General features: G+C 72.0%; 78 protein-coding genes, 4 tRNA genes and 3 pseudogenes. 30 read left to right on the forward strand and 55 right to left on the reverse strand.

What is annotated here, in order from left to right; translation table 11 throughout:
• Positions 1 to 107: 107 nt before the first annotated feature.
• From ACWC9T_RS16310 to ACWC9T_RS16325, 4 genes are all read right to left on the reverse strand, one after another.
• A complete protein-coding gene (locus ACWC9T_RS16310) occupies positions 108 to 1,085 on the reverse strand; it encodes a ribose-phosphate diphosphokinase (protein ID WP_449821714.1) in 978 nt (325 codons plus the stop codon).
• 203 nt (positions 1,086 to 1,288) lie between these two features.
• Entirely contained in the window at positions 1,289 to 2,743 is a 1,455-nt protein-coding gene (gene glmU / locus ACWC9T_RS16315; protein ID WP_449821715.1) for a bifunctional UDP-N-acetylglucosamine diphosphorylase/glucosamine-1-phosphate N-acetyltransferase GlmU, read from the reverse strand.
• Positions 2,744 to 2,886: 143 nt separating this feature from the next.
• A tRNA-Gln gene (locus ACWC9T_RS16320) sits at positions 2,887 to 2,957 on the reverse strand.
• 7 nt (positions 2,958 to 2,964) lie between these two features.
• Positions 2,965 to 3,654: a hypothetical protein gene (locus ACWC9T_RS16325; RefSeq protein WP_449821716.1), complete on the reverse strand. Its 690-nt coding sequence runs from the start codon at positions 3,652 to 3,654 to the stop codon at positions 2,965 to 2,967.
• Between the two features lie 192 nt (positions 3,655 to 3,846).
• Here ACWC9T_RS16325 and ACWC9T_RS16330 point away from each other — a divergent pair, with 192 nt between their 5' ends.
• Both ACWC9T_RS16330 and ACWC9T_RS16335 read left to right on the forward strand, forming a co-directional pair.
• A complete protein-coding gene (locus tag ACWC9T_RS16330; protein ID WP_449821717.1) occupies positions 3,847 to 4,827 on the forward strand; it encodes an acyl-CoA desaturase in 981 nt (326 codons plus the stop codon).
• A 185-nt stretch (positions 4,828 to 5,012) separates the two neighbouring features.
• Positions 5,013 to 5,615 (forward strand): TetR/AcrR family transcriptional regulator, encoded by a 603-nt coding sequence (locus ACWC9T_RS16335; RefSeq protein ID WP_350526162.1) that lies wholly within the window; start codon positions 5,013 to 5,015, stop codon positions 5,613 to 5,615.
• Positions 5,616 to 5,694: 79 nt separating this feature from the next.
• Here the strand turns inward: ACWC9T_RS16335 and ACWC9T_RS16340 are convergent, their stop codons facing one another.
• The gene (locus tag ACWC9T_RS16340) at positions 5,695 to 6,486 is read right to left on the reverse strand and encodes a methyltransferase domain-containing protein (RefSeq protein ID WP_449821718.1); all 792 of its coding nucleotides are present in this window, start codon (positions 6,484 to 6,486) and stop codon (positions 5,695 to 5,697) included.
• Positions 6,487 to 6,597: 111 nt separating this feature from the next.
• On the opposite strand from ACWC9T_RS16340, the gene ACWC9T_RS16345 reads away from it, so the two are divergent.
• Positions 6,598 to 7,095, forward strand: a complete 498-nt coding sequence (locus ACWC9T_RS16345; protein WP_449821719.1) for a MarR family winged helix-turn-helix transcriptional regulator — start codon at positions 6,598 to 6,600, stop codon at positions 7,093 to 7,095.
• A 60-nt stretch (positions 7,096 to 7,155) separates the two neighbouring features.
• Here the strand turns inward: ACWC9T_RS16345 and ACWC9T_RS16350 are convergent, their stop codons facing one another.
• The 5 genes from ACWC9T_RS16350 to ACWC9T_RS16370 all read right to left on the reverse strand — a co-directional run bounded on the left by ACWC9T_RS16350 (position 7,156) and on the right by ACWC9T_RS16370 (position 11,029).
• Positions 7,156 to 8,052: a LuxR C-terminal-related transcriptional regulator gene (locus ACWC9T_RS16350; RefSeq protein WP_449821720.1), complete on the reverse strand. Its 897-nt coding sequence runs from the start codon at positions 8,050 to 8,052 to the stop codon at positions 7,156 to 7,158.
• Between the two features lie 276 nt (positions 8,053 to 8,328).
• Complete coding sequence (gene galE, locus ACWC9T_RS16355) at positions 8,329 to 9,291, reverse strand: UDP-glucose 4-epimerase GalE (RefSeq protein WP_350739238.1); 963 nt, start codon at positions 9,289 to 9,291, stop codon at positions 8,329 to 8,331.
• Positions 9,292 to 9,492: 201 nt separating this feature from the next.
• A complete protein-coding gene (locus ACWC9T_RS16360) occupies positions 9,493 to 10,161 on the reverse strand; it encodes a LuxR C-terminal-related transcriptional regulator (protein WP_449821721.1) in 669 nt (222 codons plus the stop codon).
• 187 nt (positions 10,162 to 10,348) lie between these two features.
• Positions 10,349 to 10,421, reverse strand: a tRNA-Thr gene (locus ACWC9T_RS16365).
• A gap of 155 nt (positions 10,422 to 10,576) precedes the next feature.
• A complete protein-coding gene (locus ACWC9T_RS16370; RefSeq protein ID WP_449821722.1) occupies positions 10,577 to 11,029 on the reverse strand; it encodes a winged helix-turn-helix transcriptional regulator in 453 nt (150 codons plus the stop codon).
• Positions 11,030 to 11,196: 167 nt separating this feature from the next.
• Between ACWC9T_RS16370 and ACWC9T_RS16375 the strand changes: the two genes are divergently transcribed.
• On the forward strand, positions 11,197 to 11,793 hold the full coding sequence (locus ACWC9T_RS16375; protein ID WP_449821723.1) for a flavodoxin family protein: 597 nt from the start codon (positions 11,197 to 11,199) through the stop codon (positions 11,791 to 11,793).
• A gap of 22 nt (positions 11,794 to 11,815) precedes the next feature.
• On the opposite strand, the gene ACWC9T_RS16380 is transcribed toward ACWC9T_RS16375, so the two are convergent.
• The 8 genes and pseudogenes from ACWC9T_RS16380 to ACWC9T_RS16415 form a co-directional block, all read right to left on the reverse strand.
• Positions 11,816 to 13,150 (reverse strand): MFS transporter, encoded by a 1,335-nt coding sequence (locus ACWC9T_RS16380; RefSeq protein WP_449821724.1) that lies wholly within the window; start codon positions 13,148 to 13,150, stop codon positions 11,816 to 11,818.
• Between the two features lie 163 nt (positions 13,151 to 13,313).
• Positions 13,314 to 13,757 carry a hypothetical protein gene (locus ACWC9T_RS16385; protein WP_449821725.1) on the reverse strand — a complete coding sequence of 148 codons (444 nt, stop codon included), beginning with the start codon at positions 13,755 to 13,757 and terminating at the stop codon, positions 13,314 to 13,316.
• A gap of 14 nt (positions 13,758 to 13,771) precedes the next feature.
• Positions 13,772 to 14,329 (reverse strand): ADP-ribosyltransferase, encoded by a 558-nt coding sequence (locus tag ACWC9T_RS16390; protein ID WP_449821781.1) that lies wholly within the window; start codon positions 14,327 to 14,329, stop codon positions 13,772 to 13,774.
• Positions 14,330 to 14,905: 576 nt separating this feature from the next.
• Positions 14,906 to 16,116 (reverse strand): annotated as a pseudogene (locus ACWC9T_RS16395) (putative T7SS-secreted protein).
• 4 nt (positions 16,117 to 16,120) lie between these two features.
• A complete protein-coding gene (locus tag ACWC9T_RS16400) occupies positions 16,121 to 16,660 on the reverse strand; it encodes a hypothetical protein (protein ID WP_449821726.1) in 540 nt (179 codons plus the stop codon).
• Positions 16,661 to 16,685: 25 nt separating this feature from the next.
• Positions 16,686 to 17,081 (reverse strand): SseB family protein, encoded by a 396-nt coding sequence (locus ACWC9T_RS16405; RefSeq protein WP_449821782.1) that lies wholly within the window; start codon positions 17,079 to 17,081, stop codon positions 16,686 to 16,688.
• Positions 17,082 to 17,578: 497 nt separating this feature from the next.
• Entirely contained in the window at positions 17,579 to 17,782 is a 204-nt protein-coding gene (locus tag ACWC9T_RS16410) for a DUF397 domain-containing protein (protein WP_449821727.1), read from the reverse strand.
• Entirely contained in the window at positions 17,779 to 18,639 is an 861-nt protein-coding gene (locus ACWC9T_RS16415; RefSeq protein WP_449821783.1) for a helix-turn-helix domain-containing protein, read from the reverse strand. Before ACWC9T_RS16415 ends, ACWC9T_RS16410 begins: the two co-directional genes overlap by 4 nt.
• A 294-nt stretch (positions 18,640 to 18,933) precedes the next feature.
• On the opposite strand from ACWC9T_RS16415, the gene ACWC9T_RS16420 reads away from it, so the two are divergent.
• Genes ACWC9T_RS16420 through ACWC9T_RS16430 form a run of 3 tightly spaced genes read left to right on the forward strand, consistent with a single transcriptional unit; the run spans position 18,934 to position 19,735 of the window.
• Entirely contained in the window at positions 18,934 to 19,296 is a 363-nt protein-coding gene (locus tag ACWC9T_RS16420) for an ATP-binding protein (RefSeq protein WP_393027138.1), read from the forward strand.
• Positions 19,293 to 19,550 carry a hypothetical protein gene (locus ACWC9T_RS16425; RefSeq protein WP_449821728.1) on the forward strand — a complete coding sequence of 86 codons (258 nt, stop codon included), beginning with the start codon at positions 19,293 to 19,295 and terminating at the stop codon, positions 19,548 to 19,550. The genes ACWC9T_RS16420 and ACWC9T_RS16425 overlap by 4 nt, the downstream gene beginning before the upstream one ends.
• The gene (locus ACWC9T_RS16430; RefSeq protein WP_449821729.1) at positions 19,547 to 19,735 is read left to right on the forward strand and encodes a hypothetical protein; all 189 of its coding nucleotides are present in this window, start codon (positions 19,547 to 19,549) and stop codon (positions 19,733 to 19,735) included. Before ACWC9T_RS16425 ends, ACWC9T_RS16430 begins: the two co-directional genes overlap by 4 nt.
• 274 nt (positions 19,736 to 20,009) lie before the next feature.
• On the opposite strand, the gene mycP is transcribed toward ACWC9T_RS16430, so the two are convergent.
• The 3 genes from mycP to ACWC9T_RS16445 all read right to left on the reverse strand — a co-directional run bounded on the left by mycP (position 20,010) and on the right by ACWC9T_RS16445 (position 23,669).
• Positions 20,010 to 21,371 (reverse strand): type VII secretion-associated serine protease mycosin, encoded by a 1,362-nt coding sequence (gene mycP / locus ACWC9T_RS16435; RefSeq protein WP_449821730.1) that lies wholly within the window; start codon positions 21,369 to 21,371, stop codon positions 20,010 to 20,012.
• A 127-nt stretch (positions 21,372 to 21,498) separates the two neighbouring features.
• Positions 21,499 to 23,133 carry a hypothetical protein gene (locus ACWC9T_RS16440; RefSeq protein ID WP_449821731.1) on the reverse strand — a complete coding sequence of 545 codons (1,635 nt, stop codon included), beginning with the start codon at positions 23,131 to 23,133 and terminating at the stop codon, positions 21,499 to 21,501.
• Positions 23,134 to 23,177: 44 nt separating this feature from the next.
• Positions 23,178 to 23,669: a hypothetical protein gene (locus ACWC9T_RS16445; protein WP_449821732.1), complete on the reverse strand. Its 492-nt coding sequence runs from the start codon at positions 23,667 to 23,669 to the stop codon at positions 23,178 to 23,180.
• A gap of 415 nt (positions 23,670 to 24,084) precedes the next feature.
• Here ACWC9T_RS16445 and ACWC9T_RS16450 point away from each other — a divergent pair, with 415 nt between their 5' ends.
• Positions 24,085 to 25,971, forward strand: a complete 1,887-nt coding sequence (locus ACWC9T_RS16450; RefSeq protein WP_449821733.1) for an FUSC family protein — start codon at positions 24,085 to 24,087, stop codon at positions 25,969 to 25,971.
• Between the two features lies 1 nt (position 25,972).
• Here ACWC9T_RS16450 and ACWC9T_RS16455 read toward each other — a convergent pair whose 3' ends face one another.
• The 8 genes from ACWC9T_RS16455 to rsmI all read right to left on the reverse strand — a co-directional run bounded on the left by ACWC9T_RS16455 (position 25,973) and on the right by rsmI (position 34,679).
• Positions 25,973 to 27,784: an ABC-F family ATP-binding cassette domain-containing protein gene (locus ACWC9T_RS16455; protein WP_449821734.1), complete on the reverse strand. Its 1,812-nt coding sequence runs from the start codon at positions 27,782 to 27,784 to the stop codon at positions 25,973 to 25,975.
• 164 nt (positions 27,785 to 27,948) lie between these two features.
• Entirely contained in the window at positions 27,949 to 28,866 is a 918-nt protein-coding gene (locus ACWC9T_RS16460) for a 4-(cytidine 5'-diphospho)-2-C-methyl-D-erythritol kinase (RefSeq protein ID WP_449821735.1), read from the reverse strand.
• Positions 28,863 to 29,798 (reverse strand): 16S rRNA (adenine(1518)-N(6)/adenine(1519)-N(6))-dimethyltransferase RsmA, encoded by a 936-nt coding sequence (rsmA, locus tag ACWC9T_RS16465; RefSeq protein WP_449821736.1) that lies wholly within the window; start codon positions 29,796 to 29,798, stop codon positions 28,863 to 28,865. Before rsmA ends, ACWC9T_RS16460 begins: the two co-directional genes overlap by 4 nt.
• A 28-nt stretch (positions 29,799 to 29,826) precedes the next feature.
• Positions 29,827 to 30,426, reverse strand: a complete 600-nt coding sequence (locus tag ACWC9T_RS16470) for a Uma2 family endonuclease (RefSeq protein ID WP_449821737.1) — start codon at positions 30,424 to 30,426, stop codon at positions 29,827 to 29,829.
• Positions 30,427 to 30,519: 93 nt separating this feature from the next.
• Positions 30,520 to 31,398, reverse strand: a complete 879-nt coding sequence (locus ACWC9T_RS16475) for a TatD family hydrolase (RefSeq protein ID WP_449821738.1) — start codon at positions 31,396 to 31,398, stop codon at positions 30,520 to 30,522.
• On the reverse strand, positions 31,398 to 33,017 hold the full coding sequence (gene metG / locus ACWC9T_RS16480; RefSeq protein ID WP_449821739.1) for a methionine--tRNA ligase: 1,620 nt from the start codon (positions 33,015 to 33,017) through the stop codon (positions 31,398 to 31,400). Before metG ends, ACWC9T_RS16475 begins: the two co-directional genes overlap by 1 nt.
• Before the next feature lie 131 nt (positions 33,018 to 33,148).
• Positions 33,149 to 33,574 (reverse strand): hypothetical protein, encoded by a 426-nt coding sequence (locus ACWC9T_RS16485; RefSeq protein ID WP_449821740.1) that lies wholly within the window; start codon positions 33,572 to 33,574, stop codon positions 33,149 to 33,151.
• A gap of 235 nt (positions 33,575 to 33,809) precedes the next feature.
• Positions 33,810 to 34,679: a 16S rRNA (cytidine(1402)-2'-O)-methyltransferase gene (rsmI, locus tag ACWC9T_RS16490; protein ID WP_449821741.1), complete on the reverse strand. Its 870-nt coding sequence runs from the start codon at positions 34,677 to 34,679 to the stop codon at positions 33,810 to 33,812.
• Between the two features lie 105 nt (positions 34,680 to 34,784).
• Here rsmI and ACWC9T_RS16495 point away from each other — a divergent pair, with 105 nt between their 5' ends.
• Together ACWC9T_RS16495 and ACWC9T_RS16500 are read left to right on the forward strand one after the other, a co-directional pair.
• On the forward strand, positions 34,785 to 36,596 hold the full coding sequence (locus tag ACWC9T_RS16495) for a dolichyl-phosphate-mannose--protein mannosyltransferase (RefSeq protein ID WP_449821742.1): 1,812 nt from the start codon (positions 34,785 to 34,787) through the stop codon (positions 36,594 to 36,596).
• Positions 36,597 to 36,790: 194 nt separating this feature from the next.
• Complete coding sequence (locus ACWC9T_RS16500; RefSeq protein ID WP_449821743.1) at positions 36,791 to 38,560, forward strand: penicillin-binding transpeptidase domain-containing protein; 1,770 nt, start codon at positions 36,791 to 36,793, stop codon at positions 38,558 to 38,560.
• A 215-nt stretch (positions 38,561 to 38,775) separates the two neighbouring features.
• Here ACWC9T_RS16500 and ACWC9T_RS16505 read toward each other — a convergent pair whose 3' ends face one another.
• The 6 genes from ACWC9T_RS16505 to ACWC9T_RS16530 form a co-directional block, all read right to left on the reverse strand.
• Positions 38,776 to 40,200: a glycosyltransferase 87 family protein gene (locus ACWC9T_RS16505; RefSeq protein WP_449821744.1), complete on the reverse strand. Its 1,425-nt coding sequence runs from the start codon at positions 40,198 to 40,200 to the stop codon at positions 38,776 to 38,778.
• 128 nt (positions 40,201 to 40,328) lie between these two features.
• Positions 40,329 to 41,888 (reverse strand): amino acid permease, encoded by a 1,560-nt coding sequence (locus tag ACWC9T_RS16510; RefSeq protein WP_449821745.1) that lies wholly within the window; start codon positions 41,886 to 41,888, stop codon positions 40,329 to 40,331.
• A gap of 176 nt (positions 41,889 to 42,064) precedes the next feature.
• A complete protein-coding gene (locus ACWC9T_RS16515) occupies positions 42,065 to 43,573 on the reverse strand; it encodes a penicillin-binding transpeptidase domain-containing protein (RefSeq protein WP_449821746.1) in 1,509 nt (502 codons plus the stop codon).
• Positions 43,573 to 44,919, reverse strand: coding sequence for an FtsW/RodA/SpoVE family cell cycle protein (locus tag ACWC9T_RS16520; RefSeq protein ID WP_449821747.1), 1,347 nt, complete (start codon positions 44,917 to 44,919; stop codon positions 43,573 to 43,575). The genes ACWC9T_RS16515 and ACWC9T_RS16520 overlap by 1 nt, the downstream gene beginning before the upstream one ends.
• A 180-nt stretch (positions 44,920 to 45,099) precedes the next feature.
• The gene (locus ACWC9T_RS16525; RefSeq protein WP_449821748.1) at positions 45,100 to 45,783 is read right to left on the reverse strand and encodes an ABC transporter; all 684 of its coding nucleotides are present in this window, start codon (positions 45,781 to 45,783) and stop codon (positions 45,100 to 45,102) included.
• Positions 45,780 to 46,640, reverse strand: coding sequence for an ABC transporter ATP-binding protein (locus ACWC9T_RS16530; protein ID WP_449821784.1), 861 nt, complete (start codon positions 46,638 to 46,640; stop codon positions 45,780 to 45,782). The genes ACWC9T_RS16525 and ACWC9T_RS16530 overlap by 4 nt, the downstream gene beginning before the upstream one ends.
• 173 nt (positions 46,641 to 46,813) lie before the next feature.
• Here ACWC9T_RS16530 and ACWC9T_RS16535 point away from each other — a divergent pair, with 173 nt between their 5' ends.
• The 3 genes from ACWC9T_RS16535 (at position 46,814) to ACWC9T_RS16545 (ending at position 49,616) form a co-directional block, all read left to right on the forward strand.
• A complete protein-coding gene (locus ACWC9T_RS16535) occupies positions 46,814 to 48,136 on the forward strand; it encodes a VWA domain-containing protein (protein WP_449821749.1) in 1,323 nt (440 codons plus the stop codon).
• A 2-nt stretch (positions 48,137 to 48,138) separates the two neighbouring features.
• The gene (locus tag ACWC9T_RS16540; protein WP_449821750.1) at positions 48,139 to 49,002 is read left to right on the forward strand and encodes a peptidase; all 864 of its coding nucleotides are present in this window, start codon (positions 48,139 to 48,141) and stop codon (positions 49,000 to 49,002) included.
• A gap of 173 nt (positions 49,003 to 49,175) precedes the next feature.
• A complete protein-coding gene (locus tag ACWC9T_RS16545; RefSeq protein ID WP_449821751.1) occupies positions 49,176 to 49,616 on the forward strand; it encodes a universal stress protein in 441 nt (146 codons plus the stop codon).
• A gap of 9 nt (positions 49,617 to 49,625) precedes the next feature.
• Here the strand turns inward: ACWC9T_RS16545 and ACWC9T_RS16550 are convergent, their stop codons facing one another.
• The 10 genes from ACWC9T_RS16550 to ACWC9T_RS16595 all read right to left on the reverse strand — a co-directional run bounded on the left by ACWC9T_RS16550 (position 49,626) and on the right by ACWC9T_RS16595 (position 59,259).
• A complete protein-coding gene (locus tag ACWC9T_RS16550) occupies positions 49,626 to 51,269 on the reverse strand; it encodes a DUF2079 domain-containing protein (protein ID WP_449821752.1) in 1,644 nt (547 codons plus the stop codon).
• Between the two features lie 15 nt (positions 51,270 to 51,284).
• Positions 51,285 to 52,511: a glycosyltransferase 87 family protein gene (locus ACWC9T_RS16555; protein WP_449821753.1), complete on the reverse strand. Its 1,227-nt coding sequence runs from the start codon at positions 52,509 to 52,511 to the stop codon at positions 51,285 to 51,287.
• A 325-nt stretch (positions 52,512 to 52,836) separates the two neighbouring features.
• Positions 52,837 to 52,910: transfer RNA gene (locus ACWC9T_RS16560), tRNA-Ala, on the reverse strand.
• A 70-nt stretch (positions 52,911 to 52,980) separates the two neighbouring features.
• Positions 52,981 to 53,982 carry a divisome protein SepX/GlpR gene (gene sepX, locus ACWC9T_RS16565; protein WP_449821754.1) on the reverse strand — a complete coding sequence of 334 codons (1,002 nt, stop codon included), beginning with the start codon at positions 53,980 to 53,982 and terminating at the stop codon, positions 52,981 to 52,983.
• 149 nt (positions 53,983 to 54,131) lie between these two features.
• On the reverse strand, positions 54,132 to 54,758 hold the full coding sequence (locus tag ACWC9T_RS16570) for a GNAT family N-acetyltransferase (RefSeq protein ID WP_449821785.1): 627 nt from the start codon (positions 54,756 to 54,758) through the stop codon (positions 54,132 to 54,134).
• Positions 54,755 to 55,258: a MogA/MoaB family molybdenum cofactor biosynthesis protein gene (locus ACWC9T_RS16575; RefSeq protein WP_449821755.1), complete on the reverse strand. Its 504-nt coding sequence runs from the start codon at positions 55,256 to 55,258 to the stop codon at positions 54,755 to 54,757. The genes ACWC9T_RS16570 and ACWC9T_RS16575 overlap by 4 nt, the downstream gene beginning before the upstream one ends.
• Before the next feature lie 64 nt (positions 55,259 to 55,322).
• Positions 55,323 to 55,763: a cyclic pyranopterin monophosphate synthase MoaC gene (gene moaC, locus ACWC9T_RS16580; RefSeq protein ID WP_449821786.1), complete on the reverse strand. Its 441-nt coding sequence runs from the start codon at positions 55,761 to 55,763 to the stop codon at positions 55,323 to 55,325.
• A 252-nt stretch (positions 55,764 to 56,015) separates the two neighbouring features.
• On the reverse strand, positions 56,016 to 57,353 hold the full coding sequence (gene glp / locus ACWC9T_RS16585) for a molybdotransferase-like divisome protein Glp (protein WP_449821756.1): 1,338 nt from the start codon (positions 57,351 to 57,353) through the stop codon (positions 56,016 to 56,018).
• Between the two features lie 25 nt (positions 57,354 to 57,378).
• On the reverse strand, positions 57,379 to 58,299 hold the full coding sequence (gene galU, locus ACWC9T_RS16590) for a UTP--glucose-1-phosphate uridylyltransferase GalU (protein WP_449821757.1): 921 nt from the start codon (positions 58,297 to 58,299) through the stop codon (positions 57,379 to 57,381).
• A gap of 51 nt (positions 58,300 to 58,350) precedes the next feature.
• A complete protein-coding gene (locus ACWC9T_RS16595) occupies positions 58,351 to 59,259 on the reverse strand; it encodes a diguanylate cyclase domain-containing protein (protein ID WP_449821758.1) in 909 nt (302 codons plus the stop codon).
• A gap of 62 nt (positions 59,260 to 59,321) precedes the next feature.
• Here ACWC9T_RS16595 and ACWC9T_RS16600 point away from each other — a divergent pair, with 62 nt between their 5' ends.
• The gene (locus tag ACWC9T_RS16600) at positions 59,322 to 59,897 is read left to right on the forward strand and encodes a 5-formyltetrahydrofolate cyclo-ligase (RefSeq protein ID WP_449821759.1); all 576 of its coding nucleotides are present in this window, start codon (positions 59,322 to 59,324) and stop codon (positions 59,895 to 59,897) included.
• A 78-nt stretch (positions 59,898 to 59,975) separates the two neighbouring features.
• Here the strand turns inward: ACWC9T_RS16600 and ACWC9T_RS16605 are convergent, their stop codons facing one another.
• The gene (locus tag ACWC9T_RS16605) at positions 59,976 to 62,696 is read right to left on the reverse strand and encodes a penicillin acylase family protein (RefSeq protein WP_449821760.1); all 2,721 of its coding nucleotides are present in this window, start codon (positions 62,694 to 62,696) and stop codon (positions 59,976 to 59,978) included.
• Between the two features lie 273 nt (positions 62,697 to 62,969).
• On the opposite strand from ACWC9T_RS16605, the gene ACWC9T_RS16610 reads away from it, so the two are divergent.
• From ACWC9T_RS16610 to mscL, 5 genes and pseudogenes are all read left to right on the forward strand, one after another.
• Positions 62,970 to 64,454: a potassium/proton antiporter gene (locus tag ACWC9T_RS16610; protein WP_449821761.1), complete on the forward strand. Its 1,485-nt coding sequence runs from the start codon at positions 62,970 to 62,972 to the stop codon at positions 64,452 to 64,454.
• A gap of 316 nt (positions 64,455 to 64,770) precedes the next feature.
• Complete coding sequence (locus ACWC9T_RS16615; protein ID WP_449821762.1) at positions 64,771 to 66,138, forward strand: MFS transporter; 1,368 nt, start codon at positions 64,771 to 64,773, stop codon at positions 66,136 to 66,138.
• Between the two features lie 126 nt (positions 66,139 to 66,264).
• Positions 66,265 to 66,588 carry an FmdB family zinc ribbon protein gene (locus ACWC9T_RS16620; protein ID WP_449821763.1) on the forward strand — a complete coding sequence of 108 codons (324 nt, stop codon included), beginning with the start codon at positions 66,265 to 66,267 and terminating at the stop codon, positions 66,586 to 66,588.
• 295 nt (positions 66,589 to 66,883) lie between these two features.
• A complete protein-coding gene (locus ACWC9T_RS16625; protein ID WP_449821764.1) occupies positions 66,884 to 67,156 on the forward strand; it encodes a hypothetical protein in 273 nt (90 codons plus the stop codon).
• 30 nt (positions 67,157 to 67,186) lie between these two features.
• Positions 67,187 to 67,603, forward strand: a pseudogene (gene mscL, locus ACWC9T_RS16630) (large conductance mechanosensitive channel protein MscL).
• Between the two features lie 36 nt (positions 67,604 to 67,639).
• Here the strand turns inward: mscL and ACWC9T_RS16635 are convergent.
• The gene (locus ACWC9T_RS16635) at positions 67,640 to 67,900 is read right to left on the reverse strand and encodes a hypothetical protein (RefSeq protein WP_449821765.1); all 261 of its coding nucleotides are present in this window, start codon (positions 67,898 to 67,900) and stop codon (positions 67,640 to 67,642) included.
• 120 nt (positions 67,901 to 68,020) lie between these two features.
• Positions 68,021 to 68,992 (reverse strand): sigma-70 family RNA polymerase sigma factor, encoded by a 972-nt coding sequence (locus tag ACWC9T_RS16640; protein WP_449821766.1) that lies wholly within the window; start codon positions 68,990 to 68,992, stop codon positions 68,021 to 68,023.
• Between the two features lie 432 nt (positions 68,993 to 69,424).
• Here ACWC9T_RS16640 and ACWC9T_RS16645 point away from each other — a divergent pair, with 432 nt between their 5' ends.
• Positions 69,425 to 70,237: a phosphatase PAP2 family protein gene (locus ACWC9T_RS16645; protein ID WP_449821767.1), complete on the forward strand. Its 813-nt coding sequence runs from the start codon at positions 69,425 to 69,427 to the stop codon at positions 70,235 to 70,237.
• Positions 70,238 to 70,309: 72 nt separating this feature from the next.
• On the opposite strand, the gene ACWC9T_RS16650 is transcribed toward ACWC9T_RS16645, so the two are convergent.
• A tRNA-Arg gene (locus tag ACWC9T_RS16650) sits at positions 70,310 to 70,382 on the reverse strand.
• 176 nt (positions 70,383 to 70,558) lie between these two features.
• On the opposite strand from ACWC9T_RS16650, the gene ACWC9T_RS16655 reads away from it, so the two are divergent.
• A complete protein-coding gene (locus ACWC9T_RS16655) occupies positions 70,559 to 72,109 on the forward strand; it encodes a glycosyltransferase family 39 protein (RefSeq protein WP_449821768.1) in 1,551 nt (516 codons plus the stop codon).
• A gap of 76 nt (positions 72,110 to 72,185) precedes the next feature.
• Here the strand turns inward: ACWC9T_RS16655 and ACWC9T_RS16660 are convergent, their stop codons facing one another.
• A complete protein-coding gene (locus ACWC9T_RS16660; RefSeq protein ID WP_449821769.1) occupies positions 72,186 to 74,801 on the reverse strand; it encodes a serine hydrolase in 2,616 nt (871 codons plus the stop codon).
• 298 nt (positions 74,802 to 75,099) lie between these two features.
• Here ACWC9T_RS16660 and ACWC9T_RS16665 point away from each other — a divergent pair, with 298 nt between their 5' ends.
• The 3 genes from ACWC9T_RS16665 (at position 75,100) to ACWC9T_RS16675 (ending at position 77,366) form a co-directional block, all read left to right on the forward strand.
• Positions 75,100 to 75,843 (forward strand): GOLPH3/VPS74 family protein, encoded by a 744-nt coding sequence (locus ACWC9T_RS16665; RefSeq protein WP_449821770.1) that lies wholly within the window; start codon positions 75,100 to 75,102, stop codon positions 75,841 to 75,843.
• Between the two features lie 453 nt (positions 75,844 to 76,296).
• Positions 76,297 to 77,160, forward strand: coding sequence for a helix-turn-helix domain-containing protein (locus ACWC9T_RS16670; protein WP_449821771.1), 864 nt, complete (start codon positions 76,297 to 76,299; stop codon positions 77,158 to 77,160).
• Positions 77,157 to 77,366 (forward strand): DUF397 domain-containing protein, encoded by a 210-nt coding sequence (locus tag ACWC9T_RS16675; protein ID WP_449821772.1) that lies wholly within the window; start codon positions 77,157 to 77,159, stop codon positions 77,364 to 77,366. The genes ACWC9T_RS16670 and ACWC9T_RS16675 overlap by 4 nt, the downstream gene beginning before the upstream one ends.
• A gap of 95 nt (positions 77,367 to 77,461) precedes the next feature.
• Here the strand turns inward: ACWC9T_RS16675 and ACWC9T_RS16680 are convergent, their stop codons facing one another.
• Together ACWC9T_RS16680 and ACWC9T_RS16685 are read right to left on the reverse strand one after the other, a co-directional pair.
• Entirely contained in the window at positions 77,462 to 78,577 is a 1,116-nt protein-coding gene (locus ACWC9T_RS16680) for an ADP-ribosylglycohydrolase family protein (protein WP_449821787.1), read from the reverse strand.
• Between the two features lie 236 nt (positions 78,578 to 78,813).
• Positions 78,814 to 81,420 carry a bifunctional FO biosynthesis protein CofGH gene (locus tag ACWC9T_RS16685; protein WP_449821773.1) on the reverse strand — a complete coding sequence of 869 codons (2,607 nt, stop codon included), beginning with the start codon at positions 81,418 to 81,420 and terminating at the stop codon, positions 78,814 to 78,816.
• 182 nt (positions 81,421 to 81,602) lie between these two features.
• Here ACWC9T_RS16685 and ACWC9T_RS16690 point away from each other — a divergent pair, with 182 nt between their 5' ends.
• The 3 genes from ACWC9T_RS16690 to ACWC9T_RS16700 are packed head-to-tail and all read left to right on the forward strand — an operon-like array spanning position 81,603 to position 84,756.
• Positions 81,603 to 82,850: a LolA family protein gene (locus ACWC9T_RS16690; protein ID WP_449821774.1), complete on the forward strand. Its 1,248-nt coding sequence runs from the start codon at positions 81,603 to 81,605 to the stop codon at positions 82,848 to 82,850.
• Between the two features lie 3 nt (positions 82,851 to 82,853).
• On the forward strand, positions 82,854 to 83,894 hold the full coding sequence (locus tag ACWC9T_RS16695; protein ID WP_449821775.1) for an ABC transporter ATP-binding protein: 1,041 nt from the start codon (positions 82,854 to 82,856) through the stop codon (positions 83,892 to 83,894).
• Positions 83,881 to 84,756: an ABC transporter permease gene (locus ACWC9T_RS16700; RefSeq protein WP_449821776.1), complete on the forward strand. Its 876-nt coding sequence runs from the start codon at positions 83,881 to 83,883 to the stop codon at positions 84,754 to 84,756. Before ACWC9T_RS16695 ends, ACWC9T_RS16700 begins: the two co-directional genes overlap by 14 nt.
• 40 nt (positions 84,757 to 84,796) lie before the next feature.
• On the opposite strand, the gene rarD is transcribed toward ACWC9T_RS16700, so the two are convergent.
• On the reverse strand, positions 84,797 to 85,759 hold the full coding sequence (gene rarD / locus ACWC9T_RS16705; protein WP_449821777.1) for an EamA family transporter RarD: 963 nt from the start codon (positions 85,757 to 85,759) through the stop codon (positions 84,797 to 84,799).
• A 257-nt stretch (positions 85,760 to 86,016) separates the two neighbouring features.
• On the opposite strand from rarD, the pseudogene ACWC9T_RS16710 reads away from it, so the two are divergent.
• A pseudogene (locus ACWC9T_RS16710) lies at positions 86,017 to 86,226 on the forward strand (winged helix-turn-helix transcriptional regulator); the annotation flags it as partial.
• Here ACWC9T_RS16710 and ACWC9T_RS16715 read toward each other — a convergent pair.
• Positions 86,213 to 86,980 (reverse strand): TetR/AcrR family transcriptional regulator, encoded by a 768-nt coding sequence (locus ACWC9T_RS16715; RefSeq protein ID WP_449821778.1) that lies wholly within the window; start codon positions 86,978 to 86,980, stop codon positions 86,213 to 86,215. The pseudogene ACWC9T_RS16710 and the gene ACWC9T_RS16715 overlap by 14 nt on opposite strands.
• Before the next feature lie 35 nt (positions 86,981 to 87,015).
• On the opposite strand from ACWC9T_RS16715, the gene ACWC9T_RS16720 reads away from it, so the two are divergent.
• Complete coding sequence (locus ACWC9T_RS16720) at positions 87,016 to 87,210, forward strand: DUF6011 domain-containing protein (protein WP_355670112.1); 195 nt, start codon at positions 87,016 to 87,018, stop codon at positions 87,208 to 87,210.
• Between the two features lie 9 nt (positions 87,211 to 87,219).
• Here the strand turns inward: ACWC9T_RS16720 and ACWC9T_RS16725 are convergent, their stop codons facing one another.
• Complete coding sequence (locus tag ACWC9T_RS16725; RefSeq protein ID WP_449821779.1) at positions 87,220 to 89,148, reverse strand: tetratricopeptide repeat protein; 1,929 nt, start codon at positions 89,146 to 89,148, stop codon at positions 87,220 to 87,222.
• A 239-nt stretch (positions 89,149 to 89,387) separates the two neighbouring features.
• Here ACWC9T_RS16725 and ACWC9T_RS16730 point away from each other — a divergent pair, with 239 nt between their 5' ends.
• Positions 89,388 to 90,107 carry a chitinase gene (locus ACWC9T_RS16730; RefSeq protein WP_449821780.1) on the forward strand — a complete coding sequence of 240 codons (720 nt, stop codon included), beginning with the start codon at positions 89,388 to 89,390 and terminating at the stop codon, positions 90,105 to 90,107.
• The last annotated feature ends 92 nt before the right edge of the window (positions 90,108 to 90,199 follow it).

The following is a 90,199-nucleotide window of genomic DNA, read 5'->3' on the forward strand; positions in this document are numbered from 1 at the left end:
CCGGGCCGCACCCGAATCGCCGTCAGCTCTGGACCCACGCGCTCAGCCTGCTCCTCGGCCTGGTGCCCTCGATCGAGGGGGGCCGGGGCCGCCGCGCGGGGCCTTCGTCAGTGCACGCCCTCGAAGAGGCTCGTGACCGAACCCTCCTCGAACACCTCGTGGATCGCGGCCGCGATCGAGGGGGCGATGGACAGCGTGGTGATCTTGTCCAGCTGGAGCTGCGCCGGGGTGGGCAGCGTGTTGGTGAACACGAACTCGCTCACCCGCGAGTTCTTCAGCCGGTCCGCGGCCGGGCCGGAGAGCACGCCGTGGGTGGCGGCCACCAGGACGTCCGCCGCGCCGTTCTCGAACAGCGCGTCGGCGGCGGCGCAGATGGTGCCGGCGGTGTCGATCATGTCGTCGACCAGGACGCAGACCCGGTCCTTGACGTCACCGACGACCTCGGCCGACAGGATGGTGTTGGCCTGGGTGATGTCGCGGCGCTTGTGGATGATCGCCAGCGGGGCGTCCAGGCGGTCGCACCACTGGTCGGCGACCTTCACCCGGCCGGCGTCCGGCGAGACGATGGTCAGCTTGGAGCGGTCGACCCGCTCGCCCACGTAGTCCGCCAGCAGCGGCAGCGCGAACAGGTGGTCCACCGGGCCGTCGAAGAAGCCCTGGATCTGCGCGGTGTGCAGGTCCACGGCCATCAGGCGGTCGGCACCGGCCTGGCGCAGCAGGTCGGCGACCAGGCGGGCCGAGATGGGCTCGCGGCCCAGGTGCTTCTTGTCCTGGCGGGCGTACCCGTAGAACGGCAGGATCGCGGTGATGCTCCGGGCGGAGGCCCGCTTCAGAGCATCGATCATGATCAGCTGTTCCATGATCCACTGGTTGATGGGAGCCGTGTGGCTCTGCATCACGAAGCAGTCCGCACCGCGCGCCGACTCCAGGAAGCGGACGTAGATCTCGCCGTTGGCGAAGTCCAGGGCCTTGGTCGGGACCAGCTCGGTCCCCAGCGCCTCGGCCACCTCCTTCGCCAGCTCCGGGTGGGCACGGCCGGAGAAGAGCTTCAGCTTCTTCTCACCCGACGTCGTGATCCCGCTCACTGCACCGTCTCCTCGCGTTTGCGGACGCTGAACCCCGTCCCCGTGGAGGGCAGGCGCAGCCCGCGCTCACGGGGGATCAGGGAATTTTCGGTACGCCTGGACACGGGCGGTAAGCCCAGTGGCGCACGTATGTCCCCAAGGTTACGCGCCCGCGTAGAAACCGTCCGCCTCGGGACCGCCCCGCGGGCGCACCGCCCGGCCCGTCAGGCCTCAGCGGCCCCGTCCGTCGCGGCCTTCGCGGCCTCGGCGGACGTGGTCCCGGGGCGCTTGCGCTCGACCCAGCCCTCGATGTTGCGCTGCTGCGCCCGGTTCACGCCCAGTGCGCCCGCCGGGACGTCGCTGGTGATCACCGAGCCCGCGCCGGTGTAAGCGCCGTCACCGATGGTGACCGGAGCGATGAACATGTTGTCCGAGCCGGTGCGGCAGTGCGCGCCGATGACCGTGCGGTGCTTGTTGACCCCGTCGTAGTTCACGGTGACCGAGGCCGCGCCGATGTTGGTGCCCTCGCCGATGGTGGCGTCGCCGATGTAGGAGAGGTGCGGCACCTTGACGCCCTCGCCCAGCTCGGAGTTCTTCACCTCGACGTAGGTTCCGACCTTCGCCTTGCGGGCCAGCTTCGCCCCCGGCCGCAGGTAGGCGTACGGGCCGGCGATGGCCAGCTCGCCGACCTCGGCGCGGTCGGCCGTGGTGTTGCTCACACGGGCGCCGGCACCGACCAGGGTGTCCTTCAGGGTGGAGTTCGGGCCCACCTCGCAGCCCTCGCCCAGGTGGGTGGCACCCTGCAGCTGGGTGTTCGGCAGCACCGCGGCGTCCGGCTCGTACGAGACCTGCACGTCGAACCAGGTGGTCGCCGGGTCCACCACGGTGACGCCCGCGCGCATCGCCCGCTCCAGCAGACGGTCGTTCAGCAGCCGACGGGCCTGCGCCAGCTGGACCCGGTCGTTGATGCCCAGGATGTCCCGGTGGTCCTCGGCGACCACGGCGCCGACCCGGTGTCCGGCCTTGCGCAGGATCTCCAGGGTGTCGGTCAGGTACTCCTCGCCCTGCGAGTTGTCCGTGGTGAGCTCGGCCAGCGCCTCGACCAGCAGTTTGGCGTCGAAGGCGAAGACGCCCGAGTTGATCTCGGTGATCGCGCGCTGGGTGGCGCTGGCGTCCCGCTCCTCGACGATCGCGGCGACGGTGCCGTCCTCGTCACGCAGGATGCGGCCGTAGCCGAAGGGCTCGGGGACGACGGCGGTCAGCACGGTGACCCCGTTCCGCTGCGCGGCGTGGGCGTCGGCCAGCCGGCGCAGGGTCTGCCCGGTCAGCAGCGGCGAGTCACCGGCGGTGACGATCACGGTGCCGTCGAGCACCACGTCCTCCGCGGCCAGCGCCTCCAGCGCCGTGCGCACCGCGTGCCCGGTCCCGTTCTGCTCCTCCTGCACCACCGGCCGCACCGCCGGGTAGTGCGCCGCCAGGTGCTCCTCCACCTGCTCGCGCTGGTGGCCGACCACCACGACGAGCTGCTCCGGCGCCAGTTCACCAGCCGCCGACACCGCGTGACCCACCAGCGAGCGCCCGCACACCTCGTGCAGCACCTTGGGCAGCTTGTTCGACTTCATCCGGGTCCCGCCACCGGCGGCGAGCACGACAACGGCGGCAAGCGAATTGGCACCCATGCGGGGAGGCTCCTCGGTAGGTTCACAGAGAGGGCAGAGCAGGCCCGGCCCGGACCCAGGCCGGTCGCCATTCGCACAGTCCGCCGAGCGGCACCGACAATACCGGCGCACGAATGTACGGCCACATCGGAGGCCTGCAGAGGCTCCGCCGCTAGGATTCGAACCCAGACAAAGGCCTCCAAAGGGCCCTGTGCTGCCATTACACCACGGCGGATGGTGGCTCAGACCCTACCCGAGACCGGCCTGCGATGGGTATCGGCTATACCAATCCACCAGCCCTCGATCCGCCGGTACAGATCAGCGCTGCCGACAACACTGACCACCAGACACCCGTGGTAGCCGGCGCCGGTGTTCTTCCGCATCGTTCGCGGCCTGTGCTTCTTGAGCGTCGTCGGCTGGAAGCCCTCAACGGGAACTCCGGAGATCCCGGCCCAGTAGCGCTCGGCCGCCAACGTGTCGGCCGATTCGTGGATCATGACCCTCAGCCTCCAGCGACTGCGACAGACTCCCAGCAGCGCCAGCCAGGCTAGGAACACCGACACAACATCCGGGTCACTGTTGACGAACTGGACGTACTCCCGACGGTCGTAGGGCTTGTCCTTCGTCCCCTCCGCCCAGTAGAGCGCGACCCCGACTAGGAAGAGCTCCCGATCACTGAGGTCACCGCTCTCAGCACGGGCCGCCGCCTTGGTCGCGCGGCGCCCCTCGTCCCGTTGCCGCCGGATTGGCCCCCACCGGGCCTCGGCAGCCTTCCGCGATTGCTGTCGAGGCGTACTCGGCCGCGGCAGGTCGCGGCACCACAGGGAGATCGAGCTCTTCGACACCCCGACCTCGGCCTGGATCTCGTCGTAGGTGCGCCCCTCTCGGCGGAGGCGGCGGGCGGCTTCGCGCTGTTCGGTCTTCGCTCGCATGCGAAGAGTGTGTGTGCGACTTGTCCCATCACGGGGTGGATCCGGGATTCATCCATCCAGTCGAGTGAATTCACTCAAGCGCCGCGCAGCGGTGTGTTCCCCTGGACACGGAGCGCAACCTACGATGCCGTAGGTTACGCCAACGTAGGCTCCGCTCTGTCCCGCTCAAGGGACGCCGCGAAGGGACGCCCCATGACCATCCAGGCAGGCGAGGCGCGCGCTGGGGGCTCCGCGCACCCCGATCCCTCCCCCGACGCAGCGACCGGGCTGTCCGCCACCCGTGGCGGGGAGAAGCAGGGCTTCGCCGAACGCGTCGCGCTCGCGCTGTTCATCCTCGTGCCGTTCGCCGCGCTGGCCGCCGCCGTGCCGGTGGCCTGGGGGTGGGGGCTGGGGTGGACGGACGCGGCGATCACCGTCGCCATGTACTTCCTCACCTGCCACGGCGTCACCGTCGGCTACCACCGCTACTTCACCCACGGCGCCTTCAAGGCCAACCGCCCGATGCGCCTGGCGCTGGCGATCGCCGGCAGCCTGGCGGTCGAGGGCCCGCTGGTGCGCTGGGTGGCCGACCACCGCAAGCACCACCGATTCAGCGACAAGGACGGCGACCCGCACTCGCCCTGGCGGTACGGCGAGAGCATCCCGGCCCTGATCAAGGGCCTGTGGTGGGCGCACATGGGCTGGATGTTCGACGAGGAGCAGACCCCGCAGCTCAAGTACGCCCCGGACCTGGTCCGCGACCCGGCCATGAGGCGGATCTCCCGGCTGTTCTGGCTCTGGACCATGATCTCGCTGCTGCTGCCCGCGCTGGTCGGCGGCCTGGTGAGCCTGTCCTGGGAGGGCGCGCTGTCCGCCTTCTTCTGGGGGGCGCTGGTCCGGGTGGCGCTGCTGCACCACGTCACCTGGTCGATCAACTCGATCTGCCACGCGGTGGGCCGGCGCCCGTTCCGCTCCCGGGACCGCTCCGGCAACGTCTGGTGGCTGGCGGTGCTCTCCTGCGGCGAGTCCTGGCACAACCTGCACCACGCCGATCCGACCGCGGCCCGGCACGGGGTGCTCCGCGGGCAGATCGACTCCTCGGCCCGGCTGATCCGCTGGTTCGAGCTGGCCGGCTGGGTCCGGGACGTCCGTTGGCCGGACGCACAGCGGATCGCCGCCCGCCGCGCCGCATGAGGCGGCACTTCCAGCATGATGTAGGGGTGAACGGGAGCAGCGCAGACAGCACAGGCGGTCACCACAGCACGCGGACGGACGCGGCGCCCGGAACGGCGCCGGCCCGCCCGCGGGCCGCTGCACCGGCGGGCGCGGACGGCGGCGCGGCCGCCTCGGCCCCGCGCCGCCGGGGCGGCCGGGTCCGGATGACCGGCAAGCAGCGCCGGGAGCAGCTGCTGGAGATCGGCCGGACGGTCTTCGCGGAGCGCGGCTACGACGGCACCTCGGTGGAGGAGATCGCCGAGCGCGCCGGGGTGTCGAAGCCCGTGGTGTACGAGCACTTCGGCGGCAAGGAGGGGCTGTACGCGGTGGTGGTGGACCGCGAGATGCAGCTGCTGCTGGACATGGTGACGGGGGCGCTCACCGGCGGGCACTCGCGCGAGCTGCTGGAGCAGGCCGCGTTCGCGCTGATGGACTACATCGACACCTCGACGGACGGCTTCCGGATCCTGGTCCGGGACTCGCCGGTGGCCCAGTCGACCGGCACCTTCGCCTCGCTGATCAGCGACATCGCCACCCAGGTCGAGGACATCCTGGGCCTGGAGTTCAAGTCCCGCGGCTTCGACGCCCGGCTGGCCCCGATGTACTCGCAGATGCTGGTCGGGATGGTCGCGCTGACCGGCCAGTGGTGGCTGGAGGTCCGCAAGCCGGACAAGGCGACGGTGGCGGCGCACCTGGTGAACCTGGCCTGGCACGGGCTGGAGGGCCTGGAGCGGCACCCGAAGCTGGTCGGCGACCGCAAGGGCTGAGCCCGCACCGGGCCCGGCTCCCACCGCTTCGCCCCTCGCCCCACACCCCGGCTACCGCTCCACCACCGCTTCGCTCCGGCTACCGCTTCACCCCGACCGCGAAGATCCGCCGGAACGGGAAGACCGTCCCGTACCGCCCGGGCGGGTAGGCCTCGCGCAGCAGCCGCCCGTACTCGGCGAGGAAGGCGGCCCGGTCGGCCGGGTCGGCGAGCTGGGTGAGGACGGGCCGCAGCGCGCTGCCCTTGACCCACTCCAGCACCGGGTCCGGCCCGGGGAGCAGGGTGCGGTAGGTGGTCTCCCAGACGTCGGGGAGGCAGTCGGCGGCGGCGAGGGCGTCGAGGTACCGCTCGGGCGGGTGGACGCCGGAGCGGACGGCGTCGGCGCCGAGGGCGTCGCACCAGCGCGGGCTGCGGCGCAGTTCGGCGAGCAGGGTGTGGCTGGGGGCCTCGAAGTTGCCGGGGACCTGGATGGCGACCACTCCGCCCGGACGCAGCGCGGCGGCCCAGCGCGGGATCAGGTCGAGGTGACCGTCGACCCACTGCAGGGTGGCGTTGGAGACGATCAGGTCCGGTCGGGCCGGGGCCGGGTCGTACTCGCGGGCGTCGGCGAGCAGGTAGTCGGCGGTGGGTTCGCCCTCGGCGCGGGCGGTGGCGAGCATCGGGGCGGAGTTGTCGACTCCGGTGATCCGGGCCTGCGGCCAGCGTTCGCGCAGGACGGCGGTGGAGTTGCCCGGGCCGCAGCCGATGTCGAGGATCACGGCGTCGTCCGGATCCGGGAGGGCGGGGACGCGGGCGATCAGTTCGCGCAGCGGGCGGGTGCGTTCGTCGGCGAAGCGCAGGTACTGCGCCGGGTCCCAGACTGGGGTGGTCATGGCTCACCTCGCAGGTATCTCGACATCAAGATATCTCGGTGAAGCCTCGCTGGCATATTTCTCGATGTCAAGAGACTTCACATCGACACATCCACCGATACACTGATCGTCATGGAGGACGAGGTCGACAGGCTGGTCGCAGCGTGGCGTCGAGAGCGCCCCGACCTCGACGTGGAGCCGCTTGAGGTGCTCAGCCGGGTCAGTCGGCTCGCCCGGCACCTGGACCGCGCCCGCCGCACCGCGTTCGCCGAGCACGGCCTGGAGCCTTGGGAGTTCGACGTCCTGACCGCCCTGCGGCGGGCCGGCTCCCCGTACCAGCTCTCCCCCGGCCAGCTGCTCACCCAGACCCTGGTCACGTCCGGCACCATGACCAACCGGATCGACCGCCTCACCGGCAAGGGCCTGGTCAAGCGCCTGCCCGACCCGGGCGACCGGCGCGGCGTCCTGGTCCGGCTCACCGACGACGGCCGCGACCGCGCCGACCAGGCACTGGCCGGACTGCTCGCGCACGAACGCGAACTCCTGGCCCAGCTCAGCTCCGGCCAGCAGGGCGAACTCGCCGCGCTGCTGCGGCTGCTGGTCGCACCGTTCGACAACATCCCGGGCTGAGCCTTCCGCTGTCGCGCAGGAGGCCGCCGCTCGGGAGAACGCCGTTCGGGCGGCCGCCGCTCACGGCGCGGAGGCGACGGACGGCGGTACCGCCGGTTCGGCGGGGCTGACCCCGGCCCGGCGGGCGACCGCGACGGCGGCCAGCGTGGAGTGCACCCCGAGCTTTCCGAGCACGTTCTGCATGTGCGTCCGGACCGTGTGCGGCGACAGGTAGAGCCGCTCGGCGACGGCCTGCCGGCCCAGGCCCGCGACCATGCAGCGCAGGATCTGCTTCTCCCGCGGGGTGAGGGTGTCGACCAGTCGCTCGCTCTCGGTGCGGTCCCGCCGGGCGGTGGTGAGCTCGCGGATCACCCCGGTGAGCAGCGCGGGCGGCAGATGCGTCTCGTCCCGCAGCACGCCCCGGACCACGGCGAGCAGCCTGGCCAGTGAACTCTCCTTCGCCACCCAGCCGGTGGCCCCCGCGTGCAGCGCCCGGGCGGCGCGGTGCGGGTCGTCGGCGGTGGCCAGGACGACGGCGCGCAGTCCGGGGTGGGCGCGGCGGAGCCGGCCGAGCAGGGTGATGCCGTCGGGGGGCGGGGAGACGGCTCTGAGCTGGTCGGCCCGCAGCTGGTCGGCCCGCAGCTGGTCGGTCGGGCGGGCGACGGCCATGGGGACCTCGACCTGGACCGCAGACCGGCGCGGCGGCGGTATGGCCGGGGCCGGGCGGCGCCGGGCCTCCTCGGTCGGCTCGGCGCCGGGCCGGGCCCGGGCGCCTGCGGCCTCGGCCCCCAGGTCGGCGTCGATCAGCGCCACGTCGTAGGCCCGCCCCTCGGCGGCGGCGCGCTCCAGCGCCCGTTCGGCGGCGGCCGCACTGCCGGCCGCGCCCACCTCCACGTCGGGCTCGGCGGCGAGGGCCGCAGCCAGCGCCTCGGCGAAGATCCGGTGGTCGTCGACCACCAGGACCCGGATCCGCCCCATCGTCACTACCCCCTGCTCAGAGCGCCCGAGCCCGGGAGCGGGGACCGGTCCGGCGTGCGTGCTCCGGCCCCGTCGCTCCGCCCGCCCACCGGTTGGCCGGTGAGGCCGGATGGGCGCCGGCCCCCACCGGTACCGCACTCAGCGTACGGGCCGGGAAACCCTCCCGTGGTGGTTTGGTGAAGTTTCGTCAGGAGGTGCGTGAGTGGCCGGACTTGATCGGTCCGGTCGGTCCCGGGGCGCTTTCCGCACCCCGGGACCGACCCGACTCGCCCGTGGTCAGCCGGCGTTCTTCTCCAGGGTGAACTTCCAGGCGTCGGCGACGATGTCGTCCAGGTTCGGACGGCGCGGCGTCCAGCCCAGCGCCTGGTGGGCGCGCTCGGCGGAGGCCACCAGCACGGCCGGGTCACCGGCCCGGCGACCGGCCACCTGCACCGGGATCTCCCGGCCGGTGACGCGCTTGACCGACTCGATCACCTCGCGCACCGAGAAGCCGCTGCCGTTGCCCAGGTTGCAGATCAGGTGCTCGCCCGGCTTGGCGGCGTCCAGCGCCAGCAGGTGCGCCTCGGCCAGGTCCGCGACGTGGATGTAGTCGCGGATGCAGGTGCCGTCCGGGGTCGGGTAGTCGTCGCCGTAGACCGCGATGTGCGGACGCTGGCCCAGCGCGGCCTGGAAGACCAACGGGATCAGGTGCGACTCGGGGTCGTGACGCTCGCCGTAGGCGCCGTACGCGCCGGCCACGTTGAAGTAGCGCAGCGAGACGGCGGCCAGGCCGTGGGCGACGGCCTCGCTGGTGATCAGGTGGTCCACCGCGAGCTTGGTGGCGCCGTAGGTGTTGGTCGGCGCGGTGCGGGCGGTCTCGGCGATCGGCACCGCCTCCGGCTCGCCGTAGGTGGCGGCGGTGGAGGAGAACACCAGCTTGCGCACGCCCGCCGCGCGCATCGCGCTGATCAGCTCCAGCGAACCGGCCACGTTGTTGCGCCAGTACTTCTCCGGGTCCACGACCGACTCGCCGACCTGCGAGGAGGCGGCGAAGTGCAGCACGCCGTCGAAGGAGCCGTCCAGCACCTTGCCGGCCTCCTGGATCCGCCCCTCGACGAACTCGGCGCCGGTCGGGACGCCCTCGCGGAAGCCGGTGGAGAGGTCGTCCAGGACGGTCACCTGGTGCCCCGCCTCCAGCAGGTGGGCTGCCACCACACTGCCGACGTAGCCGGCGCCACCCGTGACCAGGTACTTACTCATGATGAGACCTCCAGCGGGCGATGGTCCGCCCGGTCGGCGGGCCATCGAGGGATTGCGTACGACTGCGGTCAATTGTCCCTGCCCGGCAGGGTGCTCCCGACCACCGGGGCGGTGGCTCCCGGGCTTTCTCACCCAGTCCTCAGCCACCCTCCACAGCCGCCGCCCACGGGCCGTCCTCAGTCCTTGTCCCCGTCCCCGTCCTCAGCCGCCGGACATCCGCTCCAGCAGGCCGGTGCGCGCGGCCACCGCGGCCGCCTCCAGCCGGGTACGCGCGCCCAGCTTCATCAGCACCCGCTGGACGTGGGTACGGGCGGTGCTCGCGGCGATCCGCATCCCGGCGGCGATCGCCGCGGTGTCCTCGCCGTCCGCGATCCGGGCCAGCACCTGCACCTCACGGCGGGTCAGCAGCCGCAGCAGCCGGACCGCCTCGTCGTCCGGTTCGGCCACCGGGCGCAGCAGTTGGTCGAAGGCCCCGCGCAGGATGTCCACCGCCACCGCGGCCTCGCCGGCCCGGGCCCGTCCGATCGCCCGCTCGACCACCTCGATCCGCTCGTCGCTGGGCACGTACCCGGCCGCTCCGGCTGCGAACGCCCCTGCCACGCCCCGCAGTTCACCGACCGGCCCGAGCACGATCACGGCCACCTCGGGGCGCTCCCGGCGGATCCGGCGCAGCCCGTCGAAGGCACCCGGCTCCCCCGGTGCAGCCACGCCCAGCAGGCACACCTCCGGCCGCCGTCCAACCACCAGGTCGGCGGCGACGCCGGCCGGCGAGCCGACCGCGAGCACCCGGTGGCCGCGCAGCTGGAGCGCGGTGGCCAGCGCCTCGGCCAGCAGCCGGTGGTCGTCGACCACCACGAGTCGAACGCCCATGACGCCCTCCCGGTCGGGGTCCGGCTCGCGCCCGCACCCCACGGGCGGGCGGCCGATGACGCACCATCACAACGCATTCCGCACCCGACCCGCTAGGCCACCGCGTGTCGGCGGCCCGGCCGGGCTCGGGCTGTGCTGGTTCATGAAAGCGAAAGACCCCCGCCGTGAGGCGAGGGTCTTTCAGTTGAGCCCCCATGCGGAATCGAACCGCAGACCTTCTCCTTACCATGGAGACGCTCTACCGACTGAGCTATAGGGGCTTGCCGGGCTTGTTTTCCCGGGCCGGTCGAACAAGGAAGACATTACACGGCCGTCGACCCGGAAGGGAAATCGGCCCCGCTCGGCCCCGGTCCGACCGCCCAGGTCCGCGCTCCGACCACTCGGGCGTCCGCCCGGGCGCCCACTCGGGCTCCGTTCAGGCCTCGGCCTGCGCCGCGTCGAACTCCTCGCGGGCCGCGAGCATCTGCCGGGCCCGCCGCTCCGTCCAGCGACCGAGCGGGGAGACCAGCTCGGCCAGTTCCCGGCCGAGCGGCAGCAGGTCGTAGACCACCCGCGGCGGCGTCTCCGGGAAGACCGTGCGGCGCACCAGCCCGTCGCGCTCCAGGGTGCGCAGCGACTGGGTGAGCATCTTGCGGCTGACCCCGCCGATCCCGCGCTGGAGCTCGGAGAAGCGCTGCGGCCCGCAGGCGGCCAGGCTCATCAGGATCAGCAGCGACCACTTGTCGGCCAGCTCGGCGAACATCTCGCGGCTCGGGCAGAGCTGGGCGAAGACGTCGAGCTCCTGCTCCAGCTCCTGCCCCTGCCCCTGCTCCTGCTCCTGCTCCTGGTGCCACCCGATGCCGGTGCAGGCCGTTTCCTCGGTCGTCATACCGACCAGGGTAGCCCGCGGTCTCTAATCCACTCTTGGTAACCAATGGAGACCTGGTCTATATTGGAGACCGTTCGACGGGCCGGGCCCGCGCAGTACGCCCTGTCCGCGCTCCGTCCCCTCCACTTCCCCACCGGCTCACCGCCGTCCCGTACAGGAGTGCCCGCATGACCGCCGTCCGTCCGACCGTCGCCCTCGCCTACCACTCCGGCTACGGCCACACCGCCGTGATAGCCGAGGCCGTCGCCCGCGGCGCCGCCGCCGCCGGTGCCGAGGTCATCTCGATCGCCGTCGACACCATCACCGAGGAGCAGTGGGCCCAGCTGGACGCCGCCGACGCGATCGTCTTCGGCTCCCCCACCTACATGGGCACCGCCTCCGGCGCCTTCCACGTCTTCGCCGAGGCCACCAGCAAGCGCTGGTTCACCGACGCCTGGAAGGACAAGGTCGCGGCCGGCTTCACCAACTCCGCCTCCAAGAGCGGAGACAAGGCCGGCACCCTCGGCTTCTTCCAGACCCTCGCCGCCCAGCACGGCATGAACTGGGTCAACCTCGGCCTCAAGCCCGGCTGGAACGCCACCACCGCCAGCGAGAACGACATCAACCGCCTCGGCTTCTTCAACGGCGCCGCCGCCTCCTCCCCGTCCGACGCCGGCGTCGAGGCCGTCCACAAGGCCGACATCGCGACCGCCGAGCACCTCGGCGCGCGCGTCGCCCAGCACACCGCGGTCCTGCTGGCCGGTCGCGCCGCCCTAGCCGGCTGACCTCCGGGTACGCCGGGTGCGCCTACGCCGCCGGGTCCGTCCCCAGGACGGGCGCCCGGCGGCGTCCGCCGTCCACCGCCGCCAGCTCGGCACCCGTGGTCTCCGGCAGCAGCCACAGACACCCCAGGGCCAGCACGCCCAGCCCCGCCACGTACCAACCCACCGGCTGCGCCGTCCCGTACGCGGCCGTCAGCCTGGTCGCCACCAACGGCGTCGTCGCACCGCCGATCACACCGCCCAGGTTGTACGTCAGCGCGGCCCCGGTGTACCGCACCCGGGTCGGGAACAGCTCCGGCAGGAACGCCGCCACCGGTCCGAACATGCAGCCCAGCACCATCATCGCCCCCGCCAGCCCGACGAACATCAGCGGCCGCCGCACCGTCTCCAACAGCGGGAACAGCACCAGCGCCCAGCCGGCGGCGAGGACCGTCGCCCACTGCAACGTCCGCCGCCGCCCCCACCGGTCACTGCGCGAGGCACTCAGCCACACCGCCACGGCCATCCCCACCGCGCCGACCAGCAGCATCGACAACACCAGCGTGCTCGCCACCCCCAGCCCGGACGTCGCGTACGCCAGCGCGTACGTCGTGGTCAGGTAGAACAGCGCGTACCCCACGGTGATCGCCCCACCGCCCGCCAGCACCGGACGCCAGTGCTCCCGCAACACCTCCACCACCGGCGGCCTGTCCCGCCGCTCGTCCGCGTGGAACAACGGCGACTCCGTCAACCGCAGCCGCACGAACAGCCCCACCGCCACCAGGGCCAGCGAGGCCAGGAACGGCACCCGCCACCCCCACCCCCGGAACGACCCCTCGTCCATGCCGAGTTGGAGCGCCAGGAACACCCCGTTCGCCAACACGAACCCACCCGTCGGCCCCAACTGCAGGACTCCCCCGTACCGCCCCCGCCGCCCGGCCGGCGCGTTCTCCGCGATCAGCAGCGCCGCCCCACCCCACTCCCCGCCCAACCCGACGCCCTGGCACACCCGCAACGCCACCAGCAGCACCGGCGACCACCACCCCCACACCGCGAACCCCGGCAACACCCCCACCGCGGCCGTCGACAACCCCATCAGCAGCAGCGACACCACCAACGTCGCCTTCCGCCCCACCCGGTCACCGAAGTGCCCGAACACCACCGCCCCCAACGGCCGGGCCAGGAACGCCACCGCATACACCGAGAACGCCGCCAACAGCGCCCCCACCGTGCCCAGTTCGGGAAAGAACACCGGCCCGAACACCAGCGCGGCCGCCGTCCCGTACAGGAAGAAGTCGTAGAACTCGATCGCCGTCCCGATCAACGCCGCAGCCGCCGCCCGCCGCAACTGCCCTACCCGCCCAGCACCCTCCGCATCCATACAACCACCCTCCGCATCCATACAACCACCCTCACCACCACCCCGACACCCCCACCAGCCGCCACCCGAGTGACCCCAGCGCACACCCGCGACCCTCACGCCGGAGCGCGTCGGTGGCCTCCACCCCTGTCGTGGGGTGGAGGCCACCGGGTGCTCGTGGGACTCAGCGGCGACGGCCGCGAGGCGGCTCCGACCGTGCGGGCGGTTCCCAGCCTTCGCGCGCCTTCTCATATAGTTCCTGGACGCTAGTCGCCATGGCTCGTGAAGCGGAAACAACGTGCCCAGCCCGTCCACCGTCGGTGTCGGCCGACAACTCAGCCAGAGCCTGAGTCGGAAGCAACGCACGAGATTTCGCGCTTCGCATCTTCATAAGCCAATATCCGGCTGCCTGGGCCGCTGCGGGGCCGACTGCGCGGCGTTCCACCCACCCGGCTGCGTCATCGGCATCACATGCCCAGAGGTACCCGAGCACATCACCCTCATCATTGGCCACGGCGGCATATTCGACCGGCTTGTCGGTCGAATAACTGTAGTCGACCGGCCCACCCTCCAGAACACGCAACTGCATGTCCTCAGCGAGGCGCGGGTTCTCCTTGCCGCTAGTCATCGAATGCGCCTCCTTTACGGCAAAACTTCACCATAGATATCGTACTTTCCATTATTCTGCACGACGACGCGGTCAACGCGCCACTTGACGCCGCGCCCCAACAGTAGCTCTCGCTCGCCATCCCCGTACTCCCCAACTTTCTCCACCCACAGTCCAGGCGTACCTTCAGGCACCTTTAGATGCAGCATGGCCTCCTTGTACGAAAAAGGACTTTCGCCCAGCGACGCCGAAGTGAACCCATCCTCGGTGAATACCTTACCCGCCATCTGTGGAGGGCTCATGCCGATATGTCCAAGGTTGGTCCCACGGCTTATCATCACAGTTTCAGGCACGGGGTGACCCGCCAGGGCCGCGTCAATCTCCGCAATGCGATCCAAATTTGCCTGACTGATGTATCCACCGGATCGCAGGTATCCGTTTATGGGTATGTAATCATCTCCAGTGTAAGCATTCACTGCCTTCTTCTGCGATTCAGGGAGGCTTTCGGCGTAGTGATTCCAGTAATCGGCGCCATAGTGCTCAGCTTCAAGGTTGTCCTTGAAAGTCTTCGCCCTTGCGAGGTCTCGGACCAGGCAACCTTCATCTGATCTTCGGGTGTCAGTCGGCTGAACTCCTCCGGGGTCATGTGCGGTCCACTGCCGGGGGCAGCGCCGCCCTCGACATGCTTCGCTACCGGAGAGGCATCAGAGGCGTCCGCAGGAACAGAGGAATGGTCGACGCTTTGACCTGCAGTACCATCGTGGCCTGTCGGCCCGGAGTGGTCCACGGGGTGACTGTGGTTCGTCGCACCCGCTGAAGTTGTGTTGGCCTCATGAGCCACACCGGCTTCCTCAGCCGACTTAATCGATGGGTGCGCGCTCTCTGGTTTGACCGGACCTGTTTTAAACTCGGGCTGCGGGGTCGGCGTCGGTGAAGGATGAGGCGCTGGTTGAAGCGGGTGCGGCACTTGCTGGGACGGAACGGACTTAGCACTGGCGGCTGTCGTGTCTGCGGCTTCCTGCGCAGGGCTCTTGACGTTCCAGCCCTCAGGCAGGCTGGCCGGGTGAGTCGGCGCTGGCATTGGCGGTTTCGCCGAAACGGCGGCCTTGTCCGCTGCTTCCTTCGCCGCTTTTTCAGCGGCCTCCTTGGCGGCCTTTTCGGCAGCCTCCTTAGCCGCCTTCTCCGCAGCTTCCTTGGCGGTGTTCTTGGCGGCGTTTTCGGCTACGGCGGTGGCTTCGCGTTCGGCGGCGGTGGCGGCGGCGCTGCCGCCGCCGGTTTCGGGGGTGAGCAGCAGGTTGCCGAAGAGTTTGCCGCCGGCTTCGGCGGGGTCGGATCCCCAGCCGCTGCCGACGAGGCCTTTGACGGCTTCGGTCGGGTTGTTGGCGGATGTCGACAGGCCGGCGACGAGACCGGACAGTCCCGTGGCGTACTCGGCGGGGTGCGTGATGTTGTAGGGGTCGAGGGGGTTGACGCTGCGCAGGAGCTTGTTCAGGTCGACGACGCTCTTCACGACGCCGCCGCCGAAGTGTTCGGCCAGCTGCGGGACGGACGTGGCGGTGTCCATCAGGTCGGCTTTGAGGATCTCCGTGCGGCTCGGCATCGCCGGGGCGGACTCCAGGAGGGCCTTGATCGCCGTCAGCGCGGTGCGGGCGGCCGAGTCGCGCTGGGTGCGGGCAGCGTCGAGCTTGTCCTCGGCCTCCTTGAACTGGGCGACCGCGTCCGCGGGGGGGTGTGAACTCGCCGGGGTCGGCCGGCGGGTCGCCCTGGCGCTGGTCGGGCGGCGTCGCGTTGTAGGCCTTCAGCCGCAGGTTGTAGGTCATCGCGTCGTTCATGTAGGTCTTGGCGGCGGCGTCGGACTTCTTCTGTGCCTCCTTCCAGATCCGGACGGCGTCCTTGGCCTGGTCCTGAGCCCAGCTGACGGTGTGGGCGTAGGTGGTCAGGGCAGTGCCGGCCTTCGCGAAGGCGTCCGCCGCGGCGAGCCACTGCTTGGGCTGGGGGTCGAAGTCCCGGCGGAAGTTGTCGCCGGCCTGTCCGGTCCAGTGGTCGGTGTCCAGGCGGGTCAGGCCCTGGCCGGCCTTGTCGAACGCGTCGTGGAACTTCTGCAGGTGCCCGGCGACTCGTTGAGCTTCTTGGCGTCGCCGTGCAGCAGTTCCTTCGGGTCGTCGCTCTGGTCGAGGTTACGCTCGCCGACCTTGAGCCCGGCGTCGTCGGCGATGTCGTCGCCCCAGCCGCTGACGGTCTGTCCGGCGCCGTGCAGACCGGCCGCGTCGAGTGCCTTCCCGGCCAGGTGCCCGCCCTTCTGCAGGCCCTTGGCGACGAACTTCGCCCCGCTGTCGACGACATCGTCGACGAAGTCCACGGCATCACCGAGGAATCCCATGCCGTCACTTCTCCCCGGCCGGCGGGACGGGGCCGACCGTCGCGGTCAGCGTCATGTTGACCATGCCGGGTTTCTGGACCGCGTCCTGAGCCGCCTTCTTCCACTGCTGCTTGATGTCGTCCCCGGCCTTGTCGAACGACTCGCCCGAGTAGTCCGGGTGCATGAAGTCGTTGATCGGGTTGTCGGCCCACACCTGCGACCACGACTCGTGCTCGACCTGTTCCTCGGTCAGGTGGGGATTGCCGATCACGCCGGCCACGACATCCTTCGCCAGCCCGCTCGCGTACTGCTCCTGCTCGTAGTACGTGCCCGCGGCCAGACCGACCTTGCTCGCCATGTCCGAGCCCTTCACCACCAGCGACCTGACCGCCCAGCTCCAGCGCTCGCAGAACTCCCCGAACGTCGTCGACAACTCGAAGTCGCCGGCATCCATCCCGCCCAACTCCAGCTCGGTGAAACCTCGTCCACCCTCCGCGATCCCGGCTATGCCGATCGACTTCAACTCGGCAATCACCCCGTTGAGACCGTCCGCCGCCAGCTTCAACGCCTCAGGATCCGCCTGATAACCCTCACCCAACGCCCACACCCCCCGTCGTCACCGGCCCGTCCAGAGCCACCGCGTCCGGCACGATCCCCCGCACCGGAGGAAAGAGCATCGGCTCCTTCCCCGCCACATCCAGCGCGATCCCCCCGGGCACACCAAGCCCCGGCACCGCCACATCCAACAACCGGCTACCGAACACCGTCATATACGGGAAGCCCTCCAGCGGCAGTCCCTTCGACCGCACGAATGCCGCCAGCTCCTCCTCGGACGAGAACGCGAAGACCCACCGCAAACCCCCCTCGTCCGCCGTCCACACCGCCTCATCACCCCACAACGGCACCAGCACCGCACTCAGCCGAAACTGCGCCACCATCACCGCCGGATCCCCGGCCCCCAACCGCACCATCCGCACCTGATGCACCAAGCCTGCGTTACGCACCGTCACCCCAAGTCACAGACCACTCGACACCCTAGCGCACACACTTTCGAACAGAGCGTCACCGGCTCAGGTGGGCTCCCCGGGCCGCCTGCCGCCCTCACCGCGGTTCGGCGCCGCCCGCAGCCGCTCCCGCTGCTCCGGTCCGCGCCCGTTGCCGCGCAAAGTGGCATGCTGGCGTCCCCTCAGAGCAAGGTTCACGACCAGCGGTTCGCGGGGATGCACTGCCGTTCTCGATGCGGGCGGCGACGGGGGCGCGCCGTCAATCGGGTGCCCAGAAGGACGGACACCAGCCGCCGTGTCGCCGACAGGTTCGGGCACGGAGCCGCGCACCGCCCGCGCACTGCTCAGCTGCGACTGCGGGACGCAACCGGAACCGTCAACCCGGCCGAGACCGGCACCGCCAACAGCCTGCGGTGTCCGGGCGCCATCCCCGCACCGGCGCAGCCGCCCCTCGTCAAGCGAGGGGCGGCTGCACTGCGTCAAGCGTTGAGGCCACCGTGGTGGTCGAACTCGCCCGCTTTAACCCCTTGGATGAACCTCTCGAACTTGGCCGGGGTGGTGCGGACGACTATGCCGCCGTCGTCGGACTCGCGGAGTTCGACCTGCCCGTCGGCTGTCCGAACCTCGACGCACGTGTCATTGGCTCCCGAGTAGCTGGACTTCTGCCACTTGATACCACTCATACCTTGCTTTCCATCTCTTCCTTGATGTTCCGCATAAACGTTCGCGAGTCATCCTCTGACAGAGCGACGGCGGTCATGCGGGCAAGGATCTCGCGGAAGGCTGCAAGGTGGGCTGGCGAGTCGTAGAGAACGATGCCGTGACCGGTGTCCATCTGGACAGTGTCCAGCTCGGACACCGGCCCTTCGGCGAACGTGAGGTTCTCACTGGGGCCCGGGATGGTTCCGGCATCGAACGGCACCACTCGGATGGAGATCCCCGGGCTCTCGGAGTCCTCGATCAGAGCATCGAGTTGCTCGCCAAGAACCTTCGTCCCGCTGAACTGCATGCGTAGCGCCGCTTCGTGGATGAACGCGGAGTATGGCGCCGCCCCGGACCGGATGACACGTTGCCTCTGCATGCGGAAGGCGGTTCTGAGATCAACTTCGTGACGGGCCGGGGTCGGGAAGGCTTGGCTGAATACCGCCGAGGCGTAGGCGCCTGTCTGAAGAAGTCCCGGGATGAAAGTGATCGTAAAGGTGGACAGCCTCCGTGCATGGCTCTCAACTTCCGCGATATCGAGGAAGTCAGTCGCCAGCGTCCCCCGATACTCCTCCCACCAGCCCTTCCTGCGGTCTTTGGCGATGCCAACGAGAGCCTCGATCAGCGGCTGATTGGTGCAGCTGCACGCTGCGGCGATCACGCGCAGGCGATCCGCACTGATGCCGATCCTTCCGGACTCCATCTGCGTCACCTGGGCTGGAGTCATCCCGACCGCTCGGCCGAGTTGTGTACCACCGAGCCCAGCCTGCTCCCGCATTCTCCGAAGCTCGATGCCAAGTCGTCGCTGGTGGAGCGTGGGGTTCGAGCGCGGGGGCATGACTTCCTTCCAAGCGTGCAGTCTGACCAAGTGTGCCGCGCCGGCTGAGTACCGGTCCACCAGTTACCACGATAGAGGGAATCTCCCCCATAGGAAGAAAACTAGATACTGGCATGCACTATGGTCAAAGCCACATCGATCCGACTGATCGTCAGTAATGCCTGTCGTTAGGGGCAGTAGGCGCCTGCTGCCCCGGCACCGCAGAGCAGCCAGGCGTGGCATCCACCAGCTCCGCTCCGGCCTGGCTCACGGCGACGCATCCGCCGGACCCCCCACCTCTCACGGAGGTTCCCCATGTGCAGCCTCAACTCCCCCTCCCTCGCGCTCTCCCGCCAGACCCTGCGCCAGGCCATGACCCGCGCCGGCTGGCACCCCGAGGCCGTCATCGACGCCGAGCTCGCGCTCGTCGAGCTGATCGTCAACGCCTGGCAGCACGGCAAGACCGCGTCGCCCGTCGTCCTGCTCGTCATCGGCGGCAGCACGCTCCGCGTCTCCGTCGCCGACGAGAGCCCCGCCCTCCCCGAGCAGCGCACCCCCGCCGACCTCGCCGAGTCCGGCCGGGGCCTCCAGCTGGTCGAGGGGCTCACCCACCGGTGGGGCGTGGACCCGCAGGAGAAGGGCAAGAACATCTGGTTCGAGCTGGACGCCGTCGCGTGAACCACACCCGACGCCACCCGATGAAGCCCACGGACCCCCGCATCCGGTACTACACCGAGGCCCAGATCAAGACCCTCATCACCGAAGTCCACGAGCACGGAAGGAAGTTCGGCCTCGTCTGGCCCTCCGCGACCACCGACACGACCCTCGACGGACGCGTCCTCATCCGCTTCAACACCGCTCCGGTCACGACCCTGTTCAACCTCCTCAACCTCCTCCTCGACGCCGAGCGAGGTGACCCGTGCGAGGCGTGACCGAGCGCACCACCGTCCACTACCTCACCGCCGAGTCCGCTCCCGACGCGGCTCTCCAACTCCGGCCCGCCGTCGACCTCGACATCCACGCCGTGCCCGGCGACTACCTCGCCATCCCCCTCACCCGTAGCCAGGCGGAAGAGCGCCTCTTCTTCCTCTCCGCCCACCTCGGGGCCCACCGGTGAGGCCCGGAACCGCCAACTTCCTGATCGGCGCCGCGTTCGCGATCCTCATCGCCCTCGCGATCGCCACCGTTGTCCTCGGCGTCCTCACGGCTCTCCGTTCGCCATCCTGCGACGATCAGACCGTCGACCCCGAGGCCACGACGCGCCGGAGGCGTAACCATCCGCACACCAACCCACACTGAATCGCTTCGCCTCAGCCGAAGCGGTTCACCAGAACGCGATTGCCCGACCGTCAGGCTCACACCTGCGGCCGGGCAGCCAACCGACTTCCGATCTACCGCGCGTAAGGGTTGTCGTCCGGCGACACCCGAGGCTCGTGCGCTGGCGGAGGAGGCGAGGCCGCCAGCCCCGGCGGCTGCGGCGGCTCCGGCGGCACGTAAGCCTCGGGCTGCACGGCCGACTTCCGCCGCCGCACCATGGCGAACACCACACCCGCGACCAGCGCCAACCCAGCCACCACCGCAGCCACGATCGACACCGCGCTGCCACCCGACCCGGACGAGGCATCAGCCTTCGGCTTCGACGTCGGCACAGCCACCGCCACGTCACTCGGGCTCGCAGGAGCACTCGGCGCCGACGACGCGGAAGCCGACGAACTCGCCGACGCCGACGGAGCAGCCGACGGCGTAGCCACATCGGCCGGAAGCGGCGACACATCCGCCGGACCCGGATCGCCAGGATTCGTCAGCGCGATCCGAGGCCGGACCGCACCCCAACCGGCGTCATCCGTACGGGCATTCCCGCCGTTCGGCCTGCCTGCGGTGTTGATGAGCACCCGCAGGATCTGATTCGCCGACCAGTCCTTGTGAACCGCCCAGAGCAATGCCGCCGAAGCTGAAACCAGGGCAGTCGAGTCGGACGTGCCATGGCTCTTGCAGTAACCGGTGGAGGCTGTACAAGCCGCGATTATGTCCTTGCCCGGTGCCACAAGAGCAACCTGCGGCCCCCTCTCGGACTCGTCCGTCACATTGCCATTTTGATCAAAAGCCCCGACCGCGACGACATTGGGCAGCGCCCCCGGATACTCGGCGAGATTGCCTTTCTGCGCAGAGTTCCCGGCGCTGGCGACCACGAGCACACCCTTCGCCCGCGCGTTCGCCATAATCTGGTTGATCTTGGCTACATCGTCGGGAGAAGCCATGACTGCGGCCCTTCCCTGCGAGATGCTGATGACCTTGGCGCCCTGGTCGACTGCGTAATTCACAGCCTGCCCGATCTGGCCAAGGAAGTCGGCCGAGATTACAGTTCCCACAGACCCGTTGTTGATCTTCAATGGGAGAATTTTCGCTGCGGGCGCGAGACCGTAGGCTCCGTTTCCTCCACGGTTCTTGCCCGTACCGGCAATGAGGCTGGCCATGCCCGTCCCGTGTCCATCCGGGTCGGACCCCACTCCGCCCGAGCTGTCACTGAAGTCCTTCCCCGGAAGGAACTGCCCGACGAGATCCGGATGATCCAGCTTGAACCCGCCATCGATCACCGCAACGGTGATCCCCTCCCCCTTCGAGACCTTCCACATCTCCGGGGCGTGCATCGTGTCCAGATGCCACTGATCAGCACGGATCGAATCGTCAGCAACCGCAGGCGCCGCAACCGGCACGACAAGAACTCCCACAGCCAAGAGTGCCGCTGCAAGCATCCGCCGACTCTCTAGCTTCCGCCCCATCACAACTCCTCGTCGTATTCTCAGCACCCCGGGGAACGCAGCCCCGAACAGCTCTGCCCGGCCACTGGGCGAGCCCAGTGGCCGGGCAGTCGTTGTCGTCCTACTCAATCACGTCCGGGTTGCTGTGCGGCGTACCGCTGGTCCAGGTCTCCTCGTCCTCATGGAGGTAGTGCGCGCGGTTGCGGCGGTCGCGCTCGTTCTTGCCGCCATGACCACCCATGCCCGGGGCCATCATGCCGTTCTGCCCGGACCGGCCACCGCCCTCGGCGGCTCCCGCCGCAGCAGCACGGTTGCGCAGGCCCGTACCCCCCGGGGTGAACTCCCCGCCGGCGGCAGGTCCCTTGCGGCCGCCAGCGGTTCCGCCGGGGGTCGAGGTCAGGCCCCGACCGCGCGAGCCGCCGCCCCCGCCGACGACGTGGCCACCGCCCATGCCCGGGTGCATGCCGCCCATTCCGCCGCCCATGGGCGATCCAACCCGGCCACCGCCCGTGGCGCCCTCACGACCGAAGACCGTTCCGCTCGGCAGACCCGAGGTGCCGGGCTTGCCGGGAACCTGGCCGCCGCCGAACGGGACCGTGCGGGCGGGAACCGAGCCGCCGCCCTTACCGGGGAGGTAACCGCCGCCAGTGCTCTTAGTCGGAATCGAGCCGCCGCCGGTCCCGGTCGGGAAGCCGGGGATCGGCCCACTGCCCGGCAGACCGGGCAGGCCGCCACGGCCGTCAGGCCCGCCCGGGTAGGTGGGAGTTCCGCTCGTGCCGCTCGGCAGCCCAGGGCCACTGCCGGGCCCGGCCGGGAGGGTTTGGTCCGGCAGGGTCGGGATGCTGTCGAGACCGGTACCGGGGCGGGTGACCGGGTCCGACGGGTGGGACGGCGGGATCGAGGAGCCCGGGTCATGCGGCGGGGGCGGCAGCTGACCGCCGCCGTACGGCGGCGTCGGGCCGGGGTGGGTCGGGTTGGACGGGTCCTGCCAGCTCGTTGCCGGATCACGGGGCCTCGTGGTGGCGCCACCGTAGTTGCCGCCGGACGGGCTGTAGCTGCCACCATTCGTACGGGAGCCGCGTGCGGTGCCACCGTAGGCGCCAGCACTGCTCCCACTACCCCCGTACTCCGAACCGTCGGACCTCCCGGTTGCGTCGCTGCCAGGCGTCCCCGGCAGCACCACGTTGTCGTCGATCCCGTTCAGCGTCGTCGTCGCCGCGCTATACGCCTGCGCCAGCTTCTCCATCTGGAGAACGGCTTGCTGCTTCTCCTTCTCGATCGTCGCCTTGGCCTGATTGGCCTGGGCCGCGCTCACCCAGTTCGGGTTGAGGGAGAACATGAAGTCGTCAACTGACTTACCGCCCAGGTCCACGTTCGACGGCATGTAGACCGACTGCGCCTTGGCCTTGGCCAGCAGATCGATCTCCGTCTGCGGAGGCTTGGGCACAGCGGACTGGGCCGTGCTGAGTGCCTCCCCGGCCTGGACCATGGCGTTGCCGGCGGTCGTGGAATGCTGGGCGATGATCGCCGCCGACTTGTAGAGGTTCCCGACCCAGGTCTTGAAGTTCTCGGCCGCCGGTCCCTCCCAGCTGACATTGCCGAGGTGCCCCTGTAGCGCCTGGCTGAGGTCCGTCAGGACGCGGCCCGCGTCCTGGAGTTGATTCGCTCGCTTCAGTACGTCGGCGGGCTTCCCGCCGTCGACCATCCCCTTCAGTACGGCGTGGTCGATATGGGTGAAATCCGTCGTTCCTGACATGGTCTGTTCCCCGTCTCCCCGGTAGCTCTCTCCCGGCGCCGCTGTCAGGCCGTCACGTTGGACGTCGACGCCGTTCCGCTCGCCCCCGCCGCAATCGCCTTCTGGGCGTCCGTCGTGTGGCCCTCGTTGCTCGTGTACTTGCTGTGTGTGTCCGTAACCGCGGCCTTCATCGCCTCGATCTGCGCCGCGAAGTCCTTGTGGAGCTTGACGAGCTGGTCGTGGACCTTGTCGTAGGCGGTGTGCAGGGCCACGGCCTCCGGGAACTTCCCGGCGTCCGACGCGTTGATGAAGCTGCCCTGGGAGACTTTCTGCTCCTGGAGCTTGTACGGCGCGGCCGCCGATCCCTCCATGGCCTGGAGCAGTGCGTCGACCTTGTTGGCGAAGTTCGTGAGCGTGTCGAGCTCGATCTGGACGTCCTGCTTGCCGAAGGCCTTCACCAGGTCGTCGGCGCTGACGTTCGTCTGCGCCGCGCTGACGACGGGGGCAATTTTGAACCCGTGCCCCCAAGGCAGCGGGATCGTCGGCCCGTCCAGCATGAACGGCGTTGTATCCGGTGCCCCCGCCGGGTCCGTCCCGGTAGCCGCAGGCTTCAGCGGGCTCGTCGCCGCGCCCGGCTTATCCGTGTCTCCCACAGCAATCCACCTCTCCCCCGTACGGCCGGGCACTCCGGGCAACCCCCGTGTGCTCCGCGCCGCAACACACCGTCAACTTCTGGCTCGTACCGTCCTGGTCGGTTCAACCGCCCGCCCTGTGGGCGGTTTCCGCCTCTGTCATGGTAGCCACCACCCCTGTCGGGCTGGCAGGGCCCATAGCCCGCCCGTGCACGATCGGTACGAACTTGACACGTACAGCCGATCACCAGGCCGCTGGGTAGACTGACCCGGTACGCCCCATCTGCCGCGCAATGTCGCACAGCAGCGACCCGAGGCCGCAGAACGGACGTGACCCCGCATGCCTCCGAGCAGCAAGCCGACGCCCTGGTGGGCCCGCGCCGCACGTCCGGCCCGGCCGCCGCTGCCGTTGGCGCTGATGGCCCGCGCCGCGCTCGGCATGGCGGTACCGCTGGCGGGCGGCCTGCTGACGCACCGGGTGGATCTCGGGGTGTTCGCCGGGCTCGGCGCGATGCACGCGACGATGAACGACCGCACGGAGCCGACGGGCCGGCGCACCACCCGCATCGCGACCGCCGTCCTCGCCTCGGCGTTCGGCATGCTGATCGGTACGGTTCTCCAGCACGTCCACGCGAGCGCCGCCGTGCTCGGCTGCGCGCTGACGTACACCGCCTTCGTCTCGGGGGCGCTGAGTGCGACCGGCCCGCGTGGTTCGGCGGCCGGGATGCTGCTGTTGGTGTCGGCCTCGCTGGGCAGCGGGATGCCGTTGCCGCATCCGTGGTGGGCGGCGGCGCCGATGATGCTGGCAGGGGCGGCGCTGGTCGTCGTGCTGGGTCTGCCGGTGAGGACCGATCACCGGTCCGGGTCCGATCCCCGCAACCGCGCGCTGGCCGCCGTCTACGAGGCGCTCGGCCGTACCCTCGCCGATCTGGGCACTCCGCAGGGTGCCGTCTCGCGCCAGGTACTGACCGCCCGGCTGAACCAGCTGCAGGACCTGCTCCCGAGCCCGAACCACCGGCCCGACCCGCAGGGCCTGCACCGCATGTACGAGGCGGCCCTCGCCGCCACCGAGGCGGCGACCGGCCTGCTGTGGGCCTGGCGCCCCGTCCCGCCGGAGGTGGCCGAGGTCCCGAACCGGCTGGCGCAGGCCGTACGGCAGGGCGGCGGCGAGGTCGCGGTGCCCGACTGGCGGCCCGACACCCCGGCGCGGCAGGCGCTGGACGTGGCGCTGCGTGCCGCCGCCGACACCGTCGCCGGCCGTGCGACGCGGATCGGCACCGCCCCCGTGCCCCCGCCCGACCCGTGGCGGCTGCGCGCACGGCTGTTGTCGCGTGCCTCCGTCCGGTACGGGCTGCGGGTCGCGCTGTGCATCGCGGTCGGCGAGGCGGTGACCGCCAACTACCCGCTCAGCAAGAGCTACTGGGTGCCCATGACGATCGCCTTCGTGCTGAAGCCGGATCTCGGTTCGGTGTTCCTGCGCGCGGTGAGCCGGGCGATCGGCACGGTGCTGGGCGTGGTGGTCACAGCGGCGCTGGTGTCGCTCACCACCGAGGAGTGGGCGCTGACCGCGATGGCCGCGCTGTGCGTCGCCCTGCTCCCGTACGCGACCGCCGCGCACTACGGGCTGAACACCGTGGTGATGACCCCGATGGCGCTGGTCCTGCTCCAACTCGGCGGTCAGAGCAGCGCGGCGGAGTTCTGGCCCCGGGTGCTGGACACGGTGCTCGCCAGCGCGGTCGTGCTGCTCTTCGGCTACCTGTTGTGGCCCGAGCGCCCGCGTCACCGCATCGAGCCCCGGCTGATCACCGCGACCACCGCCCTGCGCGCCTACCTCGACGCCACGACCCGGGACAGCCAGGCCCAGGTCTGGCTCCGCCGCACCGCCTACCGTTCCCTGGCGGACGCCCGCCAGGAGGTGCGGCAGGGCTTGGCCGAGCCTCCGCCCACCGGCCGGTTGGCCGAGCAGTGGCTGCCCGCCACGGCCGCGCTGGAGCGGCTGGGCGGCGCGGTGGCGGCGTTCGCCGCGCAGATCCGGTACGGCGGCCGGGTGCCCGATCCCGCGGAGACCGACCGGGTCCGCCGGGCGTTGGACGAGTTGACGGCCGCCGCCCGGGAGCACCGTCCGCCGACCAGACCGGCGGCCCGGCCGGACGCACCGCACGACCCGGCGCTCAGTGCGCTGGGCCGTGCGGCGGACGAGTTGGAACTCCTCCTCAAACAGGGGTAGTTCAGACCTGTTCGGCCAGCTCCAGCCAGCTCATCTCCAGCTCCTCCTTCTCCTCCCGGACGGTGCGCAGCTGCCCGTCCAGTTCGGCGACCTTGGAGAAGTCGGCGGCGTGCTCGGCGAGTTGGGCGTGCAGCTTGGACTCCTTCTCGTCCAGCTTGGCGATCTGCCGCTCCAGCTTCTGCATCTCCTTCTTCGCCGCCCGCAGGTCCCCGCCGGACAGCCCGGAGGCGGTCTCGGCGACGGGGGTCGGAGCAGCCGCGACGGGAGCCGCGGCAGCCGCCATCCGGGCCCGCCGCTCCAGGTACTCGTCGACGCCGCCGGGCAGCATCCGCATCTTCTTGTCGCCGAGCAGCGAGTAGACGACGTCCGTGGTCCGCTCGATGAAGAACCGGTCGTGGCTGATGACGATCATCGAGCCGGGCCAACCATCGAGCAGGTCCTCCAGCTGGTTGAGCGTCTCGATGTCCAGGTCGTTGGTCGGCTCGTCCAGGAACAGCACGTTGGGCTCGTCCATCAGCAGGCGCAGCAGCTGCAGCCGCCGCCGCTCGCCGCCGGAGAGGTCGCCGACCGGCGTCCACTGCTTGTCCTTGCCGAAGCCGAACTGCTCGCACAGCTGGCCGGCGCTCATCTCCCGGCCCTTGCCGAGGTCGACGCGCGAGCGGACCTGCTCGACGGCCTGCAGCACCCGGATCGCCGGGTCCAACTCGGCGACCTCCTGGGACAGGTAGGCCAGTCGTACGGTCTTGCCGACCTTGACCACACCGGAGGCCGGCTGCACGTCGCCCTCGCTCGCGTACGCGTCCCGCATGGCGCGCAGCAGCGAGGTCTTGCCGGCGCCGTTGACGCCGAGCAGGCCGATCCGGTCGCCGGGGCCGAGCTGCCAGGTGAGGTTCTCCAGCAGCAGCTTGGGGCCGGCCTTGACGGTGACGTTCTCCAGGTCGAAGACCGTCTTGCCGAGCCGGGCGTTGGCGAACTTCATCAGCTCGCTCCTGTCGCGCGGCTCCGGCACGTCCGCGATCAGGGCGTTGGCCGCCTCGATCCGGTAGCGCGGCTTGGAGGTACGGGCCGGGGCGCCGCGGCGCAGCCAGGCGAGCTCCTTGCGGGCCATGTTCTGGCGCTTCTGCTCCTCGACGGCCTCGATCCGGGAGCGCTCGGCGCGGGCGAAGACGTAGTCGGAGTAGCCGCCCTCGTACTCGTGCACCTCGCCGTGCTGGACGTCCCACATCCGGGTGCAGACCTGGTCGAGGAACCAGCGGTCGTGGGTGACGCAGACCAGCGCGGAGCGGCGCTTCTGCAGGTGCTGGGCGAGCCAGTTGATGCCCTCGACGTCGAGGTGGTTGGTGGGCTCGTCCAGGATGATCAGCTCGGGCGAGCCGAGCAGCAGCTTGGCGAGGGCGATCCGGCGGCGCTCGCCGCCGGAGAGCGGGCCGATGACGGTGTCGAGGCCGTCGGCGAAGCCGGGCAGGTCGAGGCCGCCGAAGAGTCCTTCGATGATGTCGCGGATACGGGCGTCGCCGAGCCACTCGTGGTCGGCGCGGTCGGCGATGACCTCGTGCCGGATGGTGGCCTTCGGGTCGAGCGAGTCGTGCTGGGTGAGGACGGCCGGTTCGAGGCCGCCGTTCCAGGTGATCCGGCCGCCGTCGGGCTCCTCCAGCTTGGCGAGCATCCGGATCAGGGTGGTCTTGCCGTCGCCGTTGCGGCCGACGACGCCGATCCGGTCGCCCTCGCTCACGCCCAGGCTCACCGCGTCCAGCAGGGTGCGGGTGCCGTAGACCTTCGTGACGGACTCGATGGTGGCGAGGTTGACGGCCACGTGTGCTGCGCTCCTGGGTTCGGCGGTCGCGGGGCGGGCCACCCTCAGCGACGGGGTGCCCCTCTCGGGGACGCCCCGATCACCCCAGCCTAATGGGCCCGCCGACACCCCACTGCCGGGCGAGAGCCAGTGCCTGCGCGACCGGGGCCGTCGAGGCCACACCGCTACGGCAGCAGCGACGCCCCCGGCACCGGCCCGTACGTGGCGTGCGCGGTCCGGCAGGTGCCGGAGGCCCGCAGCGCCTCGGCGACGGCGGTGGCCGCGTCGGCGTCCTTGGCCAGGAAGGCGCAGGTCGGCCCGGAGCCGGAGACCAGGGCGCCGAGCGCGCCCGCCTCGGTGCCGGCCCGCAGGGTGGCGGCCAGCGCGGGGCGCAGCGAGAGCGCGGCGAGCTGGAGGTCGTTGGCGAGCGCGGCGGCCAGGGCGACGGCGTCGCCCTCGGCGAGGGCGGCGAGCAGGGCCGGGTCGACGTCGGGGGTGGGGACGTCGGTGTCGCTGGAGCCGGTGCCGGCCTCCTCGCGGAGCCGGTCGCACTCGCGGAAGACGGCGGGGGTGGACAGGCCGCCCTCGGCGACCGCGAAGACCCAGTGGAAGGTGCCGGAGACGGCGAGCGGTTCCAGGATCTCGCCCCGGCCGCGGCCCAGTGCGACGCCGCCGATCAGGGCGAACGGCACGTCGGAGCCCAGTTCGGCGGCCAGTTCCAGCAGTGTCTCGAAGGGGGTGTCCAGCTTCCACAGCGCGTCGCAGGCAACCAGCGCGGCGGCGCAGTCGGCGCTTCCGCCGGCCATGCCGCCCGCGACCGGGATGGCCTTGGCGATGTGCAGGTGCACCCCGGGGTCGGCGATCCCGTGGTGGGCGGCGAGCAGCCGGGCGGCGCGGGCGGCGAGGTTGCTGTCGTCCAGCGGAACGACGGCGGCGTCCGGCCCGGAGCAGGTCAGCGTGACGCCCTCGCCCGGAGTCGCGGTGACCTCGTCGCCGAGCGCGACCGCGAAGAAGACGTTGGCCAGGTCGTGGAAGCCGTCGGCGCGCAGTCCGCCGACGCCGAGCTGGACGTTGACCTTGGCCGGCACCCGTACGGTGATCACTCGCTGTCCTTAACGGGCTCGCTGTCCTTAACGGGCTCGCTGTCCTTGGCAGGCGCGCCGTCCTTGGCCGGCTTGTGCTCGGCGATCGCGGCGAACTGTTCCACCGCCAGCATCTCGCCGCGCAGTTTGTGGTCGATCCCGGCGGCGGCGAGCGCCTGCTCGGCCCCGGCGGGGGAGCCGGCCCAGCCGGCCAGCGCGGCGCGCAGGGTCTTGCGCCGCTGGGCGAACGCGGCGTCGACCACCGCGAACACCTCCTCGCGGCTGGCGCTGGTCTTCGGCGGCTCGCGGCGGATCAGCGAGACCAGGCCGGAGTCGACGTTGGGGGCGGGCCAGAACACGTTCCGCCCGATCGCCCCGGCCCGCTTCACGTCGGCGTACCAGTTGGCCTTGACCGACGGGACGCCGTACACCTTGTTGCCGGGCTTGGCGGCGAGCCGGTCGGCGACCTCGCTCTGCACCATCACCAGGGTCCGCTCGATGCTGGGGAAGGTCGCCAGCATGTGCAGCAGGACGGGCACGGCCACGTTGTACGGGAGGTTGGCGACCAGCGCGGTGGGCGCCGGGCCGGGGAGCTCGGTGACCTCCATGGCGTCGCTGAACACCAGGTCGAAGGAGTCCACCCGGCCGGGCATCCGGGCGGCGACGGTGTCCGGCAGGTGCTGGGCGAGCACCGGGTCGATCTCGACCGCCGTGACGTGCCGCGCCACCTCCAGCAGCGCCAGCGTCAGCGATCCGAGCCCGGGCCCGACCTCCACCACCGCGTCCTGCTCCGTCACGTCGGCGGCCCGGACGATCCGCCGCACGGTGTTGCCGTCGATGACGAAGTTCTGCCCGCGCTGCTTGGTCGGCTTCACGCCGAACGCGGCCGCCAGCTCCCGGATGTCGGCGGCGCCCAGCAGGTGGCTGTCAGAGGTGGGGTCGGTGGTGCTCACGCGCCAAGGATACGGGCGCGGGAGGCGGTCAGAGTTCGACGACCTCGGCCAGGTCGATCTCCACGGGGTACGGCACCGAGGTCCGGAGCACCCCTTCGTGCTGGGCGACGGGCAGGTAGACGCCCTTCTCCTCGTCCCGGTGGAACTCATGGACGATCGGCAGGTTGTCGAGGCCTCGCTCGACCCGCCAGTAGTAGGGGATCCCCTTCTCCGCGTAAAGGCCGGGCTTGCCGAAGCGGTCGTTCGCCCGGGTGCCGTGCGACACGACCTCGACGGCTAGGAGCACAGACTCGACCGGCAGGCAGTCCAGCTCGAAGACGTCGAGACGGGTCTTGTCGAACACCACCACATCGGGCTTGGCCGTGTTGCTCTCGTCCAGCAACATGCACCGCTCCGGCAGCACCGCACAGGGCTCGACACGTGCGGCGAACAGCCTGCGCTCCAGCCCCGAGCGCACCTGGTCATGCCAGAAGTTCGTCTGCCCCCGGACCGCAATGACTCCGTCCACCAGATCCCATTCGAACGGCAGGTCGAACTTCCGGGCCTGCTCGTACGTCCAGCCCTGGGCCGGCGGAAGGAACCATTCGATGCGATCGTCGACGGGTTCGTTGATCGGCTCGGCGGTCATTGCCACCTCCCCACTGCACTCATGCTAGCCAGCATCACACCGTCGCAGGAGTGCCGAACCGTTTCCTCGGAACCAGATGTTCGTTCGACCGGCTCAGTACCCGAAGGCCCGGGCGGTGTTCTCCGCGATCGCCGCCGACAGCTCGTCCTCGTGCAGCCCCAGGGTGGCGGCCATCGACCGCACCGTGACCGGGATCAGGTACGGCGCGTTCGGCCGCCCCCGGTACGGGTGCGGGGTGAGGAAGGGGGCGTCGGTCTCGACCAGGATCCGGTCCAGCGGGGTGGCGAGCAGGGCGTCGCGCAGCGGCTGGTTGGCCTTGAAGGTGACCGGGCCGGCGAAGGAGAGGTACCAGCCGTGCTCGGCGCAGACCTTGGCCATCTCGGCGTCGCCGGAGTAGCAGTGGAAGACCGTCCGTTCGGGGGCGCCCTCCGCCAGCAGGACGGCGATGACGTCCTCGTGGGCGTCCCGGTCGTGGATGACCAGGGCCTTGCCGTGCCGCTTGGCCATCTCGATGTGGCGGCGGAACGACTCCTTCTGGATCTCCACGCCCTCCGGCCCGGTGCGGAAGTAGTCCAGGCCGGTCTCGCCCACGGCGAGCACCTGCGGCAGCGCGGCCAGCGCGTCCACCTCGGCGAGCGCCTCGTCCAGCGCCGCCCGGCCGCCGGCCTTGCGCTGCTGGCCGGACCAGCCGTCGGCGTCACCGAGGAAGATCCGCGGCGCCTCGTTGGGGTGCAGGGCGACGGCCGCGTGCACCTGCTCGTACTGGGCCGCCAGCTCGGCGGCCCAGCGCGAGCCGGGCACGTCGCAGCCCACCTGGACCACCGTGGTGACCCCGACCGAGGCGGCCCGGGCCAGTCCCTCGGCCGGGGTTCCGGCCTGCATGTCGAGGTGGGTGTGCGAGTCGGCCACCGCCACGGCCAGGGGTTCCGGCAGCGGCGGCGGGGTCGACCGGTCGTCGTCCTTGGCGGGCATCAGGAGGCCGGCTTCTCTTCCAGGCGCGGGAACAGGATCTCGCCCTTGGTGACGGTGGCACCGGCGGGCAGCCGGCCCCAGTCACCGACGGTGGCGACGGTCTGCGCGGCGAGCGCGCCGAGGCCCTCGGCGGCGCCCAGCGAGGCCCACAGCTTCTCGGCCGTGGACGGCATCACCGGGTTGAGCAGGACGGCGGTGCCACGCAGCGCCTCGGCGGCGGTGTAGAGGATGGTGGCCAGGCGCGCCCGGCCCTCCTCCGACCCGTCCTTGGCGACCTTCCACGGCTCCTGCTCGGTGAGGTAGCCGTTGACCTGCTTGACGAAGTCGAAGATCGCCGCGAGGCCGCCGGCGAAGTCCAGCTCCTCACCGATCTTCCGGTCGGCCGTCTCGACGGCCTTGACGAGCCCGTCCGCGATCGCCTGCTCGGCGTCACCGTGCGCGGCGGAGGCCGGCAGCTCCCCGCCGAAGTACTTGCCGACCATCGCGGCGACCCGGGAGGCCAGGTTGCCGAAGTCGTTGGCGAGCTCGGAGGTGTACCGGGCGGTGAAGTCCTCCCAGGAGAACGAGCCGTCCGTGCCGAACGGGATCGCCCGCAGGAAGTAGTAGCGGTAGGCGTCCACGCCGAAGTGCGAGGTGAGGTCGGTGGGCGCGATGCCGGTCAGGTTGGACTTGGACATCTTCTCGCCGCCGACCATCAGCCAGCCGTTGGCGACGACCCGCTTGGGCAGCGGCAGCCCTGCGGCCATCAGCATGGCGGGCCAGATGACCGCGTGGAAGCGGAGGATGTCCTTGCCGACCAGGTGGACGGAGGCCGGCCACAGCTCGGCGAAGCGCTCCGGGTCGCTGCCGTAACCGGCCGCGGTGATGTAGTTCTGCAGCGCGTCCACCCACACGTAGAGGACGTGCTTCTCGTCCCAGGGCAGCGGCACGCCCCAGTTGAACGTGGAGCGGGAGATCGAGAGGTCCTTCAGGTCCTGCTCGACGAAGCGCAGCACCTCGTTGCGGGCCGAGGCCGGCTGGATGAAGTCCGGGTTGGCGGCGTAGAACTCCAGCAGCTTCGGACCGTAGGCGGAGAGGCGGAAGAAGTAGTTCTCCTCCTCCAGCCACTCGACCGGCCGCTTGTGCACGGCGCAGAGCTTCTCGTCCGCGGTGGCGCCGTCCAGCAGCTCGGCGGGGAGCTTGAACTCCTCGCAGCCGACGCAGTACGGGCCGGAGTAACCGCCCTTGTAGATCTCACCCTTGTCGAACAGGTCCTGGACGAACTCCTGCACCCGGGCGGTGTGCCGCTCCTGGGTGGTGCGGATGAAGTCGTCGTTGGCGATCTCCAGGTGCTCCCAGAGCGGCTTCCAGGCCTCCTCGACCAGCTTGTCGCACCACTCCTGCGGGCTGACGCCGTTGGCCTCGGCAGTCCGCATGATCTTCTGACCGTGCTCGTCGGTGCCGGTCAGGTACCACACCTTCTCGCCGCGCTGGCGGTGCCAGCGGGTGAGGACGTCGCCCGCCACCGTGGTGTACGCGTGGCCCAGGTGCGGACGGTCGTTGACGTAGTAGATCGGGGTGGAGACGTAGTACGCCGGGGCGCTCGTCCCGGTGGTGCTGTGTTCTGCAGTGGCCGCCATGGTCGGAAAGCTTAGTCGGGCCCGAACACCCGCCTCGACCGCATTACCCCGCGACGGCACGCGACGGGGCCGCCCGTCGCACTGCTCGCGGCGGGCGGCCCCGGTTGCGCTCCCCGTGCCTGCGTCAGGCCCTAGCCCAACAGCCGCGACCAGAACCGGGCCCAGCGTCCGCGCGGCTTCTCGGGCCCGAGCACCGGGGGCGCCCCGGCCGGCTCGGCGTGCGCCGGGTAGCCGGGAGCGTGCTGCGGGGGCTGGTCCGCGACGGCCACCCGGCCCTCGCGCATGATCCGGACGGTGTGGCCACCGCATCCCGGGCAGGTCGGCTTGAGCAGCGGGGACGGTACCCGGACACCGTTGGCGTGGTACTCGAACACGACGTGGCCGTCCCTGGCGATGTGGTGCTCGATGTCGTACGCCTGCTCCCAGCCGTACCCGCAGCGCAGGCACGCGAAGGAGTAGGCCTCCCGTACGGTCTCGACGGGAGTGTGCGGCCGCCCGGCCAGGCCGGGCGCGCTCAGTGCGCTGCCACCGAGGGGGCTACCGATCATCTCGCTCATAGCCGTCTCCCAGCGCCCGCCGGGCGCTCGCCCGGCTGGGTCTTTCCATTCCAGGAAATGCCCGGACCGCCCCGGCCGACGCCCTTCTTGTGAAGACTTGGATGCGGGTTGGGAAGTCCTATACGAAGGGCCTTCCGCAACCCGGAAACCAGGGCCGAAGCTTCAGCTCAACGGGCGTTTACCGGGGCCTTCCCTCCAAGGTACGACTCCCCGCCCGCCACGCAACCCCCGGAATTCACCCCTTTTTCAAGGCCTCGTTCAAGCCGTCCTTCTTGGCCGCCACGACCGCGTCGAAGACCTCCCGCTTGGGCACGGAGAGTTCCGCCGCGACCGCCGCGATGGCCTCCTTGCGCCGCTCCCCGGCCTCCTCCCGGACGGCCACCAGCCGGGCCAGCTCGGCCGGGGCCAGCTCCTGCGGCGCGGCCGGCGGGGCGCCCGCGACCACCACGGTGATCTCGCCCTTGACGCCCTCGGCCGCCCAGGCCGCCAGCTCGCCGATCGGCCCGCGCTTGACCTCCTCGTAGGTCTTGGTGAGCTCGCGGCACACGGCGGCCGGCCGCTCGGGCCCGAACGCCTCGGCCATCGCGGCCAGCGCCTCGGCGATCCGGTGCGGCGCTTCGAAGAACACCATGGTGCGCGGCTCGGCCGCGATCGAGGCCAGCTGCCGGGCCCGGTCGCCGGTCTTGCGCGGCAGGAAGCCCTCGAAGGTGAAGCGGTCGACCGGCAGGCCGGACAGCGCGAGCGCGGTGAGCACCGCGGAGGGCCCGGGCACCGCGGTGACCTTCACGTCCGCGGCGACGGCCGCCGCCACCAGCCGGTAGCCGGGGTCGGAGACCGAGGGCATCCCGGCGTCGGTCACCAGCAGCACCCGGGCGCCGCCGAGCAGCGCCTCGACCAGTTCGGGGGTGCGGGCGACCTCGTTGCCCTCGAAGTAGGAGACGACCCGCCCGGCCGGGGTCACCCCGAGCGCCTGGGTGAGCCGGCGCAGCCGACGGGTGTCCTCCGCCGCGATGACGTCCGCCGAGGCCAGCTCGGTGAGCAGCCGGGGCGGGGCGTCCGAGACGTCGCCGATGGGGGTGCCTGCGAGAACGAGTACTCCTGTCACGGGCCCCATCCTTCCAGCTTCGCGGGGCCGGGGCTTTTGGTGACGATTCGGGCAGCTTTCGAGGGACCGGTCACGCGTACGAAGAGCGCCCCTACGATGTGGCGGATGAACGGCGACACGGCGGCGCAGACGCCCACTGGTACGGACCACTCCGCGCAGGGCGGTGTCGGCCTGCCGTCCCCCCGCTCAGCACAACCCGCGTCATCCCAGGACACGACACCGCAGCCCGCTCCCCCGAGCTGGCGCGAGCGCCTGGCCCGCCACGGCTACCGTCCCCGCCCCGTCGCGACGCTCACCGAGCGACTGGTCCCGCCGATGCCGGACGGCCCCGGGGTGACCGGGCGGGACGTGCCGCAGTCGCCGCTGCTGCTGCGGCTGGGGATCTCGCTGCCCCAGGGCCTCTGGTACTTCCTGTGCCGCTGGTCCTGCTGGCTGGGCCCGATCGCGGTGGCGGTGTTCGCCGGGCTGCTGCGGTTCACCAACCTCGGCCAGCCGCACGCGATCATCTTCGACGAGACCTACTACGCCAAGGACGCCTACGCGCTCTGGCACGGCGGCTACGAGATCAGCTGGCCGGAGGACGCCAACACGACGATCATGACGCCGGGCGCGGCCGTCCCGTACCGCCCGACGCCCTCGTACGTGGTGCACCCGCCGGTCGGCAAGTGGATCATCGGCGCGGGCGAGCAGCTGTTCGGCATGAACCCCTTCGGCTGGCGGTTCGCGGTGGCCCTGCTCGGCACCCTGTCGGTGCTGATGCTGGCCCGGATCGCCCGCCGGATGTTCCGCTCGACCCTGCTGGGCTGCGTGGCCGGCCTGCTGCTCTCGGTGGACGGCCTGCACCTGGTGCTCAGCCGAGCGGCGCTGCTCGACCTGGTGGTGATGTTCTGGATCCTCGCCGCCTTCGGCTTCCTGCTGCTGGACCGGGACCGGACCCGGGCCCGGCTGGCGGCCCTCCTGGGCGGGGTGGCGGATCCGGAGCTGGCCCAGCGGCTCAACCTGGGCTGGCGTCCGTACCGGATCGCGGCCGGCGTCTGCGTCGGCCTGACCTGCGCCACCAAGTGGAGCGGCCTGTACGTGGCGGCCGCGTTCGGTCTGATGACCGTGCTGTGGGACGTCGGCGCCCGTCGGCTGGCCGGTGCCCCGCGCCCGTACCGGGCGGTGCTCGCCCGGGACGCGGTGCCGGCCTTCGTGTCGGTCGTCGTGGTCTCGGTGGCGGTGTACATCGCCTCCTGGTGGGGCTGGTTCGCCAGCAGCAACGCGCCCGGCCAGGGCGGCTGGGGCCGGGACTGGGCGGTCGGCCGCTCCACCGACTACCCGTGGATACCCGAGGGCCTGCGCGCCCTGTGGCACTACCACTCGACGGTCTACGAGTTCCACACCCACCTGACCGACCCGCACACCTACCAGTCCAACCCGTGGTCCTGGCTGGTGCTGGGCCGGCCGGTCTCCTTCTACTACGAGTCCCCCAAGTTCGGCCAGAACGGCTGCACCGCCGCCGACTGCGCCCGCGAGGTGCTGGGCATCGGCACCCCGCTGCTGTGGTGGACGGCCGTGCTGGCGCTGGTGTACTGCCTGTGGCGCTGGGCGTTCCGGCGGGACTGGCGGGCCGGCGCGCTGCTGTGCGGCCTGGCGGCCGGGTACCTGCCGTGGTTCCTCTACCAGCAGCGGACGATCTTCCTCTTCTACGCGGTGGTCTTCGTCCCGTTCCTGGTGCTCGCGGTGACGATGCTGGTCGGCGCCCTGATCGGGCCGGCCGGCGCCTCCCGGGACCGCCGGATCATCGGTTCGACGACGGCCGGCCTGGTGGTGCTGCTGATCATCTGGAACTTCCTCTACTTCTTCCCGCTGTTCACCGGGCAGACGATCCCGCTGGACGACTGGCGCAGCCGGATGTGGTTCAACAGCTGGATCTGAGCCGACCGCCGGGCCCGGTCCACACACAACTCCCCCGAACCGTCCGTATGCGGTGCACGACACGTACCAGATCCGTCACAAGTCCCGGGCGTTTCGTCGGCGCACCGATCCGCCCTGCCTAGGGTGGGGGCGTACCGCGTTTCCGGCCCCCGGCCGGCGGCGCCCGGCCGCGAGACCCCTGGGGGAACTGCACCATGCGCAGTGGCGCGAAGATCGGCATCATCACCGGCGTGTCCATCGTCGTCCTCGCGGGCGGCGGCTACGGCGCGTACAGCCTGATGGGCGGCTCGGACTCCGGGTCCTCCGACGGCAAGAAGCCGCGGACGGTGGTCGCCGAACCCCCCACGGCAGATCAGGCGGCGAACGGCGCGAAGGACTTCCTGGCGGCCTGGGCGTCCGGCGACATCGCCAAAGCGGCCTCGCTGACGGACGACCCGGCCGCGGCCACCACGGCGCTGACGGCCTTCAAGGACCAGGTGAAGCCGAGCGCGCTGACCCTGACCCCGGCCGGTCCGGCCACCCCGCAGGCCTTCGCCTCGGCCACCGGCACCCCCACCCCGGCCAAGCCCACCGGCGCGGCCTCGGCGACCCCGTCCGCGACCGGCACCCCCGGCGCCACCGACTCGCCGTCCGCCTCCGCCACCCCCGGGCCCACCGGCGTGCTGATGGGCTTCAAGGCCCGCGCCGAGTTCGAGGGCACCAGCCGGGTCTGGGACTACAACGGCTTCCTGGGCGTCGTGAAGATGAGCGACAACACCCCGGCCGTGCACTGGGCGCCCTCGGTGATCCACCCGCACCTGTCCGGCAGCGAGACGATCGCCACCCAGCAGGTCTTCTCCCCGCCGTCCACCGTGGTGGACCGCAACGGCAAGCCGCTGCAGGGCGCCTCGCTGACCCCGGCGCTGATGAGCACCCTGCAGGACAACGCCCGCAAGCTGCTGCCGCCGGACCCGAACAAGGACCAGGACGCGGGCAGCGCGGTGGTGATCACGGACCCGTCCGGCAAGACCGCCGCCGACAAGCTGTTCACCATCGTCGAGCCGAAGCCCGGCAAGCCGTTCAAGGTGACCATCGACAACACCATCCAGGCCGCCGCCGAGAAGGCGATGACCGACCTGGGCGGCAAGAACGGCTCGATCGTCGCGATCGAGCCGAGCACCGGCCAGGTCCTGGCCTTCGCCAACGCCCCGGCCAACGGCCAGAACCGGGCCTTCGCCGGCCTGCTCGCCCCCGGCTCGACGATGAAGATCGTCACTTCGACGGCCCTGCTGGAGGCCGGGATCAACCCGGACAGCACGGTGGCCTGCCCGGAGAAAAGCAGCAACCCGGTGGCGATCCCGAACGACTTCCCGGGCGCCTTCCCGAACAACACGCTGCAGCAGGACTTCATGGTGTCCTGCAACACGGCCTTCATCAACCAGGGCCTGACCAGCCTCAAGCCCGAGACGCTCTCCAGCACGGCCAAGGACGTGTACGGCATCGGCCTGGAGTGGAAGACCGGCCTGCCGAACGCCGACGGCAAGATCCCGGCCACCCCGGGCAGCAAGGACGAGCAGGCCATGAACTACATCGGCCAGGGCAAGGTCCAGATGAACCCGCTGGCCATCGCCTCGATCACGGCGACCGTCCAGAGCGGCGCGTTCAAGCAGCCGATCCTGGTCGCCGGCCTGCCGCAGCAGCAGGCAGCCCGCCAGATCTCGCCGGACGTCGCCGCCAAGCTGCGCGCGATGATGAACGCCACCGCCGTCGGCGGCACGGCCAAGGACGTGATGGCCGGGATCACCGACAACGCGGGCGCCAAGACCGGCTCCGCCGAGGTCCAGGGCGCGTCCACCACCAACAGCTGGTTCACCGCCTTCCGCGGCAACCTCGCGGTCGCCGCCGAGGTCCAGGGCGGCGGCCACGGCGTCGACGCGGCCGGCCCGGCGGTCGCCTCGCTGCTCAAGGCGGCGGGCGGCCACTGACCCCCACGCGCCCGCCCCGGGCCGAAGGGCGCGCCGGTGCCGACAGGGAGAGCCGGTGCCGACAGGGAGAAAGGACCAGCGAGGCACGAGCGCCGGAGCGCCGACCGTCGGCACCGGATCCGAGCGCCCGGAGGCGAGCGGGCGAGTCACGCGCCCGCTCAGCCGAGAAGGCTGAGCGGGCGCCGGTGCGTTCCGGGGCGGGCGGGTCCGCCCGCTCAGCGTCGCGGCAGGGCGGGCTCCGCCGGATCCGGCAGCGGTCGGGGCGGGATCTGGCGGCGGCTGCTCCACCGCCGGGCGGCCAGCCGGGGCCAGATCACCAGGACGGCCGGCAGCGCCAGGTACCCGAACCGCCCGGCCGGGGCGAGCGTGAAGGCGATCGCGAGCCCCGCGGCCAGCAGGTCGGCGGCGGCGATCGCGGAGACCGGCGGCCGGGCCAGCAGCCAGATCGCCACCCCGATCAGGGCCACCGTCATCAGCGCCAGCGAGATGGAGTGCCCGGTCGGGCCGAACCCTGCCAGCACCTTGCCGGGCAGCGGGCTGCCGGCCGGGGTGCGGATCGCGGTCATCCCGAGCGGGAAGCGCACCACCTGGTCGCGCAGCTGGTCGGCCTGGGTCAGGACGGACGGCAGGATCACCGCCGCGCTCACCCCGACCCCGATCAGTGCGGTGCGGGTGGCGGGCCTTCGGCCGTAGAGCCGCCAGAGCAGCAGGACGGCGACCGGCAGGGCCGGCCACGCGGTCCATTTGAGGCTGCAGGCGAGGGCGAGCACCAGTCCGGCGCCGACCGCGCGGTCCCGCTCGGCGAGCGCCATGGCCAGGCAGCAGACGCCGATCAGCGGCAGGTCGACCCCGCCGACGGCCAGGGCGAGCGCTATCAGCGGCGAGGCGGTGAGGACGGCTAGCGGCAGCAGCGGCGCGCGCGGGTCGCTGCTGCCGGGGCGGGTGGGCCGCAGCAGCCGCCAGGCGCCCAGCAGGCAGGCGACGAAGGTGAGGGCGAACCAGATCCGGGCGTCCCCGGCGACCCGGGCGAAGGCGGTGGAGTTGCCGAGCAGCTGGCGCGGCAGCCCGAACAGGGCCATCGCCGGCAGGTACGGGTTGTAGTCGGTGACCACGACCGGGTGCGGCAGGTACGCGTCACCGGTGGTGAGCAGGAGGTGGGCCGAGCGTTCGACCACCATGACCTCGGACTGGTGGCGGCCGGTGAGGGCGAGCAGTCCGAGCGGTGCGAACACGGCGCCGGCGAGGCCTGCCGCGGCGGCCGCCTGGGGCGCGTAGCGACGCGGCAGGGTGAGGCAGAACAGGCCGGCCAGGAGGTAGGCGGGGGCCGCGACGAGGCCCCACAGCCGCTGGTTGGGCAGGTCGGAGACGAGCGGGAAGGCGGCGGCCCAGCCGGCCGCGATCAGACAGCCGAGCAGCTGGACGGAACGCAGCGAGGCGAGCCGGGCGGGATTCCACCGATCGAGCGTGGGCGGAAACGTACTCTCGCCACGCTGCCGGGGGAACGCCCGGGCGGAGAAGCCTCTCGGTGGCCGTCCGGGTCTGGACGGCCGTTCGGCGCTGATGGTCTGGGCCGGCGTTCTGGCGCGGCCGGTGAAGCGGCCGCGCGGGCGGGAGAAGCCGGGCGTGCGGGTGCTCACCATGGTGGAAGGTTATGGGTGCGGGCCGGGCCCTGTCGCCATGGCGTCCGGCGCGGGTTGTGGCGCTACGCGCGTAGGGCCGCCGGGTGTCGTACCGAGCGGCGGCCCTTCACGATTGGGTAACGACCTGGTCAGCCGGCGTTGGTGTCGACCGGGACGGCCTGCTGCTCGGCCTTCTCCAGCCGGGAGTGCTTGATGCTGTAGCCGAAGTAGACGACCACCGCGACGGCGAGGGCGATCGCCCCGGCCCGGAAGGTGTCGGCGTGCAGGCCCGTGATCAGGTAGATGCAGAAGCCGACGCTGAGCAGCGGGACGACCGGGTAGCCGGGGACCTTGAAGCCGCGCGGCAGGTCGGGCTGGGTGCGGCGCAGGACGATCACGCCGACCGAGACCACCGAGAAGGCGATGAGAGTGCCCAGACTGGTGATGTCGGCCAGGACGTCCAGCGGGATGAAGGCGGCCAGCGCGCCCACGCCGAGGCCCACCGCGAGGGTGTTCCAGACCGGGGTGCCGGTGCGCGGGGAGAGCTGGGCGAAGCGCTTGGGCAGCATGCCGTCGCGGCCCATCGAGTACAGGATGCGGGTCTGGCCGTAGATCACCACGAGGGTGATGCTGAAGATCGAGATGATCGCGCCGACCGCGAAGACCATCGCGGGCCAGCTCTGGCCGGTGATGTCCTGGAGGATCTGGGCGAGGCCGGCCTCCTGGCCGTCGAACTTGTTCCACTGCTGGGCGCCGATGCCGGCCAGCGCGACCAGGATGTAGAGCAGGGTCACCACGACCAGCGAGATGATGATCGCCATCGGCAGGGTGCGGCGCGGGTTCTTGACCTCCTCACCGGCGGTGGACACGGCGTCCAGGCCGATGAAGGAGAAGAAGATGCTGGACGCGGCGATCTGCACGCCGCCGATGCCGAGCGGCATGAACGGGGTCAGGTTGCCGGAGTGGAAGCCGGTGAGCGCGACGCCGATGAACAGCAGCAGGATCAGGATCTTGATCCCGACCATGACCGCGTTGACCTTCACCGACTCGCTGACGCCGCGGATCAGCAGGAAGCAGACCATCGCGACCAGCAGCAGCGCCGGCAGATTGAACCAGTGACCGCCACCGGGGGCGCCGGACAGCTGCTCGGGGATCTTGACCCCGAAGGCCAGGTCGAGGAACTTGTTGAGGTACTCGGCCCAGCTCACCGCGATCGCGGAGGCGGAGACGCCGTACTCCATCAGCAGGCAGATGCCGACGCCGAAGGCGACGCCCTCGCCGAGGGTGGCGTAGGCGTAGGAGTACGAGGAGCCGGAGACCGGGATCGCGGAGGCCATCTCGGCGTAGCAGAGCGCGGTGAGTCCGGCGGTGACCGCGGCGATCACGAAGGACAGGATGACGGCCGGGCCGGCCGCCGGGACCGCGGTGTTGAGCACGAAGAAGATGCCGGTGCCGATGGTGGCGCCGATGCCGATCGCGGACAGCTGCCAGAGCCCGATGGAGCGGCGCAGGTGGATGCCGGAGCGTCCGCCCTCCTCGGGCGCGCCCGCCGGAAGGCCGCTGCGGCCCTCGCTCTCCGCGATCAGGGTCGAGACGGGCTTGCGTCGCAGCAGACGCGCACCAAGGGTGTTGCTGGCCAAAACTGCGGTCCTTCTGGGCGAGGGAGGGTGTCCTAGCGAGCCGGTCACCCGGGCACCAAGGGGTGCCATCGGGACCAACCGAACAAACATGGGACAGTACCCCGCGAATGCACCAGTGTCGCAAACGAACAGTCTTGATCGGCGCATTGTACGAACCGGCGCACCACAGATAACAAACCAGACACTTCGCACACGGCGGACTTGCCGGACATCGGATAGAAGGCCAGGTCAGCGGCCATATCGGGTCAGCGGCCGAGCACCGCCCGCATCACCGCCCGGGCGATCGGCGCGGCCAGCGCGCCACCGGTGACGTCGGTGGCGTCACTGTCCGCGACCACCACCGCCACCGCGACCGGCGGCACCGCGTCCGAGCCGGCCGGCCTGGCCCAGGAGATGAACCAGGCGTACGGCGTCCCGCTGTTGTCCACCCCGTGCTGAGCGGTGCCGGTCTTGCCGCCGACCACCGCCCCGGCGATCCGGGCGTTGCCGCCGGCGCCGTTCTCCACCACGTCGGTCATCAGCTCCTGCACCTGCCCGGCCACCGCCGGGGTCAGCGCCCGTTTGTACACGGCCGGCTTCATCAGCTGCACCACGGTGCCGTCGCTCCTGGTCAGCTTGTCCACGAGCTGTGGACGCATCACCGTCCCGTTGTTGGCGACCCCGGCCGCGACCATCGCCATCACCAGCGGGGTGGCCGCGGTGTCGAACTGCCCGATCGAGGAGAGCGCCAGCTGCGACTGGTTCATCGCGGTGTCGAAGTTGGACCGGGCCGGGCGCACCGGCAGGTCCAGCTTCGGGTCGTTGAAGCCGAAGCCCTCGGCCGTGGCCACCATCCTCTCCAGCCCGGTCTGCACCCCGAGGTAGCCCATGACGCTGTTGCAGCTGGCGGTCATCGCGGCGTCCAGCGACTGGCCGGGCTCGTCACAGGCCGCGCTGTCGTTCACCAGCGGCGTGGTCGTCCCGGGCATCACGTACGGGAAGGGCGCCCCGGTCGGCGCGTTCGGGTCGGTGACCACCCCGCCGGCGAGCGCGGCCGCGGCCGTGACCACCTTGAAGGTCGAGCCCGGCGGGTAGGTCTGGCGCAGCGCCCGGTTGAGCATCGGCTGGTCGGTGTCGGCCTGCAGCCGGTTCCAGGCGGTCTGGTCGGCTTTGGTGGAGCCGGCGAAGCTGCCCGGGTCGTAGGAGGGCGTGCTGGCCAGCGCCAGGATCCGTCCGGTGGCCGGCTCGATCGCGGCCACCGCGCCCTTCTGCCCGCCGAGCCCGCGCATCGCGGCCTGCTGGGCGGCTTGGTCGATCGTGGTGTACACGTCCCCGCCGGGGTTCTGCCGACGGGCGATCGCGTCCCAGACCGACCAGCCGGTCAGCCGGCCGTCGGTGCCGGTCAGCAGGGCGTCCTCGGTGCCCTCCAGCTGGGTGTTGCCGTACGTCTGGGAGGCGAAGCCGGTGACGGCGGCGTAGGTCGGCCCGTCGGTGTAGGTGCGCTTGTACGCGTACCGGCCGCCGGTGGCCGCGGAGCCGGTGACGGTCTCGGCGCCGACCAGGATGTTCCCGCGCGGCTGGGCGTAGCGCTCGATGGCGAGCCGCTGGTTGGCGCTGTTGTGGTCGAGGTCCCCGGCCTCGAACACCTGCACCCGGGTGGCCTGCGCGCACAGCGCCACGACCAGCAGCAGACAGAAGGTGGCCGCCCGCCGCCCGGTGATCGAGATCCCGGGCAGCCCCTGCGGGCCGTTCCCCCTGAGCCGGATCCGCGCCATCAGCCCACCTCGGGTGTCGGCCGCCGGGCGTCGTCACTCATGCGCACCAGCAACGCGACGATGATCCAGTTGGTCACCACCGAGGAGCCGCCCTGGGCGATGAACGGCATGGTCATCCCGGTCAGCGGGATCAGCGCCAGCACCCCGCCCGCCACCACGAACACCTGCAGGCCGACGATCGCCGCCAGCCCGATCGCCAGCAGCCGCCCGAAGGGGTCGCGCAGCGCGATGCCGGTCCGGAAGCCGCGCGAGACCAGCACCGCGTACAGCAGGAACACCGCGATCAGCCCGGTCAGGCCGAGCTCCTCGCCGATGGTGGCGAGGATGAAGTCCGACTTGGCGGCGAAGCCGATCAGCACCGAGTGCCCGTTGCCCAGCCCGGTGCCCAGTTCGCCGCCCCAGGCGAAGGCGAACAGCGACTGGGCGATCTGGTTGGCACCCTTGCCCGCCGCGATCGAGCCCAGCGGGTCCAGCCAGTCCACCACCCGGCTGTGCACGTGCGGCGAGAGCCAGCCCACCGTCACCGCGCCGACCGCCGCCAGGCCCAGCCCGATCGCGATCCAGCCGGTGCGGGCGGTGGCCACGTAGAGCATCACCACGAACAGGCCGAAGAAGAGCAGCGAGGTACCGAGGTCGGTCTCCAGCACCAGCACCCCGACGAAGGCCGCCCAGATCATCAGCACCGGCCCGAGCACCCGCCCGCGCGGCAGTTTCCAGCGCCAGACCCGACGGCCGGTGAGCGCCAGCGCGTCCCGGTGCACCGCCAGGTAGGCGGCGAAGAAGACGGCCAGCAGGATCTTGGCGAGCTCTCCCGGCTGGAAGGAGAGCGGCCCGACGACGATCCAGATCCGCGAGCCGTACACCGGCGGGAAGAAGATCGGCAGCACCAGCAGGACCAGCGCCACCAGCGCCCCGACGTGGGCGTAGCGCTGCAGCCGCCGGTGGTCTCGCACCAGCAGCACCACGGCGATGAACAGCGCCACCCCCAGGCTCGACCAGAGCAGCTGGGTGGAGGCGGCGGCCCGGCCCGGGGTGGCCCGGTCGAGGCGGTGGATCACCACCAGCCCGATCCCGTTGAGCAGCACGGCGATCGGCAGCAACAGCGGGTCCGCGTACCGGGCCCGCCACCGGATGACGGCGTGCGCCACGAGGGCCAGCACACCCAGCACGGCGCCGGCCCCGTACGCGACCTCGGGGGCCGCGCCGGCCGGCGCCGTGCCGTCCAGGTTGACGCCGACCTCGACGTAGCCGAACACCGCCGCCAGGACGGCGGTCAGCACCAGCACCAGCTCGGTGGTGCGCCCGGTCGGCGCCGGCCGGGCGGGCCGCGCGGCGGATCTCGTCACGGCGGAGGGTGTCGCCACGGACCGTCCTGGGGGAGGCGGGGATGCCGATCGGGGCGGACCGGCACAGGGAGCCGGTGCGGCGGCGCCAGCGCCCTGGTTCGTCACCCTAACGAGCACTATCCATATTTATTGGCTCTTCGCCACGGTGTGTCCGCCATTGCCGGAATTCATCCGCAGGCCTCACTCCGCCCGCCGGCCGGCCAGGGCCGCCACCCCGGCCCCGGCCACGGCCAGCAGGGCGACGGAGAGCAGCAGTTCGACCCAGGGCACCGCGACCTGCCCGGTCCGCGCGGCGGTCACCAGTGCGCGCACCGCCGCGTTGGCCGGCGAGAACGGCACCACCAGCGCCAGCACGGACAACCCCAGCGCCGCCGGAATCCCGTACGGCGAGCGGCCCAGCACCGGACGGTTGCCCAGCGCCCCGGCCAGCACCCCCAGCAGCACACAGACCACCGAGGTCGACAGCCCCGCCAGCAGCGCCCGCGCGACGTCCGGATCCCGCTGCGCCCCCGGATCGGCCACCGCGCCGCTGACCCACCACAGCACCGTCACCTGGCCCACCGCCAGCACCAGAGCGGCCGTCAGCGCCGCCAGCAGCGCGCCCAGGTGCACCCGCACCGGACCCGCCACCGCGACCAGGCAGGCTCGCGAGGCCGGCGGCTCGGCGGTCAGCGCGCCGCGCACGTACCAGGCGCTCACCGGCAGCAGCACCCCCGCGCCGTAGCCCAGCCCGCCCAGCAGCGGATCGCCCGCCGTCACCCCGATCACCAGCAGCAGGGTGAACGTCAGGAAGGGCGGCAGCCAGGCGTGCGAGCGCAGCAGCAGCTCCAGGTGGTACCGGGTCAGTGCCCCGACCTGCCTCACCGCTCCTCCCCCCGTCGACGCACCGCCAGCACCCGTACGGCCGGGCGGCCGAGCAGCAGGCCGCGCAGCAGCGCGTCCGAGTGGGCGGCCGACACCGCCAGCCGCACCGCCGTCCCGTCCAGCGCGGTCAGCTCCGGCGCCCCGGGCAGCCGCTCCGGCAGCAGGACGCCCTCCGGGACGTCCACCTCGATCTCCATCACCGGTCCGCCCGCCGCCACCACCGGCCCATCGTCCACTGGCTCCTCCTCGGCCGGGCGCAGCTCGCCGTCCCCACCGACCCGGTAGGCGGCGCTGGTCCGCCCGGCCAGCCGGGCCGGGTCGTGGTCGACGAACAGCACCGTGCCGCCCGCCGCCGCCCGCTCGGCGGCCGCCTCGTCCAGCACCGCGCGGGCCTCCCGGTCCAGCCCGGTCCAGGCCTCGTCCAGCAGCAGCACCCGGGCCTCGGCGATCAGTGCCTGCGCCACCGCGACCTTCTGGCAGGTGCCCTTGGAGAGCCGGCTCAGCGGGGTGCCCGCCCGGTCCGCGATGCCGAACCGCTCCAGCCACTCCCCGGCCCGCCGCCGCGCCGCCTCCGCCGACAGCCCGTGCACCCGGCCCACCCGCAGCAGGTACGAGGCGGCGTCGAACGGCAGCGCCGGCGGGAAGCGCTCCGGCACGTACGCCGCGGCCCCGGGCCGCACCACCCGGCCGGTGCTCGGCCGCTCGATCCCGGCCGCCAGCCGCAGCAGCGTCGACTTGCCGCTGCCGTTCGTCCCGGCGATCCGCACCAGTTCCCCCGGCCCGACGGCCAGATCGACGTCGCGCAGGATCCACCGTCCGCCCCGCCCGTACCGCTTGCCGACCGCGGTCAGCTCCATCACGCCTCGCCTCCGTCCGAACCGTGCTGAAGGCTATCCATCGCGGATAAGGCCGACGTGAGCACAGCGCTCCGTAATCCCTCTCCACACCCCGGAGTTCACCCCGGGGCGGGCAGGTGCACCGTCCGGTCTCGTTTGGCCTTGACGAACTGATGATCCCTAGGATCTGGCGCGTGACTACCGGACGACGACCGAAGACCAGGCTCGGCAGCCTGCTGGCCGCCCTGGCGATAACGGGCGCCTCGCTGCTCCTCGGCCTGCCCGCCCACGCCGACGAACCATCAGCCGGCGCCCCACCCGCGCCCAAGGAGGCCCCCAGGGTCGACCTCATCCTGGACGTCAGCGGATCCATGACCGCCACCGACATCCAGGGCAAGAGCCGCATCTCGGTGGCCCAGAACTCGCTGAACGAGGTGATCGACGCGCTGCCCGCGGAGACCGAGTTCGGCATCCGCACCCTCGGCGCCACCTACCCCGGCAACGACAAGACCATCGGCTGCCAGGACACCAAGCAGCTCTTCCCCGTCGGCAAGACCAACAAGGTCGAGGCCAAGACCGCGGTCGCCACCCTGCGCCCCACCGGCTGGACCCCGATCGGCCTGGCCCTGCGCGGCGCGGCCCAGGACCTCGGCAAGGGTGACGCCACCCGCCGGATCGTCCTCATCACCGACGGCGAGGACGACTGCGCCCCGCCGGACCCGTGCGACGTGGCCCGCGAACTCGCCGCCCAGGGCATCCACCTGGTGGTCGACACCCTCGGCCTGGCGCACGACGACAAGACCCGCCAGCAGCTGCTCTGCATCGCCAACGCGACCGGCGGCACCTACACCGACGTCCGCACCCCGCAGCAGCTCACCGACAAGGTGAAGCAGCTGATCGACCGCAGCGACGACACCTACACCGTCAACCCGGTCAAGACCTCCGGCACCGACAAGTGCGAGAGCGCCCCGGTGCTCACGCCCGGCGTCTACAGCGACCGTGAGAAGTTCTCCGAGCACCGCGTCTACAAGGTCCCGGTCAAGGCGGGCCAGGAGCTGCGCGCCTCGGTCAGCGTGGCGCTCGACCGCGCGGTAAACCGCGACTACGGCGTCCTGCTGCAGGCCACCAGCGCCACCGGCCAGGAACTCGTCCGCGGCACCGACGCCGGCAGCACCCGCACGGACGTGATCTCCACCGGTCTGCGCTGGTCCACCAACGACTCCAAGGGCTACGTCACGGCGAGCCCGACCTCCTCGTCCAAGGACAAGCCGGACACCACCGTCTGCCTGGTCGTCAGCAACTCGCTGGCCCCGCAGGCCGGTGTGCACACCGACCCCGGCATGCCGCTGGAGCTGACCGTGGACCTGGCCTCCTCCTCGTCCGCCCCCGAGGGCGCCGCGATGGGCCTCGGCCGCGGCTGGATCCTGCTACTCACCCTCACCCTGGCCGGCCTGGCCTTCGGCCTGGTCTCCGGCTGGATCGCACGCTGGCGCATCGCCGTCTGGCGGGAGAACTGACCATGCGTACGACGATCCGCGGCGCCCTCGCCGCCCTCGCCCTGCTGCCCGCCCTCGCGCTGGGCGCCCCGGCCGCCTCCGCCGCGCCGTCGCCCTCGGCGAGCGCGAGCGGCACCCCGGCCCCGGCGACCAAGGCCGGGACCTCCTTCCTGACCGCGGTCAACCTCTCCCCCGGCCAGGACGCCAACGTCGCCGCCTCCACCGGCGACTACCTGTACTGGGCGTTCGGCGCCGCCGAGGGCCAGACCCCGACGATCAACCTGACCGTCAACCTGGCCCCGGCGACCGACCGGCACGGCCCGCAGACCTGGACCGTCGAGGTCTTCGACGGGCTGCGCCGCCGCCAGGCCTGCACCGCCGGCACCCAGAACGCCACCGGCGACCAGAACACCACCACCCTGACGCTCGACTGCACCCTGCGCGAGGTCCGCACCTGGGCCGAGCCGTGGTCCGGCGACCCGCTGCCCGGCACCTACTACGTCCGGCTCTCGGTCACCGACGCCCCGCAGCCCGACCTCGGCCTGGCTGCCAACGCCCAGCTGCACGTCAGCTCCAAGGGCAACGCGGACAACGCCCAGCCGGAGGGCGGCGAGCTCAAGGCCCCGCTGGTCCCGCCGGTCGACGGCGGCGCGAGCACCGCCAAGGCGGCGGCCCCGGTGGCCCAGAAGGAGCACTGGTACACCGGCTGGTTCTCCGGCTGGAACAGCCGCTGGTACTGGACCGTCGGCGGCGGCTTCCTGGCCGCGCTGGCCGGAGTCCTCGGCTACCACCTGACCCGGCACCCGCGCGGCCGGCGCCCCGGTCACTACGGCGCCGTCCCGCCCCAGGGCTCGCACCAGCACGGCTCCTACGCCGACCGCCCGTAACGAGCCCGTTCGAGCGAGGGCCGGCCGGAGACTGTTCCGGCCGGCCCTCGGTGACTCCCCCCTTCGCCTCCGGGTGCTCCGACCCGCTGCCGACGGTCGTCGCTCCGGCGCTCGTGCCTTTCGGCAGCGGCGCGCCCTTCGGCTCGGGGGGGCAGGTCTGCGACGATGAGGGCATGCAGCCGCACGGCCGGATCGTGGTCGGTGTGGACGGCTCCGGGCCCGCCCGCGCGGCCGTCCGCTGGGCAGCCCGCCTGGCGGGCCTCACCGGCGGCCCGCTGGAGGCGGTGGCCGTCTGGGACTTCCCCTTCCTCTACGGCGAGCACGGCCTCGTCCCGCCCGCCCTGGACGGCTTCGGGCCCGAGCGGCGCGCCGCCGCCATCCTCGCCGAGACGGCCCGACTCGCCGAGGCCGCCGCCGACCGCGCCGTCCCGCTCCGCCGCCACCTCAAGGCCGGGCCACCCGGCCCCGCCCTGGTCGCCGCCGCGACCGGCGCCGCCCTGCTGGTCCTCGGCAACCGCGGCCACTCCACCCCGCCGGACACCCCGCTCGGCACCGTCGCCCAGTACTGCCTGCACCACGCGCCCTGCCCCGTGGTCATCGTCCGGGAGACCTGAGCGCAGCCGTCAGCCCTTGAACAGGTTGTGCCCCACGTCGGACGGCACCTCGTCCTGGACCGGCTTGCTGCCCGGCCCGGGCACGTGCTCGCCGGGCACCGGCTCGCCGCCCTCGCGGTGCAGCAGCACCACCCCGTCCTCGGCCCAGAGCTGCCGGTAGCCGTGCGCCAGCAGCAGCTGGATCCGGTCGGCCTGCTCCTTGTCCGTCTTGAACGGGAAGGACCGCTTGTCGGAACGGGTGAGCACGTACTCGCGCCCGCGCGGCGTCCCGTCCACCAGCACCACGTCCGCCCGGGCGGTCAGCCTCGGCGCGATCTGGTTGTCCGCCTCCACCGAGGCCCCGTCCGGGATCAGCGCGGCGGCCCGGACCAGCGCCGCCTCGCTCGCCTTGGGCTCCCAGGAGGACGGCACCGCGAGCTGCAGCAGCCCGATCGGTACGGCCGCCACCAGCGCCACCCCGGCCGTGCCCAGGCCCAGCAGCCGGGCCCGCCGCCGGGTGGGCTCGGGCCGCTCGGTGCTGCTCAGCCGGCCCAGCACCTCGATCGTCGCGGTCAGCAGGATCGGCCAGAGCATCGAGTCGTAGTGCCGGGCGATCGACCAGTGGTTGGGGTTGCTGGAGAGGATCCGCTCGGCCAGCAGCGGCAGCGCGCACAGCGCGGTGGCGGAGCGCAGCGGCAGCAAGAACATCGTGCCGAACAGCCAGAGCAGCAGCAGTGGCTTGAGCGGCTGGTCGAACGCGGTCTGCACCAGCAGGAACGGGTTGTGCAGCAGGTGCTTGAGCGCGTCGCCGCCGTCGGCGCCGAGCGCCGCGTAGTTCCAGTAGTAGCCCGGCTCCCCGCCCATCACCGGGATCAGCCACTTGATCGCCACCGCCGCGGCGAGCGGCCCGCCCAGCAGCAGCCCGAGCCCGGTGAAGCGACCGGCGCTGTCCCCGGTACGGCGGGTGCGCAACAGCAGCACCAGGCCGTACGCGCCGACCATGAGGCCCATGTCCTCCTTGGTGCAGCACAGCAGCACCGCGGCGAGCACCACCGTGGCGTACCGGCGGGCCAGGCCGCGCTCCAGCATCAGCAGGGTGAGCGGGACGGCGAACGCCACCTCGTGGAAACCGACCCGGGCGGCGACCAGCAGCGGCCAGCCGAGCGCGTAGACCAGCCCGGCCAGGTCGGCCGCCCGCCGGGCGGTGCGCGGCTCGGCGGCGGCGAAGCAGTGCGCGGCGATCCGCCGGATCAACGGCACCCCGAGCGCGAACAGCAGCGCCTGCCCGATGATCAGCGAGCGCGGGTCGTCCCAGATCCAGTAGAGCGGGGCGAGCAGCGCCAGTACCGGGGAGAAGTGGTCGCCCAGCAGGGAGAACCCGGGCGGGAACTCGTGGTGGTAGCTCTTCAGCGTCGAGACCGGCAGCCCGAAGTGGGCGTAGCCGCGCACCCCCTGGTCGAAGATGCCGAGGTCGAAGCCGCCGAGCGAGACGGAGGCCCAGCCCTGCAGGCCGATGGCGCACACCACCGCGAAGCAGAGCACGCTGAGCAGCACGGTACGGCGGGCCGGCGAGCCCAGGGCGGCGGCCGCTGGCGAGCCCAGGGCGGCGGCCGCCCGGCGGGCGACGGGTACGGCGGCCCGGGGTGGTGACGGGGTTGCGGTCTGGGTGGTCACGTCGACTCTGATCCGTCAGGTCCGATTGGTCAGGGCGGGATCACGGTCGGGCTCGGCGCCCCGGACAGGCCCCAGCAGCGCCCAAGCGCCGGCCGAGGCGTCGACGGCCTCGCGCCAGGCGCGGTAGAGCCGCAGTCCGACGACGGCCAGCACGGCGATGCCGAGCGGCGGGTAGACCGAGCCGGGCAGCTGCCAGTACCAGGCGACCCCGCGGCCCCAGCGGTGCGGGACCGTCCACATCACGTGGGAGAGGAACACCAGCAGCGTCACGGCCAGCAGCGCCTGCCGGGCCCTGGTCCTGGCCTCCACCACGAGCAGGGCGATCAGCGGGATGCACCAGACCCAGTGGTGGGTCCAGCTGATCGGGGAGACCAGCAGCGCGGTGAAGGCCGCGCAGACGGCGCCCCAGGCGTCGGCCCGGCGCAGCACCCGGGCGGAGCGCCCGGCCAGCACGGCCACCCCGAGCCCGAGCGCACCGACCAGCGCGGAGGCGATCACCCCGACCAGGCCGGGGTCGTTGACGTCGAGCAGCCGGCAGACGGCCCCGCGCAGCGACTGGTTGTCCACCAGGACGGTGACTCCGACCCGGCTCGGGTCCCAGAGGTAGGTGCTCCAGAACCCGTACGAGGCTTCCGGCAGCGCGATCCAGCCGATCAGGCCGGCGCCCAGGAAGGTGCCGATCGAGACCAGGCCGGCCCGGACCCGCCCGGTCAGGAGCAGGTAGACGGCGAACAGGCCGGGGGTGATCTTGATGGCGGTGGCGAGCCCGATGCCCACGCCCTTGAACCGGCTGCGGTCCGAGCGGGTCAGGTCCCACAGCACCAGACAGAGGATGCCGAGGTTGACCTGGCCGTACTGGAAGGTGGTGTACACCGGCTCCAGCCAGACGCCGAGGCCGGCCGCGAGGATCACGGCGGCCGGGCGGGTGCGCCGGGGCCAGCCGGCCAGCCGGAGGGAGAGGTGGACGGCCAGGGCGAGCAGCGCGTAGTTGAGAAGCATCACCAGGACGCGCAGGGCGCTCACGTCGAACCAGGTGCTCGGGACGAACAGCATCGCGGCGAACGGCGGGTAGGTGGCCGGCAGGTCCCAGCCGGGCAGCCGCATCGCGTACAGGTCCTGGCCGTTCACCACGGCCTGGCCCTCGGCCCGGTAGACCAGCATGTCGACCATGGTCGCCCCGTGCAGGTGCCGCACCAGGACGAACGCCGCCAGCGACACCGCCGCCGCGCAGGCCGCCGCCACGGTCCAGGAATTCGGTCTTCCGGGTGCCGGGCCGCCGGGCCCCTCCGGGTCCGCCTCTCGCGTCCACCGTTTCAGACCGAACTCGCGCACCGCGATGGCACCCCGTTGAGATAGACCAGATCGTTCCCTCGTCAGCGTCTGGGCCCAACCACCATAACCGACCCCTCTGAGACCCAAACGACGTCAGTTTCCGCCCCCCGGGAAGGTCCTGTGACCTCCACCACTGCCGGTGCTCGGATCGGTTTCGGAGCCGCAAAACGCGAAATCCCGCCGGGAGTTGACTCCCGGCGGGATTTGGTGGACCGACCGGAGTCGATCCGTTGGGTGGAGCTGAGGGGATTCGAACCCCTGACCCCCTCGATGCGAACGAGGTGCGCTACCGGACTGCGCCACAGCCCCAACGAGAAGAAACTCTAGCACCTTTCGGAGGGGGTCTGTGACCACCCTCCTGGTCGGAGGGTGGTCACGGTCATTCGTTGGCCGCGCGGGGGCGGGTCTCCGGGGCCGGGGCCTCGGCGTACTGGTCGAACAGCGGGGTGTTGCGGGACTCGGTCGGGCGACCGGCGGTCCAGGTGCCCGGGGCCGACAGGTCGAGGCCGCGGGAGACCCGGGGGGCGACCGGCGCGGTGACATAGGTCGGCAGCGGGACGGGCACCGGCTCCCAGGAGTCCGGGCCGGCCGCACCGCGCTCGCGCATGCCGTCGACCCACTCCTCGTGCTCGGTCGCCTCGGCCACCGCGGAGGCGGACACCGGGACGGTGGCCTCCTCGGGGTCGGCGGCCAGCCGCAGGTGCGGGCGACGGCCGGGCCGCTGCTCGGCGGGCGCGGCCGGGGCCGGCTCCGCGTCGACGGGGACCTCGGCCGGGGCGTGCCCGGCCGCCGGGGCCTCGGCCCGCTGCTGCTCGCGCCGCCGCAGCTGCTCGGCCGCCTGGGCGGCCCGGGCGCGGTCCAGTTTCACCTCGTACCGCTGGCGCTCCAGCTTGCGCAGGTGGCCGATGTAGAGGGTGAGGAGGACCGCCGGGATCGCCGGGACCCAGAGGAAGGCCAGCCCGGCCACCGCCGCGACCACGGCGCCGAGCGCGAAGGCGAGGAAGAGGGCGGTGACCATTCGGCGCCGGCGGGCCAGCAGCCGCGCCCGGCGCTCGACACCGGCCGGCCGCGCGGGCGCCGGGCGTTCGCCCGGACGATCCGCGGGGGGTTCGGGCTCCCGCGCGGCGGGGTCGTCGGAGGCGGCCTCGTCCCTCGCGGGAGGACCGTCGTTGCTGTGCTCGTCGTCACGCGCTTCGTCGCCCAGGGCCCGGGCTGCCCGCCGCTCCAGCGCCGAACGCCCGGCCAGCAGGCGGATGGCGGTGCTGAAGCGTTCCGTCGGGCGCGCCTCGTTGAGTTCGTCCTGCCTGCGGAGCCACATCGGCACCAGATAGGCGGCCCAGGCCCCTACGATGACGGCGTAGATAAGGCCGCTACTGCTCACGATTCACACCGTACGGGCGCCGGGAAGGCCTGGCAGCAATTTGGCGCGGCGTGTCGTGTGATCAAGCTGATTCTCCGACTATTTTGCTGGCATTTGTGGCGGTCCGCCACCGCGCCGATGCCATATCGATATTTCTTTCGAACATATATTCAATTACCTGGGTTGCGCTCAGAACTGAGTGCCCGCCATCGCTCCAGCATCCCCTCCGGGACCTCCTCGGCGGTCAGGGCGTAGACCAAGTGGTCCCGCCAGTCGCCGTCGATGTGGAGATAGCGCGGGCGGATTCCCTCCGAGCGGAAGCCCAGCTTTTCCACCACCCGTCGGCTCGGGCCGTTCTCCGGGCGGATGCAGACCTCGATCCGGTGCAGCCCGAGTGCGTGGAAGCAGTAGTTCACCGAAAGCGCCACGGCGGTCGGCATGATGCCCCGGCCGGCCACCGCCTCGTCGATCCAGTACCCGACGTTGGCCGAGCACATCGAACCCCAGGTGATCCCGCCGACGGTCAACTGCCCCACCAGCTGGCCCTTGTAGAGCACCACGAAGGGCAGCATCCGGCCGGCCGAGGCCTCGTGGCGCAGGAAGCGGACCATCTGCCGGTACGTCGGGCGGGGCCCGGCCGCCCGGCCCGGCGCGCCGGGCGGCACGGTGGCCTCCCACCGCCGCAGCCAGTCCCGGTTGCGGCGGCTCACCTCCTGCCACTCGCGCTGGTCACGGGCCCGGATCGGGCGCAGCGTGACCTCCCCCTCGTGGAGTTCTACCGGCCAGCCGGCGTTCAGTGCGCTCTCCCGGAAGCTGGTGCGTCGGGCCGTGGGTGGTCTCCGCCGCCGAGTTGGTCGACGGCATGGGCGAGCAGCGGCTCCAGGACGGCCAGGCCGTCCTGGACGCCGCCGGTCGAGCCCGGCAGGTTGACGATCAGGGTACGTCCGGCGAGCCCGGCGAGCCCGCGGGAGAGTACTGCGGTCGGCACCTTGTCGCGGCCGTAGGCACGGATGGCCTCGGCGATGCCGGGGATCTGGCGGTCGATCACCCGGGCGGTCATCTCGGGGGTGAGGTCCATCGGCGAGATGCCGGTGCCGCCGGTGGTCAGCACCACGTCGTACCCGGCGGCGACGGCCTCGCGCAGGACGGCCTCCACCGGCTCGCCGTCCGGGACGACCCGGGGGCCGTCGGCGGTGAAGCCCATCGCGGTCAGGCCGGCCACCAGCAGCGGACCGCCCTTGTCCTCGTAGACCCCGGCCGAGGCCCGGTTGGAGACGGTCACGGCAAGAGCCTTCATGCGCCCACCTCGCTTCGCTCGGCAGGGGCGTTCGTCCACCCGCACCTCTGGATGGTTCGCTCGCTCACGCGTCCACCTCCGGCGCGAACCAGTCGCCGCTCTTGCCGCCGGTCTTGCTGAGCACCCGGACGGACTCGATGCTGGCGCCCTTGTCCACCGCCTTGACCATGTCGATCACGGTCAGCGCGGCCACCGTCACCGAGGTCAGCGCCTCCATCTCGACGCCGGTGCGGTCGGCGGTCTTCACGGTCGCGGTGATCTCGACCGCGTCGTCCGCGACGGCGAGGTCGACCTTGACCCCGGAGACCGCGATCGGGTGGCAGAGCGGGATCAGGTCCGGGGTCTTCTTGGCGCCCATGATCCCGGCGATCCGGGCCACCGCGAGGGCGTCGCCCTTCGGCACGCCCTCGCCGCGCAGCAGCTCGACCACCTTCGGGGAGACCCTGACCCGCCCGGCCGCCACGGCGGTGCGCGAGGTGGTGGCCTTCTCGGAGACGTCGACCATCCGGGCCGCGCCCTGCTCGTCGACGTGGGTGAGGCGGTCGCCGGGGCTCGGTGTCGTCACGGGTAACTCCAGGGGCGCGCAGGTCGAATACCGCGCTACCGTACCCCTCCCCCGACCTCGGGGTGGCAGCCACTCGCCCGCTCGCTTCCGGGGCGCTCCGACCCGGTGCCGACGGTCGGCGCTCCGGCGCTCGTGCCTCGCTTGTCGCTTCTCCCTTTCGGCACCGGCGCGTTCCTTCGGCTCGGGGCAGCCTCAGGAGTGCAGCAGCACCACGTCGACCTCGCTGCCGGCGGGCAGTTCGGTGACGTCCTCGGGGACGGTGATCAGGCAGTCGGCCTTGGCCAGCGCGCCGACCAGGTGCGAGTCGGCGCCGCCCACCGGCTCCACGGTGCCGTCCGCCACCGAGTAGCGGCCGCGCAGGAACTGCCGGCGGCCGGCCGGGGAGCGCAGCGCGGTCGGGCAGAGCGCGCGCACCACCGGGCGGTGGACGTCGGCGGCGCCGAGCATGGTGCGGATGACCGGGCGGACGAAGAGTTCGAAGGAGATGTAGGCGCTCACCGGGTTGCCGGGCAGGGCGAGCAGCGGCACCCCGGCCGCGCCGCCGATCCGGCCGAAGCCCTGCGGCTTGCCGGGCTGCATCCGCAGCTTGCGGAACTCGACGCCGCCATAGGACTCGAAGACCTCCTTGACCACGTCGTACGCGCCGACGCTGACCCCGCCGCTGGTGACGATCAGGTCGGCCCGGCCGAGCTGCTCCTCCAGGATGGCGCGCAGCCGGTCGGCCTCGTCCGGGACGGCGCCGACCCGGTAGGCGACGGCGCCGGCCTCCTGGGCGGCCGCGGTGAGGGTGAAGCTGTTGGAGTCGGTGATCTGCCCGGGCCCCACCGGCTCGCCGGGCTGGACCAGCTCGCTGCCGGTGGAGAGCACCACCACCCGGGGGCGCGGGCGGACCTTCACGGCGGCCCGGCCGACCGCGGCGAGCAGGCCGATCTGGGTGGGACCGAGCCGGGTGCCGGCCTCCAGGACGGTGGCGCCGGCCGCGACGTCGCTGCCGCGGCGGCGGATGTGCGCGCCCTGGGCGACCGGGCGCAGCACCCGGACCTCCTCGTCGGCGACCGGCGCCGTCATCGCCGCGGCGGCCACCCCGGTGCCGGTGCCGCCGTCGGTCCACTCGACCGGGGCGACGGCCTGGGCGCCGGGCGGCACGGGGGCGCCGGTCATGATCCGGGCGGCCTGGCCGGGGCCGACCTTGGGCAGTTCGCCCGCGCCGGCCGCGATGTCGCCGACCACCGAGAGCACCGACGGGTAGCTGTCGGTGGCGCCCTCGGTGTCGGCGGTGCGGACGGCGTATCCGTCCATCGAGCTGTTGTCGAAGGGCGGCAGGTCGCCGTCCGCGACCACGTCCTCCTCGAGCCGGCAGCCCCGGGCGTCGAGCAGCTGGAACTCGATCGCCGGCAGCGGGCCGACCGCGGCGAGCACGTCGGCGAGGTGCTCGTCCACGCTCCAGAAGCGAGGAGCCGCCGGTGCCCGGTCCGCGGACCCGTCGCAGCAGGCTGCGGGGGCGGTGCTGTGCTCCGTGGACCCGGTCATCGGCGGCTCGCTCTCTGTCGTGGTGTCAGTCCTGCAGCTCGGAACCGACGAACTCCCGCAGCCAGGAGCGGAAGTCCGGGCCCAGGTCCTCGCGCTCGGCGGCCAGACGGACGATAGCGCGCAGGTAGTCGGCGCGGTCGCCGGTGTCGTAGCGGCGGCCCTTGAAGAGCACGCCGTGCACCTGGCCGCCGTCCCCGGCGTCGCGGGTGGTCAGCTCGCGCAGGGCGTCGGTGAGCTGGATCTCGCCGCCGCGGCCGGGCGGGGTCTCGCGCAGCACGTCGAAGACCAGCGGGTCGAGGACGTAGCGGCCGATGACGGCGTAGTTGGAGGGGGCCTCGCCCGGCTCGGGCTTCTCGACCAGGTCGGTCACCTGGAAGACGTCGTCGCCGAAGCCGTTGGCCTTGACGGCGGCGCAGCCGTACAGGTGGATCTGGGAGGGGTCGACCTCCATGAGGGCGACGACCGAGCCACCGAGCTCCTGCTGGACCTCGATCATGCGGGCGAGCAGCGGGTCGCGCGGGTCGATCAGGTCGTCGCCGAGCAGGACGGCGAAGGGCTGGCCGGCGACGTGCTGCTCGGCGACCGAGACGGCGTGGCCGAGGCCCTTGGGGTCGCCCTGGCGGACGTAGTGCATGTTGGCCAGCTCGACGGACTCGCGGACCCGGCGCAGACGGTCCTCGTCGCCCTTGCGGACGAGCAGTTCCTCCAGCTCGTAGGCGCGGTCGAAGTGGTCCTCCAGCGCGCGCTTGTTGCGGCCGGTGACCATCAGTATGTCGGACAGGCCGGCCGCGGAGGCCTCCTCCACGACGTACTGGATCGCCGGCTTGTCGACGACGGGCAGCATCTCCTTCGGGGTGGCCTTGGTCGCCGGGAGGAATCGGGTGCCCAGTCCGGCCGCGGGTACCACGGCCTTGGTTACCGGAATACGGGAGGGGGTCGTCGTCATGCGTTTACCTTACTCAGGCACGTTTTCGCCCGGCCGAGCGCCGTCGGACGGCTAGGACAGCGCGTCGCGGGGCACGGCCACGGTGGCAGGCGTATGGGAAGCGACCGGCTGGGCAAGGGGGTCCCCTCCGGTACAGGCGGACAGACTACCCGCCTTTCCCGAACGGTCACGTTCGGCAGTCGTCGCCCCGTCCGTACCGGAAGCGGCCTGCTCACCGCGCCCGACCGAGCGCGGCCCGGGGGCCGGAGCGCCCCGCCAGCAGTCGCCGCCGGCCACCCGGGCTTCGGCCAGTGCCGCGTCGGCGGCCCGCAGCAGGACGGCGGCGTGGGTGCCGTCCTCGGGGAGCACCGCGATGCCGGCCGCGGCGGTGAGGCCGTTGCCGTGGGCCGGGCGGGGCGCCCGGGTGCCGGAGGACCAGTCCAGCAGCAGGTGGCGGCGGACCGACCAGACCAGCCGCTCGGCGACCTGGGCGGCTCCCTCGGCGCCGGTGTCCGGCAGCACCACCAGGAACTCCTCGCCGCTGTAGCGGCCGAGGGTGTCGGCCCGGCGGATCTCCATCGCGAGCCGCTGGGCGAGGTCGCGCAGTATCGCGTTGCCGCGGGCCCGGCCGTGCTCGGCGATGACCACGTCGAAGCCGGCGATCTCCAGCAGCAGCACGGCCAGCGGGCGCGGGCCGTCGGCCTGCTCGGTGTGCTCGGCGCGGCGGGCCCGTTCGATCTCCCGGTCCAGGGTGAGCTGCAGGTGGCGGTAGTTCCACACACCGGTGAGCGGGTCGCAGGAGGCGGTGCGTTCCAGTTCGGCGCAGCGTTCCTCCAGTTCGGCGACCCGCGCCCGCAGCCGCTCCCGACCCTCGGCGGCCTCGGCCCGCTCCCGGCGCACGCGCAGCCCGAGCACGGTGGCGCCGGCCAGCGCGGGGGCGCTCAGCGCGGCCAGGGCCTGGACCAGCAGCGGGGTGGACAATCGGGGCGCCCTTTCGCGTGTCAGGCTCTGCGCGTCGACGGTCTGGAGACCTGGAGGATCCGGTGCACAACGAGAAGAGCGACCTGAGGACACGGCTGTTGACTCGGCGGAGCGCGCTTTCGGCCGAGGGGCGTGCGGAGGCCGCCCGCGCGCTGGCCGGGCACGCCTGGGAGCTGGCCGCGGCGGGCGCCACGGTGGCCGCCTACGTCTCGGTGGGCGCGGAGCCCGGGACCAGGCCGCTGCTGGACGCACTGCGCGAGGACGGAGTGCGGGTCCTGCTGCCGGTGCTGCTTCCCGACAACGACCTGGACTGGGCCGAGTACGCGGGGCCCGAGTCGCTCGCCCCGGCCGGGCGCGGGCTGCTGGAGCCGGTCGGGCCGCGGCTGGGGCCGGAGGCGGTGACGGCCGCCTCGCTGGTGCTGCTGCCGGGCCTGGCGGTGGACCGTGGCGGGCTGCGGCTGGGCCGGGGCGGCGGCAGCTACGACCGGGTGCTGGCCCGGCTGGAGCGGGCCGGGGCGCAGCCGGTGCTGGCGGTGCTGCTGTACGAGCACGAGCTGCTGGAACGGGTGCCAGCCGAGTCGCACGACCGGCCGGTGGACCTGGCGGTCACGCCGTCGGGGGTGCGGACCTTCGGGTGAGCCGTCGGCGGCCCCTGGGACGCGGCCGGCCCCGCTCCCTCCGGAAGGGAACGGGGCCGCCCGCGCGTCGTACCGGCGTCAGCCGGTGGTGAGCACCAGCTTGTGCTTGGTCGCCTTCTCCACCGCGTCCGGGGTGAAGGCCCAGGTCAGCAGCTTGCCGTTGAGCCAGAGGTCGGTCTGGTCGTTGTAGTTCTGGTGGAAGGCGTGACCGGAGGCGCCGCCGACGTTGACCCAGCGCGAGGAGTCCAGGTCGTTCAGGTCGACCACCATGCGCATCGACGGGATCCAGTCGACCTGGTAGCCGGCCGCCGCGTTCCAGCCCGCCGCGTCGACCGCCGCCGAGCCGCCGGAGAGGCGGTACGGGCCGCGGTTGAGCAGCTTGTGGACGGCGCCGGAGGCGATCGAGGAGCTGTCGGTGCCCAGGGTCTGCTCGCGCAGCTCCAGCTTGTGCAGGCGGCCCCAGCTCCAGGTGGAGATGTCCTTGCCGAGCAGCGAGGTCAGGTCCTGCCGGGCGTTCTTCATCGCCTCCTTGAGCAGGTTGTCCAGGCCCTTCTGCTCCTTGTGCTGGGAGTCGATGTACGTCCACCACGAGCTGTCGGGCTTGTCCAGCTGGGCCCGGACCACCTCGGTCCAGCGGTCGCCGCCGTCCGGCTGGGCCTTGCCGGGGTCGCGGGTGCCGCACTCGGTGACGATCTTGCTGGGGCTGTCCGGCTTGGTCGGGTCGTCCTGCTGGCGCACCAGCAGGCAGTTGTTCTTGGCCCGGATGTCGGCCGGGAACTTCTGGCCGAAGGCGAGGCTGAGCAGGTTGCGCCAGACGCCGTTGTAGTAGGCGGCGGCGGCCGAGTCGGCGTCCTGGTGGAAGTTCCAGTCCTTCAGCAGGTCCTGGGCCTCACGTACGTACGGGTCGTCGATCTGCTGCTTGAGCAGCAGCGGGACCAGCGTCTTGGCCATGATGCTGGTGTTGTCCAGTTGCAGGGTCTGCATGTCGTCCGGCGAGATCTTGCCGTTGTTCTTGAGCAGGCCCTCGATCTGGTCGGTGATCTCCTTGGCCCGGGTGCCGTACTCCCAGTCCTTGGTGAGGTTGTACTTGTAGCCCTGGTCCACCACGGCCTGGTTGGCGGTGACGATGTAGCCCGCGGACGGGTTGAGGCTCCACGGCAGCGCGGTGAAGGGGACCGGGTCCGCCTTCCACTGGTACGAGGAGTCCCAGCCGGGGGCCGGCATGGAGCCGTCGCCCTTGCCGCGGACCGGGATGACGCCCGGGGCCTGGTAGCCGATGTTCTTGGCGTCGGCGTAGATCAGGTTCTGCGCGGGGACGGCGAAGTCCTTGGCGGCGCCGCGGAACTCGTCCCAGTTGCGGGCCTTGTCCAGCTCGAAGACGGCGTCCATGGTCTTGCCGGGGCTGAGCGCCGTCCACTGCAGGGCGACGCCGTAGCCGCCGGTGCCGCGGTCGGGGGCGGAGGTGCCGTTGGGGGCGTACTTGCCGACGTTCTGCTGCTCGGTGCTCTGGTCGGAGATGAGCGGGGCGCCGGTCCGGGTGGTGCGGACGGTGATGGTGCGGTCCTCGCCGCCAGCGACCTTGATGGTCTCCTTGCGGAGGTCGAACTTCTCGTCCTTGCCGTCCACCTGGTAGGTGTCCGGGCCGGTCACCTTCTCCAGGTAGAGGTCGGTGACGTCGGCGCCGAGGTTGGTGAAGCCCCAGGCGACGTCCTTGTTGTGGCCGATCATCACGCCGGGCATGCCGGCGAAGGTGAAGCCGGAGACGTCGAACTGGCAGGTCGCCGACGCGGTCCGGCAGTGCAGGCCCATCTGGTACCAGACCGAGGGCAGGCCGGGGCCGAGGTGCGGGTCGTTGGCCAGCAGCGGCTTGCCGGTGGTGGTGTGCGAGCCGGCGACCACCCAGGAGTTGGAGCCGATGCCCTGGCCGGGGCGGCCGAGCAGCTGCGGCATCGCGTCGATCCGGTCGGTGAGGCCCTGCATCAGCGCCTTGGTGGTGGCCGCACCCTGGGTGGTGGCGGCGCCGGGGGCCCCGCCGGACGGCGCCGAGCCGTCGGCCGGGCGGTAGGTGTCGCCGGCCACGGTGCCGGTCTTCACGATGGTGCCGTTGCGGGAGTACGGGTACTCCGGGTACAGCTCGGCGATCTTGTCCGGGCCGAAGTCCTGGGCCAGCAGCGAGCGGTCGATCTCCTCCTGGAGGTTCCCGGAGAGGTTCCAGGCCATCGCCTTGAGCCAGGCCACCGAGTCGACCGGGGTCCACTGCTCGGGCTTGTAGCCGCTGTTGACGACGCCGAGCAGGGCGTACTCCAGCGAGGCCTTCTCACCGCCGGGGTGCTCGGCCAGCCAGGCGTTCACGCCGTCCGAGTAGGCCTGCAGGTACTTCTTGGCCTCGGGCGACAGCTTGGTGTCGAACTCCTTCTGCGCCACCTGCCGCCAGCCCATGGTGCGGATGAAGGAGTCGGTGTCGACCTGGCTGTCGCCGAACATCTCGGACAGCCGGCCGGCCGTGATGTGACGGCGGACGTCCATCTCCCAGAAGCGGTCCTGCGCCTGGACGTAGCCCTGGGCGCGGAACAGGTCCTCGGCGGTGTCCGCGTACAGCTGCGGGATGCCGTTGGCGTCGCGCTTGACGTCGACCGGCGCGCTGAGGCCCGCCACCTTGACGCTGCCGTCCACCTCCGGGAAGGACGCACGGACCGCGGTGACCCCGCGGTAGCCGCCGTAGCCGACGCCGGCCACCAGCAGCACGACCAGCACGATCACGATCAGACGGGCGCGCCGGAACTTCTTCGAGCGGGGCATCTGGGTCCTTGCGGTCCTGACTTCGGGGCGGGCGGGCGTGTCCAGGGCCTGGGGCCGTGACAGGGCACCACATTAGGCCGAGTCGGCGGAGCGCTGTGAATGGGGGACCAAACTAAAGATATGGCAAAATGTTAGACTGGGTAACGATCCGCAACAGGAGCATTGACGACTTCTTAGCGGGCCGGTGCCCGACAGCACCCTCTCTGTACCAACGGAACAACCCCAGCACCACCTGACACCCCGCCCGCCCATGCCTGCCCGAGGTGCCACTGCGTGAACGTCGCCCACCTGAACCAGCTCCTCCTCGAAGCCTCCGTGATCCTGTTGGTCGCGGTGGTCGCCGTGCGGATCTCGACCCGATCAGGACTGCCGAGTCTGCTGATCTATCTCGGAATCGGCGTCGCACTGGGCCAGGACGGAATCGGCGTCACCTTCAACAACGCCGAGCTGACCCAGGTGCTCGGCTACGCGGCGCTCGTGGTGATCCTGGCCGAGGGCGGCCTCAAGACCAGCTGGCGCGAGGTCAAACCGGTGATGCCGGCGGCCACCGTGCTGGCCACGCTCGGTGTCGGGATCAGCGTGTTCGTCACAGCGGCCGGCGCGCACTGGCTGGTCGGCCTGGACTGGCAGACCTCGCTGCTGCTCGGCGCGATCGTCTCCTCCACCGACGCCGCCGCCGTCTTCTCGGTGCTGCGGATGGTCCCGCTGCCGCACCGGCTCACCGGCCTGCTGGAGGCCGAGTCCGGCTTCAACGACGCGCCCGTGGTCATCCTGGTCGTCGCCTTCGCCGGAACCGGCGGGCACGACTCCTGGTACGTCCTGCTCGGCACGATCGCCGCCGAGCTCGCCATCGGCGCCGCGGTCGGCCTGGCGGTCGGCAAGCTCGGCGCGCACGGGGTCAAGCGCGTCGCACTGCCCTCCTCGGGCCTGTACCCGATCGCCGTGATGGCGCTGACCGTGCTCGCCTACGCGGGCGGCGCGCTGCTGCACGGCTCCGGCTTCCTCGCCGTCTACGTCTGCGCGGTGATCCTCGGCAACTCCAAGCTGCCGCACGGACCGGCCGTGCGCGGCTTCGCCGACGGGCTGGCCTGGATCGGGCAGATCGGCATGTTCGTGCTGCTCGGACTGCTCTCCGCCCCCGAGAGCATGGGCGACTCGGTGGTGCCCGCGCTGCTGATCGGCGGGGTGCTGGTCTTCCTGGCCCGGCCGCTGTCGGTGGTGCTCACCATGACCCCGTTCAAGGTGCCCGCCCGCGAGCAGGCGCTGCTGAGCTGGGCCGGACTGCGCGGGGCGGTGCCCATCGTGCTGGCCACCATCCCGGTGGTCTCCGGCGCGCACGAGGCCCAGGACGTGTTCAACATCGTCTTCATCCTGGTCGTCGTCTTCACCCTGCTCCAGGGGCCGACCCTGCCCTGGGTGGCCAAGCGGCTGCGGATCGGCGAGGGCGCGATGGGCCAGGACCTCGGCATCGAGTCCGCGCCGCTGGAGAAGCTGCACGGGCACCTGCTGTCGGTCGCGCTGTCGCCGACCTCGCGGATGTCCGGCGTGGAGATCAGCGAGCTGCGGCTGCCCAAGGGGGCGGCGGTCACCCTGGTCGTGCGCGAGGGCAACTCCTTCGTGCCGGACAAGGCCACGATGCTGCGTGGCGGGGACGAGCTGCTGGTGGTCACCACGGACGAGGTCGGCGAGGCCGCCGAGCGGCGGCTGCGGGCCGTCGACAAGGGCGGCAAGCTGGCGGGGTGGCTGAACGAGCGCTGAGCCCGCTGGCCCCGGGGCCCGCCCCCAGCCGCCGGTTTCCCGCGGTCCGGCTGGTCGCGGACCGAGTGGCCTGGCGGAATCTACGCGCGTAACTGTATGCTGGTTCGACTACGCCGTATAACTACCGCTAGACCACCCCCAGCATCTGCCTGACGCAGAGTTGGCGCGACCGCTCGGCGGCCGCGGTCCGGCCCCCGGCCCACCGGGCCAGGCTGACCCGGTATCTACCCCGGTCGACGCGCGAGAGGACGACTCTCGGCGCCGTCGGGGCCACCCCATGCCCTGCCGCGCTACCAGGCAGCAGGAAGGACCGACCGTGACGGCCCGCCGAACGGTCGACATCGCCGCGGACAACGCTCCGGACACCGCGGTCAGCACTGTGGACACCGCCGCCGAGGCGCCCGCCAGGGTCGGGTACGGCGAGCTGCTGCGCACGCCGGGCGCCTGGACGTTCCTGTCCCCCGCCTTCTTCGCGCGACTGCCGTACGCGATGCTCAGCATGGGCATCCTGCTGCTCGTCACCCAGACCACCGGCTCGTACGGCACCGCCGGTACCGCCGTCGCCGTCTCCGCCGTCGCCCAGGCCCTGATCGGGCCGCAGACCGGGCGGCTGGCCGACCGGTACGGCCAGGCCGCGGTGCTGCTCCCGACGGTCCTGGTCCACGCGGCCTCGGTCGGCGTGCTGATCACGCTGGCGCTCGGCCACGCGCCGGCCTGGAGCGTGTACCTGGCCGCCGTCCCCTCCGGGGCGAGCGTGCCGCAGATCGGCGCGATGGTCCGGGCCCGCTGGGTTTCCAAGTTCACCGGGGAGGGCGCCTCCCCCACCGCCGCGGCCAAGGTGAGCACCGCGTTCGCCTTCGAGTCCGTGACGGACGAGTTCACCTTCGTGATCGGCCCGATCCTGGCCGCCAACATCGCCGCCTTCGCCAGCCCGGCGGTCGCGCTGGTCGCCGAGGCCTCGCTGACCCTGGTCGGCGGTCTCGCCTTCGCGGCCCAGCGGCGCAGCGCCCCCGCCCGGATCATTCCGCAGCCCGGCGTGCGGCGTGCCTCGGCGCTGGCCTCGCCCGGCGTCCGGCTGCTGGTCGGGGCCTTCCTCGGGGTCGGCGCGGTGTTCGGCGGCATGCAGGTGTCGGTCAACGCCTTCGCCGACTCGGTGGGGCAGCACGACGCCGGCGGCACGGTGTACGGGATCTTCGCGGGCGGCTCGATGCTGGCCGGCGTGCTGTACGGCGTGATCGCCTGGCGGCGGCCGGTCCAGCAGCGGATGGTCACGAGCTACACGCTGCTGGTGCTGGGCTGCTCGGCGCTCTGGGCGATGCCCAACCTGGCCGCCCTGACGGTCGCCGGGCTGCTCTGCGGCCTGGCCATCGCGCCGACCCTGATCAGCGGCTACACCCTGGTCGAGACGCTGGTCGCGGACGGCGCCAAGACGGAGGCCTTCACCTGGCTGACCGGCGCGATCGGGCTGGGGCTGGCGTTCGGCTCGATGGCGGCAGGCAAGCTGCTCGACGGCCACGGGCCCTCGGTCGGGTTCCTGGTGCCGGCGATCGGCGCCGGCCTGGGGCTGATCGCGCTGGTGTCGATGCGACACCTGCTGGTGGCGCCGGGCGGCGCGGGCCGCGTGGTGGCGTCGTCGGCCGAGCGTGGCAGCGCGGCACAGCTGGTCGGTGCGGCCAAGGGCTGAACGCGCGGTCGGCGGTGACTCGGTACCGGCTCATCTCACACCGGAGTCGCTGGACTGATCCAGCGGAATACCGCATCATTGACCATCGTTAGCACTCATCAGGCGAGAGTGCCAGGAGGAAGACAAGTGCCCACGTACCAGTACCAGTGCACCGAGTGCGGCAACGGCCTGGAGGCGGTGCAGAAGTTCACCGACGAGGCGCTGACCACGTGCCCCGACTGCCAGGGACGGCTCCGCAAGGTCTTCTCGGCCGTGGGCGTCGTGTTCAAGGGCTCGGGCTTCTACCGGACCGACAGCCGCTCGTCCTCCAGCAGCTCGGTGGGCACCGGTTCGTCCTCCGGCTCCTCTACGTCCGCGTCGTCCCCGTCGTCCTCGTCGGGCTCGTCCAGCTCCTCCGGCTCGTCGAGCTCGTCGAGCTCGTCCAGCAGCCCGGCTCCGGCCGCGAGCTGACTTCGGGCGCTCGGCGCTCGGCGCCGGATCGGCGTCCGGGAGCTCTCGGAAGCTTCGCGCCAAAGGCCCGCCGCCCCGCTTCACGCGGGGCGGCGGGCCTTTGGCGTGCCTTGTTCGCCATCCGGGTGCGGGTTTTCGTCAGCTTGCGGACATCGGTCTAACTCGCGCGGGTGTACGAGGTTGTCCACAGGGGCGAGTTATCCACAGGCTGTGGGAACGGGCTTTCCGGTGGCGCCCCGGGCGCGCATCGTGTGGGTCACCAGAGACCGACCGATCGAGTCCGGAGGTGACGTCGATGACGACCACGAGCCTGTCCGTCCCGCTGCCCGCGCCCACCGTGCCGCCCCGGCGGGAGGTGCCGAGCTTCCCGCCGATCCGGCGCGGCTGCGGCGGGTGGCACCGCTGGCGCCGGGCCGTCCGGCGGCGGGCCGGGGTGCCCGCGCTGGTGCTGCTCGCGGTGGCGGCGGCGCTCGCCTTCGGGCCCGCGCGGGCTGGGCTGCCGCCGCCCTCGGGGGGCGCGGTGGACCGCACGGGTTGTCAATCCGGGCTTCCGGAAGATCACCCGTAGCCCGGTAACGACTTCGTCGTTCGAGGCGGCATGAAAGGCTTCAAGGAATTCCTGCTGCGTGGAAATGTCGTCGAACTCGCCGTCGCCGTGGTCATCGGCGCGGCCTTCACCAACATCATCAACGCCTTCGTCAAGGGCGTGATCAATCCGCTCGTCGGTGTGTTCGGGACGAAGGACCTTGGGTCCTACAGTTCCTGCCTCAAGGGGGCCCTGCGAGGTGAGCGCCACTGGTGAGGCACGTCCGGAATCCTCATCCTGTGGGGTTCGGTGCTCAGCGCCGCCCTGCAGTTCCTGATCAGGGCAGCCGTCGTCTACTTCATCCTGATCGTGCCGATGAACCGGATGGCGGCCAGGCGCAAGAGCCCCGCCGAAACGACGGCGGAGTCCGAGGCCAAGGAGGTCCAACTGCTGACCGAGATCCGCGACGCACTGGTCACGGCCCGCTAGTCGCGGCCCGGTGGTCGCGTAGCCGCCGGACGGGCCCTAGTCCCCGTGGTGCGGCGGGCGCTGGCTCAGGTACCAGTCCAGCCCCCGCCCACCGCTCTCCCCCGCCCCGGAGCGCTCGCCCCAGCCGGCGTCGGTGTCGTCCCGGGACTGCTGGTCCAGCGGGTCCCGGAAGACCAGCCGGGCCTTGGCCGCGGCCGTCTTCCGGTCCGCCGGCCGCTGGTCCGCCGACCGCTGCCACGGCTGCTCGTCCTGCTCCTGGCGGACCTGCTCCCGCCCGCTCTGTTCCTGCTCGTTCACCCTGTCCACTCCCCTGGTCACCCGGGCCGTCCTGTCCCTCCAGCCTAAGAGCCCCGTGGCACGCCGCGGGCCCCGGTGCGGAGCGCTCCGCATCAGGGCCCGTCCGGTCGGGCCGGTCCGTCAGGCGGCTTCGAAGCCCGCGTGGTCGGCGATCTTCTTCAGCTCGGCGAGCGCGTGCTTCTCGATCTGGCGGATCCGCTCGCGGGTGAGGCCGTGCTGCTTGCCCACCTCGGTGAGGGTGCGCTCGCGGCCGTCCTCCATGCCGTAGCGGGAGCGGATGATCGAGGCCGTGCGGTCGTCCAGCCGCCCGATCAGGTCGTCCAGCTCCTCGCGGCGGAGCATGACCATCACGGCGTCCTCGGGGGACGTCGCCCCGGTGTCCTCCACCAGGTCACCGAACTGGGTCTCGCCCTCGTCGTCGACGGACATGTTGAGGCTGACCGGGTCGCGCGCCCAGTCCAGCACGTCCTTGATCCGGGCCTCGGTGGTGTCCAGCTCTGCCGCGATCTCGGCCGGCTCGGGCTCGCGGCCCAGCTCCTTGGACTTCTCGCGCTGCACCCTCCGGATCCGGCCGAGTTCCTCGACCAGGTGGACGGGCAGCCGGATGGTGCGGGACTGGTCGGCGATGGAGCGGGTGATCGCCTGGCGGATCCACCAGGTGGCATAGGTGGAGAACTTGAAACCCTTGGCGTAGTCGAACTTCTCGACGGCGCGAACCAGGCCGGCGTTGCCCTCCTGGATGAGGTCGAGCAGCGGAAGGCCGCTGCGCGGGTAGCGGCGGGCCACCGCGACCACCAGGCGGAGGTTGGAGCGGATGAAGACGTCCTTGGCACGCTCGGCATCCGCGGCTATCGCCTCCAGCTCCTCGCGCGTGACGCCGTCCGGGAGTTCGCCCTCATCCAGCAGGTGCTGGGCGTACACGCCGGCCTCGATCCGCAGCGAGAGCTCGACCTCCTCGGCGGCATCGAGCAGGGGCGTCCTGGCGATCTCGTCGAGGTACATGCCGACCAGGTCGCGGTCGGCCTCAAGGTTGGTCGGGCGGGCCGCGCGACTCCGGTCGGCCCTGTCGCGAACGACGGCACGGGTGGCCATGCTTGCTCCCTTTACTGGTGTTGCCGAGGTCTGCCTGCCTGCCCGTCAGGGCAAGAAATGCGGGCCCCTGAAGGCTCACACATAACGATCCAACGAACAGAATCCGGACAACATTCCCAAGTCACTCAGATTCTTCCCCTCGATGCAGTATCCTGCCGGTTTTAACTCCGGTTCGGACGCCTGGTGACCGGACGAGCACATCGTGTGCCCGAACTCGCCCGTTTCGCGCGATCATCCGGAACGGTTCTTCACCGGCCCCACACGCAGCCGCCGCCTACCCGTTGAACAGGCGAACGATCGCGCACGTTCCCGCGCACCCCCGGTTTCCGCCCGCGCTCACACCCCCGCGCACGCGGACCCTCCCCACAAAAGATGCCAAATCGCTATCACTCCAACTCCCGAACGGCACGAGGCGCTGGGAAGGTGTCAGACATGCACCTGACCAACAGCTCGACCTCCGTCGCCGTGCGTCACCGCGGTCTCCTCCGGGACGCCGCGCTCGCGCTGGGTTGCGCCGCGCTGTTCGGCCTCCTGGCGATGCTGGTGACGGGCCACTGGCACCCCCTGCACGAGTTCGACCAGGACTGGACCATCGAACTTCACGTCTACGCACGGGAACACCGGATCTGGACCGCCGCGGTACAGACCCTCTCCGACATCGGCGGCCCCGTCACGATGCGTGCACTTCTCGGCGTCGCGGCCGCCTGGCTCCTGTTGATCGGCGCCCGGGTGCTGGCCGGCTGGGTGGCCGCCCAGGTCCTGGTCGGCTGGGGTACCCAGTGGGCGCTGAAGCTGGCCGTCGGCCGCCATCGCCCGGCCTTCAGCGACCCGGTCGCGCACGCCGACGGCCCGGCCTTCCCCTCCGGGCACGCCATGGCCTCGGCGATCACCTGTGCCGTCCTGGTCGGCCTGGTCTGGTACCGGGTGCACCGCCGCGGCCGGACCGCCGCCTGCACGGTGGCCGCGGGCACGGTGCTCACGATCGGCTGGACCCGGGTCGCCCTCGGGGTGCACTGGCCCACCGACGTGGTGGCGGGCTGGCTGGCCGCCGGCGTTGTCCTGGGCGTCGTGACCGCGGTCATCGAGCTCTGGCGTCCGGGCGCCCTGGCCCGCGACGTACGGCGGGTCAACTGGCGCACCCGGCCCCGGGTTCAACGGGTCATCGTGCCCTACGTCCGGGCGTCGCGCGCCGAGGACGCCGAGCTGGACGACCCCGCCGACCGCCCGGACGAGCCCGTCCACTGACAGCTCCCGGAGCAATGCCGCAGGCCCCCGTCCGAGGTCGGACGGGGGCCTGCGAGCTGCGGTGCTGCGGTGTGCCCCAGACAGGAATCGAACCTGCGACACCGGCTTTAGGAGAGCCGTGCTCTATCCCCTGAGCTACTGAGGCGCGGCCGGTCTGTGACCAGGCCGTTCACAGCGTACCGGATCGAGGGTCGACTGGGGGTGGTGGCCGGGGATGACGGCCGGGGCCCGGGTGCCGACGGGGCGTCAGAGCAGGTCAAGTAGCCTGCCGAGAAGTGTTCGAATCGTCCCGGTGCGCCACCCGAAGGAGACGAAGGCCTGATGACACCAGCTGTGCGCCCGGCCGTCCGATTGCTGGGGCAGGTGTGGTTCTGGCCCGCGGTGGTGATGCTGGGGGTCGGCGGGTACCGGCTGGGGACGCCCGAGCTGTGGCGGGACGAGATGGCGACCTGGACGGTGGCCACCCGCTCGCTGGGCGACCTGCTCCGGCTGCTCCGGCACGTGGACGCCAGCAACGGCGCCTACTACCTGCTGATGCACGGCTGGACGGCGGTGTGCGGCGACTCGGCGGTGGCGCTGCGAATACCCTCCGTGCTGGCGATGGCCGCGGCGGCCGCCTTCGTGGCGCTGACCGCCGACCGGCTGTTCGGCAGCCGTGTGGCGGCGATCGGCGCGGGGCTGCTGTTCACGGTGCCGCCGCAGGTGTCCCACTACGCCCAGGAGGCGCGCGCCTACGCGTTGGCGACCTGCTCGGTCGCGGCCGCCACCTACTTCCTGCTGCGGGCGCTGGAGCGGCCGGGCCTGCGGCGGTGGGCGCCGTACGCCGTGGCGATGGCCCTGGCCGGGGTCTGGCACCTGGTCTCGCTCAGTACGGTCACCGGGCAGGCCGCGCTGGCGCTGCTGCACCTGTGGCGCACCCGGGGTGGGGCAGACCGGCGGAACCTCCGGCAGTACCCGGTCGCCGTCACGGTGGCGGTGCTGCCGGTGCTGCCGGTGGCGCTGCTCGGTAGTCGGCAGTCCGACCGGCAGCTCGGCTGGATAAAGGCGCCGTCCTTCTCCGATCTCACCGACTTCGGCGGGCACCTCTTCGGCGCGGGCCATGTGGCCCAGGCCTTCGCCCTGCTCGCGCTGCCCGCACTGCTGCTGCCGGGCCGACGGCTGCAGGCCTGCCAGTTCCTGCTGCTGGCGGAGCTGCCGGTGCTGGCCGTTTGGCTGGTCTCGCAGGGCGCCACCTCGTACTTCCTCGACCGGTACCTGCTCTTCACGGTGCCCGCCTGGGCGGTGCTGGCCGGGGGCGGGGTCGCGGCGGCGTACCGCGCGGTGGCTGCCCGGGGCGGACGGCCGTGGGCGCCGGGGCGGACCGTACCGCCGCGGGCGGCCGTGGCGACGGCCGGACTGCTGGCGGTGGGGCTGCTCGCCCTCCCGGCCGCGGCGGCGCTGCCGGAGCAGCCCGGGGTGCGGTACGCGGACGCACACACCCGGTCCAAGGAGCCGTTCCGCGTGGCGGCCGAGGAGATCACCGCCGGCTACCGCCCCGGGGACGGATTGGCGGCCCCGATGGGCGACCAGTCCTGGGCGATGGTCTGGCCGGGCGTCAGCTACTACCTGCCCCCGGACGTCCGGCCGTTCCCGGTGTTCGTCGCGCGCGGCGCCGAGGACGCCGAGGACCTCACCCCGGAGCCCTGCCCGCGACCGGAGGCCTGTCTGGGGGACGCGCCGCGGATCTGGCTGCTGGTCCTCGGGGACACCACCGACCCGCTGGCGGCCATGGCGGAGGAGCAGGCGCAGCTGCTCAAGGCGCGGTACGGCGAGCCGGACAGGGTGGTGCCGCTCGGCGGTCTCACCCTCGCGCTGCTCGACCGCACGACCTGAGACGGACGAAGGAGGGGGAGCCGGATCGGTCCGGCTCCCCCTCCTTCGTCCTTCGTCGTTCAGCGGGTCAGCCCGCTCACAGCATGCGCAGCAGCCGCGACTGGATGGACGGCGGATTCAGGTCGGACTGGAGGGCCACCGGGACCTCCACCTTGCCGTCGCCCGCGCCCACCCGCAGCGTGCCGACCTCCTTGCCGGCCTTCTCGTTGTGGCCGAGCTTGGCCGGGTCCAGGGTGATCGTGCCGCTGATGCCGGGGAAGCCCGCCACCACCAGGTCCTTGGTCGCGACGACCGGGACCTTGCCGCCGAGCCCGTCGTCCACCGAGCCGACGACGTCGCCCTTCTTCACCACGGTCTGGCCGGTCAGGCCGTTCTGAGCGGCCTGGATCTGCTTGCCGCTGACCTTCAGCACGGTCGGCAGGATGCCGTCGCCGTCCTTGGGCGAGGTGGCCTGCTGGCCGAGCGTGACGCCGAGGATCAGCCGCTTCACGCCGCCGATCTCCTTGTACGCGGCCCACATCAGGCAGCCGCCGGCCGGGGTGCTGGAGCCGGTCTTGACGCCGATCACGCCGGTCTTCGGGTTGATCAGGTTGTTGGTGTTGGGGATCTTCACGTTGTTGAAGTTGGTCTCCGGCGTGGAGACGATCTGCCGGAAGATCTCGTCCTGCATGACCTGCTCGGCCAGCTTCAGCTGGTCCTTGGCGGTGGACTTGGTCTCCGCGTTGAAGCCCGCCGGGTCGGCGTAGGTGGTGTTGGTCATGCCGAACTTGGCCGCGGTGTCGTTCATCAGCTTGACGAACGCCTCCTCGGAGCCGGAGTGGACGCGGGCGAGCAGCCGGGCCACGTTGTTGGCGGACGGCAGCATCAGCAGTTCCAGCGCCTGGTACTCGGTGAGCACCTGGTTCTCGGTGAGCGTCACCCGGGATTCGTCCCCGTTGCCGGACTCCTGCGCGGCCTGCTTGTCGACGGTGATCTTCAGGCCACTCTCCCCCTTCTTCAGCGGGTACTTCTGCAGGAACAGATAGGCGTTCATCACCTTGGTGACACTGGCGATCGGGGCCGGGGTCTCCTGGCCCGAACTGCCGAGGCTGCCCACGCCGACCACCTCGGCAGCGGACTGGCCCTTGGCCGGCCAGGCGAGGTCGAGCGGGTCGCCGGAGAACGTGAAGCTGCCCGCAGCCGACATCTTCACCTTCGCGTCCGGCAGCGGGCGCAACAACTGGGCCACCACGACCGCACCGAGCAGCACGGCCAGGAACACCGTCCAGATGGTGATCCGCTTGAGCGCGCGGCGCAGCGGCGAGACCGGACGGGCGTTGAGGGAGGCCAGGACCTCCATCGCCTCGGCCGTGGTCTCCGGCGAGGGCAGCGGCTCCGGGGCGGGCAGCGGCGCGGGGGCAGGCAGCGGCGCGGGCCGGGGCAGCGGCGGGACGGGCGGCACCGGCCGCGGGTCCGGCTCTGGCAGCGGTTCGGGCGCCGGGGCCGGGCCGGGCTCGGGCTCGGGGGCCGGCTCGGGCAGCGGTTCGGGGCCCGGGGTCGGCTCGGGTTCGGGGAGGGGCTTGGGCGCCGGGTGCGGCTCGGGCACCGGCTCGGGAACGGGGGCCGGCTCGGGCAGCGGGGCGGGCGCCGGGGGCTCGGGCACGGTGCCAGCGGCCGGGGCGGCGGGGGCGCGCGGCGGCTCGGGCTTCTCCAGCTTCTCGGCCTTGCCGGTCGGAACCGGTGGCTTGGTGAGCAGCATGGTCTTGGTCGGGTCGTAGGGCTCGGCGGCCTTGTCGGACTCGGCGGCCTTGTCAGCCTTGTCGGACTCGGCGGCCTTGTCGGACTCGGCGGCCTTGTCAGCCTTGTCGGACTCGGCGGCCTTGTCGGGCGCCTTGTCGGACTCGGCGGCCTTGTCGGGCGCCTTGTCGGACTCGGCGGCCTTGTCAGCCGTGTCGGCCTCGCCGGACTCGGCGGGCTCCTCGGCTTCCGCGGCCTCGGGCGTGTCGGCCTTCTCGACCGGCTTCGCCTTCCCCGTCGTGTCGGCGGGATTCGCGGAGGCGGCCGCGGACTCCTTCTTCTCCGGCGTGTCGGACTCGGGAGCGGTCGCACCGGAAGCCTTCTCCGGCCCCTTCTCGGCCCCCTCTTCGGACGCCTTCTCCGACGCCTCCTCGGAGTCCTTCCCAGGCGCCTCGGCCGCCGCCTCGGCAGCTGCGACAGCCGTCCGCATGATGAGACGCGGGTCGGCGCCGGAGGGCCGTCCGGCGGCCTCCTTCGCCGCGTCAGCCGTCGGGGACGACTCCTGCTTCTCCGCGCCACCACCGGAACTCTCGCCGGCCGCGGCCTTCGGCAGCTCCTCGGGCAGCCGCAGCGCCGTGGTCTTGTTGTCCACCGGCAGCCGCAGCATCGTCGTCCGGCTGTCCACATCCCGGACGCGGATCTGCACGGTCGAGCCACCCTTGGCCCCCGCCCCCGACGCCGCGGAAGGCGACCCGGTGGACGCCTCGGCAGCCGCCTCGGCGGACGTCTCGGTGGTGGTCTCTGCAGATGCCTCCGCAGATGCGTCGGCGGCCGCTGCTGACGCCCCGGCAGCCGTCGAACCGGCCGGCCCTCCGTCGGCGGCCTTCGCGGCGCCGTCCGCCGCACCGGTCCGTTCGCCCTCCCGGCCCCGCTCCCGCTCGCCGTCCCTCAGCACCCTGTCGGGGGACTCGCCCACGTATCCCAGCCTCCTCAACGCCCGGCGGGGCACCGGCAGACCCGATTTCGGGAAGCCGACGCCCCGTCCCGTGTACCTGTACAGTCTCCGCCACATACGGTCGATCCGGCCGCGCACACCCCGCCCGACCGGCGCTTATTGCCGCCGCACGGCCGCACTGCGGTCTGTTCAACGATCAGACGCCCGGTCCGCCGCCGCCGGTTCCGCGCCTTCACCGCAAGGTCACGATTCGGAGGCGTACTCGACAAGCCCGTGTGAGAGGCGTCACCCTGTCTCTCATCCACGCGGGGAGGCTTGGATGGGCAAGAGCCGCAGAACTGTTCCCGAGGAACTCTTGCTGCTCGCTTTGGACCCGACCACGGGTACCACGGCGCAGCCGCAGACCCTCGACCTCGGACTCGCCGGGGCGCAGCTCGTCGAGCTGTCCCTGGCCGGACGGATCGTACCGGAGGGAGACCGGATCGCCGTCGTGCTCGCACGGCCGACCGGCGACCCGACCCTTGACCACGCACTGGAGTTGCTGCGCCGACGCGGTAGCCCGGTCCGCGCGGCGCACTGGATCGGCGGACCCCGGCTGGGGCTGCGTCAGACGTACCTGGCGCACCTGGAGCGCTGCGGCATGGTCACCGCCGTGCCCGGCCAGGTGTGCGGGGTGCTGCCGACGACCCGGTACCAGGCGTCCGACGACTGCACCAACGCCGCGATCAAGCAGCGGCTGGACACCGCGATCCGCACCGGTGTGCCGCCTGACCCGCGGACGGCCGCGCTCGCGGCCCTCGCCCACTCGGTGGGGCTGGGCAAGCACCTGTACCCGGGCAACGAGGGCCGGTCCTCGCGGTCGCGGCTGCGTGACCTGATCCGGTACGACCCGCTCGGCGGAATGGTCGCGCACGCCGTGATGGACGTGCAGAACGGCCTGCCGGCGCAGCAGAACCGTTCTTCCCAGGCTTCCGGGACCGGCACCGGCCGACCCGGCGGCACCCGCACGACGGGCCGGACCTCGGGCGGGCGGGTCCCCGCCTCCCGGGTCGGCGTCCGCTGATCCCCGCGGGCCGCTGACCCACGGCGGCCCCGGGCGGTCGAAGCCGTCAAGGCGTCAAGGCGGTCGAGGCCGTCAAGGCGGTCGAGACGGCCCGGTCCGACTCGCTGGCGACCGGCGCGCGACCCCGCACCACCGGCAGCACCAGAAGCACCGAGGGGCGGTCGCCCCGCGACGCAAGTCGCCCGGCGACCGCCCCTCTGCCGTTCCCGGGGGCCGTCGAGGCCCTCCGCAACTACCGGTCCGAGTCGTCGAGCCGCATTACCACCTGGGGGCTTTCGCTGTCTCACAGAAGCGCTTTTCCGATGACCTGTTCTACTGCGCTGCTGTGATTCCCCGGCGCCGACCTGGCCCAAGGTGACATGCTGCTCCAAGTCAGGGGGGTTGGTCCCAATGTCCGAAGTGTTCCGAGGGCTGCCGTTCCAACGATCACCAGAGGTCCGGCCGGAGGTCGACGTGTCCGCGAACATCAATCCCACCGTGCGCCGCCGGCGCCTCGGCTCGGAGCTGCGCAAACTCCGCGAGGGCCTCGGGATGACGGCGGAGGAGGTGGCCGGCCGGCTGATGGTCTCCCAGTCGAAGATCAGCCGGCTGGAGAACGGCCGTCGCAGCATCAGCCAGCGCGACGTACGGGACCTCTGCGACGTGTACAACGTGTCCGACGAGCAGATGCGCAATAGCCTGATGGAGATGGCCAAGGAATCGCGCCAGCGCGGCTGGTGGCACGACTTCAACGACATGCCGACCCCGTACAGCGTCTACATCGGCCTGGAGGCCGAGGCCTCCTCGATCCGCGCCTACGAGTCCTCCTTCGTCCCGGGCCTGCTGCAAACCGAGCAGTACGCCCAGGCCGTGGTCGAGGGCACCCAGCCGGACACCGACGCGGTCGCGGTGCAGCGCCGGGTGCAGGTCCGGATGAAGCGTCAGGAGCGCGTCCACGGCGAGAACCAGCTGGGCAGCCTGTGGACCGTCATAGACGAGGCGGCGCTGCGCCGTGAGGTCGGCAGCCGCGAGATCATGGCCCGGCAGCTGCGGCAGATGCTGGAGCTCAGCCTGCGCCCGAACATCACCATCCAGGTGATCCCGTTCTCGCACGGCGCCCACCCCGGTATGACCGGGACATTCTCCCTGCTGGAGTTCCCGGAGTCAGCCGATTCCACGGTTGTCTACTTCGAAGGTGTGACGAGCGATCTCTACCTGGAGAAGGAGGCGGACGTGCGCCGCTATACCGGTCTGTACGACTACCTGAGAGCGGCCGCACTCGGTGTCGCGGAGAGCCGGTCGCTGATAGCCGACATCGAAAAGGGATACCACGAATGAGCACCCCCTCCGAGTACGGAACCCACTGGCGCAAGAGCAGTCACAGCGGCGGTCAGGGCGCCTGTGTGGAGATCGCCGGACCCACCGCCGAGACAGTGGCGGTCCGGGACTCCAAGGACCCGCTCGGCCCGCAGCTGCTCTTCTCCACCGAGGCCTGGAACGCGTTCGCGGCGGCCGCGGCGGCGGGGACCTTCGGCGAGGTCTGACCGGGATCCGTGCTCGGACCAGTTGCCCGTAGCGGTGACCGTCGCCTTCAGCGGCGGCCGGCGCTACGGGCAACTGCTGCTTCCGAGGCGTTCGTTCAGCACACCACCGGGTACCGGACCGCCCAGTTGACTCCCTCCGGGGTCTGCCGGTCGTGCAGTTCGGTGCCGTGCATCAGCTCCAGCGCGAAGTCGTCGGCGAGTTCGAGGATCGCGCCGCGCCCCTCCAGCCCCGCCACCAGCCCCGGCGGCAGCGCGGTGTCGCCGTGCAGCACCCCGAGCAGGTTGCCGCAGACCGCGCCGGTGGAGTCGCTGTCCCCGGAGTGGTTGACCGCCAGCAGCAGGCCCGAGCGCACGTCGTGGGCGACCAGCGCGCAGTAGACCCCGATCGCCAGCGCCTCCTCGGCGACCCAGCCCTCCCCGAGCGCCTCGACCCGGTCCGCGGACGGCTCGCCCGCCCGGACGGCGTCCAGCGCGGCCCGCAGCGCGGCCGTGGTCTCCTCGTGCGACTGCCGCTCGGAGAGCAGCGCCAGCGCGAGGTGGACGCCCTCCTCCAGGGTGCCGCCGCGGGCCACCGACTGGACGATCACGGCGAGCGCGCCCGCCGCCAGGTAGCCGGTCGGGTGGCCGTGGGTGAGCACCGAGCACTCCACCGCGAGCTGGAACACCAGGCCCGGCTCCCAGGTGGTGAGCAGTCCGAACGGCGCCGCCCGCACCACCGTGCCGCAGGCCTTGGAGTGCGGGTTCTTGGGCCGCTCCAGGGTGCCGAGCCGCTCGCCGTCCGGCCCGGTCAGGCCGGTCAGGCAGCCCTGGCCGGGGGCGCGCTGGGCGTACAGCCACTCCTCGCGGCCGAGCCAGCCGAGGTCGGGGCGGCGCTCGTCCGGGCCCCAGTCGCGCTGGGTGGCGGCCCAGCGCAGGTAGGCCAGGTGCAGGTCGGTGGGCGGGTGCCAGCTGCCGGTGTCGCGCCGGATGTGGGCCCGGATGAGGCCGTCCACGGTGAACAGGCTGAGCTGGGTGTCGTCGGTGACGGCACCGGTGCGCCCGTGCGCGGGAAGGTAGCCGGTGACGCCCTGCGGGCCGTGCTGGGCGCGGATCTTCTCCAGCGACTCGAACTCGACGCCGGCGCCGAGCGCGTCACCGATGGCACCGCCGAGCAGGCAGCCCCGTACCCGGCTGCGGAAGTCCTGCTGCTGGGCTCGTGACCACAGGGGCATCACGACGGGGCGCCTTTCGTCGGGGTCGGGGGGGGGGCGGGTCCGCGCGACGCACGGCCGCGGCGCGCGCCCTGGCACTGTATGCGAAGACGCGAGCGAAACGACGGTGCCCCTCGTACTTCGGTTCCCCGCCCCGGCCGTCGCGGTTAGGACTCGTCTTCAAACTCCCGTCGTCCGCCCGGAGGGCGGGCGTTTGAAGACGAGCCCTTGGGACGACCGGGGTCCCGTGGCCCGTCTCAGTCCAGCACCGGCAGCAGCTCCGGCAGGTGCCCGTCCGAGGCCAGCGCCGCCGCCTGCCGCTCGGCCGGCACCTCGCCGTAGACGGTGGTGCGCTGGCGGTGCGGGCGGCCCGCGGCCTCGGCGATCGCCTGGAGGTCGCGCACCGACTTGTAGCTGCCGTACGCCGAGCCGGCCATCCGCGAGATGGTCTCCTCCATCAGCGTGCCGCCCAGGTCGTTGGCGCCCGAGCGGAGCATCTCGGCCGCGCCCTCCGCGCCCAGCTTGACCCAGCTGGTCTGGATGTTGGGGATGTGCGGGTGCAGCAGCAGCCGGGCCATCGCGACCACCGCGCGGTTGTCCCGGACGGTCGGGCCGGGCCGGGCGATACCCGCCAGGTAGACCGGGGCGTTGGTGTGCACGAACGGGAGGGTGACGAACTCGGTGAAACCGCCGGTGCCGCCGGATCCGAGCGAGCGCTGCTGGATGTCGGCGAGCAGCCGCAGGTGGCCGAGCCAGTGCTTGGGGGTGTCCACGTGCCCGTACATCATCGTGGACGAGGAGCGGATGCCCAGCTCGTGCGCGGTGGTGACCACCTCGACCCAGGTCGCGGCCGGCAGCTTGCCCTTGGTGAGCACCCAGCGGACCTCGTCGTCCAGGATCTCGGCGGCCGTGCCCGGGATGGTGTCCAGGCCCGACTCCTTGGCCCGCTGCAGCCAGTCGCGGATCGAAAGACCCGTCCGGGTCGCGCCGTTGACCACTTCCATCGGCGAGAAGGCGTGCACGTGGATGCCGGGCACCCGCTCCTTCACCGCGCGGGCGATGTCGAAGTAGGCGGTGCCGGGCAGGTCCGGGTGGATGCCGCCCTGCATGCACACCTCGGTGGCGCCCACCTCCCAGGCCTGCGCGGCGCGTTCGGCGACCTGCTCCAGGGAGAGGGTGTAGGCGTCGGCGTCGGTGCGGCGCTGGGCGAAGGCGCAGAAGCGACAGCCGGTGTAGCAGACGTTGGTGAAGTTGATGTTCCGGGTGACGCAGTAGGTGACGTCGTCGCCGACCGCGTCCCGGCGGACGTCGTCGGCGATCCGGCACAGCGCGTCCAGGGCCGGGCCGTCCGCGTGGAACAGTGCCAGCGCGTGGTCGTCGGTGAGCCTGGTCGGGTCGTCGGCGGCGACCTTCAGCGCCTCGCGCAGGTCGCCGGCGAGGCGCTCGGGCGCGCCCTTCGCCAACACCTGCTCGCGCAGCACCTCCCAGTCGCCGTACACGTCCTCGAAGTCGGCCCGGCGGTCGCCGGTGCGGCCCTCGGTGTCGATGGTGGCGTGCAGGTCGGTCCGCCCGTACGCCTCCGGGAGGTCCTCGGGCTCCTGCCACGGGCGGCCCTGGACCACGGCGTCCGGGTTCGCCAGGCCGGTGGCCGGGTCGGCCAGGGCGCGGACGTGCGGCAGCACCCGCGGGTCCAGCCAGGGTTCGCCGCGCAGCACGTACTCGGGGTAGACGGCGAGGCGCTCGCGCAGGTCGAAGCCGGCCGCGGCCGAGCGCTCGGCCAGGCGGTCGATCTGCGGCCAGGGGCGCTCGGGGTTGACGTGGTCCGGGGTGAGCGGGGAGACGCCGCCCCAGTCGTCGATGCCGGCCGCGATCAGCCGCTCGTACTCGCCGTCCACCAGGTTCGGCGGCGCCTGCAGGCAGGCGGTCGGGCCCAGCAGGTGGCGGGCCACCGCCACCGTGGCGACCAGCTCGTCCAGTTCGGCGTCCGGCATGCCGCGCATCGCGGTGTCCGGCTTGGCGCGGAAGTTCTGCAGGATCAGTTCCTGGATGCCGTGGTACGCCCGGGAGACCTTGCGCAGCGCGAACAGCGACTCGGCGCGCTCCTGGTACGTCTCGCCGATGCCGATCAGCAGGCCGCTGGTGAACGGGACGGAGCTTCGGCCGGCGTCCTCCAGCACCCGCAGCCGGACGGCCGGTTCCTTGTCCGGGGAGCCGAAGTGCGGACCGCCGGGCTCGCTCCACAGCCGGGTGGCGGTGGTCTCCAGCATCATGCCCATCGAGGCGGAGACCGGCTTCAGCCGCTGGAAGTCCGTCCAGCTCAGCACCCCGGGGTTGAGGTGCGGCAGCAGGCCGGTCTCCTCCAGGATGCGGACGGACATCGCCCGCACATAGGCGACGGTGTCGTCGTAGCCGTGCGCGTCCAGCCACTCGCGGGCCTCGGGCCAGCGGTCCTCGGGCTTGTCGCCGAGCGTGATCAGGGCTTCCTTGCAGCCGAGTTCGGCCCCGCGCCGGGCCACCTCGAGCACCTCGTCCGGGGACATGAACATCCCGTGCCCGGCCCGGCGCAGCTTGCCGGGGACGGTGGCGAAGGTGCAGTAGTGGCACTTGTCGCGACAGAGCCGGGTCAGCGGGATGAAGACGCTCTTGGAGTAGGTGATGACGCCGGGACGGCCGGCCGCCTCCAGCCCGGCGTCGCGCACCCGGGCGGCACTCGCGCACAGGTCGCGCAGGTCCTCGCCTCTGGCCTGGAGCAGCACGGCGGCCTCGGCCACATCGAGGGCGACGCCGTCCCGGGCGCGGCGCAGAGCGCGCCGCATCGCGTTCGCGGTCGGGGGGTTGCTTGCGTCCATGGCGGTTCCGTCCATGGCGCGACCCTACGCCAGGTGTCGTACGTTCGGAGGAGCCAACCCTGAGGCCGTCTCAGGGTCGATGTACCCACCAGGTTCACCCCGATCTGGCCCTGCAGGGCGATGACGCGGCGGCGGCGCCGACCTCTAATGGAAGGGCAGTGCCAATCACACGGGTTCACGGAGGAGTTGAGGACGCCATGACCAATGACACGGCGGTGGGGGACCAGCAGGACGGCGGGGTGCCGTTCCGTTCGCGGCGGCGCACCCTGGTACGCGCCGGTGTGCCGCTGGCGGTGGCCGCGGTGATCGCCACCGGGGTCGGGCTGGTGCCCGCGCTGGCCGCCGACTCCCCGCCCGACCTGCCGACCGTCTCGGCGGAGCAGCTGGTGGCCAAGGTGCTCGGCTCCGACGCGCAGACCCTGTCCGGGACGGTGTCGGTCTCGACCGACCTCGGGCTGCCCAGCCAACTGCTGAGCGGGGCCGGCGGGCTCGCCGCGGCGGCCGGGCACGGCGGCGGCGAGCAGGGCAAGGGCTCCTCGGCGGACCCGCAGGCCAAGCTGCTCGGCCTGCTCGGCGGGGACCAGACCCTGCGGGTCGCGGTGGACGGGCCGGACCGCCAGCGGGTGGACCTGATGGAGAACATGGCGGGCTACACCCTGGTCCGCAACGGCGACCAGAGCTGGGCCTGGGACAGCTCGACCAACAGCGCGGTGCACCTGACCGGGCGTCCGGCGGCCGAGCAGCACTCCAAGGCGCCGCTGACCGGCGTGCCGACCACCCCGCAGGAGGCCGCCAAGCAGTTCCTGACCACGAGCGCCGGCACCACCTCGGTCACCGTGACCGGGACGGCCAGCGTGGCCGGGCAGAAGGCGTACCAGCTGAGCGTCAAGCCGACCCAGTCCGGCTCGACGGTCGCCGAGGTGCGGATCTCGGTGGCCGCCGACAACGGGGTGCCGCTCGCGGTGGTGGTGAAGTCCACCGACGGCTCCACCGTGCTGGACGTCCACTTCACCGACGTGTCCTTCGCCAAGCCCGCCGCCAAGACCTTCGACTTCACGGTACCCAAGGGCGCCAAGGTGACGGAGCGGAAGGCGGACGAGGCCGCCAAGGACCACGCCGGCAAGGGCGAAGCCGCCAAGGGCGGGACCGCCAAGGACCACGGTGGCGTGAACGTGATCGGCGAGGGCTGGACGGCCGTGGTCTCCGCGCAGCTGCCCAGCAGCGTCGAGGCGCCCGTCGGCGAGTCCAAGGGCGACGGCAAGCAGGGCAAGCACCACGGCCGGCCGGTGAACCCGCAGGCACTGGTCAAGTCGCTCGGCAAGCCGGTCGGCGGCGGCACGCTGATCAGCACCAAGGTCGTCAACGTCCTGCTCACCGACGACGGCCGGGTCTTCGCCGGCGCGGTGACCCTGCCGGTCCTGCAGCACGCCGCCGGGGTGAACTGACGCATGACCGAGACTCCCGTAACGGGGGACGTTACGGAGTCGGCCGGGGGTACGGGCGCCGCGCTGCGCCCGGCCCCCGCTCCCGCTTCTCCGCCCTCCCACACCGATGACGTGATCAGAACCCGCGGCCTGACCAAGCGCTTCCGGGGCGATCAGCTCGCCGTGGACGGCCTGGACCTGACCGTGCCGCGCGGCTCGGTGTTCGGCTTCCTCGGCCCCAACGGCTCCGGCAAGACCACCACCATCCGGATGCTGATGGGCCTGATCGCCCCCACCTCCGGCGTGGCCACCGTGCTCGGCGAGTCGATGCCGCAGTCCGTCGCCTCCGTGCTGCCCCGGGTGGGCGCGCTGATCGAGGGCCCGGCGCTGTACGGCTTCCTCTCCGGCCGGGACAACCTGATCCGCTTCGACTCCGCCGATCCGACCGCCGACCCGCGCACCCGCCGGCAGCGGGTGGACACCGCGCTGGAGCGGGTCGGCCTGAGCGCCGCGGCCGGGAAGAAGGCCCGCGCCTACTCACTGGGCATGAAGCAGCGCCTGGGCCTGGCCTCCGCGCTGCTGCAGCCGCGCGAGCTGCTGGTGCTGGACGAGCCGACCAACGGCCTGGACCCGCAGGGCATGCGGGAGATCCGGGCGCTGGTGCGGGAGGTCGCGGCGGAGGGCACCACGGTGTTCCTCTCCTCGCACCTGCTGGACGAGATCGAGCACGTCTGCACCCACGCGGCGGTGATGTCCCGGGGCCGGCTGCTGGTGCAGGGCACCGTCGCCGAGCTGGCCGCCCGGGCCCAGGGCCGGCTGGTGGTCCGCACCCCCGACGTGGCGCAGGCCGCCGAGGTGCTGGCCGCCCACCAGGTGGGCGCGCTGGTGCCCGGCGAGGGCCGGGTGGACGGCGAGTTGGGCGCCCAGGGCGACAGGGTGCTGCCCAAGCTGTGCGCGGCGCTGGTCGAGGCCGGGGTGCGGGTGCACGGATTCGGGCTGGAGCGGGGCACGTTGGAGGACGCCTTCGTGGCGCTGACCGGGGAGGGCTTCGATGTCGCAGGCTGAGGCGGTGCCGGTGGCGGCCGGCCGTCGACCGCAGACCGCGGCCGGATTCCTGGCGCTGTTCCGCAACGAGCTGCACCTGACCTTCCGCCGGCTGCGCACCAGGGTGCTGCTGGGCATCCTGGCGGTGCTGCCGATCCTGATCGGCGTGGTGGTCAAGCTCAACACCGACAGCCCGCACGAGGGCGGCGGTGGAGCGAGCTTCATCGCGCAGACCACGCAGAACGGCCTGTTCCTGGTGTTCACCGCGCTGGGGGTGGCGCTGCCGGTCTTCCTGCCGATGACGGTCGGTGTGGTGGCCGGGGACTCGGTCGCCGGCGAGGCGGCCACCGGGACGCTGCGCTACCTGCTGGTCGCCCCGGCCGGGCGGACCAGGCTGCTGGCCGCCAAGTTCACCGCCGGGCTGGCGTTCTGCCTGGCCGCCACGGCGGCGGTGGCGCTGTCCGCGCTGGCCACCGGCGCCGCGCTGTTCCCGCTCGGTGAGGTCACGCTGATCTCCGGGGACACCATCGGCTTCTCCGACGCGCTGCTGCGGGCGGTGCTGGTGGCCGGGGTGGTCGCGGTCTCGCTGGCCGGGCTGGTGGCGATCGGGCTGTTCGTCTCCACCCTCACCGGCAGCGGCATCGCGGCGATGGCCGCGACCGTCGGCCTGGTGATCACCGTGCAGATCCTGGACGCCTTCCCTCAGCTGGACGCGATCCGGCCGTTCCTGTTCACCCACTACTGGATGAGCTTCTCGGACCTGCTGCGCGAACCGATGTACTGGGACGGCGTGTGGAAGGACCTCGGTCTGCAGGCCGCCTACGTCGCCGTGTTCGGCTCGGCGGCCTGGTCGCGGTTCACCAGCCGTGACATCAGCGCATGAGCGACGTCAGCGCATGAGCGGTATCGGCGCCTGAGACACGTCAGCGCGTGACGGCTTCCCGCCGTACGGGGGCGGGCTGCGGCACGACCGCGGCCCGCCCGGCCCGCACCTGGCGCAGCGCGTCCCAGGTGAGCAGCGCGAGCGCGGCCCAGACCAGGGCGAAGCCGGCCCAGCGCGCGGGCGGCATCGACTCGTGGAAGACGGCGACGCCGATCAGGAACTGGAACACCGGCGCCAGGTACTGCAGCAGCCCGAGCACGGTCAGCGGCACCCGCACGGCCGCCGCGCCGAAGAACAGCAGCGGGATCGCGGTGATCACGCCGCTGAGCATCAGCAGCGCCGAGTGCCCCCAGCCGTACGAGCCGGGCGCCGTGTGGCCGAAGGTGCCGTGCCCGCCGACCTCCAGGTAGATCAGGTAGCCGAGGGCGAAGGGGAACATGAAGGCGCTCTCCGCCGCCAGGCTCTCCAGCCCGCTCAGCCCGACCTGCTTCTTCAGCAGGCCGTAGGTGGCGAAGGAGAGCGCCAGGACCAGCGCGATCCAGGGCAGCTGCCCGTAGGCGACGGTCAGCACCGCGACGGCGGCCGCGCCGATGCCGACGGCCGTCCACTGCGTGCCGCGCAGCCGCTCCTTGAGCAGCAGGACGCCGAAGGCGATGGTGACCAGGGGGTTGATGAAGTAGCCGAGGCTGGTCTCCACCACGTGCCCGTTGTTGACGGCCCAGATGTAGACGCCCCAGTTGACGGAGATCACCATGGCCGCGCCGGCCAGCATGGCGAGTCGGCGGGGCTGGCGCAGCAGCGGGCGTATCCAGCTCCAGTGCCGCTGGGCGACCAGCATCAGCACCACGGCGACCAGGGACCAGACCATCCGGTTGGCCAGGATGTCGTCGGCGGCGCCGGGCTCCAGCAGCGGCCAGAACAGCGGGAAGAGCCCCCAGATGCCGTAGGCCGCCATGCCGTACCAGAGGCCTCCGCCGCTGTCCTGCTGGGTTGTCTGTGGCATGGCCGAGTGCCCTCCCGCGCGCGCGATGTATCGGGGTGACGGTAGCGGGCGGGAGGGCAGGATGTCATCTCCGTTTCCGGATTTTGGTCATGACATTGTTTGAATACTGGACGGATCCGGCGTTCTCGCTGGTCAGGCGGTTGCCTTGTGCACCCGGACGCTCCAGGCGCCCAGCGCCGCGCGGACGGACTCGACCAGCGGGACGGTCGGGCGGCCGATCAGCCGGGCCAGGTCCCCGGTGCGCAGGGCCGGCTCGCCTCGCCCAGACCCTGCAGGCCCTGGAGCGGGACGGCTTCGTGCTGCGCGCGGCCCATCCCGCGATCCCGCCCCGGGTCGACTACGGCCTCACCCCGCTCGGGTGCGAGGCCGCCGAGCACGTCTCGGCGCTCGCGCACTGGGTGGAGTCCCGGATGTGCGCCGTCGCCGGTGCCCGCGAGGAGTACGACGGGCGCCCTACCGCTCCTTGATCAGCGCCGCCAGCCCGTCCAGCACCCGGCCCAACCCGAAGGAGTACGCGTGCTCCGGACTGTACGCGCCGCCGTGCGCCTGCCCGGCGGCGGCGCCGACACGGGCGGCGACCGGGTAGCGCTCGGGGTCGAAGACCCGGGCGAGCAGTTCGGCGTTGGCCTCCCACCACTGGGCGTCGGTCAGCGCGCTGTCCTGCTGGACGGCGCGCTCGTCGACGGCCATCCGGGCGCAGGTCTGGACGAAGCCGAGCAGGTGGGTCAGCGCGGCGTCCAGCTCGACGTCGGGCAGGCCGGTGCCCTCGAAGGCGCGCAGCTCGTACTCGTACTTGGCCATCAGGCCGGGGCCGAGCGGCGGGCGGCTGGTGGAGACGGCGGCGACCCAGGGGTGGGCGCGGATCAGCGCCCGGTTGTCGTCGGCGACGGCGGTGACCCTGGCCCGCCAGCCCTCGTCGGCCGGGGCGCTGCGGGGCATCGTGGCGTAGACGGTGTCCAGCATCAGGTCGAGCAGTTCGGCCTTGCCGGGCACATAGGTGTAGAGCGCCATCGGGGACACCCCCAGCTCCTGGGCGACCCGGCGCATGGTGACGGCGTCCACGCCCTCGGCGTCGGCCACGGCGATGGCGGCGGCGGCGATCTCGCCGGTCGAGCGGGCCTGCTTCGGGCCGCGCCGGCCGGGCTTCTCCTCGGCGGTCTGCCCCCAGAGCAGGGCGAGGGTGCGTGCCGGGTCTCCTGCGCTGCTGCGGTCCGTGGCCATGGGCCGGATCCTTTCACGGCGGCTACCGTCTCCCCATGACCAGCCCTGAGCCACTCCCCGGCACGGACACCACCCAGGCCCTCCGCCCCCGGGTCACCTGCCGCCGCTGCCACCGGCCGCTGCACGACCCGGAGTCACGGATGCTGCGGCTGGGGCCGGAGTGCCGCGACCCGGCGGAGCGGGTCGCACGGTTCGAGGTGGACCAGGAGCCGCTGCCGGGGGTGGGGTAGCGGGTAGCGCTAGCTCCGGCCGAAGAGACGGCGGATCAGGCCGGGGCGGGGCCCGGGCTGCTGCTGCGCGCCCGGCTCCACCGGCTCCTCTCGGGCCTCGGCCTCCCCGCCGCCACGGCGGCCCCCACCGTCCTGACCGTCCGCCTCCGCCAGCAGGTGCCTGGCGAGGTCACGGTCGGCCGACTCCATCCACGGCGCGGCGAGCGCCAGGGCGGCGAGCGAGCGCAGGATCGTCACCGCCCGGCTGCGGCTCGCCCGGGCGCTGTACTCCAGCCGTTGCCGCAGCAGCTCGGCGATGTCGGCCCGGGTCTCGGGGTGCGTCCAGCCGATCGCGACCAGGGCGAAGCCGGCCGCCTCGACCACCCAGTCCTCCGGCCCGAGCAGCAGGTCGCGCAGCACCCGGCGGCGCTCGGAGCCCTCCCACGGCTGGTCGGTGCGGTGGTGGGCGATGCCGAGGCAGGCGAAGGCCTGGACGGCGCGCACCCACAGTTCGGGCTGGTGGGCGAGCAGCGCGCGGCCGAGGTCGTCCTCGCGGGGCAATGGCGGGTGGACCAGCACACCGAGCAGTTCGTCCAGCGGCAGCCCGGCCAGTCGGACGGCGTGGTCGTAGGCGCCGGGGATGGTCGGCCAGACGATCTCGGCGGTGGCGCGGACGAGTTCGGCGCTCGCAGGGGCGGGCTGGGCGACGGCCGGGCGCGGGTCGGTGCCGTCCCAGGACCAGATCCGGGTGGTGGGCTCGGTCAGCGGCAGCCGGGGGTCGGGCTCGCCGACGGACCGGTAGGAGACGGTGGAGCGCGGCAGGGCGAGCTGGACGGCCAGCACCGAGCTGGGCGGCTCCACGGCGGAGGCGGTGCAGTCGATCTCGGTGTCGCGGCCGGTGCCCTCGGCGCCGAGCACCTGGTGCAGCACGTTGACGGTCGCCTCGGTGGCGCCGGAGACCATGCCGAGCCAGGGCTCGCGGTGGCTGAGCCGCTCCAGCAGGTCCTGGGCGTACTCGTGGTCGGGGTGGGCGCGGTGGTGGTCGGCCAGGCCGAGCAGGTGCACCGGGTCGCCGTCGAGGGCGTGGCGCAGCCCGAACCGGGCCGGGGCCGCCTTGGGGTGGTCGGGGGCGGTGGCGAGCACCCGGTCCAGCCAGGGCAGGCCGTCGGCGGGGCGGCCGAGGGTGCCGTACAGTTCGGCCACGTCGACGGCGAGGTAGCTGCTGGAGTTGTCCTTCTCCGGCGCCTCCCGGGCCAGTTCGTCCTCCCAGACGGCGAGCGCCGCCTCGGGCCGGCCGTCGGAGCGCAGGGCGTTGCCGAGCATCACGGCGGGCAGGTAGCCGGGGGCCGACCGGTGGGCGCGCTGGGCCAGTTCGACGGCCCGGGCGGTGGCGCCGAGGCGGCGGGTCAGACCGGAGGCCATCGCCAGCAGCAGCGCGTGCTCGCCGTTGCGGGCCAGTACGGCCTGCACGAAGCGGTCGAAGGGCCTCACGGCGTCGGCGAGTTCGGCGGGCAGCCGGTCGGGCAGGGCGCCGGCGGCGCGGGCCACCGCCTGGGCGACGGCGTCCGGGTCTACGAGGGCGGGCAGGTCCTCGCGGGCGAGCCAGGCGGCGTGCGCCCAGGGGCGGGCCGGCTCGTGCTGGATCGCCGAGGCGAGCAGGCCGACGGCGTTGTCCCAGTCCCCGGCGGCGGCCTCCACGTGGGCACGGCAGACGACGGTGCCGAGGTAGACCTCGCCGTCCAGCGGGAACAGCTCGCGCGCCGCCGCCGGGCCGCCCGCCGCCGCGCACAACTCGGCCAGTGCCTCGTGTAGTTCGGGCAGCTGGGGGTCGGAGAGGATCGCGTCGGAGAGGTGGTCGGCGGCGTGCGCGAGGTCCCCGGAGTCGATCGCCAGCCGAGCGACGGCCACCTCGCCCTCGGCCGCCAGCCGCTCGTCGCCCTCGTCGTCGGTGTGCGCCATGCCCTTGCCCCCCGGTCGCGCCGTGTTCGCCCGTTCCTCGTGCGCGGATGAGGCTATCCGGTGCGCCTGACGGCGAGATGATCACCCTTCGGCGAATGCCGCCCCGGCTCCTCGATCGGATACAACCCGTTCGAGTGGTTTAGACCATGGAAAGTGTCGAATCGCGGGAGCCGCGCACCACGATGGCCCCGGTGCTTCGAGAGCGAAGCACCGTTCACCAGCCACTTGTTGAGGAAGTGATGAAGCTTTCCCGCGTGCTGTCCGCAGGCGCCTCGGCCGCCGTCCTGAGCACCCTCGTCCTGGCCGGGCCAACCGCCACCCAGGCCGCCGCCGCCGGCTCATTCGTGGTCAGCGAGGCCCAGTTCAACCAGATGTTCCCGAGCCGGAACCCCTTCTACACGTACAGGGGCCTGATCGACGCCCTGAGCGCCTACCCCGGCTTCGCCGCGACCGGCGACGCCGCCACCCGCAAGCGCGAGGCGGCGGCCTTCCTCGCCAACGTCAGCCACGAGACCGGCGGGCTGAGGTACGTCGTCGAGCGGAACACCGCCAACTACAGCCACTACTGCGACCGTTCGCAGCCGTACGGCTGCCCGGCCGGGCAGTCCGCGTACTACGGTCGCGGGCCGCTGCAGCTCAGCTGGAACTTCAACTACAAGGCCGCCGGCGACGCCCTGCACATCGACCTGCTGCACGACCCGTACAGGATGGAAAAGGACCCGGCCGTCGCATGGAAGACCGGCCTCTGGTTCTGGGACACCCAGAAGGGCGCCGGGGCGATGACCCCGCACGAAGCCGTCGTCAACAACCGGGGCTTCGGCGAGACCATCCGCGCCATCAACGGCGACCTGGAGTGCAACGGCAAGAACCCGGACGAGCGCAACGACCGGATCAACCTGTTCAAGAAGTTCACCGGCGTGCTCGGCACCAACGTCGGCGGCGGCACCATCTCCTGCTGACGCCACCGTCGCGCGGTGGAGCGGGAAGTCGGCCGGGCCGACATTAACCACCACACACAAAAGGCGGGGGGTGACCGGGGGGATGGGGGGAG

Source organism: Kitasatospora sp. NPDC001159 (assembly GCF_053598235.1).

What these genes read in the sequence shown, in the direction of transcription:
- glmU (WP_449821715.1), bottom strand. Translation starts at nt 2,743, where the DNA reads ATGGGTGCCAATTCGCTTGCCGCCGTTGTCGTGCTCGCCGCCGGTGGC.
- ACWC9T_RS16325 (WP_449821716.1), bottom strand. Translation starts at nt 3,654, where the DNA reads ATGCGAGCGAAGACCGAACAGCGCGAAGCCGCCCGCCGCCTCCGCCGA.
- ACWC9T_RS16330 (WP_449821717.1), top strand. Translation starts at nt 3,847, where the DNA reads ATGACCATCCAGGCAGGCGAGGCGCGCGCTGGGGGCTCCGCGCACCCC.
- ACWC9T_RS16335 (WP_350526162.1), top strand. Translation starts at nt 5,013, where the DNA reads ATGACCGGCAAGCAGCGCCGGGAGCAGCTGCTGGAGATCGGCCGGACG.
- ACWC9T_RS16340 (WP_449821718.1), bottom strand. Translation starts at nt 6,486, where the DNA reads ATGACCACCCCAGTCTGGGACCCGGCGCAGTACCTGCGCTTCGCCGAC.
- ACWC9T_RS16345 (WP_449821719.1), top strand. Translation starts at nt 6,598, where the DNA reads ATGGAGGACGAGGTCGACAGGCTGGTCGCAGCGTGGCGTCGAGAGCGC.
- ACWC9T_RS16350 (WP_449821720.1), bottom strand. Translation starts at nt 8,052, where the DNA reads ATGGGGCGGATCCGGGTCCTGGTGGTCGACGACCACCGGATCTTCGCC.
- galE (WP_350739238.1), bottom strand. Translation starts at nt 9,291, where the DNA reads ATGAGTAAGTACCTGGTCACGGGTGGCGCCGGCTACGTCGGCAGTGTG.
- ACWC9T_RS16360 (WP_449821721.1), bottom strand. Translation starts at nt 10,161, where the DNA reads ATGGGCGTTCGACTCGTGGTGGTCGACGACCACCGGCTGCTGGCCGAG.
- ACWC9T_RS16370 (WP_449821722.1), bottom strand. Translation starts at nt 11,029, where the DNA reads ATGACGACCGAGGAAACGGCCTGCACCGGCATCGGGTGGCACCAGGAG.
- ACWC9T_RS16375 (WP_449821723.1), top strand. Translation starts at nt 11,197, where the DNA reads ATGACCGCCGTCCGTCCGACCGTCGCCCTCGCCTACCACTCCGGCTAC.
- ACWC9T_RS16380 (WP_449821724.1), bottom strand. Translation starts at nt 13,150, where the DNA reads ATGGATGCGGAGGGTGCTGGGCGGGTAGGGCAGTTGCGGCGGGCGGCG.
- ACWC9T_RS16385 (WP_449821725.1), bottom strand. Translation starts at nt 13,757, where the DNA reads ATGACTAGCGGCAAGGAGAACCCGCGCCTCGCTGAGGACATGCAGTTG.
- ACWC9T_RS16410 (WP_449821727.1), bottom strand. Translation starts at nt 17,782, where the DNA reads ATGAGTGGTATCAAGTGGCAGAAGTCCAGCTACTCGGGAGCCAATGAC.
- ACWC9T_RS16415 (WP_449821783.1), bottom strand. Translation starts at nt 18,639, where the DNA reads ATGCCCCCGCGCTCGAACCCCACGCTCCACCAGCGACGACTTGGCATC.
- ACWC9T_RS16420 (WP_393027138.1), top strand. Translation starts at nt 18,934, where the DNA reads ATGTGCAGCCTCAACTCCCCCTCCCTCGCGCTCTCCCGCCAGACCCTG.
- mycP (WP_449821730.1), bottom strand. Translation starts at nt 21,371, where the DNA reads ATGCTTGCAGCGGCACTCTTGGCTGTGGGAGTTCTTGTCGTGCCGGTT.
- ACWC9T_RS16440 (WP_449821731.1), bottom strand. Translation starts at nt 23,133, where the DNA reads ATGTCAGGAACGACGGATTTCACCCATATCGACCACGCCGTACTGAAG.
- ACWC9T_RS16445 (WP_449821732.1), bottom strand. Translation starts at nt 23,669, where the DNA reads ATGCTGGACGGGCCGACGATCCCGCTGCCTTGGGGGCACGGGTTCAAA.
- ACWC9T_RS16450 (WP_449821733.1), top strand. Translation starts at nt 24,085, where the DNA reads ATGCCTCCGAGCAGCAAGCCGACGCCCTGGTGGGCCCGCGCCGCACGT.
- ACWC9T_RS16470 (WP_449821737.1), bottom strand. Translation starts at nt 30,426, where the DNA reads ATGACCGCCGAGCCGATCAACGAACCCGTCGACGATCGCATCGAATGG.
- ACWC9T_RS16475 (WP_449821738.1), bottom strand. Translation starts at nt 31,398, where the DNA reads ATGCCCGCCAAGGACGACGACCGGTCGACCCCGCCGCCGCTGCCGGAA.
- metG (WP_449821739.1), bottom strand. Translation starts at nt 33,017, where the DNA reads ATGGCGGCCACTGCAGAACACAGCACCACCGGGACGAGCGCCCCGGCG.
- ACWC9T_RS16485 (WP_449821740.1), bottom strand. Translation starts at nt 33,574, where the DNA reads ATGAGCGAGATGATCGGTAGCCCCCTCGGTGGCAGCGCACTGAGCGCG.
- ACWC9T_RS16495 (WP_449821742.1), top strand. Translation starts at nt 34,785, where the DNA reads ATGAACGGCGACACGGCGGCGCAGACGCCCACTGGTACGGACCACTCC.
- ACWC9T_RS16500 (WP_449821743.1), top strand. Translation starts at nt 36,791, where the DNA reads ATGCGCAGTGGCGCGAAGATCGGCATCATCACCGGCGTGTCCATCGTC.
- ACWC9T_RS16505 (WP_449821744.1), bottom strand. Translation starts at nt 40,200, where the DNA reads ATGGTGAGCACCCGCACGCCCGGCTTCTCCCGCCCGCGCGGCCGCTTC.
- ACWC9T_RS16510 (WP_449821745.1), bottom strand. Translation starts at nt 41,888, where the DNA reads ATGGCACCCCTTGGTGCCCGGGTGACCGGCTCGCTAGGACACCCTCCC.
- ACWC9T_RS16515 (WP_449821746.1), bottom strand. Translation starts at nt 43,573, where the DNA reads ATGGCGCGGATCCGGCTCAGGGGGAACGGCCCGCAGGGGCTGCCCGGG.
- ACWC9T_RS16530 (WP_449821784.1), bottom strand. Translation starts at nt 46,640, where the DNA reads ATGGAGCTGACCGCGGTCGGCAAGCGGTACGGGCGGGGCGGACGGTGG.
- ACWC9T_RS16540 (WP_449821750.1), top strand. Translation starts at nt 48,139, where the DNA reads ATGCGTACGACGATCCGCGGCGCCCTCGCCGCCCTCGCCCTGCTGCCC.
- ACWC9T_RS16545 (WP_449821751.1), top strand. Translation starts at nt 49,176, where the DNA reads ATGCAGCCGCACGGCCGGATCGTGGTCGGTGTGGACGGCTCCGGGCCC.
- ACWC9T_RS16575 (WP_449821755.1), bottom strand. Translation starts at nt 55,258, where the DNA reads ATGAAGGCTCTTGCCGTGACCGTCTCCAACCGGGCCTCGGCCGGGGTC.
- moaC (WP_449821786.1), bottom strand. Translation starts at nt 55,763, where the DNA reads ATGGTCGACGTCTCCGAGAAGGCCACCACCTCGCGCACCGCCGTGGCG.
- glp (WP_449821756.1), bottom strand. Translation starts at nt 57,353, where the DNA reads ATGACCGGGTCCACGGAGCACAGCACCGCCCCCGCAGCCTGCTGCGAC.
- galU (WP_449821757.1), bottom strand. Translation starts at nt 58,299, where the DNA reads ATGACGACGACCCCCTCCCGTATTCCGGTAACCAAGGCCGTGGTACCC.
- ACWC9T_RS16605 (WP_449821760.1), bottom strand. Translation starts at nt 62,696, where the DNA reads ATGCCCCGCTCGAAGAAGTTCCGGCGCGCCCGTCTGATCGTGATCGTG.
- ACWC9T_RS16625 (WP_449821764.1), top strand. Translation starts at nt 66,884, where the DNA reads ATGACGACCACGAGCCTGTCCGTCCCGCTGCCCGCGCCCACCGTGCCG.
- ACWC9T_RS16640 (WP_449821766.1), bottom strand. Translation starts at nt 68,992, where the DNA reads ATGGCCACCCGTGCCGTCGTTCGCGACAGGGCCGACCGGAGTCGCGCG.
- ACWC9T_RS16645 (WP_449821767.1), top strand. Translation starts at nt 69,425, where the DNA reads ATGCACCTGACCAACAGCTCGACCTCCGTCGCCGTGCGTCACCGCGGT.
- ACWC9T_RS16655 (WP_449821768.1), top strand. Translation starts at nt 70,559, where the DNA reads ATGACACCAGCTGTGCGCCCGGCCGTCCGATTGCTGGGGCAGGTGTGG.
- ACWC9T_RS16665 (WP_449821770.1), top strand. Translation starts at nt 75,100, where the DNA reads ATGGGCAAGAGCCGCAGAACTGTTCCCGAGGAACTCTTGCTGCTCGCT.
- ACWC9T_RS16675 (WP_449821772.1), top strand. Translation starts at nt 77,157, where the DNA reads ATGAGCACCCCCTCCGAGTACGGAACCCACTGGCGCAAGAGCAGTCAC.
- ACWC9T_RS16680 (WP_449821787.1), bottom strand. Translation starts at nt 78,577, where the DNA reads ATGCCCCTGTGGTCACGAGCCCAGCAGCAGGACTTCCGCAGCCGGGTA.
- ACWC9T_RS16685 (WP_449821773.1), bottom strand. Translation starts at nt 81,420, where the DNA reads ATGGACGGAACCGCCATGGACGCAAGCAACCCCCCGACCGCGAACGCG.
- ACWC9T_RS16690 (WP_449821774.1), top strand. Translation starts at nt 81,603, where the DNA reads ATGACCAATGACACGGCGGTGGGGGACCAGCAGGACGGCGGGGTGCCG.
- ACWC9T_RS16695 (WP_449821775.1), top strand. Translation starts at nt 82,854, where the DNA reads ATGACCGAGACTCCCGTAACGGGGGACGTTACGGAGTCGGCCGGGGGT.
- ACWC9T_RS16700 (WP_449821776.1), top strand. Translation starts at nt 83,881, where the DNA reads ATGTCGCAGGCTGAGGCGGTGCCGGTGGCGGCCGGCCGTCGACCGCAG.
- rarD (WP_449821777.1), bottom strand. Translation starts at nt 85,759, where the DNA reads ATGCCACAGACAACCCAGCAGGACAGCGGCGGAGGCCTCTGGTACGGC.
- ACWC9T_RS16715 (WP_449821778.1), bottom strand. Translation starts at nt 86,980, where the DNA reads ATGGCCACGGACCGCAGCAGCGCAGGAGACCCGGCACGCACCCTCGCC.
- ACWC9T_RS16720 (WP_355670112.1), top strand. Translation starts at nt 87,016, where the DNA reads ATGACCAGCCCTGAGCCACTCCCCGGCACGGACACCACCCAGGCCCTC.
- ACWC9T_RS16725 (WP_449821779.1), bottom strand. Translation starts at nt 89,148, where the DNA reads ATGGCGCACACCGACGACGAGGGCGACGAGCGGCTGGCGGCCGAGGGC.
- ACWC9T_RS16730 (WP_449821780.1), top strand. Translation starts at nt 89,388, where the DNA reads ATGAAGCTTTCCCGCGTGCTGTCCGCAGGCGCCTCGGCCGCCGTCCTG.